Below are 87,310 nucleotides of genomic sequence, written 5' to 3'. Positions count from 1 at the left end.
GTGCGTGCGCCGATGTCGCTGCCCTACCACCCCCACAACACCACCCCCTCCCCCGCTCCGCGGGGGGCGGCGGCCACGACCCCCACCCCCCCCCCCCCCCCGGCGGCGTCAGGCGCCGATCTTGGACAGGTCCAGCGTGTCGGCCGCGGCCGGCGCCTTGATGTCGCTGAAGGTCTCGCCGAACTCGGTGAAGTCGAGACCGCCGTCGGCCGCCGTCGGGCCCGCGAGCTTCAACGGGTACGGCTCGCCGGTGGTGGCCACGTACAGCGTGCCGCCGTCCGAGCCGCCGTCGACCAGGCTGATGGCGGGCGTGCCGTTGACCGGCTTGACCGGGCCCTTGGTGAGGGCGCCGTCGGGGTCGAGGAGCTGGTCGACGTCGGTCACGGTGAACAGGCCGCCGAGGTCCTTGTTGCTGGCCGGCACGATGACCCACCGGTCGCCCACCACCTGGATGATGGTGTCGGCCTGCGCGGCGGCGGTCATCTTCCAGAACGCCGCGTCGGGCTTCATGTACTGCTTGCCGCCCACGCGGAGCAGCTCGATCTTGGCCTTGCTGACCGTCATGGAGCCGACGACGTCCGACCCGCTGATCTTCAGGTCGAGCGCGGTCTCCTGCCCCTGGTCGTTGATCGCGCCCTTCATGTGGAAGGACTTGGCCGTCTTGAGCGCGGCCTTCGCCTTGGCGACGATCGCCGCGGGCTCGAGCGCCGCCACCCCGTTGTCGGCCGGCGCCGCGGACGTGGTGGTCGCGGGGGCCGCACCCGAGGTGCCCTTGTCGTCGTTGCTCGCGCACCCGGCCAGCAGTACGACCGCCGCCCCGAGAATGGCCAGGTTACGGCCGGTCGCCCTGATCTTCACGATCTGTTCCTCCCCGTGCCGCCGCACCCGCGGCGGCGTTGCTTCGATCCTCGTGATCGAACACAGCGCTCAAGATAGCCGGTGCCGCTCGGGGGCCGGCATCGGATCAGAACCCGAACACCGGCAGCGCGGGCAGCGCCCGGCGGTCGAGCCAGGCCGTGAGCAGCGCGTCGACGGGGGCCGGGGCGAAACGCCAGACGTGCTCCCGGAACTCGTCGGTCGTCACCGTCCCGTGCTGGTGTTCGGCGACCCACGATCGCAGCAGCGCGAAGAACGCCGGATCGTCCATCTTGGTGCGGAGGGCGTGCAGGGTCAGCGCGCCGCGCTTGTAGACCATCGGGTCGAACATCCGTTCCACACCCGGGTTCGCGATGGTGATGGTGGCCGGCTGCGCCGCCAGCCGGGCGTGCCAGCGGGCGGCGTGGACGTCGGCCGACGGGCCGCCGGAGGCGGCGGACCACAGCCATTCGGCGTACGTGGCGAAGCCCTCGTTGAGCCAGATGTGCCGCCAGTCGGCGACCGTGAGGCTGTTGCCGAACCACTGGTGGGCCAGCTCGTGGGCGACCAGCCGCTCATGGGTGCGCCGCCCGTCGAGGTGGTTGCGCCCGAAGACCGCCATGCCCTGGGCCTCGATCGGGTCGTCCAGGTCGTCGTCGGCGACCACGACGACGTACTCCCGGAACGGGTACGGCCCGAACAGCCCCTCCAGGACCGTCATGATCTCGCCGTGCCGCCCGAGGTCGTGGGCGAGCAGGTCGCGCAGGCGGGGCGGGACCGCGGCCCGCTGGGGCACCCCGCCGGCGGCCAGGTCGACCAGGTCGTACCGGCCGACCTGCACGCTCATGAGGTAGGGGGCGGTGGGCTCGTTGCGCTCGTACACCCAGGTGCGGGTGGTGGCGCCGCGGCGCCGGGAAACCAGGTCCCCGGTGACCGCGACCGTGTACGGCGCCGCCGTGGTCAGCGTGACCAGGAAGGTGGCCTTGTCGTCGGGCCGGTCGTTGCACGGGAACCAGGACGGCGCCCCGTTCGGCTGGCTGGCCACCAGCGCCCCGTCGGTCAGCTCGTCCCAGCCGATGTCGCCCCACCGGCCCGAGATGGGCACCGGGACCCCGGTGTACCGGACCTCGATCTTGAACGTGGTGCCGTACTCGATCGGCCGCTCCGGCTTGACCCGGAGCTTGCCCGGCCGGTGGGTGAACCTCGCCGGCCGCCCGTCGACCCGGACGTCCTGGACCCGGAACCGGCCGAGATCGAGGCTGAACCGGGACAGCGACTGGACGGTCCGGGCCGTGATGACGGCCTTACCGGCGAGCCGGTTCGTCATCACCCGGTAGTCGAGGTCGAGGTCGTAGTGGAGCACGCGGTAGCCGCCGTTGCCGTGGGCGGGCAGGTACGAGTCGTCCGAGTACTCGGCGCCGGGTGTGGCGCCGAGCGGCCCCACACCCGGGGTCATGCCCAGTTCGCGATCGGGTTACCGCGCCATCGGCTGTCGTCGGGCACGACATCGCCCCGGGTGACCAGCGAGCCCGGTCCCACGGTGGTGCGCGCGCCGATGCTCGCGCCGGGCAGCACGATCCCGTGCGGGCCGAGCGTGGCGCCCGCGCTCAGAGTCACCTCGTCCATGCTCATGATCCGATCATGGAACAGGTGGGTCTGTACAACGCAGCCCCGGTTGACGGTGGCGCCCGGGCCGATCCGCACCAGGTCGTACTCGGGCAGCCAGAAGGTCTCCAGCCACGCGCCCCGGCCGATCTTCGCGCCGAGCGTCCGCAGCCAGATGTTGAGCAGCGGGGTGCCGGTGGCGAAGCGGAACAGCCACGGCGCGGCGAGCACCTCGACGAACGTGTCGGCGAGTTCGTTGCGCCAGACGAACGACGTCCAGAGCGCGTGCTCGGTGACCCGGAACCGGCCCACCAGCAGCCACTTGGCGGCCGTCGCGGTGAGCGCGGCGACGATCGCCGCGACCAGCAGGACCGGGCCGGCGGCGAACGCGGCCGCCCAGTCGCCGGCCGCCTGCCAGATGCGGGCGAGCGCGGCGAGCACGAGGACCGCCAGGGCGCCGGCGAGCATCACCGGGACGATCCGGCACAGCTCGATCGCGGCCCGGGCCATCTTGAGGCGAAGCGGCGGGTCGTAGGTGCGGCTGGTGTCGGAGGCCCCGACCGTACGGCGCAGCGGCATCGGCGGCGCGCCGAGCCACGACGAGCCCTTCTTCGCCTTGCGCGGCGCCGACGAGAGCACCCCGACCAGGCCCCGCTTGGGCACCGACCGGCCGGGCGCCGCCATCCCGGAGTTGCCCAGGAACGCCTGCTTGCCGATCCGGGCCGGGGCGACCCGCAGCCAGCCGTGGCTCAGCTCGTACGTGGCGACCATCGTGTCGTCGGCCAGGAACGCCCCGTCCTCGACCGTGGTCATCGCCGGCAGCGCGAGCACCGTGGAGGCCTCGACGTTGCGGCCCACCCTGGCCCCCAGCAGCCGTAGCCACACCGGCGTGAACAGGCTGGCGTACATCGGGAAGAGCGCGAACCGGGCCATCCCCATCAGGCGCTCGGTGGTCCACACCTGCCACGCCACCCGCCCCCGTACCGGATGGAAGCCCTCCCGCACCCCGAGGCCGAGCAGGCGGACCGCGACCAGCACCAGCAGGGCGTAGGTGAGGAAGTAGGCGACGGCGGCCGCCGGAACCATCAGCAGCGTGCCGGTGAGGGCCGGCCGGGCCAGCAGTTCGAGGGCCGGAAGCACCGCGGCCACCGGCAGGAGGCCGAGCAGCTGGGCGGTCAGGCTGTACCAGGCCACCCAGATCCTGGCCCGGCGCACGGGACGCTCGGTCGGCCAGGCGGCCGCGCCCTTGGTGGCGCGCACGGCCGGCGAGCCGGCCCACCGCTGATGCGCCGGCACCGCACCGGTGACGGTCGACCCGGCGGCGATCTTCGCGCCCTTGCCGATGCGGGCGCCCGGCATGAGCGTGCTGCGGGAGCCGATCCGGCTGCCCGGGCCGATCCGCAGCTTACCGATGCGCACGACGTCGCCGTCGATCCAGTAGCCGGAGAGGTCGACCTCGGGTTCGATCGCCGCGCCGCGGCCCAGCTTCAGCAGGCCGGTGACCGGCGGCGCCGAATGCAGGTCGACGTCGGGGCCGATCTGCGCGCCGAGCGCCTTGGCGTACGTGATCATCCAGCCCGCGCCGGTGACGCCAGTGGCGCCGGTGAGCTCGGCCAGCCGCTCGGCCGCCCACAGCCGCAGGTGCACGCCGCCGCCGCGCGGGTAGTCGCCCGGTCCGACGCCGCGCAGCAGCAACCGGGCCCCGGTGGCGGCGACCGCGATCCGGCCGGGCGGGCTGAACAGCAGCACCCAGGCGGCCGCGATCCCCCACCAGGACACGTGTGGCGCCCAGGGCACCAGCAGATTGCCCAGCGCCGCGAGGACGCTGGTCCAGCGCAGTCCGACCAGCGCGAGCATGGGCAGCATCAGCAGGCCCTGCAGCAGCCCGGCCCGCCGCGGAGTGGGCCGGACCTCGCGGCGGACGGTCGCCGTGGTGTCCAGCGCGTCGAGGACCGCCGCCATCGGTGCGAGCAGGGGCTGCTGATAGACGTCGGCCACCGACACCTGCGGGTGCGTCTGCCGGATCCAGGCGACCAGCTGGGCCGCGCTGAGGCTGCCGCCGCCACTGCTGAAGAAGTCGGCGTCGGCGGCGTCCGGGCGTACACCCAGAACCCGCTCCCAGCCGCCGGCGAGCCACTCCTCGGTCGCCGTCAGTTCGGCGGCGGCTTCGCCGCCCGAGGCCAGAGGCCACGGCAGGGCGGACCGGTCGACCTTCCCGGAGGTACGCGTCGGCAACTCGGCCACCTCGGCCAGCAGCGGCACCAGGGCGGCCGGCAACTGCTCGCGGATGCGCAGCCTGGCCGCCGCGGCATCGAAGCCCTCACGCGGCACGACATAGCCCACCAGCAGCTGGTTGCCGGCCGCGGTCCGCTTCACCGCGGCGGCCGCACCGGCGACAGCGGGCAGCGCCTGCAGTGCGGCATCGACCTCGCCCAGCTCGATCCGGCGCCCGCCGAGCTTCACCTGCTCGTCGCCGCGGCCGAGGAACAGCAGGCCCTCCGGCTCCGCCCGCACGATGTCACCACTGCGGTAGGCCCGCTCCCAGCCCAGGGCCGCCAGTGGCGCGAACTTCTCGGCGTCCTTCGCCGCGTCGAGGTAGCGGGCCAGGCCGACCCCGCCGATGACCAGCTCGCCGGTCTCGCCCATCGCGACCGGAACGCCGGCCGGGCCGACCACGGCGAGTTCCCAGCCGGCCAGCGGCAGCCCGATGCGCACCGGGCCCCGGCCGGTCATCCGCGCGGCGCAGGCGACCACGGTCGCCTCGGTCGGGCCGTAGGTGTTCCAGACCTCGCGCCCGTCGACGGCCAGGCGCTCCGCGAGCTCCGGCGGGCACGCCTCGCCGCCGAAAATCAGCAGGCGGACGTCGTCGAGCGCCTCGACCGGCCACAGCGCGGCCAGGGTCGGCACGGTCGAGACGGCGGTGATGCGCTGCTCGGCCAGCCACGGACCCAGGTCGACGCCGCTGCGAACGAGCGAGCGCGCGGCCGGCACCAGGCAGGCGCCGTGCCGCCAGGCGAGCCACATCTCCTCGCAGGAGGCGTCGAAGGCCACCGACAGGCCGGCCAGGACCCGGTCGTCCGGGCCGAGCCCGTCCTCGCCGGCCAGGAACAGCTGCGCCTCGGCGTCGACGAACGCGGCCGCCGCGCCGTGGGTGACGGCAACGCCTTTCGGCGTGCCGGTGGAACCGGAGGTGAAGATGATCCAGGCGTCGTCGGCCGGTTCCGGCCGTCCGGCGCGGCCTCCGGGTGTACGCCGGAGCGCCACGTCGAGCCCGTCCCCGATGACCGCGCAGACCTCCGCCTCGCCGAAGACCAGTTCGGCCCGCTCCTCGGGGTCGTCCGCGTCGACCGGCACGTATGCCGCGCCCGCCGCCAGCACGCCCAGGATCGCCAGGTAGAGCTCGGCCGTACCGGAGGAGACCCGCACACCGATCCGGTCGCCGGCGCCGATCCCGTGCCCGCTCAGGGTCGCCCGCAGCGCCTCGATCTCGTCGGCCAGCTCGCGGTAGGTCAATCTGGTCGCGCCGGTGTCGATCGCGCGGGCCGCCGGATGAGCCTCCACGGTCGCGTCGAGGATGTCGACCAGGGTGCGGCGGACCGGGGCGGACGGACTGAGAAACAGGGCCGGAGCGGCCGGCGCCCCGGCGGGTTCGGGAAGTTCGATCAGCTGAAGGTCAGTCGTCACCGTCACCGGGCGTGCTCCATCTCCACCTCGCGGGTCAACGTCGGCCAGGCGCGCAGCACTCAGCCGCCCGGGGGGCAGCGTTCAAAGCTACGCGAGGCAAACGGGAGTTGACGGCACTATGGCGAATTCGTGTCCGCGGCCACACCGGCGCCACTGAGCACATGCGCCCCGGTGATGCCCGTCCGACTCCACCGCGGTGACGCTTCGACCGGGTGGCGTCCGGGCACGTGTCTGATGTGGACGGTCCGCACTATCCTGGCGTTCATCAAGGTAGCCACCGGAGACAAACGTCGTTGCCTCCGGCGGCCGGATCGGCGTCTCAGCTGGTGCGGGGGATCAGGGCGGCCTGGCCGGCCAGGGTGCCGCCGGCGTCGAACAGGTTCCAGAGGGTCACGTCTTCGATCCAGAACTGGTGGCCGTCCCGGGCGACGCGTGGGCCGCGATAGCCGGTGGCGTAACCCTTTCGGCGTACGGAATCGATGAAGGCGTGCCGGGAGGCGCGGTCTTCCTCCCCCGCCGAAAGGCGGGACGGCAGGCCGGTGAACTCGTCCCGGCGGTAACCGAAGGCCTCCTGGGCCTTGCGGTTGGCGTAGACGAACAGCGGGTCCGGCGACGTGTCGTGGGCGAGCAGCCCGAACGGGGCGTCGTCCAGCCAGGCGGCCGCCTCGGCGCCGCGCCGGCCGTCCGGGACGAGCGGCTCGCCGAGCAGCTTGAGGTAGCTGTCGGCGAGCATGTCGGCGAAGGCGGCGTTCACTGGACGAAGATGTCGACCGACGGCCGCATCTGCGCGCAGATCCGGAGGACCTCGTGGATCGGGTGGTCCTCGAACGCCTTGACCAGGGTCGCGTCCGAGTTCGTGGCCGTGTACGCGGTCTGCGTGAGCAGGTAGTCGAAGCGGGGCGCCCATTTGCGGGAGCCGAGCCGGGCGGTCGTCGAGCAGTTGTCCACCATGTACGCCACCCCGCGGGCGTGCATGTAAGGGTTGAGTGAGTCGGTCGCCTCGATCACCGACTCGTTCGCGATCTCCGAGTAGGGGTGGCCCTTCTCGATGAACGTGTCGATCTGCGCCATCATCACCCCGCAGAACGTGCCCGCGGTGAACGCGTCCAGCGGCAGCCGGGCGTCGTCCCGATCCTGGCGCGCGACCTCGCCGGCCCGCCACATCGAGGCCTGGTCGATCTTGCCCATGGGGAAGCGGGCGAGCCGCTCGCCGGCCAGGATCACGCTGCGGATCTCGTTGCCCGAGGCTACCTCGTCGTAGATCTCGTGGGTGAGCTCCAGTCCGACCGGGTAGGCCGCCGCGTACGCCTGGCCGAAGACCTCGCGCCCGGCCGCGTCCAGCTTGCGGTAGAGCCCGATCAGCCCCTCCTTGGAGACCGTCCGCGAGATCGGCCCGGTCACGCAGTCGACCGAGTGCCGGTATGCGTCGGTCTCGGTCAGGCCCTGTTCGCGGAACCGGCGGTACAGGCTTTCCACGATGCCGTGGACCCCGCCGAGTAGGATGGCCCGCTCGCCGGTGAGGTCCGAGAGGTACTCCGAGCGCAGTGTCGTCTGGAACGTGTACGGCGCGCCCAGCCCGACCGACCAGCCGAGGGCCCGGTCGACGGCCCGGCCGCTGACGTCCTGCTCGACGGCGAAGCTGGCATTGATGCCGGCGCCGTTGGTCTCGGCGCCCTGCCGGTAGAGGGCGCGCACCGAGGCGCCCATCCCCTTGGGGCAGACCGCGATGACGTCGATGCCCTCCGGGAAGCGGCCGCCCCGCTGCTCGAGGTAGCCGAGGAGGAAGCCGTGCGACAGCCCGAGCGTCGCGCCCGGCCGCAGCGCCGCGAAGATGGATTCGTGCAGCGCGGCCTGGGCGGCGTCGGAGATGAGCAGCAGCACCATGTCGGAGCCGGCGATGACCTCGAACATCTCGCCCAGCGTGCCGTCGGCCTCGGAGAAGCCGGCCGCGCGGGCGGCCTCGAAGGAGGACGAGCCGGCCCGCAGGCCGACGACGACCTTGACGCTTCCGGCCAGGGAGTCGCGCAGGTTCTGCGACTGGGCCGAGGCCTGCGGCCCCCACCCGATCACACCGATCTGGTTGATGCCCTCGAACGCCCGCGGCAGCCGGTCGAACAGGTCCCGCCCGCCCCGGACGATGCCCTCCCGGGTGCCGGCCAGCGTGATGTATTCCTTGTCGAAAACGGTGGTCTCGAAGTCCCACTCACGTGTGCTCATGTCCATGAGAGCGCACCGGCCGGGCCGAAGTTCGATTTGGGAACGATGTTGTGAGATGACCCACCTGGCCGGCCCCTACGGCGCCGCGTTCATCAGGTCGAGGGCGCTGTGCTGGCAGCCGTGGTTGGTCTGGGTGAACGGGCCGGCCCAGTGCGGGCCGTAGGCGTCGAGACTGTTGCGGTCCTTGCCGTACGCGCTGTCGGCGTTGCGGGAAAGGTAGGTGTTGTAGGCGCCCCCGACCGCGGTGTTCAGCGCGCCGAGGCCACGGATCGCCGCCCCCTTGAACGAGGCTCCGTCGTTGTTGCACGAGTCGGACTCGTTCGGCTCCCGCAGGATCCCGCCGGGCGACAGGTAGCCGCTGGTCGTCATCGCGTCGCCGATCCGGCGGGCGACGGCCAGCGCGTTCGCGTCGCCGGTCAGCCGGTTCAGCTGGACCAGGCCGTCGATCAGCACGCCCTGGTTGTAGGTCCAGGTGACGTCGCCGTTGTTCTTGCAGGTGCTCAGGTTGACACCGTCGTTGACCAGATTGGAGCCGTTGAGCATGCCGGTGCCCTGGAACCAGGTCCACGCCTGCTGGGCCCGGGTGCGGTACGTCGTGTCGCCGGAGATGCGCTGGCTGAGCTCGGCGTCGAGCTGGATGTACAGGCTGTTCTCGATGGCGTTCTTGCTCGTCCGGGCGGTGCTCCACCAGACTCCGCCGCCGCAGGTGCCGTCCCAGTAGCTGTACATGTAGTCGGCGTCCGCACGGGCGGTGTTGAGGTAGCGGCTGTCGCCGGTCACGTCGTACGCGTCCACCCACGCGAGGCCCCACCAGCCGGTGTCGTCCAGATAGCCGTTGCGGAACTGGCCGCCCTGCGCGTTGATGTTCTTGTCGTAGGTGCTGGCGATCGCGTACTGGTAGCTGGTCATGCCGCTGCGCTTGATGTTGTCGATGACCGCGGTGAGCGCGTTGGCCCCGGTCCACCAGCCGGTGGAGTCGAACAGCCCGGTGGTCCGGTCGAAGCGCATCATCAGCGCGGTCGCCGCCGCGGTGCGCCGGTCCCACGCGTTCCAGGTGCTGCGCGCCCACGACGTGCAGCTGATGTCGGCCCGGTCGCCGGCCTTGCCGCAGGCGCGCAGCGCGCCGACGCCGTTGGTGTTCCAGTCGTCCACGTTGTACTGAGCCGTGCGCCGGCTGGTGCTGCCGCTGGGGATGGTCGCGTCGCCGAGCTTGCTGCCGCTCGACCAGGTCTGGCCGCCGTCGAAGGAGCGGTCGATCCACACCTCGTCGGTCGCCTGGCCGCCCTCGACCGAGGCCGATGCCATCGCGTCGGTGTCGTTGACGTGGAGCTTGAACGTGCGGCCGAAGAGCGTGCTGGTCACCGGGACCCGGTCGCTGGGGGCGGAGGCCGCGTCGCGGCCGTCGCAGTACTTGTTGCAGATGACGGCGTTGACCGCGGCCAACGACGAGGAGGAGGCCGGCGCGGCCGGGCGGTGGGTGGTTCCGCCGGAGGTCGACGTCCGGGTGGTCGCGGCCGGCGAGGGGGTGGCGGGCGAGGGGGCCGCGTGGGCCGCCGGGGCCGGAAGCGCGGCGCTGATCACCAGGGCGGCGGCCGCCGCTGTCATCGTTCTCGATCGCCTGTGCACGGGGGCCTCCTCGGGTGACATCGTTGTCAGTAGAAATTGACAACTATTAATATGTCAAGCGTTTGCACGGTCGTCCGGTGGTCCACTGCCCGTCGGGGCAAAATGATTGACGCCCCTCTATGCGTGCGGCGAAGCTCGCTCCATGCCCCGTGCCCGCGTGCTGGCCGTCTTCTCCGCCCTCGCCGTCTTCTCCGCCCTCCTGCCCGCCGCCTCGGCGGAAGCCGGCCGGACGACCCTGGGCGGCGCCGACCCCAGCGTCATCAAGGTCGGCGGCCAGTACGTCGCCGCGAAGTCGGTCGACGGCGGCATCGCGATCCGCACGGCGTCCACCCTGGACGGCATCGCGACCGCGGCCAAGCACCAGGTGTGGAACGACAGCGGCGGGCTCGGCGAGGTCTGGGCGCCCGAGATCGTCTACAACGCGGGCCGCTACGACATCTACTTCTCGGCCGGCACCGGCGCCGCCCACCGGATGTACCACATCAGCTCGGCCAATCCCGACAGCGGCTACACCGCCGCCACCAAGGTGGCCCTGCCGGACGACAAGTGGGCAATCGACGGCATGCCCTTCACCTTCCAGGGCCAGCGCTGGTTCGTGTGGTCCGGCTGGGCCGGCGACACCAACGTCGAACAGAACCTCTACATCGCACGGATGACCGGCCCCGCCACCACCACCGGCAGCCGCTACGTCATCTCGCAGCCACGGGAATCGTGGGAGCGGGTGGTCGGCAACCCGTACATCAACGAGGCCCCGGTGGCCGCCCTCGACCCGAGCGGGCAGCTGCACGTCGTCTACTCGGCCAACGGCAGCTGGAGCGACAAATACTGCCTGGCCGACCTCCGCCTGCGGGCGGGCGGCGACCCGACATACGTGTGGGACTGGTACAAGAGCAACGGGTGCCTGTTCGGCTCCTACCAGCCCGACATGATGGCCGGCTGGGACGCGACGCTGTCCGTGGACGGGCCCGGCAGCAACAGCTTCGCGCTGACCAACGGGGACATCGCCCAGAGCCCGCCGTCCGGCAACCGGTTCCCGACGATGTACCACGCGGTCGCCAAGGGCACGCCGTATTCGTGGTCGGCCCGGTACTGGTACATCGGCTCGGCGGTCTGGTGGGGCAAGACGACCTACCACCGGGCCAACGTGCCCGGCGCCACGACCGACGTCGGCTTCAGCCTCAAGTTCTTCGAGTAGACAGGCTCACCGGGCCGTCCGCCGCTACGGCCGTTCCGAGTAGGCCGGCACGCCGAGCAACTCGTCCACCGTGACGAAGCGGTAGCCCTTCTCCCGCAGCGCCTGGACGGTCAGCCGCACCGCCTCGACGGTCTGGTCGCGGCGCCCGCCCTTCCCGTCGAACCCGTCGTGGAAGATCAGGATGGAGCCGGGCCGGGTCCGGGCGACCGCTCGCCGGGCCTGGGCGGCGCCGTCGCGGTGGAACACCTCGAGCGGATGGCCGAACACCCCGGAGACCGGCTCCAGGCCACGCTTGCGGAGCATCCGCAGCAGGGCCGGCTGCCGCCACAGCCACGGGGTGCGGACCAGCGCGGGCGTACGGCCGAGGTGCCGGCGCAACACGCGCTGGGACTCGTCGATCTCGCGCCGGAAGGCGCCGGGGTTGAGGTAGGTCGAGAACCGGTGGGTCATCGAGTGGTTGCCCACGACGTGGCCCGCCACGAGGAGCCGGTCCGTCGTCGCCGGGTGGCGCTCGACGCAGACACCGACCTGGAAGAACGTGCCGCGGATCCCCTGACCGTCCAGGAAATCGGCGATCTCGGACGTGTACGGCTCGTTGGGCCCGTCGTCGAACGTGAGCGCCACGACCCGCTCGTCCTGGCGGCGCCGGTAGGGATAACGCCCGAACACCTGGGCCGACGGCGCGATGAACAGCCACCCGAGAACGAGGATCGCGGCGATCACCCCGGCCGCGATCACCGGGGCCGGCCCTGCACGTAGTGCACGACGTTGTCCGCGGTGTGGGCGACGTACTGCCGGGGCTGCGGCAACCCGACCAGCGCCAGCCCGGCGAGCACGGCCGCGACCGCGACCTTGAACCGCCGCCGCGCCGGGGCCGGGCCGGTCTCCCGGCACACCGGCGCCGTGCCGAGCACCCGCCGCCCGAACAGGCGGTTCACGAAGTACGCGGACAGGTAGAACACGAACAACGACACGAACAGGTTGTACGCGAACCCGCGCGTGAACCGCCGCCCGGAGGTGAACGTCGGGTTGGAACCGTCGTAGACGACCGTTCCCTCGCGGCGCATCCGGCGCAGCAGATCGAGCTCGTCGCCGCCCTGGGTCAGCGTGGTGTCGTAGCCACTCCACCGGTCGCGGCGGAAGGCGATGTTGGTGGCGCTCACGTAGTAGGTGCGGCCGGTCGCCCGGTAGACCAGCCCGACCGCGCCGAACAGCGCGCGGGCGAACACGCGCCCCCACTGTGGACCGTCCTTGTAGCGGCACGGCCCGACCACCGCCACGACGCCCTCGCCGAAATTCCCGTCGATCTTCGAGAGCCAGTCCGGCGCGTACGTCGTGTCGGCGTCGGCCGAGACCACGATCTCCCCGCTGCTCGCCTCGGTGCCGGCCTGGCGGGCGTTGCACACCCCGGGCACCGGCTCGCTCACCACGCGGGCGCCGAGGCTCCGCGCGACCTCGGCGGTGGCGTCGGTCGAGTTGTTGTCGACCACCACGATCTCGTACGCACCGTCGAAGTCCTGCGCCCGCAGGGAGCGGATCGCCGCCGGGAGATAGGACTCCTCGTTGTAGCAGGGGACGACGACGCTGAACCGGATTGTCATGGCAATCAGCCTCGGCCGCGGCACCGGCCGGAAACCATCGATGATCACCCCGGTTGCACCCTGAGAAAGAGACCCCGGGACCTCTCAGGGAGGGCACAGGCGGTGGCGTTCCGCCGCGGTTCGCGTCGATGCCGTTACGACTGGGCGACCTTGCGGCCGGGCCCGGCCGGGGCGGTGCCGCGGGCCGGGCGGCGGGTCAGGACCTGGGGGCCGGACGCGGTGACGGCGATGGTGTGTTCGGAGTGGGCGGTGCGGGAACCGTCGGCCGAGCGGATCGTCCAGCCGTCGTCGTCGTACCGGATCTTGTCGGTGGTGCGGCAGAGCCAGGGCTCGATGGCGATGGTGAGGCCCGGGTCGAGTTTCATGCCGCGGCGGGGGCGGCCGCTGTTGGCCACGTGCGGCGCCTCGTGCATGGTGCGGCCGATGCCGTGGCCGCCGAACTCGTTGTTGACGCGGTAGCCGTACGAGTGGGCGACCTCGCCGATCGCGGCCGAGATGTCGCCGAGGCGGCCGTCGGCCTGGGCGGCGGTGATGCCGGCCTCCAACGCGACCTCGGTGGCCTCGATGAGCTTGAGGTCTTCCGGGTCGGGGGTGCCGACGACGACCGAGAGCGCGGAGTCGGCGACCCAGCCGTCGATGCCGAGTGCCATGTCGATGCTGACCAGGTCGCCGTCGCGCAGGACGTAGTCGTGGGGGAGGCCGTGCAGCACCGCGTCGTTGACCGACAGGCAGAGCACGTTGCGGAACGGGCCGCGGCCGAACGAGGGGGCGTAGTCCCAGTAGCAGGACTCGGCGCCGCGTTCCTTGATCCGGCGGCGGGCGTGATGTTCGATGTCCATCAGGTTGACGCCGACCGCGGCCACGCCGCCCAGCTCGGCGAGCAACTCGCCGACGAACCGGCCGGCCACCGCCATCCGGCCGATCTCCTCGGCGGACTTGAGCTCGATCACGACATGCTCCCTCTACCGGCATTGTTATACCGGTATTTTTATACCACGGGCTATTCTGCTGGCATGGTTCGCCAACCACTGACCGCCGAGCAGATCGCCGCGGGCCAGCGCCTCGGCACCGCCCTGCGGGCCGCCCGGGGCGGCCGCAGCCTCGTCGACGTGGCGCTGGCGGCCGGCATCTCTCCCGAGACGCTGCGCAAGATCGAGGCGGGCCGCCTTCCGGCGCCGGCGTTCGGCACCGTGGTCGGCCTCAGCCGGGCCCTCGACGTCCCCCTCAGCGACCTGGCCGACGTCTGGCTGGCCGACACGGCCGTCCGCCAGGCGTCCTAGACCGCACGCCGGGCCGGTCCGGTCAGTAGCGGAAGCGGGCCAGGTTGGTCTGCAGAGCGTTGGCGACGCGGGCGAGGTCGGCCGAGGTCTGCTCGGTGTTGGCGGCGGCGCCGGTGGTCTCCTCGGCGGCCTGGGCCACGCCGCTGACGTTGGCGCTGATGTCGGCCGAGCCGATGGCGACCTCGCTGACGTTGCGGCTCATCTCCGTCGTCGTCGCGGTCTGCTCCTCGACGGCGGCCGCGATCGCGGTCTGCGTGTCGTTGATCTGCTGGATGACCTCGCTGATCGCCTCGATGGCGATGACCGCGGCGCCCGAGTCGGCCTGGATGGCGGTGACCCGGGTCGAGATGTCCTCGGTGGCGCGGGCGGTTTCCTGGGCGAGGTCCTTGACCTCGGCCGCGACCACGGCGAAGCCCTTACCGGCGTCGCCGGCGCGGGCCGCCTCGATGGTGGCGTTCAGGGCGAGCAGGTTCGTCTGCTCGGCGATGCTGGTGATCAGTTTGACCACGTGGTCGATCTCGGCCGACGAGGCGCCCAGCTGATTGATGATCCGTCCGGCCTCGGCCGTGCTGCTCACCGCCGAGGCGGCGACCTCGGCCGCGTTCGAGGTCGAGCGGGCGATCTCGGTGATCGACGCCCCGATCTCCTCCGAGCCGGCGGCGATCGTGGTGATGTTGACGCTGATCTGCTCGGCCGCCGAGGACGCCGCCTGGGCCTGGCCGGAGGAGCGTTCGGCCGACTCGTTGACCGACTTCGCGACCGCCGCCAGCTCCTCGGAGGACGAGGCGAGGGTGGCCACGTTGAGGCCGATGTCGGTCATGGAGCCGGCGAGGCGTTCGAGGGCGGTGTTGAGCGAGGCGTTCATCCGGCCGATCTCGTCGCGGCTGCGGACGTCCAGCTTCTGGTCGAGGCGGCCCTCGGCCAGGCGGCCCAGCACCTGCACGGTGCGTTTGAGGGGCCCGGCGATGGAACGGCTGACGACGACCACGACCACCAGGGACAGGAGCACAGCGGCGGCGATCAGCGCGATGATCAGCGTACGGGCGCGGCCGGCCGCCGCCTTGGAGTCGGCGAGCGACCGCTCGGCCGCACTGGCCTCGATGCCGGACAGGGTGGCCAGGGACTGGCTTACCGCGTCGATCGGCGTCTCGGCCTTGGCCGCCCGGACCGCCAGGAACCGGGCGGTGTCGCCGGACTGGGCCAGCGGGATCAGCTCCTGGTCGCGGACCTTGCGGTAGGTGGCGAGGTTGTCCTTGAACGCCTGGACCTGGGTCTCGCGGCCGGTCAGGTCGGTGGCCTCGTAGGCGGCCCACTGCTGGTCCAGGTCGCCGTCGAGCTCGGTCAGGGTCTTCTGCGTCTCCGCCTTGGCCTCCGCGGTGGCGGCGACCAGCAGGTTCGTCAGGTGGAAGCGCAGCAGCGCGGCGTCCTTGTCGACCTTGCCGACGTAGTCGATCGCGAGCAGGTTGTCGCGGTACATGCCCTCGGTGCGGTTGTCGGTCTCTTCCAGCCGCAGGATCCCGACCACGCCGATGACGACCGTGAACACGCAGACCACCGTGAAGCCGACGGCCAGCTTGGCCGCCACCGGAAGGTCGCGGAACCACGACAACGGCCAGGAATTCGAGGTGTTGACGGCGGGCATCGGCCGGTTCCTTCCCGTACGCGAAGACGTCGGCCGGTTCAGTCCCGGCATTCTTCGTGTCGGCAGTGTCCGCATCCGGCTGAGCGTGTCCGGAATAATCAGACCGCCCGGTCCCGGTCGACGCCGGGTCAGACTTTTCGGAACGGGATGCCGAGCAGAGCGGCTAGGGGACCTTCCGGGCCTTCTCCCGTACGACCTCGGATGCCGGCTTGTCGGTCCGCAGCCCCTGGAACCGGGCCTGACGCAGGAGCCCCTCGCGCGTCCATTCGGCGAACCCGATCTGGGCGACGATCTCCGGGCGTACCCAATGAGCGTGCGGCTCCCGAGCCGCCATGCGCCCGAACGGGTTTTCGGCGACCGTGAGAGCGTCGAGGCGGGAGCGAAGCTCCGTCAGCCGGGCCGTGTCGAAGCCCGTGCCGACGCGGCCGGCATAGACCAGCTCCGGGCCGTCGTAGTAGCCGAGCAGGAGCGCGCCGAAGCCGACCCGCGAGCCGGCCGGGTCGGTGAAGCCGGCCACCACGAATTCCTGGCCGTGCACGCATTTGAACTTCAGCCAGTCCCGGGAGCGCCCGGCGACGTAGGGCCCGTCGGCCCGCTTGGCGATGACGCCCTCGTCCCCGCGACGGCAGGCGGCCTCGTAGGTGGCGATGCCGGCGCCGTTGCGGTGCACCGTCCAGCGCAGCGCTCCGCCCCACGAGACGTTGTCGCGCAGCAGGCGCTTGCGCTCCCGCAGGGGCCGGGCGCGCAGGTCGGTCCCGTCGAGCCAGAGCAGGTCGAAGACGCAGTAGGTGACCCGGACCGCCGAGGCCCGGGCCTCGGCCTCGGCGTGGACGCCGCTGCGCTGCTGCAGCCGTTCGAAGCTCGTGCGGCGGCCGGAGAACGCCACCACTTCGCCGTCGAGCACCATCGGCCGCCGCTGGTCGCCGACCGCGTCGGCGACCTCGGGATAGGTCGCCGTCATCGACTGCTGGTTGCGGGAGAGCAGCCGCACCGAGCCGTCGCCCTCGTGTTCGGCGAGGCAGCGGATGCCGTCGAACTTCCGTTCGAAGATCCATTCCGGGTCGTCGAACCGCTCGTCGGTCAGAGTGGCCAGCATCGGCGGGGTCCAGTCGAACGGCACCGGGGCCTCCTGAAGGTCGCGGGTGAACTGACCGGACCACTACAGCACCTGATCGCGAGAAAGGGGTGACCGCCGGGGCCGGGCGGTCACCCCGTCGCTTTCACCGGTCGGTCGGCGTGAGGACGAAGATGGGCATGATGCGCGTCGTCTTCGTCTGGTAGTCGGCGTAGTCGGGCCAGACCTCGATGGCTCGCTTGAGCCAGGTCTGATATTCCTCGCCCTGGACCTCGCGGGCGGTGTAGTCCTTCTTGGCCGGCCCGTCCTGGAGTTCCACGTGGGGGTTGGCCACCACGTTGTAATACCAGACCGGGTTCTTCGGGGCCCCGCCGAGCGACGCGACGACGGCGTACTCGCCGTCGTGTTCGACCCGCATGAGCGGGGTCTTGCGCAGCTTGCCGGAGCGGGCGCCCACGGTCGTCAGGATGATGACCGGGCCACCGCCCGGGTTCTCGAGGCCCTGGGTTCCCCCGGAGCTCTCGTAGAGCTCGACCTGATCGCGGACCATTTCCCACGCGCTCGGCTCGTATTCGCCGGTCAAAGGCATATCTGCGCCTTTCTGCTCTTGTAGTGGGATACGTAAGCGGACTATACCCCGGTTACACGATAGCCCTACGCCAGACCGGCGATCCAGCCCAGCCCGGCCGTGGTCGTGCCCGCCGGCCGGTATTCGGCGGCCACGCGGCCGTCGTAGCCCGCCGTCTCGAGCGCTCGGAGCACCGCCCGGAAGTCGATCCGACCGGTGCCGGGCTCGTGCCGCCCCGGCGCGTCGGCCAGCTGCACGTGCCGGATTCGGTCGGCGTGGTCCCTGATCACCGCGAGCAGGTCGTCGCCGTTGTTCGTCAGGTGGTAGGTGTCGAGCAGCAGCCCGGTGTTCGGCCGGCCGGCCTCGTCGAGCACCCGGATCGCGTCGGCCGCGGTCCGCAGCGGATAAGCGCCGTTCTCGCCGTCGGTCAGTGGTTCGAGCACCACCGTCGCGCCCAGCGGAAGCAGCCGGTCGGCGGCCGTCCGCAGGTTGGTGACGGCGGTCGCCGGGCTGAAATCGGGCCCGTCCTGCCCGTAGAGGGCGTTGAAGACGGCACAACCGGTCCGCTCGGCCACCTGCGCGACGACGTCGAGGCTGCTGGCGAACTCGTCCGTACGGCCGGGGTGGCTGAGCACGCCACGCTCGCCGCCGGCCATGTCGCCGGCGTAGAAGTTCATCCCGGCCAGGTCCCCGCCGGCGCCGGCGAGCAACGCGTCGATCTCGGCCTGGGGCGGCGCCGCCGACGGGAAGGGCCACCAGCACTCGACGGCGCCGAAGCCGGCGTCCCGGGCGGCCACGAACCGGTCGAGCAGCGGCACCTCGGTGAAGAGCAGCGACACGTTGGCCACCAGCTCGTAGCGACCGGCCCTCATCATCGGGTCCTCCCGGAGAGCTGTTCGACGAGCAGCACGAGTGCGGCATGATCAAGGCTGCCGCGGCCCTGCGCCCGCAGGGCCGCCATCAGCGTGGCGACCAGCGTGCCGACCGGCGCAGCGACGCCCAGCTCGCGGGCCGACGAGGTGAAGATGCCGAGGTCCTTGTGGTGCAGGTCGGCCCGGAAGCCGGGCTCGAACGACCGCGCGAGCATCGCCGGGGCCTTGCGGTCGAGGACCGCACTGCCGGCCAGGCCACCGGCGAGCACCTCGACGGCCGGTGTGAGGGAGACCCCGGATACGTCGAGGAAGGTGAGCGCCTCGGCGACCAGTTCGATGGTGCCGGCGACGATCAGCTGGTTGGCCGCCTTGACGGTCTGCCCCGAGCCGACGGGTCCGACGTGGACGATCGTCCGGCCGACCGCTTCCAGGATCGGGTTTGCGGCGGCGAAGTCCTCGGCGCTCCCGCCCGCCATGACCGACAGCGTGCCGTCGATCGCGCCTTGCTCACCGCCGCTCACTGGCGCGTCGACGAACCGGCCGCACTCCGCCGCCAGCTGCCGGGTCACGTCAGGGCGGATCGTCGACATGTCGATGATCAGCGTGCCCGGGGCGGCGTGGAGGAGGATCTCGCGGACCACCTCGGCGACGTCGTCGGTGTCCGGCAGCATCGTGACGACGGCATCGGCGCCCGTCACCGCCTCCGCGATCGAGGCGGCCCCTCGCCCGCCGTCGGCGACGAAGGCTTCGACCTTCCCCGGGCTCCGGTTGTACGCGACGACGCCGTAACCGGCCGCGAGCACGTTCCGGGCCATGGGAGCACCCATGACGCCGAGCCCGATGAACGCGATGGTGGTCATATCATCGTTCCTATGGTCCATTCTCTGAAGCCCCTCTCCGGCGCTGACGGTGTCTTCGCGATGGCCGCGCTGGACCACCGGGAATCCCTGCGGACGATGCTGCGCGAGCACGGCGGTGCCCCGTTCGACGAGTTCAAACTGGCCGGCGTGCGGGCCCTCGCCCCGCTCGCCACCGCGCTGCTGCTCGAACTGGAGACCGCGCGGCGTCCCGAGTGCCGCGCCGCGTTGCCGCCGTCGACCGGGCTGATCCTGGCCGCCGACGTGTTCGACCAGCCGCCGGGGCAGCCGGTGCTCGACTCCGGTCTCGACGAGCGGATCACCCCGGCGGTGGCCGAGGAGGTCGGCGCGCACGCGCTGAAGCTGCTCGTGCTGTGGCGCCCCGACTCCGGCCTCGACGAACGGGCGCGGCTGATGGAGCGATTCGCCGAGCTGTGCCGGCGCTGCGGGCTGGTGAGCCTGGTCGAGGGGATCGTGCGGCCCCCGGCCGGCCGGCCGTGGACGGCGGCCGGGGAACGGCACGAGGCCATCTTCACCGCCGCGCTCGAGCTGTGCTCGTTCGGCGTGGACGTGTACAAGGCCGAGATGCCGGGATATCTGCCCGGCGACGTCTCGCGGGTGCGGGAGGCCTCGGTCGCGTTCGACCGGGCGCTCGGGCGGCCCTGGGTGGTGCTGTCCAACGGCGTGCGGGCCGAGGATTTCCGGCCGGCGATGACCGAGGCGGTCGCCGGTGGGGCGCACGGTTTCCTGGCCGGCCGGGCGGTGTGGAGCACGGTGCTCGACCGCACCGACATCGAGACCGCGCTCGACACCGTGGCCGCCGAGCGCCTGCGGTCGTTCGCGTCGGCCGCTCGGGAGGCCCGGCTCACCTGAGGAACACGCCTGCCGGGTCGAAGGAGCGCAGCACGGCCAGGTCCTCGGCCGCCGGGTCGGGCTCCCGCGTCACGTCGGGCGCGATCGGCAGATCCCATCCGGTGTCGGCGCGGACCGACTCGGCGTCGGCGTCACCGAGGAGGCGGGTGGCCACGAATTCGCCGTCGCGGCGTTCGAGCACCGCCTTGGAGGTGACGACCGTGCTCACCCGGTCGCCCGGCGCGGTCACGTAGCCGACCCGGTCGAGCAGCCGCTCGCGGCCGTGCCGGATGACGACGACCACCTCGTCCGCCGCGGTCGCCACGTCGTTGGCCCCGCCGGAACCTACGACGAAGTCCCCGGACGCCGACCACGTCGAGTTGATGTTGCCGTGCCGGTCGAGCTCGCCGGCCCCCAGCACCGCCAGGCTCGATGCCGCCGGGCCGCTCACGTCCCGGCCGAGCACCGCCATGACGTCGGTGAGCTGCAGGCAGGTCGGCATGTTCCGGCGGGCGAACAAGTAGGGGTCGCCGGGCTGCGGACGGAAGCCGAACATGCCCAGTTCGGCGGCGAGGCTCACCGGTTCGCCGCGGTCCTGCAGGGGCCGCGCGGCGGTCCACGCGGCGAGGTGGGCGAACCCGATGCCGGACAGCACGATCCGGTGGCCGGCCGAGGCGATCCGGTCGCGCAGCACGCGGACGGCGGCGAGCGTCATCCGTTCGTCGTCGCTCGCCGGTCCGGTGCGTGCCGCCACCGGGGCCGGGGCGTCCCGCGGCGCGCGCTCGCGGAGCTTGGCCAGGAACCCGTCGTGGGATCCGGGCGCGACGATCCACTCGTCGATCCAGGCACGGAACGTCTCCGGTTCCCGCGCGGCCGAGCGCACCGAGGCCATGAACGCGTCGTCCTCACCGTAGCCGTCGAGCTCGTCGAAGCCGGTCGTGTCCAGGCCGTACGGATGGGAGCCGAACGGCGTGACGCACACGGCCCGGACGGCGTGGGCGGGAATCATCGGCATCGTGTTGTGCCGGCGGATCGTGTCGGCGTCGACGATCCGCTCGACGCACGCGACGACCCCGTCGCGCGCGGCCAGCGATCCCCACGCGCCCTCGCCGTACGGCGGCGGCAGCAGCACGTTGCCGGCCTCGTCGGCCGCGAGCCCGTGGATCAGCGTCAGGTCGGGCCGGTACGCCTTGACCATGTTTTCCGCACGCTCGAAGCCCTTGCGCGTCTGGAAGGCGGTGCCGTCGTGTTCGGCCGCCATCCCGCTGCCGGCGAGGGAGCGGGTCGGATAGCCGTCGACGCCGAGCGCCCCCGCGACGAGCCGAGCCGTGAGTGTCCACAGTGACCAGTTCTCGATGGTGACCCGGCCGTCGCGGATCGCCCGCTGCAGCGCGGGATTGGGCCGCGGGGAGGGGTAGTTCTCGCCCGCGTAGGCGACGACCAGGTGCCGGACGAGCCCGGCCTCGACGAGCGCGTGCTGAGTGTTGACGAGCCCGTGGGCGCTGACCGTGAAGCCGGGCGAGGTCCCGTGGTACCGGCGGATGATCTCGGCGACCGCCGCGTTGGGCCGGCCGCCGCCGTAGCCGAGGTGCAAGGCCATGCCGGGCCGGACGAACCGGCGTACGGCCTCGTCGAGCGGCAGGATCATCAGTGAACTCTTTTCAAGATGGCGAGGGCCGGAGAGCCGGCAGCGGACAACGGCCCGGAGGTCGTTCGCCCGAAGCCGGCTTGAAAAGGGTTCACTCCTCGGCCCGTGCCGTGCGGGTTCCGGCGTTGAGCACGACCAGCTTCTGGTGCACGAGCGACGCCACCGCGTACCGGATCCCCTCGCGGCCCTGGCCGGAGTCCTTGACCCCGCCGTACGGCATCGCGTCCGAGCGGTAGCTCGGGGAAACGTTGACCAGCACCGTTCCGGTCTCGGCCCGGCGGGCGAAGTCGATCGCGTGGGCGAAGTCGTTGGTGAAGATGGACGTGTTGAGCCCGAACCGCGAGTCGTTGGCCGCGGCCAGGCCCTCCTCGGCGTCCTTGACCGGCACCACGATGACCACCGGGCCGAAGACCTCCTCGCAGCGCAGCGGCGACGCCACCGGCACGTCGGTGATGACGGTCGGCCGCAGCAGGCCGCCGTCGTCGAACGTGTTGCCGGTGACGACCCGCGCGCCCGCCTCGACCGCGTCGTCCAGCCAGCGCTTGACCCGGGTCTTCGCGTCCGGGCTGACCAGCGGGCCGACGTCGGTGGCCTCGTCGGCCGGGTCGCCGGTGACCAGCGCCTCGACGCGCCGGGCGAACTTGTCGAGGAAGGCGTCCCGCACCGCCTTGTGCACGAACAGGCGCTGCACGGAGACACAGGTCTGGCCCGAGTACGAGAAGCCGCCGCTGACCGCCGCGTCCACGGCCAGGTCGACGTCCGCGGTCTCGTCGACCACGAGCGCGGCGTTCGACCCGAGTTCCAGGATGTGGTGCTTGCGGGGCGAGGCCGCCTTGATGCCCCAGCCCGCGGCGGAGGAGCCGGTGAAGCTGAGGACCCCCACCCGCTCGTCGTCCTGCAGGCGTCCGACGATCATCCCCGGGTCGCCGGTGACCAGGTTGAGCCAGCCGGCGGGCAGGCCGGCCTCCTCGAACGCCTCGGTCATCAGCCCGGCGGTGAGCGGGGTGCGCTCGGAGGGTTTTAGCACGACCGGGCAGCCGGCCGCGATCGCCGGTGCCACCTTGTGCAGCACCAGGTTGAGCGGGAAGTTGAACGGGGTGATGGCCCCGACGACGCCGAGCGGCTCGGGCAGGGTCAGGGCGATCAGGCCCGACCCGCTCGCGAATCCGTCCAGGGGCACCGCCTCGCCGGGCAGCCGCCGGGCCTCGTCGGCGGCCAGGCGCAGCGTGGTGCGCGCGCGCTCGACCTCGGCCCGGGCGGTCCGGATCGGCTTGCCGGCCTCGCGGCTCAGACACTCGGCAAAATCGAGAGCACGGCGGGTCACGATGTCGCGGACGGCGTCGAGCACGTCGGCCCGGCGGTGCGGGGCGAGCCCGGTGCGCAGCGCGCGGTGGGCCGCCTCGATCGCGGCGTCGACCTGGGCCGCGTCGGCCCGGGCGAAGGTGCCGACCGTGCTGCCGTCGTACGGGTTCGTGACCTCGACCGATCCGTCGGCCCCGTCGATCCAGCGGCCGTCGATGAAAAGTCGCATCGTGTTTCCTTACTTGGAGAAGTGCTCGAGGACGGCCTTGGTGAAGCCGTCGGTGCCGTACGTGCCGCCGAGGTCGCGCGTGCTGACGCCGGCGGCCAGGCAGGCCCGGAACGCCGATTCGATCTCGTCGGCGGCTTCCGGCCGGCCGAGGTGGCGCAGCATCATCGCGCCCGCCCACAGCTGGCCGATCGGGTTGGCCACGCCCTGTCCGGCGATGTCCGGCGCCGAGCCGTGCACCGGCTCGAACATCGACGGATGGTCGCCGGGCGGGTTGAGGTTGGCGCTGGGGGCGACGCCGATCGAGCCGGCCAGCGCGGCCGCGAGGTCGGAGAGGATGTCGCCGAAGAGGTTGGAGCCGACGATGACGTCGAAGCTCGCCGGGTCGAGCACCAGCTTGGCGGCGAGCGCGTCGATCAGCACCTTCTCCAGCGCCACATCGGGATGCTCGGCCATGACGCCGGCGACGACCTCGTCCCAGAACGGCATCGTGTGGATGATGCCGTTGGACTTGGTCGCCGAGGTGACCTTCTGGCGGCGTCCCTCGGCGAGCGTGGCGGCGAAGCGGGCGGCCCGTTCGACGCCGCGCCGGGTGAACACCGCCTCCTGGATCGCGGCCTCGTGCGGTTGTCCCTGGTAGATGCGGCCGCCGACCGACGAGTACTCGCCCTCGACGTTCTCGCGCACGATGACCAGGTCGATCTCGTCGACCCCGCGGACGCGTACGGGAATGCCCGGCAGGCTGCGCACCGGGCGCAGATTGATGTATTGGTCGAAGGCCCGTCGGATCGGAATGAGCAGGCCCCAGAGGGTCTCGGTGTCGGGGATGGAGGGGTCGCCGACCGCGCCGAGGAAGATGGCGTCGTGCCGGGCCAGCGCGTCGAGTCCGTCGGCCGGCATCATGCGGCCGGTGCGGTGATAGAAGTCGGAGCCCCACTGCAGCCGGGTGACCTCCAGGCGGAAGCCGTGCCGGGCCGCGACCGCGTGCAGCACCCGCCACGCCGCGGGGACCACCTCCAGGCCGATCCCGTCGCCGGGGATCGACGCTATCGCGTAGGTGTCTTTCATCAGGCGCTCCCGGTGGGTACGACGATGACCTCGATGTCGTGCGAAGTGAGCATGGCCAGGTGTTCCTCGCTGATGCCGTCGTCGGTGATGACCCGGTCGAGCTCGCTCAGCTCGCAGGCCCGGACCATCGCCGAGATGGAGAACTTGCTCGAGTCGGTGAGCAGCACGACCTCGTCGGTCGCCCCGACCAGCGCGCGCTTGGTGACCGCGTCGTAGTCGTTGCCGCAGTAGACGCCGCTGGCCTTCAGGCCGGAGGCGGCCAGGAACAGCGTGCGTACGTGCAGTTCGCCGATGTGGGCCACGGTGGCGGCGCCGGCGAACGACTGGGTACCCGCGTGCAGGGTACCGCCGAGGCAGATCACCTCGATGTGGTCGCGGCCGGCGAGCGCGTTTACCACCGACAGGGAGTGCGTGACCACCTTGACCCGGGAGTCGGCGGGCAGCGCGGTGGCCAGTTCCAGGGTTGTCGTGCCGGCGTCCACCGCGATGGCGCCCGAGCGGGGGACGAAGTCGAGCGCCCGTTCGGCGATCGCCCGCTTGGCCGCGCCCATCCGCGTGGTGCGGGCCAGGAAGTCGGTGCCCATCATCTCGGTCTGCTTGAGCTTGGTGACTCCGCCGTGCACGCTGCGCAGGTCGTCGGAGTCGACGAGCATCCGGATGTCGCGGCGAATCGTCATGTCGGAGACCTCGAAGGCGGCCGACAGCTCGGTGATCGTGCAGAACCCCTGGCGTTCGACCATCTCCAGGATCTGGGCCCGCCGGTCCTCGGCCGAGGTGTAGGTCCGGACGGGTTCAACGTTGGACACGAAGGCCTCCGCAACAGCAGCGCGATGTGGTCGGCACCCGGTCACCTGATCGCCAGGGCGTTGGCGGGGGAGGCCGCCGCGTGCGGAAGATTGAGGGGTGCCGACGTGACGCACGCACGATATTCGCCGTCGGCGGCGCAGGCGTCGGCGAGCCTCTCCAGGTACCAGAGTTCGCCCATCGGCAGGCCCAGCATCGGCAGCAGTCGGGTGTGGAGGCTGATCTCGTGCCGGCGGGACGGGTCGGCCAGGACCGCGGCCCGCTCGTCCGGGGGCAGCAGCCCGCCGATCGGCCACAGCTCGAAACCGGGGTTGTCCGCGGCGACCGCGCTCGGGTGCAGGTTCCACAGCACGCGGGCGGTCTCCTCGTCGGGGGCGAGGCCCGGGTTGACCAGGTTGGACGTGGTCTTGAGGTGCTCGCGGCCGGCGGCGTCGAGGCTCTCGTACCAAGCGATCCAGCCGGTGCGGATCAGCAGGACGTCGCCTGTTCGAATCTGAACACGCTGGGCGGCCGCCGTGTCGAGCAGGTCGTGGCCCGAGATCGGGTCCGGAGTGCCCTGTCGCAGCGGCCGTCCGACCGAGGCCCGCCAGCGGGCCACGTCGAGCAGGACGGCGCCGGCGACGATGCCCCGCTCGGCCCACACGTGTACGCCGTGCCCGTCGCCGAGCCCGTTGTAGTTGCCGGAGCCGTGCCGCGAGACGTGGCGGAACCCGTCCCACTGCGAGGAGGACTGGGTGTTCCAGTCGCTGACCACGTCGTTGAGCGAGGTCGAGGTGGTCGACTTGACGATCTCGTGCCGGACGCGGGGACGGTCGAACAGCGGCGGGTCGGGGAGGTCGATGCGCCAGTTGAGCGAGTGCACGTCACCGCGGTTGACGTCGGCCAGGGCGGCCCGGACGGTGCCGGCGTCGAGCAGGTTGAGACAACCGAGCCGGTCGTCGGCGCCCCACAGACCCCAGGAACTGCGCACGCCGTCGATCAGCGCGAGGTCGTCGTAGTCGGGTGGCATCGGCTCACCGTATGGAGCGTGATCCGCGATGTCAATAATCAAACATCTCTCTCAGGGCAACTTTGACCGACCTGAAAACGGGAGGCGCGCTGAACAGCGGAAATCGCCGATTAACACTTGCGACATCGAGTGTTGACTTTCCAACATAGCCGTGCCAATGTTTGCCAACTGAAACGCCCTCGGCAACCCCGAGTCGCAGCTGGTCGCGTCACCCGCACACCCGCCTACGCGGCGCGTCAAAGACCGTCTTGCTCAAGCACCTCTCCGGGAGCCCACTCATGCATATACGGCGAAATCCTCGTGTGGTCGCGTGTCTCTCCGCGGGCCTGCTCGTCCTCGGCCTCTTCACCGGCTGCTCGAAGCAGAGCGGCTCGGGAGGCGGCGGTGGCGACGTGAAGCCGAAGTCGTACACCCTCGGCGCCGCGCTTCCCCTGTCCGGCCCGAGCACCGCGCTCGGCCAGTACTTCCAGCACGGGATCGCGGCCGCGGCGAAGGAGATCAACGACGCCGGCGGCATCGACGGCGCCAAGCTCACCGTCAACTACGCCGACAACCAGCTCCAGGCGGCCGCTTCGGTGACCGCGATGAACAAGCTCATCACCCAGGGCGGCACGCAGGCGGTCATCATGACCTCCAGCGCCGGCGTCACGGCCACCGCGCCGATCGCCACCAAGCGGAGCCTGCTGATGCTCAACCCGGGCGGCGAGGACCCGACGCTGCAGAAGCTGTCGCCCAACATCATCAGCAACATCCCGAACATCAAGACCGAGATCGACGCCATGCTGCCGTACATCAAGCAGCTCGGCCACACCAAGATGGCGATGTACGCCGAGGGCGACGCGCTGGGCGCCACCAGCACCGACCTGGTCAAGACGGAGTGGGAATCGCTCGGTGGCACCTGGCTCGGCGCGCAGTCGGAGCCGATCACCGTGGTCGACCACTCGGCGGTGATCGCGAAGATCAAGGCCCAGAACCCGGACGTCGTCTACGTCCTGTGCGGCGGCCAGCAGGCCGGCACGTTCGTCAAGCAGGCCCGCGCGCAGGGGCTCAACCAGCAACTGGTCGCGGCGAGCCCGTTGCAGGGCGGTGACCTGATCCCGCTGGCCGGCGCGGCCGCCGACGGCATCCTCGACTCGGGCATCGCCCAGCCGCTGGAGGCGAGCAACGCGAAGGCCACGTCGTACAAGACCGCCTTCGACGCGCTCTACCCCGGTCAGGACCCGACCAACGTCTACTCGGTGTTCGCCCACGACGCGGTGCTGATCTACGCGGCGGCGGCCAAGTACCTGATCGACAACAAGATGCCGTACAACGGCAAGAACCTGGTCAAGGCCGTCCTCGCCCAGAAGTCCTTCGACGTCGCCGGCGGCACCACGAACTTCTCACCCGACGGCAGCTCGACAGCGGCGATCACCTTCTCGAAGATCACGGACGGCAAGTTCGTGCCCTTCAAGACCGTCCAGCCCAGTTCTTGATCGGCGCAGACTGACGAAGGCGGCGACGACGTGCTCTTCAGACAGGAACTGATCAACGGGCTCACCCTCGGCGGCATCTACGCGCTGGTCGCGATGAGCTTCTCGATCATCTTCTCGGTCACCAAGACGTTCCACTTCGCCCACGGCGCCGTCTACATGTGGGTCGCGTACGTCGTCGCCACCCTCCAGGGACCCTGGGGGTTCGTGCCGGCCCTGCTCGCGGGGCTGGTCACGTCCCTGGGCCTGACGCTGCTCATCGAGCTGATCGTCTACCGGCCGATGCGCCGCAACGGCGCCGGCGGCCTGGCCATCTTCGTCGCCTCGCTCGGCGTGCTGATCGTGCTGGAGAACCTGGTGCCGGTGGTGTTCGGCTCCCAGGTCCGCCCGCTCAACCTGCCCGGCCTGCCCGCGTCGGTCCACATCGGGGAGTACGTGATCCCGTCGGCCGGGCTGGTGTCGCTGGTTCTGGCCGTCGTCGTGGTGGTCGCGCTGGTCGCCATGTTCCGCTACACCCACCTGGGCCGCTCGTTCCGGGCCGTGGCCAGCAATCCGCAGATGTCCACCCTGGTCGGGCTGGAGGCCAAGCGGCGCTATCTCCTGGCGTTCGGGCTGGGCGCCCTCGTGCTCTGGCCGGCCGCGGTGTTCAACTCGGCCACCACCGGGGTCAACCCCGGCCTGGCCGAGAACATCATCCTGATCACGCTCATCGCGGTGATCGTCGGCGGTGTCGAGAGCGTGCCCGGCGCGGCCCTCGGCGGCTGGCTGATCGGCCTGAGCCAGTCGCTGAGCTCGCTGTTCTTCTCGTCCCAGTGGCAGACCGCCGTCGCGTTCGGCGTCTGCATCGTGTTCATCCTCTTCCGGCCGACGGGCATCCTCGGCCGCACGGTGTTGCGGAGTGGAGTCTGATGACCTTCGTCCTCACCGAACTGGTCATGATGACGATCTACATCGTCCTCGCGGCGTCGTTCGACCTGATCATCGGGCGCGGTGGCATGTTCTCGATCGCCCACGCCGCCTTCTTCGCGATCGGGGCCTACGCGACCGCCCAGATCACCGACAAGCTCGGCGTGCCGGTGCTGGTCGGCTGGGCGCTCGGGGCGGTGCTGTGCGGGATGCTGAGCCTTCTGCTCGCGCTGGTCGCCGTACGCGTCAGCTCCGACTACCTCGTCATCGTCTCGTTCGGCTTCCTGACCATCGTCCTGGCCGTCCTGTCCAACGTGGCGTCGATCGGCGGCGGCTACGTCGGCCTGAGCGGCATTCCGGCCCCGTCGGCGTTCGGCTACTTCGTCGGCTCGGACGCCCAGTTCGTCGGGTTCTACCTGGCCGTCACCGCGGTCGTCGTGGCGCTCCTGCTCTATCTCGCCCACTCGCCGTTCGGCCGCACCCTCAAGGCGATCCGCGACAACCCCCTCGCCGCGGAGGCGATCGGCAAACGACCGACGATCGCCAAGCTGTGGGTGTTCTCGATCGCCGGCGCGTTCGCCGGAATCGCCGGCGCCATGTACGCCTCCTACATCTCCTACATCTCGCCGGACGCGTTCGGCAGCCAGGTCAACACGCTCATCTTCGCGATGGTGTTCGTCGGCGGCGCCGGATCGGTTCTCGGGTCGGTGCTCGGCGCGATCGCGCTGACCTGGATTCCGGCCCTCATCTCGCTCGCCTCGCTGCCGCCGGACATCCTCGGCAACCTCGAGCAGGCGGCGTACGGGCTGCTGCTGGTGATCATGGTGATGGCGGTGCCGGGCGGCATCGGTGGCGCGGTCGCCTCGCTCACCGCCCGGCTGCGACATCGCCGCCCGCCCGCCGACGCCGGCGCGTGGGAGAAGGCCGGGGACCCGGCCCGGGACGAGGTGGCCGCGTCATGAGCGACCTTCTCGTGGTCTCCGATCTGGCCAAGAGCTTCGGTGGCATCAAGGCCGTCCGCGGGGTGTCCTTCACCGTCCGGCGAGGCAAGGCCACCAGCCTCGTCGGGCCCAACGGGGCCGGCAAGACCACCATCTTCAACCTCATCACCGGCTCGCTGCGGGCCGACACCGGCTCGGTGCTCTTCGAGGACCGGGAATTGCGCGGCCTCTCGCCGAGCCAGGTCGCGCGCCTCGGCATCAGCCGCACGTTCCAGGACCTGCGCCTGTTCGCGACCATGACCGTGCTGGAGTCGGTGATGGTGTCGTTCCCCGACCAGCTCGGCGACCGGCCGACCGCGCTCGTCTTCCGGCCGCGGGCCGTCCGCCGCCAGGAAAGGCAACTGCGGGAGAAGGCCCGGGAGATCCTCGCTCAGGTCGGCCTGTCCGGCCAGGAGGGCCGCCGGGCCGGCGAGCTTTCGTACGCCGAGCAGAAACTCCTGACGATTTCCCGCTCAATGGCCATGGGCGCCGACGTGTGGCTGCTCGACGAACCGGCCTCCGGACTCGACGGCGACACGTTGGTGCAGTTCGCCGCGCTGTTGCGCGGGCTGGTCGACAACGGCCAGACCGTGCTGATCGTCGAGCACAACCTGCGGCTCGTGCAGGAGGTGTCGGACTGGGTGCTCTTCCTCGACCAGGGCCGGCTCAAGGCCGAGGGGTCGCCCGAGGAGATCTTCCAGAACAAGGAGCTCCAGGACATTTACATGGGCGGAGGTGTGGTGTGACCGACGTACTCACGGTGGAGAACGTCTCGGCCGGCTACGACCGGCGGACCGTGGTCAATGAGTGCTCGCTGCGGCTGGGCGAGGGCGAGTTGGTCGCGCTGATCGGCCACAACGGCGGCGGCAAGTCGACCCTGCTGAAGACCATCTCCGGCCTGCTGCCGTGCCGCTCGGGCACGATCGAGCACTGCGGCGAGCACGTGGGGCGGTTCAACGCGTCCAAGCGGGTCGGCCGGGGACTCTGCCTGGTTCCCCAGCTGGGCAACACCTTCCCCGACCTGTCGGTCGACGAGAACCTGGCTCTGTCGGCGCGCATGCGCTACAAGCGGGAGGCGGATCGTACGGCCGCCATCGCCGACGTCTACGAGCTGTTCCCGATTCTCAAGGAACGAGTGCGCCAGGCCGCCGGGCAGCTCTCCGGCGGCCAGCGGCAGATGCTCGCGATCAGCATCGCCCTGCTCAAGCAACCCAAGGTGTTGCTGCTCGACGAGCCGTCGCTCGGCCTGTCGCCCGCGCTGGCCGGGCAGGTGCTGGCCAAGGTGCGCCAGATCAGCCAGGAGCGCGACACGGCCGTGCTCATCGTCGAGCAGAACGTGCGCGACGTGCTCCGGGTCGCGACCCGGGCGTACGTCATGCAGAGCGGCCGCATCACGCTCTCCGACAGCTCGGACCGGATCCTGCAGCGTACGGACCTGTTCTCGCTCCTCTGAAGGGGGACTCGTGGCGACCGTCGACATCGTTCTGCGCGGCTTCTCGGTGGTGACCTCGGAGGGCAACTTCGCGCCCTGCGGCGTCTATCTCGTCCGGGCCGACGACGGCCGGACCCTGGTCTACGACTCGGCCCACGCCGGCCGCCGGATGAAGCTGCTGAACGCGCTCGAGCGGCGCGGCATCGACCCGGACCGCGTCGACGTGGTGGTCGCGTCGCACGGGCATTGGGACCACGTCCAGAACTTCGACGTGTTCAAGCGGGCCGAGCTTCTGGCCCACGCCGACGAGTTGGCATACCTGGCGGCGCCCGATCCGGGCGACCACGCCACCCCGGCGTGGACCAGGGACCTGTTCGCCGGAGCACGGGGCGTCGCCGACGGGGAGGAACTGCTCCCGGGCGTACGCGCTCTGCATCTGCCCGGGCATTCGCCCGGGTCGCTCGGTCTGGCGGTGGAGACCGCCGACGGCGTCGCCGTCATCTCCGGTGACGCCGTCGCCTCCTCGGCCGCCGCCCTGGCCGGGTTCTGCCCCAACGTCTTCTTCGACGCCGAGAAGGCCGACGCCTCGCTGAAGCGGGTCGTCGAGCTGGCTGACGTCGTCTACCCCGGCCACGACCGCCCGTTCCGGATCACCGGCGCGACGGCCGAGTTCCTCACCGACATCCGACCGATGACGGTCGGCGTCGGCGGCCTGCCCGCCGAGGTCGTCACCGTCGAGGCCCGTACCGGCCTCCAGCGCCTGCTGCACGGCGCGGCCCGCCAGTCATCCACGAAAGGGAACCGATGAGTTCGTACGAGTCGCCCTACGACCCCGAATCCGCGCCCAGGGACCTCGAGTTCGTCCGGTACGAGAAGAAGGGCCACGTCGCGTACGTCCGGCTGAACCGGCCCGAGGTCCGCAACGCGCTGCACTCGTTCATCTACGTCGAGCTGCGCCGGTGCTGGCGGGACATCCAGCTCGACCCGAACATCTACGTCGGCATCGTCTCCGGCGAGGGCAAGGCGTTCTGCGCCGGCCGCGACGTCAAGTTCCTGGCCCAATACCAGGCCGAGGGCAAGCGGACCCCGCACGAGGACCCGAACAGCCCGATCTTCCACTGGGGCGGTGGCGGCCAGCCCGAGGACGTGGGCCTGGAGAAGCCGCTGATCTGCGCGCTCAACGGCTTCGCGGTCGGCGTCGGGCTCACCCTCGCGCTGCAGTGCCAGCTGCGGGTGATGGCCGACGACGCGTGGATCGGCGACCAGCACACCAACGTCGGCCGGCTCGGCTCGCCGCACCGGAAGTACCTCGAACTGCCGCGGGCCACCGCCGCCTACCTGACCCTGTGCAACGGCCGGCTGACCGCCCAGGAGTGCCTGCAGCAGGGCATCGTCAACCGGGTCGTGCCGGAGGACAAGCTGATGGAGACGGCCGAGGAGTTGGCCGACATGGTCTGCCAGGGCTCGCCGCTGGCCGTCCAGGCCGCCGTCCGGCTCTACCGGCTCGCCGCCGCCGTGCCGCAGTCGCTGACCGACTACGCCAAGCACCTCGACAAGGAGATCGCCGAGAGCGACGACGGCGCCGAGGGCCCGCGGGCGTTCAAGGAGAAGCGCGCTCCGGTGTGGACGCTCAAGTGACCGGTTCGCTCAGTAATCTCTTCAACCCCAAGAGCGTCGCCGTCGTCGGGGCCAGCGACAAACCCGGAAATCGCGGCGGCCAGGCGATCACCTATCTGCGCAAGTTCGGGTACGCCGGCACGGTCGTCCCGGTCCACCCGTCGGGCAACAGCGTCCACGGCTACGAGGGCGTCACGTCCCTCGACGAGCTGGAGGCGCCGGCCGACGTGGCCCTGCTCGCGGTGGGGGCCCGAAACGTCGCCGACGTGGTCACCGATCTCGGACGGCACGGCATCGGCGCGGCGGTGGTCTGGGCGGGCGGTTTCGCCGAGAACGGCGGCGACGGCGTACAGCTGCAGACCGGCCTCGCCGAGGCCGCCCGCGCCGCTGGTGTGCGTCTCCTGGGCCCGAACTGCCTCGGCCTGGTCAACACCGGCATCGGCTTCTGCGGCACGTTCGCGTCCTGGCTGAACACGGCCGACCGGCTGCTGCCCGGCCATATCTCGATGGTGACCCAGAGCGGCGGTCTCGGCGCGTTCGCCCACTCCGGCGCCCAGGACCTCGGCGTCGGGTTCCGCTTCATGGTCAGCACCGGCAACGAGGCCGACATCAGCGCGGTCGAGGTGCTCGAGATGTTCGCCGAGGACCCGGAGACGCACGTCATCTGCAGCTATCTCGAGGGCACGCCCGAGGGGCCGCGGCTGATCCGGGCCCTGCGCCGGGCCCGGGCCAACGGCAAGGACGTCATCATCCTCAAGGGCGGCCGCTCGGCGGCGAGCGCCCGGGCCGTGGCCGCGCACACCGGCGCCATGGCCGGGCAGGCCCGGATCTGGGGCGACATCCTCACCGACGTCGGCGCCATCCAGGTGACCGCGCTGGAGGACCTCATCGAGGTGGCCACCGCGCTCGTGCACAGCAACCACAAGCCGCGCCTGCACGGGCGGCGGGTGGCCGTGATGAGCTACGGCGGCGGCTCCGGCGTGCTCGCCTCCGACCTGGTGGTGGAGGCCGGGCTGGAACTGCCCCCGCTCTCCGCCGACCTGCAGAACACGCTGCGCCCGCTCGTCCCGCCGATCGCCTCGCTGCGCAACCCGATCGACCTGACCCCGGAGGCGTTCAACCAGGACGCGTTCCGGGCCAAGTCGCCCGACGTGCTGGCCGAGCTGGAGCGTACGGACGAGATCGACGCGCTGCTGCTGCAGGGCGGGGCCATGTCCCGAGGGGCCGACGAGGCGGCCGCCAACATGTCGGACTTCCATGACCGGTCGGCCAAGCAACTCGCGATCTACTGGCCGGCCGCGCCCGAGTCGGCCCGGGCGGTCTTCCGCGAGCGAGGCGTCCGCGTCTTCGACAACCAGAAGATCGCGGTCGACGTCCTCCGACGGGTCGTCGCCGCGCGGCAGGCCGGCCTCGGCGCGGCGGCCGCCCCGTTGCCGGCCGAGGTCACGACCGTCGACCTTCCGGTGGTCCTGCCTGGGCAGGTGCTGGGGGAGGACCAGGTCGCGGTCCTGCTGCGCGCGGCCGGTGTACCGACCCTGACCGGCCGCCTGGCCACCACGGCCGACGACGCCGTGGCCGCCGCGGGCGAGGCCGGCTTCCCGGTCGCCATGAAGGTGGTCTCCCCGCGGATCACCCACCGCGCGGCGGCCGGCCTGGTCCGGCTTCGGATCGCCGACGACGAAGCCGTCCGCGGCGCGTGGGATTCCCTCGTGCAGGGTGCGGGCGACGCCCCGATCGAGGGCGTCTACGTCCAGCAGATGGCGCCGTCGGGCGGCATCGAGTTCCTGGTCTCCGCGCTGCGCGACGAGACGTTCGGGCCGATCGTTTCGGTCGGAGCGGGCGGCGTGCAGACCGAACTGCTCGACGACGTGGTGTTCGCGCCGGCACCGCTGGACGAGACCTCGGCCCGGCGGGTCGTCGACCGGCTGCGCATCGCCGGATACCTCGCCGGCAAGGGGCAGGACGCCTGCCTCGGGCCGCTGGCCGCGTTCGTCGCCGCGCTGTCCCGCTTCTCGGCGGCCCTGCCGTGGCCCGGTTACGTGCTCGAGGTCAACCCGGTGCTGGCCACCCCCGAGCGGGCCGTCGCCCTGGATGGGCTGCTCATCATCGAGGAGGGCCACGCGTGAACGAGGTCTGGATCGACAACCGGTGGACGCTCTCGGCCGGGCCCGGCACCCTCGACGTGCTCAACCCGGCGACCGAGGAGGTCATCGACACCATCTCCGACGGGACGCCCGAGGACGTCGACCGGGCCGTACGCTCGGCCGCGGCCGCTTTCCCGGCATGGTCGCGCTCCGATGTGGAGGAACGCCGCGACATCGTGCTGCGGGCCGCCCGGGCGCTGGAGAAGCGGTCCGACGAGGTCACGCGGATCATCACCAGCGAGGTGGGACAACCGCTTCGGATCGCCCGTACGGCTCAAACGGCGACCTCGGTCGCCGACCTCGACATCGTCGCCGAGGTCCTCGCCGACGTCCGGTTCAGCGAGAAGATCGACAACTCGGTGGTCCGCTACGAGCCGATCGGCGTGGTCGGCGCCATCACCCCGTGGAACAGTCCCCTGCACCAGGTCTGCATCAAGGTCGGCGCCGCCCTCGCGGCCGGGTGCACGGTCGTGCTTAAGCCGAGCGAGGTGGCGCCGCGGACGGCCTTCCTGCTCGCCGAGCTGTTCGCCGAGGCCGGGCTGCCACCGGGCGTCCTCAACCTGGTGCCCGGCACCGGCCCGGGCGCGGGCCAGGCGCTGGCCGAGCACCCGCTGGTCGACATGGTGTCGCTGACCGGATCGGTGCGGGCCGGCCGGAGCGTGATGGCGGCGGCCGCGGGCACGGTCAAGAAGGTCGCGCTGGAGCTGGGCGGCAAGTCGCCGAACATCATCTTCGGCGACGCCGACCTTCCCCGAGCGGTGGCCGACGGCATCGACGACTGCTTCCGCAACTCCGGGCAGGTCTGCGGCGGGCTGTCCCGTATGCTCGTGCCTCGCGAGTCGCTGGCCGAGGTCGAACGCCTTGCGGTCGCGAAGGCGGAGTCGTTCGTCGTCGGCGACCCGCTCGACGAGCGGACCACGCTCGGACCGGTGACGACGGCCGATCAGCGGTACCGGGTGCGCGCGTACATCCGCTCCGGAATCGACGAGGGCGCCACCCTGCTCACCGGGGGTTTTTCGCCGCCGGACGGGCTCGATCGCGGCTACTTCGTCCGGCCGACCGTGTTCTCCGGCGCCACCAACGCGATGCGGATCGCCCGCGAGGAGATCTTCGGCCCGGTCGTGGTGATCCTGCCGTTCGATGACGAGCGGGACGCGATCGGCATCGCCAACGACTCCAGCTACGGCCTCGCCTCCGGGGTGTGGTCGGCCGACGCCGCCCGCGCGGAACGGGTGGCGAACGCCCTGCGGGTCGGCCGGGTGCGGGTCAACGGGGCGCCGCTCAACCGGCGGGCGCCGCACGGCGGGTTCAAGCAGTCCGGCTTCGGCCGCGAGTGGGGCCGGCACGGCATCGAGGAGTTCCTCGCCCCGAAGTCGGTGAGCTTCTAGGGTCCGATAGCCCTAGAGTCGGGGCATGACCTTCGATGGGCGCAACGGCACGCGGGGCTCACGGCAGCCGGGTGGGCTGATGATGATGCTCGCCAACAAGATGACCATGGGCCGCATCCGGCGGCGGGCGAGCGGAGCTCTGCTGGTCCTGACCACGATCGGGCGCCAGAGTGGCCAGGAGCGGCAGAGCCCGGTCCGCTGGTTCGACGACGAGGCCGGTGGCCGGCTGATCGTCGCGTCGGCCGGCGGCGCCGCCAAGAATCCGTCCTGGTATTACAACCTCAAGGCCCACCCTGATCGGGTGTGGATCGAGATCGGCAAGGAGAAGACGGCGGTCACCGCCGAGCAGCTGCACGGCGCCGAATACGACGCCGCGTGGCAGCGGATCACCGCCCAGGCGCCGCAGTTCGCCGGCTACGAGAAGAAGACCGACCGCTCGATCCCGGTCATCCGGCTGATCTAGCGCCTCAGCCCACGTTTTCGAGGACTACCGCCAGGGCCTGGCCGACGCCGATGCAGATGGCCGCGACGCCCCAGCGGTCGCCCGACTCGCGCAGCCGCTGGGTCAGCGTGCCGAGGATGCGGCCGCCCGACGCGCCCAGCGGGTGGCCGATCGCGATCGCCCCGCCCTTCGCGTTGACCAGCCCGCGGTCGGCCAGGCCCTCGTCGAGCCAGGCGTCGACGCAGGCCAGCGACTGGACGGCGAAGGCCTCGTTGAGCTCGACCGCGGCGACGTCGGACCAGCCGATCCCGGCCCGCGACAGCGCCCGCCGGGCCGCCTCGACCGGGGCGTAGCCGAACATCGGCGGCTCGACCGCGGCCACGCCCCGCCCGGCCACGCGGGCGAGCGGGGCCACCCCGATGCGGTCGGCGGCGGCCTCCGAGCCGAGCAGGATCGCGGACGCGCCGTCGTTCAGCGGCGAGGCGTTACCGGCCGTGATGGAACCGGACGGGCGGAAGGCCGGCTTGAGCGTGGCCAGCTTCTCGACCGTCGATCCCGCTCGGATGCCCTCGTCGCGGGTCAGGTCGGTATCCGGGACGGGCACGACCAGATCGGCGTAGAAACCGTCGGTCCAGGCCGCGTCGGCCAGGGCGTGCGAGCGTACGGCGAACGCGTCCTGCCGCTCGCGGGAGATGCCGAACTTCTCGCCCAGCATCTCGTTGGCCTCGCCCAGCGAAACCGTCCACTCCCTGGGCATCCGGTCGTTGACCAGCCGCCAGCCCAGCGTGGTCGACACCGCCGTGACGTCGCCGGCCGGGAAGGCGCGGGACGGCTTGGGCAGCACCCACGGCGCGCGGGTCATCGACTCGACGCCGCCGGCCACCACCACGTCGGCGTCGCCGGTCTCGATCGCCCGGGAGGCCATCATCGCCGCGTCGAGCGAGGATCCGCACAGCCGGTTGACCGTCGTGGCCGGCACCGAGACCGGCAGCCCGGCCAGGAGCACGGCCATCCGCCCGACGTTGCGGTTGTCCTCGCCGGCCTGGTTGGCGCAGCCCCACACGACGTCGTCGATGGCGGCCCGGTCGAGGCCGGGCGCCTTGTCGAGGACGCCCCGCAACGCGACCACGGCCAGGTCGTCGGGGCGGACGCCGGCGAGGGCGCCGCCGAAGCGGCCGAACGGTGTGCGGGCGGCGGCGTACAGATAGGCCGAAGACATGGTTCGAACCTACGACGATTCGACCGATCATTGCCAATAGGGAGTCCGCACGGATTGATAGTCTGCGCTTATGGATCTCCGGCAGCTCCGGTCGTTCGCCGCGCTGGCCGAGGAGCAGCACTTCGGCCGCGCCGCGGTCCGCCTGCACGTGTCGCAGCCCGCCCTGTCCCAGCAGGTCAAGCAGCTCGAGCACGAGTTGGGCCTCGCGCTCGTCAACCGTTCGACCCGGCGGGTGGAGCTCACCGAGGCCGGCCGGCGTCTCGCGGCCCACGCGCGTACGGTCCTCGCCGCCGCCGACCGCGCGGCGGCCGACATGGCGCACCTCGCCTCCGGCCTGGCCGGACGGGTCTCGGCCGGCTTCGTCGGCACCGCGACCTACGACCTGCTGCCGCTCGCCGCGCGCGAGGTGCGCGCCGACCTCCCCGACGTGCAGCTCGACGTGCACGGCGAGCTGTTGAGTCCGCAGCTGGTGGCCGGACTGGTCGACGGCGAGTACGACCTGGTGGTGCTCCGGCCCGACGGCCTCGACCGGCCGGATGTCGACGTGCGGATCCTGCGCCGGGAACGCCTGGTGGCCGCCCTGCCCGACCGTCACCCGCTGGCCGGCCGCCGGCGCATCGATCTCGCCCTGCTGGCCGGCGAGCCGTTCGTCATGCACTTCTCCCGCCACCGGTCGTCGATGCACGAGCGGGTGCTGGCCGCCTGCGCCGCCGCGGGTTTCCGCCCGGCCTCGATCATGGAGGTCGGCGAGACCGCCACCCTGGTCGTCTTCGTCGCCGCCGGGCTGGGCGTCGCCCTCGTGCCCGAGCCGGTGCGCAGCCTCGACCTCGACGGCGTCTCCTACGTCGCGCTCAACGCCGCGCCGACCATCGAGCTGGCTCTCGCGCTCCGTGCCGGCGAGACGTCCCCGGCCGTGCGCCGGGTGGCCGACATCGTCGCCGGGAGCTGCACGCGGTCCCGACGATAAACACGCGGTCCCGACGATAAAAATGCTCAGGTCGGTGGCTTCGCGGCCGATGTTGCAGTGTGCGGATCGCGCGGGGGTGGTCGGCCCAGTGGCGTCCGGCAGCCGTGCCGCTGCTGATCTGGCTGGTGCTCGCGCTCGCGGGCACCAGCGGCCTGCTGTGGCAGCAGCACACCAGCCGGCAGCAGGTGGCGCAGCGTTTCGACCTGCGAGTGAGCCTGATCAGCGATTTTGTCGCCAGCTACACGGCCGACCTGATCGACCGCGAACGCACCCAGGCCCGGGCGTCGTTGACCGCCGGCACGGTCCAGGCCGCCGATTTCGCCCGCGCGGTCGCCGGATTCGGCTACCCGGCTGCGGTTCTGCTCGACGACCGCGGGCGGGTGATACAGGCCGTGCCGTACGACCCCGCGCTGATCGGCCAGGACCTCACCGGCCGCTACGCCCATCTGGCCACCGCCGTCCGGCAGGGCCGGCCGGCCGTGTCGGCCGTGGTCGCCTCGGCGGCCCGGGGCCTCCCCGTGGTCGCGTTCGCCGTGCCGTTCGCCACCCCGTCCGGCCGCCGGGTCTTCTCCGGAGCCGTCGACATCCGGCGCAGCTCGCTGTCGGCCTATCTGTCCACCGCGTTGACGTTCGCCGGCGTCCGGATCCAGCTCGTCGACGGCGCCGGCAATCTCGTCGCCGCCAACACGCCGCTGTCCGGCGTCCCGGCCCTGACCGCCCGCGACCTACCGCTGGCCGCCGCGCTCGGGCAGGCACCGCGGGGCCGCTATCGCGCCGGAGACAGCTGGTGGCGGTACACCTCGACGCCGATCCGGGGCACCCCGTGGCGCCTTTCCGCCACGGTCCGGCAGGACGTGCTGTTCTCGTCGCTGTCCGGCAGCGAGACAGCCGGGCAGGCCGCGCTGGCCGGCGGGGCCGTGGTGGGGCTGCTCGTCGTCGCGGCCGCCGGCCGGGCCCGGCGCAGCCGGCGGGAACTGCAACTCAGCGAGCACCGGTTCCGGCAGGTGTTCGACGGCTCCCGGATCGGGATGACGCTGACCGACATCACCGGCCGGTTCCTGCGGGTCAACCCGGCCGCCTGCCAGCTGTTCGGGCGCGCCGAAACCGACCTCGTCGGCACCGCGTTCAGCGATCTGACCCACCCCGACGACGGCCACGTGTCGGCGCAGCTGTGCCGCGAGTGCGTGGCCGGGCGGATCGACGGCTTCGACGTCGACAAGCGGTACCTGCACTCGGACGGCCGGACGGTCGACGCCTCGGTCACCGCCGCCCTGTTGCGCGACGGCGACGGCCGGCCGCGCTACTTCGCCACCCAGATCATCGACATGACCGAGCGCCGCGCCCTGGAACGCGCCCGCCGGGCCGGCGAAGCCGAACTGACCCGCCGCGCCGAGCAACTCCAGCTCGCCAACGCCCACCTGGCCGACGTGATGGCCATGCTCAGCCACGACGTACGCCAGCCGCTGAGCACCATCGTCGGCCTCGGCGACCTGCTTCTCGAGGAATGGCCGGCCCTGTCCGACCGGGCCCGGTGCGGCGAGGTCGCCCGGATGGCCGCCGCCGGGCGCCGCGCCGGCGACCTGGTCACCGACATTCTGACCCTGGCCCAGCTGGACGCCGGGGCGCTGCACGCCCGGCCGGCGCTGATCGACGTGTCCCACGCCGTACGCGACGCGGTGGCCAACTACCACAGCAGCGACGCCACACCGGTCGCCGTCGTGGCGCCGGACCAGACCAGCGCTCTGGCCGACCCGGCTCATCTGCACCTCATCCTCGGCAACCTGCTGACCAACGCCACCAAGTACGGCCGGCCCCCGATCGTGGTCACGGTGACCAATCGCCGGGACCAGGTGACCATCGACGTGACCGACCACGGCGAAGGCGTACCCGAGGCCTTCGTTCCGCATCTGTTCGAGCGGTTCACCCGGGCCGAGACCGGCGTGGCGACCACCGCCCCGGGCACCGGGCTCGGCCTCTACCTGGTTCATCAGCTCGCCACCGCCGGCGGCCTGGGCATCGCCTACCGGGCCGCCGAACCGGCCGGCGCCAGCTTCACCATCACGGTGCCGTGCCCGGCCCCCACGGTCGCCCACGTCGAGCGCCTCCGGCCCGGGCCGGCCCGCAATCAGGCGCGCGCCCGTGAGAGTGGACCGGGAGCTGACGCGGATCGGGCATGATCCGTTGGAGTCCCTATTCCGGCGGACCGGTCGGCAGCCTCGCCCCCGAGGATGTGCGGGGTCTGGTTCGGTACCTGCGCGAGCACTGAGCTCGGAGCGCGCCCGGCATCCGGTGGCGGCCGGGCGGCGCGTTACGCTCGCGGAATGACCCTCGACGCCGTCGATCACCCGCGCGCGGTCGCGGCGGCATGAGGACCGGTGCGGCCGCCGGCCACCACGGCTACTACCACGAGGCCGTCTGCTACGACTCCGACGAGCATCTGCTGGCCGTGGTCCTGCCGTTCCTGACCGGCGGTGCCGAGGCGGGCGAACCCACGGTGGTCGCGCTCGGGGAACGCAACACCGCCCTCGTCCGCGACGCGCTGGCCGGCGACTCCCGGGTCACCTATCTTGCGAGCGATGAGACCTACGCCCGGCCCGCGGCCGCGATCCGGGCGTACCGGAAGATGCTGGCCGGCCACGGGGCCGCCGGTGCCGGGCAGATCCGCATCGCCGGCGAGCTGCCGGCGTCGTTCGGCCCGGCCTGGGACTCGTGGGCCCGCTACGAGTCGGCGATCAACCACGCGTACGACGAGTTCCCGCTCTGGAGCATGTGCGCGTACGACGTGCGTACCACGCCCGCGCCGGCGCTCGCCGACGTCGCCCGGACCCACCCCCGGACCGCGTTGCCCGACGGTCGGCACCCGGCCGGCGAGGCGTACACCGACCCGCGTACGTTCCTCGCCGAGCGGCGCCCCCTGCCGCCGGACCGGCTCCGGGCGACCGCGCCGCGCGCCGACCTGACCGATCCCACCTCGGCCCAGGCCCGCCTGGCGGTCCGCCGGGCCGCGCCGCCCGGTCTCGCGGCGTCCGACCTCGACGGATTCCTCGTCGCGGTCACCGAGGCGGTGACCAACGCCGCCCGCCACGGGGTCCCGCCGACCCGGATGCGCGTCTGGACCGACACCGACCGCATGATCGTCGAGGTCGCCGACCGGGGCGACGGCCCGAAGGATCCGTTCGCCGGCCTGCTGCCGGCCGGCCACGGCCACGGCGGCGGCCTGGGTCTCTGGATCACTCATCAGATCTGCGATCACGTCGCCTTCGGCTCCGACGAGCGCGGCTTCACCGTACGCCTGACCACCGGCGGCCTCAGGGCGTGAGGATGACCTTGAGAGCGGCGTTCGCCGCCGCGTTTCCGAAGACGCCGTACGCCTCGTCCATCTGATCGAAGGTGAACGAGTGCGTGCCCATCTTCTCCGCCGGGATGCGCCCGCTCGCGACCATCTTGAGCAGCGTCGGGATCGAGACCGTGTCGACCAGGCCCATGGTCAGCCGCACGTTCTTGATCCACATCTCCTGCATCGGCAGCTCGACCGGCACCCCGTGCACGCCGATGTTGGCGATCGTGCCGCCCGGCCGCACCAGCGACGCGGCGGTCAGCAACGTCTCCGGATAGCCGACCGCCTCGATCGCGACGTCGACGCCGAGGCCGTCGGCGAGGGCGACCACGTCGTCGGCCGTGCCCTGCCCGGCCTCGAACACGTCGGTCGCGCCGAACTCGAGGGCCTTCTCGAGGCGGAACTTGTTCGAGTCGATCGCGATGACCCGGGAGGCGCCCCACAGCCCGGTGGTGAGGATGGCCGCCAGTCCGACCGCGCCCGCGCCCACCACGGCGACGGTGTCGCCCGGGCGTACCTCGCCGGCCAGCACGCCGACCTCGTAGCCGGTGGGCAGCGCGTCGGCCAGGAAGATCGCCTGCTCGTTGGTGACCCCTTCCGGCACCGCGTAGAGCGACGTGTCGGCGTACGGCACCCGGACCAGCTCGGCCTGCGTCCCGTCGATGAGATGGCCGAAGATCCAGCCGATTCCGCCGACGGTCTGGCAGTGCGACGGCATGCCGCGCTGGCAGTACGCGCACCGGCCGCACTTGGTGATGGCCGGCACCAGCACCCGGTCGCCGGCCGAGAACCCCTTGACCGCGTCACCGGCCGCGACCACCGTGCCGACCGCCTCGTGGCCGAGGATCCGGCCGTCGGTGACGGCGGCCACGTCGCCGTGCAGGATGTGTAGGTCGGTGCCGCAGATCGTGGTCGTGTCGACCCGGACGACCACGTCGGTCGGCTCCTCGATCGTCGCGTCGGGAACGTCCTCCCAGGCCTTCTGGCCGGGGCCGTGATAGACGAGTGCCTTCATGCGGCTGACGCTATCGACGGGCTGTGCCGCCGCCTGTCGCAATTTGGGACGCCCGGCGGAGCGGACTGCGCGAAGCGCGGCCCGGGACGGCCGGGCGCTCGCGACCGCGGCCCGGCCGCGGGCCGGGCCGGCCGGTCTGCCCGGCCGGCCCGCGTGTCCCCGGACCGCTGCCGGGCTCAGGCGCAGATGCTCGGGCCGGCGGCCTCCGCCCCGCCGATCTCTACGAGCGCGGTGTAGCAGAGCCCGGCCTGATAGGGCGCCTCGGCCCAGTTCCGGGTGACCGCGCCGCCGTTCGCGGCCTGCGGGAGCGAGCCGGTCCAGAGCGTCCGGCCGTCGGAGATGCGCAGGCCCAGCCGCACCGTGGCGGCGGGTGCGCCGTCGCCGGAATACCAGCCGCCGAACGGGTTGGTGGTCGAGTCGAACGTGCAGACCTCACCGAAGGACCGTCCGAGGGTCGCGTCGTTGCAACCTCCGCCGCTCGGTGCCGCACTCGCCGCGCCGGCCAGGCCGAGCGTCAGCGCGCCGGCCGTGCCGAGCACGACCGCGATCCGGGTCATCATCATTCAGCAGCCTCCATCATGGATGCGTCACATATGAGGACGCCTGTCATCACAGTGACGATCGTCAGTATGAAGGATCGAGGAGGGGGAACGCCACCGCTCAGCGGAGGCCGGTCTGGAGGCCGGCCGTCCGCTCGTGCCCGCGGTCGGTTGTCGTGGCCGCCAATCCGGGCCGTGGGTTCTTGGCGGCGCGGACATAGGCGGGCGGCCGGCGTCCGGGGATGATCGTTCGCGGAGGCGGCGGGCACGGAGTTTCGGAGGGGGCCGACGGCGATGATGCCGATGGGGCACTACGGCATCACCGAAAGCCGGGGCTTCCTGCCGGCCACCGACCCGCTCGACCGGCTGCCGGAACGGTATGCGGCCTGGGAGGACGTCGCCGGGAACGGGTCCACGCTCATCATGGCCGGCCGGTTGAGGCAGACGGTCGACCGCCTGCCGGTGCTCGACCCCGGGCCGCTCGTCGACGGGCGGGAACTCGAACGGGCGATGCTGCTGCTGACCGTGCTGGCCAACGCGTACGTCCGGGGAGAGGGACCGGGCACGGACCGCTTGCCGCCGTCGCTGGCCCGGCCACTGCATGAGGTCGCGCGCCGGCTGGACCGGCCGCCGATCGTCGCCCACGCCTCGATCGTGCTGAACAACTGGCGCCGGATCGACCCGGCTCTGCCGCTGAGCGTGACGAACATCGACACCCAGGTCACGTTCCTCGGCGGCATCGACGAGAAATGGTTCTATCTGGCGACGGCCGGGGTGGAACTGGCCGGCGCGGCCGGCCTCGCGCCGCTGCTGCGGGCGCAACGAGCGGCCGCCGCCGGCGACGGTGGTGCGCTGATCGCCGAACTGACCGCGGTGACATCGGCGATCGCCGCCGCCACCGACGCGCTGATGGCGATCGAGAAATGGTGCGACCACTACGTTTTCTACCATCGGGTGCGGCCGTTTCTGGCCGGCTGGCCCGAGCCCGGCATCCGGTTCGAAGGGGTCGACGACCGGCCGCGGGTTCTGACCGGCGGCAGCGCCGCGCAGAGCTCGCTGATCCAGGCCTTCGACGCCGGACTCGACATCACCCACGACGCCCCGTCGACGGGCGGCTTTCTGGCCGGGATGCGCCGGTACATGCCGGCCGGCCACCGCCGCTTCCTGGCCGACCTGCGGGCGGGGCCGTCGGTGCGGGAGTTCGCCGGCGCGGACCGCGATCCGAAGCCGGCCGGGGCGTACGACGAGGCGGTACGGGCGCTGACCGCCCTGCGCCACAAGCACATCGGCATCGCCGCCCGCTACATCCGCCGCTTCGAGCGCGACGACGGCGGCAAGGGCACCGGCGGCAGCGACTTCGTCCACTTCCTGCGCACGTCGAGGGAGGAAACCGCGCGCGGACGGCTGCGGTGACCGCGCGGAGCCGCCCGCCGGCCGTTCCCCGGATAGCATCGGACTTCCGATGGCCGAGGAACCCCGCTTCGCGCACGCCCCCCGCCGGGGCGCCATCTTCGACATCCTCGACACGGCCAGCGTTCTGCTCGACGCGCCGCTGATCCTCGAGGACGCCGACCTGAACGTGATCGCCTGGTCGGCCGGTCAGGCGTCGGCCGACTCGGAGCGGCTGCGGTCGATCGTCGACCGGCATCCGGAGCCGTGGCTCGTCGACGTCCTGCGCCGGCGCGGCATCCTCGACCGGCTGGCCGGCGGTGCGGGCCCGCTGTTCGCGCCGCCCGCCTCGGCCGAGGCCCAGCCGCGGATGGGCTGCGGAGTCCTGATCGACGGCCGGCTGGCCGGCTATCTGTGGGCGGCGACGGCGAATCCGTTCGACCCCGAGCGTGCCGGCCGCTTCGAGGCGCTCGCGCAGACCCTGGCCGAACTGCTCGGCCACGACACGGACGCGCCGCCCGGCGCGCTGACGCCGGCCGATCTGGCCGGCAACTCACCCGCCCTGGAGCGGGTGGCGACCCGGCTCGGCCTCCACGACCGCACGATCTCGCTGCTCGCCGTGCCGGGCGCCGGTCCCCGAGCGGCCGCCGCGGTCCAGCTGATCCTCCGCTCGCTGCATCCGGAGCCGCTGGTCGTGCCGGGCGAGGACGCCACCTGGGCGGTGCTGCCGTGGGACCGTCCGGAGCGGGCCGCCGCGCGGGCGCGGCAACTGGCCGAGGTGCTCGCCCGGCAGGAGCCGGGCCCGGTCGCGATCGCCGACCCGGTCGTGGGTCACCGGCGTCTGCCGGCGGCGATGGCGCAGATCCGCCTCATTCAAAACCTTCAACTCCGGTACGGCCGGCCGGCCGTCGCCGCCTTCGCCGACGTCCAGGTGCCGTACGCGCTGCTGCACCTGAGCCGTGCCCTGGACGCCGACGGTCAGCGGCTGCGGGGCGTCGTCGACGCGCTGCGGGCCCACGACGCGGAGAAACACACCGAACTGGTCGCCACGCTCCGGTCCTACCTCGACTCGTTCGGTGACGCCGGCGCCGCGGCGCAGAGCCTGCATCTGCACACCAACACGTTCCGCTACCGGATGCGCCGGATCGTGGAGCTGACCGGATTCGACCCGCGCGACGGCGAGCAGCGCTTCGTGGCCGAGCTGCAGCTGCGCCTGCCCGACGACGGGCACCCTCCGGCGCCGGAACGGTGACCTTCTCCGCCCGTTGTCAGGACCGGCCATCGTCAGCTTGGCTCGGGGGGACGGTCTATCGGTAGCGCAGCATCGTGCCGACCTCGGCCGCCTGCGCGCGGGTCAGGATCAGGTCGGCGAGCGCGACGTCGAGGATCGACAGGCCCCGGTGCCAGAACAGGATGCGCTCGTCCGGGTGCTCCCGGCCCGGTTTGCGGCCGCTGACGATGTCGCCGATCTGGGCGTACACGGTGTCCTCGGTCAGCCGGCCGGTGTCGACGTGGGCGCGCAGCGCGCCGAACCGGCCGGAGCGGGACTCCCGCCAGTCGTCGACGACCACCTTGTCCATCACGTCGAGCAGGTCCAGCTCGACGGCACTGACCGTCCCGTACGGAACCACGAACGCGCCGGGCCGGACCGCGGCCGTACGCAGAAGGGGTTCCGGCTCTTCGAGCCGGGAGGCCTCGACCAGGATGTCGGCCTGGTCGAACGCCTCGTCGGCCGTCGCCACCGCGCGCACCGGGGTCCCGGTCACCTCGCGCAGCCGGGCGGCGAAGGCCTCCCGCGACTCGGGACGCCGGCTGGTCACCCGGATCTCCTCGAGCGGGAACAGGCTGTCGAGCATGGTGACGTTGGAGAACGCGGTGCCGCGCGCGCCGACGTGGCCGAGGACCCGGGAGTCGGGGCGGGCCAGGAATTTGGCGCCCACGGCCGTCATCGCGCCGGTGCGGACCTCGGTGATCAGCGTGGCGTCCAGGATCGCCAACGGCACCCCGGTGGTGGGGTCGTAGAGCGTCATCATCGCCAGCTCGCTGGGCAGCCCGCGCTGGTAGTTGGGCACGAAGTCGCCGACCACCTTGATGCCGCTCAGGCCGTGCTCGCCCAGCGTCGACACGTGGCCGCGGAGGACGTTGAAGTGGCCCACGCCGCCGTTGTCGGGCACGAGGTGGGTGCGCGGTTCGAACACCGTGCGGCCGCGGCCGTGCGCGTCGACGACGGCCTCGACGGCCGCGATCACCTCGGCGCTGGTGATGCCGAGGCGGTCGATGTCGGCCCCGGAGAGGAACCGGAGCCAGATCTCGGAGCCCGCGTGAATCATGATATGCAGCCTATAGCGTGGGTGTTCCAAGCCATTCAAAGAGCGCGACCCGGCGCCCGGCGTCGACAATCCCGGGCTACGGTCTTCCCATGAGCGTCCCCGCGGACATCGCCAGCAGCAAACAGATAAGCCTCACCACCTACCGCAAGAACGGCACGCCGGTGTCGACCCCCGTCTGGCATGTGCCCGGCGGCGACGCGCTGACCACCGTCTCCGCGGCCGACGCCGGGAAGATCAAGCGCATTCGCAACAACCCCCGGGTCGAGGTCACCGCCTGCGACATCCGCGGCCGGATCCAGCCCGGCGCGCAGCCGGCCCCGGGCATCGCCACCCTGCTGCCGGAGTCCGAGACCGAGAAGGCGCGCCGCCTGTTGGAGAGCCGCTACATCAGCGCGCGCATCGGTGGCTGGTTCGCCCGGACCTTCCACATCCGGCGCCCGCCGGCGATCGCGATCGTCGTCGCCCTCTGAGAGAGCGCTTCTGTTCGGGCGTGTTCGGCCGGCGGCGTCGGGTCCGGCGTTCGGCAGGTCCGCCGTGGGCCAGGCGGCGGGCCATGGTGTTGATCGCGGCCAGCGGACGAAGGGTTCCGAGACGGCCGGATCGCGTTCGTAGTCACGGGCCAGGCTGCGTTCGACGACCCGGTCGATGAGCCGGCCGGCGAAGCCCTGATCGGCGAACACGAACCGGATGGGTGTGCTCAGATGGGTGGAGAGCAGCGTCGTCTTGGCGCCGTCGCGGGCCTGCCACGAGGCGGCCATCACGCAGACCACGGCGAGTAGGCCGAGGGTGTCGGTGACGATGAACCGCTTACGCCCGTTGATCTAATGGCCGAGAACTCGGGTCTGGCTTGTAGGCCTGAGGGGTGTCGGTGGCCGGCGCCGGTGCGACGCCTTCCGTTGATTCGGGTTGGAGCTCCCAAAGAAGACTGGCGGGTGCCGGCGCCGGCCACGGCGACGCCCGAGTTCTGCTCGCAGCCGCCCCCACCCCGGGGACAGGCCGCGAAGCTGACCCGCGTGCAGCTGCGGGCGGTGCTGAGGAAGGCCGGCCGCAAGAACACCATCGATGCCGGGGCAGCGCGACTTCTCATCGCCCTGCGGGTAACACAGATGCGTCAGCTTCCGCTGGTCGAGCAGGCAATAGGCCGCCAGGCGATCGCGCTGCTGCGGCAGCTGGGGGCCAACTGCATCAGCGCGGACGAGCTGGCCGAGGCGGCCGACGCAGCGTTCTGCAACCATCCGGACGCGCCGATCATCAACAGCTTCCCCGGCAGCGGCGAGCTCACCGGCGCTCGAGTATTCGCTGAGATCGGCGACGACCGGTCACGCTTCCGCGACGCGAGAGGTATCAAGGCCTAGTCGCCCCCGCCGCGGGACCGGGCGGAGGGTCGCGCGCCATGGCGGTGTGGCCGGCGGCGCGCAGGAGGAGATCGTTCGGGCGGTGGCGGAGCGAGATCGCGCCGGGACAGGTGCCCGAGCGGTGGTGTTTCGGATCGATGTCAGGCGGATGACTCGTTGACAAACGGTATGACCATCAGTCCATACTGTCCGGGCATGTAATCCAGCGCACACTGTCGATGTCTCACCAGGTGGAGCAGTCCATGACCTTGCGCGACAGGATCTCTCGTCACGGTGGTGTGGTTGCCGGAGCTCTGCTCACGCTCGCGCTCGGCGCCTGCAGCGCCGGCGCCGGAGCCGGCGGATCGAGCGGCGGCGACAGCAACGGCGGCGACGCCGCGAGCTTCTACAAAGGCAAGACCCTTCAGATCATCGTTCCGTACGGCCCGGGCGGCGGTTACGACCAGTGGCCACGGCTGCTCGAGCCGTACATGAAGAAGTACCTCGGGGTGGCCGCCGTCAAGGTGGTCAACGCGCCCGGTGGCGGCGGCCTGATCGGGTCCCAGCAGATCTACGACGCCAAGGCCGACGGACTGACCATCGGTGACACCAACGCCGGCGGCGACGTGTTCGACCAGATCGACAGTGCCCAGGGCTACAACATGGACGTCACCAAGTTCAACTGGATCGGCCGGCCCGACGACGACCCGCACGTGATCGCCGTGCGCAAGGGCACCTTCGCCGACTTCAACGCCCTGATCTCGCAGACGCGGACCATCAAGGCGCTGGCCACCGGCAAGGGCAGCTCCGACTACAACGCCGCGGTCATCGTCTACAACTCGTTCAAGGTGCCGTTCCAGATGGTCGCCGCGTTCAGCGGGTCGAGCGACGAGAAGGCGGCGTTCCTGGCCGGAAACGGCGCGACCGCGTCCCTGTCCTCGTCGGACATCGCGGCCGCCGGGTCCAAGGTCGACGCGGTGGTCGTGGTGTCGTCGCAGCCGTTCGCCAAGCTGCCCGACGTGCCGACCGTGGTCGACGTGGCCAAGCAGAAGGGCCTGCCGCAGAACACCGTCGACGCGCTGAGCGCCCTGAGTGACGTCATGGACCTGGGCCACGCCTTCTTCGCCCCGGCCGGTGTTCCGCAGGACCGGCTGGCCCTGCTGCGCAGCGCCTTCCAGCAGTCCATGCAGGATTCCGGACTGCTTGACGCGGCGCAGAAGGCCGGGCTGTATCCCGGCTACGAGTCGGGCGACGATCTGCAGAAGGCGACCGCCGACGCCCTCACCCACAAGGATCTGTTCACCGGCCTGCTCAAGACCGCGAGCTGACCGTGTGGAGCAACCTGCTCGACGGGCTCTCCTCGCTCGGTGCGCCGCAGGCGATCCTGCTGCTGCTCGTCGGCACCCTCGTGGGCACCGTGGTCGGGGCCATCCCCGGCCTCGGTGGGGCCGTCCTGCTGACCCTCCTGCTGCCGTTCATCTACAACATGCCGGTCGTGCCGGCGCTGGCGCTGCTGCTCGGCGCGCACACCGGCATCTACTTCAGCGGATCGATCACGGCGATCCTCTTCAACACCCCGGGCGCGCCCGAGTCGGCGGCGACCACGTTCGACGGCTATCCGATGACGCGGGCCGGGAAACCGGCCCGGGCGCTGGGCATCTCGGCCGCGTCGACCACCATCGGCGGGTGGGTCGGCGTGCTGCTGCTGATGATCCTGATCCCGGTGATGGACAGGCTGACGACGCTGTTCCACCCGTCGGAGTTCCTCGCCCTGGCCATTCTGGCGATCGTCCTCATCGGGCAGATGCGGGCCCGGTCGACCACCAAGGGCCTGATCTCCGGCACGGTCGGGCTGATGATCTCCTATGTCGGCTACGACCCGATCACCGGCGTGCAGCGCTTCACCGGCGGCCAGGCCTCGCTGTACAACGGTTTCGACATCACCGCCGTCGCTCTCGGGCTGTTCGCGTTCGCCGAGATGTTCCGCCTCTACGCCCAGCGCAACGCGGCCGCGGGCCGGGCCGACAAGGTGAAGCTCGGCGCCAAGGAGCCGGGCACCCGCATCCGCGACGGCATCCGCGACGTCGGCTCACACAAGTGGCTCACCCTGCGGTCGTCGATCCTGGGCACCGTGCTCGGCATCATCCCGGGCGTCGGCGGTGTGGCGGCCAACTTCGTCTCGTACGGCCAGGCCTCGCGCATCTCCAAGCACCCGGAGCTCTTCGGCACCGGCATTCCCGAGGGCATCATCGCCCCCGAGGCGTCGTCGATCTCGAAGGAAGCGGGAAACCTGCTGCCCACCGTCGCGCTCGGTGTGCCCGGTGGTGTCGGCATGGCGGTGCTGATGAGCGGCTTCACGATTCTCGGCATGGTGCCCGGGCCGTCGATGCTGGAGAAGAACCAGAACGTGGTGTGGTCGATGGCCTTCGTCATCGCCATCGCGAGCCTGTTGGCCAGCCTGCTCGGCCTCGGCATGGTGCCGGGCCTGGTCCGCCTGGCCAACGTGCCCAGCCGCACGCTGGTGCCGTTCGTGCTCGCACTGGGCTTCCTCGGCGTCTACGCGGCCACCGACAGCCTCGGTCAGACGATCGCGGTGTTCTGCTTCGGGCTGGCCGGCTGGGCGATGGTCCGCTACGGCTACTCGGTGCCGGCGGTGATGATCGGCTTCCTGCTCGGCAAGGTGGTGGAGAACAACCTCTACCTCGTCCGCAATCTGCAGGGCTGGGCTTCGCTCGAGCGGCCGCTGACCGCGCTGATGGTTCTGGTCACCGTCCTGAGCCTGTTTGCGCCGCTGATCCGCCGGCTCGGCCTCCGACGGCTGATGCGGACCGGGGCCGGGACGGCCCCGGCGATCCCGGTGAAGGAGAGGGTATGAGCAACGGCACGCTCTCCGAGCGTCGGCCCCGGCGCCCGTACGGCGAACTGGCCGTCGACGTCATCCTGGTCGCCGGCATCGCCGTCTACCTGATCGTGGCCCAGCGCTACCCGAAGGACGGCCGGGAGATCCCGACCGTTGTCGGCACGGTCGCCCTCGTCGCCGCTGTCATTCAGCTCATCGGCTGGTTCGTGCGTCCGATGTGGAGCTTCACCCACGGCGACCCGCCGCGGCGCACCGACATCGCGGGTGGCGTGCCGGAGTCGGCCGCGCCGCCGCTGTCCGAGGAGCAGCCGGCCGACGCGACCGACTTCCACCCGCACCGCGACACTCTGCTCATCATGGGCTGGGCGGCACTGTTCCTCGCGCTGATCCTGGTGGTCGGCTACGTGTACGGCGTACCGCTGTTCTTCCTCGCGTACTTCCTCGCCCGCCGCCAATGGAGGCTGGCGATCGCCTCGGCGATCGTCATGTTCGGGCTCACCGAGTGGGTCTTCATCCAACTGCTGACCGTCCCCCTACCGGCCGGAGTGATCTTCCGATGAGTGACGACGAAACCCAGGACGACACCAGCTACCTGTACCACTCCAAGAAGGACCGGGTGTTCGTCCGCGGCATCCAGGGCGACTACGGGCTGAGCGACGAGCTCAAGCGACTGCGGTCCATGCCGCGGGTCCGCAAGGCCTCGGAGATCAAGTTCGTGGACGGCCCGCAGGCCTACAGCCGGCACTACGTCGAGCCGAAGGACGGCATCACCCAGACCTTCCACCTGCACCTGGAGGAGTACGGGCCGGGCGGCCGGTCGCAGAAGCACGGGCACGTGAACGAGGCCGCGTTCTACATCCTCGACGGTGCCGGCTACGAGATTCACGACGACGAGCGCTACGACTGGGAGGCCGGTGACATCGCGATCGTGCACAACAACTGCGTGCACCAGCATTTCAACGCCAGCCCCGACCGGCCGGCCCGTGCGCTGGTCATCAAGACCAAGCCGATGTACCTGTTCATGAACATGCTCTTCCAGAAGCAGGTCGAGGCGCGGCACACCCGCCCGGCCCCCGGCGGCGAGGGCTTCGCCCCGCGCGAGGAAGAGACCGACTACAACCACCCCGAGGAGACCTACTGATGGCATGGGGCGAGCACGCGGCCTGGGTTTCCGGCCACGAGCGTGGTGACTTCTACGGCCGGCTGCTGGCCGACGCCGCCGAGGCGCCGCAGCGCAACGCCGGGCGCAAGAAGATCGTCAAACCGTCGGACATGCCCTGGGAGATGTCCCGGCAGGGCCTGCTCAAGCACATGATCAACGAGGGCATGAACACGCGCATGGAGACCGTCGACGTCTACATGCAGATCATTCCGCCGGGCAGCCGCTCGGGTAAGCACCGGCACCTGGCCGAGGAATGCCTCTACGTCCTCGAAGGCCACGGTTACGACCTGCACGTCGACTGCGACGTCGAGATCACCGACAAGTACTTCTGGAAGCCGCAGGACGAGGTCCAGCGCTTCGAGTGGGAGGCCGGCGACGTCGTCTACGTGCCGCCGAACACCATCCACCAGCACTTCAACGCCGACCCGGCGCGGCCCGTGCGCCTGATCTCGGCCATCAACCGCATCTACAAGCAGTGCGGGCTCAACGACCTCGAACAGATCGAGGACGCCCCGGAGTACGACCCGGACCTGGTGCTCGACGCCGAGACGATCCGCCGGTTCCTGCGGGCGCCGACCACCGTCGCCACCTGACCCGTCAGCAGGCGCCCGGCACCCAGGAGCACTCGACGTCCTCGCCGTTGCGGGTGACCACGTGCGGCTCGACCTCGACGCGGTTCAGCCGGCGCCGCGTCAGGCCGGCCGACTGGGCGGTGCCGGAACTGGCCAGCGCCACGGCGGCCCGGTCGAGAAGGTCGGCGACGCTGGACGGCGCGGAGTTGGACACCGAGGAGAAGACGAGCGTGCGACCGGAGGCGTCCTTGACGTACCCGGAGAGCGCGTTGACGCCGGTCAGGGTGCCGGTCTTGCCGTGCAGGTTCTCCGCCGCCGGGGTGCCGGCCATCCGGCTCCGCAGCGTCCCGCCGATCAGCGGGTCGGGGTCGCCGGCGATCGGCAGTGCCGCATACCAGGTGGGGAACCACGGGCGGGCCTGCGCGGCGTTGAGCAGCGCGGCGATCTGAGCCGTGGTCAGCCAGTCGCGGCGGCTCAGCCCGGAGCCGTCGCCCATGCTGATCCGGCCGGTGTCCACGCCGAGCCCCGTGAGCGCGGCGGTGGCCGCCGCGAGCCCGGTCGGCCAGCCGCCGGCCGACCCGGGCGTCCGGGCCCGGCCCATCGCCTTGGTCAGGAGCTCGGCGTGCCCGTTGTTGGACAGCTTGAGGAACGACGGCAGCAGCTGGGCGAGCGTGATCGAGGCGTGGTCGGTGAGCAGGGTCGTCCCGGTGGCCGGCGTCGTGCCGCTGGTGGTCGTGCCGGTGATCGTGACGCCGTGCCGCTTGAGGGCGTCGCGGAACACGCCGATCGCGAGCTTCGCCGGGTCCCGCACCGCGACCAGGCTGGTGTGGGCGGCGGCCGGCTCGAGCGGAGTCGAGCCGCTCACCGTGATCGTGTCGCTGCCGTGGGCTCGGGTCGCCGTGACCGTGTCGGCCGAGCCCGGCCGGCCGGTGACGGTGTGGTTGACGATGGTGACGACCGAGTTGGCCGGGGTCACGGTCAGCACGCCGGCCCGGCCGGCCGCCGGGCCCGGCCGGTCGGCGATCGAGAGGGCACCGGTGTCGTAGTCGGCGTCGGCGGCCACGGTCAGCGCCGAGATCGGCGCATTGTCGAAGTACGTCTCGTCCTGCCACGACCAGTCGAGCCCGAGCGGCACGTGGTCGAACCACGAGTCGTCGGCGACCAGCGTGCCGGTGACCTTCTTGACTCCCGCCCCGGCGACCGCGGCGGCCAGTGCGTCGAACCGCGCGTAAGTCAACGTCGGGTCGCCTTGCCCGTGCAGGTAGAGGTTGCCGGTGACGGTCGAGCCACTGCGCTCGCCCGAGTAGCGGGCCACGGTGTGGAAACGGTAGCCCGGGCCGAGCACGTCGAGCGCCGCCGCCGAGGTCATGAGCTTCTCGTTGGACGCCGGGATGACCCGCTGGCCGGCGTTGTGCGAATAGATCACCCTGCCCGTGGCGCCGTCCCGGACCTGCATGCCGGTGGTCGACCCGTCCAGGCGCGGGTCGGTGAGCACCTGGTCGAGGGTGGCGACCAGGGCGGCGTCGGAGGTGGTGCCGGCGGAGGCGGCTTGGGCCGCGGACAGCGCGAAGGCGGTGCCGGCGGCGGCCACCGCGGTGGCGGCCCCGACGGCGAGGGTACGGCGGGAAAGGCGCATGACGCTCCGCGGGACGAGTAGACGATCAACGGCGGCGCTCATGGTCCCACCGGGCCGGGGTGTGGAGACGCGGTTCGGCCGTGGCTCACCCGAGGGGTGGACCGGGGGCGTGGATGTCACGTTTTCCGGCCGGCCGGTGTCCTATGGGCACGTGTAACCGGGCAAGAGGAGAGCATCGTGGCACTACGCATCGAGAAGGCGGCCCTTCCGGAGGCGGTTCGGGAGGCATTCGTCAGTCAGGTCGGGGCCGTGCCCGAACCGGTCGAGGTCCTCTGGAACAACCCGAGGCTGGCCGAGGCCAATCAGGCCTTCACGGCGCAGGCCGGCGGGTTCGACGCGTGTGACGCGAGCCTGAAGACGTTCGCTCACATGGCGGTCGCGGCCCGCATCGGGTGCGGCTGGTGTCTCGACATCAACTACTTCCTCGCGCAAAACCAGGATCTGGACCTCGCCAAGGCGAGCCAGGTGCCGCGCTGGCGCGAGTCGGCGGTCTTCACGCCACTCGAACGGGATGTCCTCGAGTTCGCGGAGGCCATGACCGAGACTCCGACCGCCGTCACCGACGAGCTCTATGCCGGCCTGCTGGCCCGCCTCGGCCCGGCGGCCATGGTCGAGCTCACCTGGCTCATCGCGTTCGCCAACCAGGCGAGCAGGTTCAACACCGCGTCCGGGGTGACCTCGCAGGAATACTCGGCGGCCTGCGAGATCCCACTGGCCAGGTCCTCGGCATGAGTGACGACCCGTTTCTCGCCCACCGTCCGCTGCTGTTCACCATCGCTTATGAACTGCTGGGCTCGGCCGCCGACGCCGAGGACGTCGTTCAGGAGTCCTGGCTGCGCTGGGCCGGCGCCGACCAGGCCCAGGTGGGCGAGCCCCGGGCCTATCTTGTCCGGACGGTCACCCGCCAGGCGCTGAACCGGTTGCGAACCGAGTCGCGCCGCCGCGAGGTCTACGTCGGGGAATGGCTGCCCGAGCCGCTGCTCACCGCGCCTGACGTCGCCGACGACGTCGAGCTCGCCGAGAGTGTCTCGCTCGCGCTGCTGGTCGTGCTGGAGACGCTCGGCCCGACCGAACGAGCGGTTTTCGTTCTCCGCGAGGTGTTTCAGCTGTCTTTCGGCGAGATCGCCGACGCGGTCGGCAAGCCGGTGCCGACCGTGCGGCAGATCGCGCACCGTGCCCGCACCCACGTGGCGGCGCGACAACCGCGAGTGCCGGTGAGCCGCACCGAGCACGAAGCGGTCGTCGAGCAGTTCCTGGCCGCGTTGCGCTCCGGCCGGCCCGAGCAGCTCCTGGGCCTGCTCGCTCCCGACGTCGTCCTGATCGCCGACGGCGGCGCCTCGGCGACCGCCGCGCCGGCCCCGGTGCGCGGGGCCGAGCTCGTCGCCTCACTGCTCGCGCGCCCGAACCGGGTGGTGTCGCTGACCTGGCTCAACGGCTCGGCCGCCATCCGGGTCGACAGCGACCGGCAGCCGGCCGTCGTCAGCGTGACCGTGCAGAGGGGGCGCATCAGCCGCATCTACGCGATCGCCAACCCCGACAAGCTCACCCGGCTCACCGCACCGGTCCCGCTGGCCCGGGGCTGACGCCGGCGCGGTGCCCGGTGGCCGCGGGAGGTCACGCGGTGGCGCCGCGCCAGTGGTCGGCGATCTCGGCGCGGGTCGTCAGCCAGACGTCGGCGCGGGGGAGGAGCGCGTCGACGATTTCGCGGACGGCGTCAGCACGGGCGGCCTGGCCGCTGATCCGGGGGTGCAGGCCGATGCTGACGAGTGCCGGCGCCTCGTCCGGCTCGTGGGTCAGGAAGTCGACGGCGCGCAGGCAGTATTCGACGAAGTCGCCCGGGGCGGCGAAGGTGCCGTAGCTGTAGTGCGCGTCGTTGTAGGTCAGGGAGTACGGGACGACCAGCTGGTCGCCGTCGTAGTAGGGGAGGTCGTCGTTGTAGGCGTCGGCGTCGTACCGGAAACCGCCGTGGGCCAGCAGCAGCCGCCGCGTTCGGGCGCTGCGCATCCACCGGCTGTACCACCCGACCGGCGCGGTCCCGGTCAGCGACGCGATCCCGTCGTAGGCCCGGGCGATCGCGGCCGACTCCTCATCCTCGGTCATCGTCCACGACTCGGCCCAGCGATAGCCGTGCGCGCACACCTCGTGGCCGCCCTCGACCAGCTCCGAGACCACCGGCGGGTTGCGTTCCAGCGCCTGCGCCGCGGCGAACGCGGTCGCCCGCACCCCGCGCCGGCGCAGCAGCGAGAGCAGGCGGACCGCGCCGACCCGGCTCCCGTACTCGTACATCGACTCGACCGCGAAGTCGCGCTGTCCGCTGCCGGCGTTGCGCGGCACCTCGATCAGGCCCTCGGTGACGCCGTCCGGGTCGAAGGTCCGCTCCGCACCCTCCTCGATGTTGACGACCACGTTGACCGCCACCTTGGCGCCGCCGGGCCAGAGCCGCCGCGGCCGGTCGCGGCCGTAGCCGATCAGGTCGCGGCCGGTCAATTCAGGGCCGGTCATTTCAGGGCCAGAGCGCGGCGGAGGTCATGGGAGGGAACCACGTCGGCCGCCTGCCGTTCGAGGTCGAACAACGCGACCTCGTGCGAGATGGCGAGCCGGTCGAACACGCAGTCCTCGACCACGACCGTACGGAAATTGAGCGACATCGCGTCGATCGCGGTGGCCCGCACGCAGTTCGCGGTCGACCCGCCGGCCAGCAACACGGTGTCGATGCCGAGCTGGATGAGCAGCGCGGTCAGCGGTGTGCCGAAGAACGCGCTCGGCTTCTTCTTCACGAACACGTGGTCGCCGGGCGAAGGCGCCACCGCCGGATGGATCTCGGCGCCGGAACTGCCTTCCAGGCACCAGTTCTCGGTGTCGAGAAGGGACCGTTTGCGGCCGTAGGCGCCGATGTCGCTGCCGTCGCGAGCGAGCTCGAACCGGGTGTAGAAGACCGGCACCCGAGCCGCGCGCAGATCATCCAACAACTCGGCGAGGCGAGTCAGCGCCGCCCGCCCGGCGTCGCCGCACGAGGACGGGAATTCGGCGTCCGAGCCGGCGTCCGGCGCGACCATGTAGCGCTGGGCGTCGATGACGACCATCGCCGGCCGCTCGCCGACGCCGGCCTCGAGACCGAACCCGGCCCGCTCCAGGCGGTCCACTTCCGCTTCCGACAACAGCTTCCGTACGCCGTCCCGAATGCGCATCAGCGTTCTCCCGCCCGTTCGAGAAGTTGCCGGGCCCGGCGGGCGATCGGCTCGTCGACCAGCAGCCCGTCGACACCGACCGCCCCGGAGTCGGCCGCGAGCGCCCGCTCGTACGCCTCGACCACGCGCCGCGCCTGCTCGATCTCGGCGGCTCCGATCGCGAAGGCCTCGTTCAGCGGCGCCAGTTGGGTCGGGTGGATGGCGTGCTTGCCGCTGAAACCGAGTTGCCGGGCGAAGACCGCCTCGGCCCGGAGCCCGTCGAGGTCGGCGTACCGGCCGTAGACGCTGTCGTGCGGCGGCTCCAGCCCGGCCCGCGAGCTGACCAGCACCAGCTGGGTGCGCGCCCACGTGAGCAGCGCCGCCGCACCGCCGTTGACGGCCGGGTAGGCGATGCCGGTGAGTTCGGAGAAGTCGCCCGCCCCGAAGCCGAGGCACTTCAGTCGCGGTGACGCGCCCGCGATGTCGTCGAGCGCCGCGAAACCGGCCGGGGTCTCGATGATGCCGAGCAGCGGGACCGGGCCGAGCCCGCGGTCGCGTTCGAGCACCGCGAGGGCACCGTCGAGCCGGGTCAGCGTGGCGCCGCTCTCCACTTTGGGCACGACGATCCCGTCGAGTCCGGGCCGCACGACCGCGATCAGGTCGTCGACCCAGTGGGGGCCGCCGACCTCGTTCATCCGTACCCAGCGCTGTGGCCCCTCGGCGGCCGGCGACGCGAGGGACGACGCGCCGGCGATCCGGGCGTCCGGCTTGGCCGACGGCGCGACCGCGTCCTCCAAGTCGAGGATGACCGCTCCGGCCGGCAGGGTCAGTGCTTTCGCCGTCTTCGATGGTTCGGTGGCCGGAACGTAGAGCATCACCGGAGGAACGAGGCTCATGCGGCCACCGCCTCGGCGGCCAGGAGGGCCAGGCCGAGAGCCGGCAGCAGACCGTTGCCGGCCAGATAGCCGGACGCGCCGTGCCCGGAGATGCTCATCGCCGCGCCGCCCGAGGCGTAGAGGCCGGGGATCGGCGTGCGGTCGGGCCGTAACACGCGGGCCTGCCCGTCGACCCGCAGCCCGCCCTGGGTGTGGAACAGGGCCCCGGTGACGCGAACGCCGCCGAGCGGGCCTTCGAGCGGCGCCTCCCAACTCGTCCGTCCGAAGTGGTCGGATGCGGTGCCGGAGGCGATCGCGTGTGCCTCGGCGAGGGTCCGGGCGAGCCCCGACGGGTCGAGGCCGAACCGCGCCGCCAGCCCGGCCGCGTCGTCGGCCCAGTGCAGCGCGCCGGTCGCCACGGTCTCGCGGAAGTCGTCGAACAGCAGGCAGGCGTCGTGGATGCGGCGGTCAAGCACGATGACCGCGGTGCCGCCGGGCTGGGCGACGACCTGGTGCCCGAATTCGGAATAGCCGGTGGTCTCGTCGCCGAACCGGGAACCGGAGGCGTTGACCAGCACGCCGCCGTGCATGATCGTGGCCCAGCCGGTGAGTGTGTTGTGCGGCGTGGCCAGTGCGCCGTGGCCCTGATAGGCGTCCAGGAACGCGGTGTCGGCGCCGAGCCGGCGACCGATACGAAGGGCGTCGCCCCGCGACTCGGCGCTCCCGTGGTAGGTGGCCGCGGCCATCGAGGGGATGTGCGAGGCGACCAGGTCGCGGTCGGCGCCGAAGCCGTTGGTGGCCAGCAGCACGGCGCCGCAGTCGATGGTCTCGGTGGCGCCGCCCGGGAACTCGACGACCGCCGCGCCGTCGCGTACGCCGGTCAGCCGGGCCGGCGTCAGCAGGTCGACGCCGAGGGACGTCGCCTTGTCGAGCAGGCCGCGCAGCAGCAGCGACCCGCGCCGGTGCGGGATGGTGTGGCAGCGCAGCCGGCTGTGTCCCGGATACGCGAAGTCGGTCGCCAGCTCGATCGGCAGCCCGACGTCGTCGGCGAGCCAGGTGACCAGGCGCCCGCTGACCGACGCCAGCGACGTGGCCAGCTCACGGTCGGCCTGGCCGTGGGTCTTGGCCATGATGTCGCCGACGAAGAGGTCCGGCGAGTCGTCGATGCCGGCCGCCTCCTGCCAGCGGCTGCCGGCGCCGGGCACCATCGCGGTCGACATCGAGGTGTTGTTGCCCCGGCCGAACTGCGGGCTCGCCTCGACGACCAGCACCCGGAGGCCGAGCTGGGCGGCGCGGACCGCCCCGGCGAGTCCTCCACCGGCGCCGGCGACGACGAGATCGGGTTGTTCGCTCACATGAGACTCCCAGCCGTAGCGAGCTGTTCCTAAATGCGGAACGCTATCCCGAAAAATAAACGTACTCGTGAACCGGTCCTGGTCAAGGGCTTGTTGTGTTACCAGGACCGTGATAGAACGTCGTTGATCGGAACGGCGTTCCTATATGCGGGACGGATGACATGATCAGAGTCGAGAACAACGAGAGGCACCGCCCGGACGCGGCGGCGCAGCCCACTGACGTCATCGGCCCGGCCCTGCGCTTCGTGCGCGACGAGGCCGGATTCGCGCAGGTCTTCACGATCAACAAGGACGGATTCCCGGTCGGCCGCACGATGGTCGCCGTGCTCAACGAGGACTGGAGCGTCGACCTCGTCCAGCGCACCGTCCACCGCCGACTGGGCCAGTTGCGGCGCAACCCCCGGGTCGAGGTGATGTGGGCCGGCACCCCGCACGCCGGCTCGGTCAACGACCGTCCGCACGTCTACGACTTCGGACTCGCCATCCCGCGCGTGGTGTTCGTCCGCGGCCTCGCCGAGCCGATGAGCGACGAGCAACTGGTCGCCACCTACCGGCGACAGACGGCGATCCAGCGCGGCGGGGGCCTGACCAAGGCGCCCGAACGCACCGCCGAACAGGTGCTGGCCGAGCTCGCCGGCATCACGATCCGGCCGGTGCAGGTGCGGGCCGAGGGCTTCGACGTCGGCGCGGCCAGCTTCACGTGGTCGCCCGGGGCCGCGTCGTCCGGGGCCGCGTCGTCCGGGGATGGGGAGGCACCGTGATCAAGACGATTCTCGGCTACGACATCGAACCGGGCGTCACCGAGGACGAGTACGAACGCTGGCTGTTCGACGTCCACGTGCCCGACATCCTGGCCAACCCGCATGTCAGCAAGCTGGTCTTCAACCGGGTGACCGGCCGCGTCCCGACCCCGAGCGGCGGCGACACCCCGATCCCGGACGACCTCAGCTTCTACCGCATCGCCGAGATGCACTTCGCCGACCAGGACGCCTACGACGCCTACCGGGCCTGGTTCGCCGAGCACCCGATTCCGGCCGAGCGCAGCCCGAAGGGCCGCACCAAGTTCAGGTTCTACCTCGTCACCGACGTCATCGAGGTCGCGCAGGGCCGGGACCATGACTGAAGTCGACGACCTCGCCCGCTGGTCGAGCACGGTGGACTGGAAAGCCCAGCCGCAGAACGTCCAGGCCTCGGTGCGACGGGTGCTGAGGGACAGCCTCGCCGTGATGGTCGCGGGTGGGCAGCTCGCCGAGTCGGCGGCCCGGCGCCGGGCGCTGCCACTGTCCGACGGCCCGGCAACGGTGGCCGGCTCGAAGAGCACCACCGCGGTCTGCGACGCGGCCTGGCTCAACGGCTGCTCGCTGGTCGCGCTGGAACTCGACGAGGGCAACAAGGAGATCCGCGGGCACGCCACCGCACACGTCCTGCCGGCCGCCCTGGCGGTCGCCGAGGCCGCGCACCGGACCGGTCCCGAGTTCGCGGCCGCGTTCCTGGCCGGGCACGAGGTCGCGAGCCGGTTCGGCCGGGCGACCCGGCTGCACGCCGGGGTGCACCCGCACGGGAACTGGGGTGTCACCGGCGCGGCGGCCGCCGTCGCGCATCTCCACCGGGGCGACGCCCGGGCGACGGCGGCCGCCATCGACGCGGCGAGTGCGCTCGCGCTGGCCACGCCGTTCCCGGTCGCCCTGGAGGGACTGCCGGTCCGCGACGCCTGGATCGGGCAGGCCAACGCGTCGGGAATCCGGGCGTGGGCGGCAGCCGATTCCACGCGGGGCGCCACCGGCGTGGCCGCGCTCAGCCTCGGCCGGATTCTCGGCGAGTTCGACGCGGAGGCGCTCACGGACGACGCGCCCCTCGCCATCACGGGCGGCTACCTGAAACGGCACGCCTCCTGCTCCTACACCCACCCTCCGGCGGACGCGGCCCTCGCCGTACGGGAAAAGCGTGACCCGGAGGCCGGGGTCGAGGACATCGTCGTCGAGACCCATCGCCTGGCCGCCGCCCTCGACACCCGGATCTGGCCGTCGCGGCTCGCCGCGATGTTCTCCGTGCCCTATGTCGTGGCCACCGCACTGCGGGACGGCGCCTGTCCGCCGGAGGCCTTCGACGAGGCCCACCGGGCCGATCCCGCGCTGAAGGCCCTGGCCGCCAAGGTGCGTGTCGTGCACGACCCGGCCCTGGACGCCCGGCTGCCGAAAGAACGTGTGGCCCGGCTGCGGGTGCGCTGGACCGACGGCGGCGAGGAGGTCGTCGAGGTGCCCAATCCCGTCGGCGACGCCGACCACGAGCCGTTGTCCGAGGCCGACCTGACCGCCAAGGCGGTGATGCTGCTGGGGGCCACGGCACACCGGGTGCGCGATCTCGCCGACGCGCTGGTCGACGCCTCCGACGTAGCCGGCGTGATGGCTTCGCTGCGAGAGGAAAGCTGATGCTCAGAGTGAAAGCGATCGCGCCGCTGCGCCTGGACGACGCCGAGATGGTCCGGCGGCAGGAGCGCTACCGCCGGCTCGGCGGCCCGGATCTGGCGATCACGCTGGTCAATCTGGCCGGACCGGACGCGCCGGAACGATTCGACTCGGCGGCCGGGATCGCGGCGTCGGACCGCCTGACCGCGGCCGAGATCGAGCGGACCGATCCGGCCGAGTTCGACGTCGCGCTGCCTGACTGCGTGCTCGACCCGGCGATCGTCGGCCAGGGCGACTTCCCGGTGCCGGTGGCCGGGATCCTGCGGCTCGTCGCCGGGCATCTCGCCTCGCTCGGCCGGCCGTTCGCCGTGGTCACGCGCAACCGGGTGATCGGCGACGAGCTGGCGGCCCGCCTGGACAGGTACGCGCTCGGCGGCTGGCTCGACGGCCGCTACGTGCTCGACGTCGACTTCTGCCTGATCTCCGACCACCAGGCGTGGAGCGCGGCGATGAAGCCCCTGGAGGCCGAGCTGACCGCGGCCGGCGCCCGCACGCTGTTCAACGGCTGTTCGGCGGTCGACCTCGACACCGACCGGCTCGGCGACGTCGCCGTGGTCGACCCGACCGCGCTGGCGCTGCGGCTGCTCGCGGTCGCCGGCGAGGCGGGACTGTACCGATGACGCTGCTCCGCATCGACGGGTTGTCCAAGCACTTCGCCGGCGTCCCGGTGCTCACCGACGTGCGGCTCGAGCTCGGAGCCGGCGAGATCCTCGGCCTGGTCGGGCAGAACGGCTCCGGCAAGTCCACGCTGATCAAATGCCTGGCCGGCTTCCACCAGCCCGACCCGGACTGGCGGCTGGAGATCAATGACCACACGCTGACCCGGCCGCTCAACCCGGGCGAGCCGGCCGAGCTCGGCATCAGCTTCGTGCACCAGGACCTGAGCCTGGTCGGTGACCTCAGCGTGCTGGAAAACCTGCGCCTCAACCGGCTGGGCCGCGACCGGCGCTGGTACATCCCGTGGCGGGCCGAGCAGCGGCGGGCCCACGAACTGCTGGAGTCGTTCGGGCTCGATCTCGACCCGCGCGTCAAGCTGGGCACGCTGCGGCCGATCGAGCAGGCCCAGGTGGCCATCATCCGGGCGGTGCTCCAGCTGCGGGAGGCCGGCGGGGCCGGGGTGCTCGTGCTGGACGAGGCGACCACGTTCCTCGACCGCGCCGGGCGGGACAGCCTCTACACGCTGCTGCGCTCGATCGCGGCGAGCGGGGCCGGGGTGCTGTTCGTGTCGCACGACATCGGCGAGGTGCTCGGCCTGACCGACCGGGTGACCGTGCTGCGGGACGGCAAGGTGGTCAGGGACGCGCCGACCGCGGACCTCTCGGAGGACGACATCGTCGGCCTGATCGTCGGGGGCGCCCGGCCGGCGCCACTGGAGGTCCCGGCCAGGTCCCCCGACAAGAACGAGCATCTCGTGGTCACCGGGCTCGACGGCGAGCACGTGCACGACATCGCTTTCGAGGCGTCGGCCGGGGAGATCGTCGGCATCACCGGGATCGTCGGCAGCGGCTGGGAGTTCGTGCTCGAACACCTCTACGGGGCGACCACGGCCGACGCGGGCACGCTACGGGTGGGGGCCGGGAAACCCGTACCCCTGCATCGAATGACCCCGGTCCGAGCGCTCGGGATGGGCATGGTCTTCGTCCCGTCGTCGCGGCTCACGCAGGGCGTGATCGCCGAGTTGTCCCTCCGGGACAACGTGATGCTGCCGGTGGTCGGCGACTTCTTCCGCGGCGCCCGGCTGCGGCTGGGGCGGCTCACCCGGGCCTGCACCCGGCTGCTGCGTGACCACGCGGTGCAGCCGCCGGAGCCGGCCCGGCCGATCGGCACGCTCAGCGGCGGCAACCAGCAGAAGGCGGTGCTCGGCAAGTGGCTGCAGCTCGCGCCCGGCCTGGTGCTGCTCAGCGAGCCGACCCAGGGCGTCGACGTCGGCGCCCGGCAGCTCATCTTCCGGATCATCCGGGAATCGGCGGCGAACGGCGCCGTCGTGCTCTACGCCTCGGGCGACTGGGACGAGATCGCCCGGCTCGCCGACCGGGTGGTGGTCATCGCGGACGGCCGGGTGACCGCCACGTTCGACGGGAGCGTCTCCGTCGAGCAGATCGCCGGGGCCGCGTACCGCGGCACCCGGCGCAGCGCCGACCTGGCCCGCGCGGTGGAGGACTTCGCATGACCGTATCCAGGAAACAACGAAGGCACGGCGACGGATTCGTCCAGCGCTTCGGTGTCGTCATCGTCTGGGCGATCGTGATCGTGACCTTCTCGATCGCGCGGCCGGACACCTTCCCGACCACCTCCAACTTCAGCACCTTGCTCGCCTCCCAGGCGCCGCTCGGCATCGTCGCGCTCGCCCTGGTCATCCCGATGACCGGCGGCGACTACGACCTGTCGGTGGCGAGCACGCTCAACCTCACCTCGATGGTGGTCGCGGTGCTCAACGCGCAGCACCACATGCCGATCGGCGAGGCCGCCGTCGTGGGGGTGCTGGTCGGCGCGGTGGTCGGCGTCGTCAACGGCGTGATCTGCGTGTTCGGCCGCATCGACCCGTTCATCGTCACCCTCGGCGTCGGTACGTTCCTCGACGGCCTGACGCTCTGGGTGTCGAAGTCGGCCCCGGTCAGCGGCGTCTCCCAGAGCCTGGTCAACGTCGTCGTGGTGGACCGGTTCCTGGGCCTGTCGGTCGAGTTCTGGTATCTCATCGTGGCCGCGGCCCTGCTCTGGTACTTCTTCGACTTCACCCCGGCCGGGCGGCGGTTGCTCGTGGTCGGCCGGGGGCGCGAGGTGGCCCGCCTCTCCGGGCTGCGGGTCGACCGCATCCGGATCCTCGCGTTCGTGGCCGCCGGCACCCTCGCCGGCCTCGGCGGCGTGGTCTACGTCGGCACCAGCGGCTCGGCCGACCCGTCCGCGGGCACCTCGCTGCTGCTGCCGGCCTTCGCGGCGGTGTTCCTCGGCGCCACCACGCTCGCCCCGGGGCGCTTCAACCCGTGGGGAACCATGGTCGCCGTCTACTTCCTGACCACCGGCATCAACGGACTGGCGCAGCTCGGTGTGTCGACCTTCGTCCAGCAGCTCTTCTACGGCGGCGCTCTCGTCATCGCCGTACTTCTCTCCAGTCTCGTGGCCCGCGCCAACGGCCGGCGCCTGCGCCGCGCCGCGGCTCCGATCGAAGAAACGTCGAAGGAGAAAGATGATCATGAAGACCCGGATGGTCGCGGGCGCCGCGATCGCTCTCATGCTTCTGGCGGGCTGTAGTACGGCGTCCTCTTCGAGCAGCGGCAGCGGCAGCGGCTCATCCCCCGGCGGCGACGCCCCGCCCGGTGTGGCCACGGCATCCGCCCTGGTCAACAAGTACCTCGGCAACCCCGAGTTCACCTCGCCCGGCGACCCGATCGACGTGTCGGGCCTCAAGGGCAAGACGATCTTCAGCATCCCGGCCAGCTCGAGCGTCGCCTTCGTCAACACGGTCGACAAGGCGATGGGCGAATACGCCAAGGACCTCGGCATCAAGTACGTCGACTACCCCAACCAGCAGCAGCAGTCCCAGTGGGTGCAGGGCGCCAACCAGGCGATCAGCTCGCACGCCGACGCGATCGACCTGCTCGCCGGCATCCCTCCGGAGCAGCTCGCGCCGCAGATCCAGCAGGCCAGGGCGGCGGGCATCCCGACCATCGACACCAACGAGCGGGACCAGTCGCAGCCGACCGTCCCCTACGTCGCCGGCTACGCGTTCGCCCCGTTCAAGCTGGCCGGCCAGCTGATGGCCGCGTGGGCGACAAGTGAGACCAAGGGCAAGGCCGACGTGCTCGTCGTGTCGTCCAACGCCGACGTCAGCTCGCAGGCGGTGGAGGACGGCGTCACCGGCGAGATGTCCCAGGTGTGCCCGGGATGCAAGGTGCAGACGGTGAACGTGAACCCGGTCGACTGGGCGACCAAGCTCCAGACGACCGTCCAGGGCAAGCTCTCGGCCGACCCGAACATCAACTACATCCTGCCGGTGTTCGACAGCATGGCCCAGTTCATCGCGCCGGCGATCGTCTCGGCCGGGCGCTCGGGCAAGGTCTTCGTGGCCAGCTTCAACGGCACGCCGGCGATCGAGGACATGATCCGTACCGGGAACGTGGTCACCATGGACGTCGGCGAGAACACGGCCGACGTCGCGGCCGCCGGTCTCGACCAGGCCATGCGGATTATGCTGCACAAGCCGGCGGGCAACGAGCAGATCAACGTACGGATCATCAACAAGTCGAACGTCGCCGACGTCGGCACACCGGCCCAGAACGGCAAGGGGTACGGCGACGCCTTCCTCACCGGGTACGCGTCGGCGTGGGGTGTCTCGCCGTCGACACTCGGCGGCTGAGCCGGGCGCACCGTGCAAACGCGAGAGGACCGCGAACGTGACAGTCGAGACCGAGACGGGTGGCAACTCCGCGAGCCCCAACTCCGCGAGCACCGTGGAACGAGCGGCCGACGTGTTGCTGCTCTTCGCCGACTCGTCGTCCGCCCAGCTCGGGGTCACGGAGATCGCCAACACGCTCGGCATGTCGAAGTCGGCGGTGCACCGGATCCTGCTGTCGTTCAAGAACAAGCGGCTGCTGGAGCTCGACCCGCAGACCAAGAAGTACGCGCTCGGCCCGACCATCCTCGGCCTCGGCGCGCGGTACCTGGGCCGGCTGGACATCCGGACCTTCGCCGCGCCCGAGCTCACCCGGCTCTCCCGGGCCACCGACGAGACGGCGACCCTGTCGATCCGCAGCGGCGCGGACCGGCGGGTGTACGTCGATCAGGTGACCCCGGACCGCGAGGTGCTGATGTCGGTGCAGCTCGGCGTCGCTCACCCGTTGCACGCCGGTGGCTCGTCCAAGTCGCTGCTGGCGTTCCTGCCCCAGGTCGAGATCGATCAGTACCTGTCGGGTTCGCTCGACAAGGTGACCAGCAAGACCGTGACCAACGTCCGCACGCTGCGCAAGGAGCTCAACCTGATCCGGGAGCGGGGCTGGGCGCAGTCGAGCGGGGAACGCCAGCTCGGCTCGGCGTCGGTGGCGGCGCCGATCCTCAACCGGGACGGCTACCCGCTGGCGGTGGTGAGCGTCTGCGGCCCGGCGGAGAGGTTCGCCGGGGAAGTGGAGGGCTGCGTGCGGGAGCTGCTGGCGTCGACCCGGGCCCTGTCGGTCCGGATGGGCCACCAGCCGCCCGCCGGCTGAGCCTCGCCGCCTCCGCGCTGGTCGCCGAGGCGGGCGAGGAGGTCTGGGCCCGGGTCCGGTTCCTCGTCTCGGACGTGCTGGCCAACGCGCTGTCGGCGTGGCAGCGGCCGGAGATCGCGGCCCTGCGCGAGGCACTGTTGTCCGGCGTGGACGGTCCGGCAACGGTGCCGGGCCGCCGCGCCGGCGCCCCGGCCGGTCTCGCCGCGTTTGTGCTGGCGCTGCCGGTCGCGGCCGAGCAGCGGCAGGACGGACACCGGCGGGCTCGGGGCCACCCGGCGTCCCACGTGGTCCCGGCCGTGCTGGCGGTCGCCGGTGGCGCCGGGCCGGGCCGGGCGTTCCGCGGAGCCGCCTCAGCGGCGGCCGGCGCCGGGCCGGGTGTGACGGCGGCCGTGCTGACCGGCTACGAGACGGGTGTCCGGGTCGGCCGGGCGATGGGCGGCACCCGCGACGGCGTGCACGACATCGGCACCTGGGGCACCGTCGGTGCCGCCGCCGGGGTCGCCCATCTGCTCACCCGCGGCGACCCGGATGCCGTCGCGGCCGCGATCGACCTGGCCGCGGTGACGCCCTCGATCCCCGACGCCGGGACGGTTTTCGGCGGATCGACCGGCCAGCACCTGCTGCTGGCCGGGGCGGCCCAGGCCGGGGTGACCGCGGGCATCGCGGCCGCGTCCGGCCTGCGGGCCCCGGCGGGCACGCTCGAACGGCACTTCCTCGCGGTGGCCGGCCGGGCTCCCGTCCCGATCGACCCGGCGCCCGGGACCTACGAGGTGCTGGCCGGCTATGTGAAGCGGCACCCGACGATGGCACACCTGCACGGGGTCAACGACGCGGTCGAGGACCTGCTGCCGCTGGACCCGGCGACCGTTGCCCGGGTCGAGGTGGCGACCTACGCCGGGGCGGCCGCGTTCGCGGACCCGTTGCCGGCCAACGATCTGGCGGCCCGGTTCAGCATTCCGTACTCGGTGGCGGCGGCGATCGTGACCGGGGAGGCCGGACCGTCGCCCGGTGCCCCGGAGGCGGCGATCCGCGCGCTCGCGCAACGGGTCGTGGTGCGGTCCGACCCGTTGCTGGACAACGGATATCCGGACGGGCGCCCCGCGGTCGTCACCGTCGAGCTGACCGACGGCACGCGCCGGAGCGCCCGGGCGGCCCGTCCGCGGGGGGACGGGGAAGGCGCGCTGACTGCTCCCGGCGTACGGGAGAAGCCGCGGCGTCTCCTGGCCGCCGCCATCGGATCGGAGGCTGCCGACGCAGTGGTTTTCGCAGTGGATTCCCTTGACACGCACGGAGTTCAGCCGCTTCTGGAGACGCTGCGCGGACTCCAGATCCGGCCGCAGAATGGGGAACGATGACGCAGGAACAGAAACAGGCCCTCGCCGGCGTACGGGTCATCGACGCGTCGAGCATCATCGCCGGGCCGATCGTCTGCCAGATCCTCGGCGACTACGGGGCCGACGTGATCAAGCTCGAGCATCCGACCCGGGGCGACGGGCTGCGCGGGCACGGACGCTCGCACGACGGCGTACCCCTGTGGTGGAAGGAGGTCGCCCGCAACAAGCGCACGATCGGCCTCGACCTGGGGAAGCCGGCCGGCGCCGAGGTGCTGCTGCGCCTGATCGAGGACGCCGACGTGCTGGTGGAGAACTTCCGCCCGGGCACGCTGGAGCGCTGGGGGATCGGGCCGGAACGGCTGCACGAGGTCAACCCGGGGCTGGTCGTGCTGCGCCTGACCGGCTTCGGCCAGACCGGACCGTACGCCTCCCGGGCCGGCTTCGGCACCCTGGCCGAGGCGATGAGCGGCTTCGCCAACCTGACCGGTGAGGCCGACGGGCCGCCGACCCTTCCCTCGTTCGGCCTCGCCGACAGCATCTGCGCGCTGGCCGGGGCGTCGGCGGTGCTGATGGCGCTGCGGCACCGGGAGGTCGGCGGCGGCCCGGGACAGGTCATCGATCTGAGCATCCTGGAACCGATGATGATGGCGGTCGGGCCGTCGCCGGCCGCGTATTACCACGCCGGCGTCATCGAGACCCGGCACGGCAACCGGTCGACGAACAACGCGCCGCGCAACACCTACCGCACCAAGGACGGCTCGTGGGTCGCGGTGTCGACCAGCGCCCAGCGGATCGCCGAGCGGGTGCTGCGGATGGTCGGGCACCCCGAGGTGATCGACGAACCGTGGTTCGCGTCCGGCCGCGGGCGGGCCGAGCACGTCGATCTGCTCGACGGCTACGTCGGCGACTGGATCGCGGCCCGCGACCGCGACGAGGTGATGAACGCGTTCGTGGCCGCCGAGGCCGCCATCGCGCCGGTCTACGACGCGCGCGACCTGATCGAGGACGAGCACGTCCGGGCGACCGGGATGCTGGTCGAGGTGCCCGACGACGACCTCGGGCGCGTGCTCATGCACAACGTGCTCTGGCGGATGTCGGAGACCCCGGGCCGGATCCGGTTCACCGGGCGGCGTCTCGGCGAGTTCACCGACGAGGTCCTCATCGGCGAGTTGGGGCTCGACCCTTCGCACATAGCCGCGTTGCGCGCGGAAGGAGTTGTGGCATGACCGATGCTCTGCTCGACGTGGTGACCCGGGGCGTGCGGGTCTTCGACCTGGGCCGGCCGATGTTCGTGGGGATGCCGCAGTCGCCCAACCACCCGCAGTTCTGGCACACGCTGCCGCGCCGGCACGGCGACCAGTTCCGGCCCGACGGCAGCTCGGCCGCCAACGACCTGATCGTCACCGGCACCCACGTCGGCACCCACATCGACGCGCTCGCCCACGTTTCCTTCCAGGGCAGGCTGCACGGCGGCGCGGACGCGGCGCAAGCGCAGGCGGGCGGCAGATTCCTGGAGCTGGGGGTGCACACGATCGCGCCGATGGTGGTGCGGGGGGTTCTGCTCGACATACCGGCCGTGCTGGGGACGGACGCGTGCCCGCCCGGCTACGAGATCTCGGCCGACGACCTCGAGGCGACCGGTGTCCGCCCGTCCGAGGGGGGAGTCGCGCTGATCCGGAGCGGCTGGGGGAGACGGTTCACCGACGGGACGGCAGCCTACGTCGGGGCGGAGACGGGCGTACCCGGAGTGAGCGAGGCCGGCGCGACCTGGCTGGCCGACACCGGCGTGATCGCGGCCGGCGCCGACTCGATCGCCTTCGAACGGCTGGCCCCCGGCGGCGGCCACACGTTGCTGCCGGCCCACCGGGTGCTGCTGGTCGAGCGCGGCGTCTACATCATCGAGGCGCTCGACCTGGAGGAGCTGGCCGCGGCGGGCGTCCACGAGTTCACGTTCGTGCTGATCCCGCTGCACCTGGTCGGCGCCACCGGATCACCGGTCCGCCCGCTCGCGGTGGTGGCCCATGACTGACCTCACGCTCGCGCGGCGCCTCGGGCAGTTCGCCGCCGGCCTGACCTTCGACACGCTGCCCGCCGAGGTCGTCGACAGCGTCCGCAAGCGGGTGCTCGACGTGCTCGGCATCGCGGTCGCCGCGAGCGACCTCCCGACCAGCGGGGCGGCCCGCCGGTTCGCCGCCGAGCAGGGCGGCCGGCCGCAGGCCCACGCGGTCGGGATGACCGGCCCGTTGCCCGCCGCGCTCGCCGCCTTCGTCAACGGCACGCTCGCCCACTCGCTGGACTACGACGACACCCACCTGCCGTCGGTGCTGCATCCCAGCGCGTCGGTGGTGCCGGCCGCGCTCGCGGCGGCCGAGGCGTACGGGCGCGGCGGCCGCGAACTGATCGTCGCCGTCGCGGCCGGGCTGGAGACCTGCGTCCGGATCGGGATGGCCGGCTACGACGACAAGACCGGCGAGAACCTGTTCTTCGACCACGGCCAGCACGCCACCTCGATCTGCGGCACGCTCGGCTCCGGGATGGCGGCCGGCCTGCTCGCCGGCCTCGACGCGGACGCGCTCGTCCACGTGCTCGGCCTGACCGCGTCGATGGGCTCCGGCGTCATCGAGGCCAACCGCACCGGCGGCACCGTGAAACGGATGCACTGCGGGTGGGCCGCCCACTCGGCGCTCTCGGCGGTCGAACTGGTGCGACAGGGCTTCACCGGCCCGCCGACCGTCCTCGAAGGACGGTTCGGCTTCTTCCAGGCGTGGCTGCACGGGCGGTTCGATCCGTCGGCGATCACCGACCGGCTGGGGGAGCGCTGGGAGGTGCCGGGCATCTTCTTCAAGCCCTACCCGGCCAACCACTTCACCCACACCGCCCTCGACGCGGCTTCCTCCTTTCGTTCGCGTGGCCTTGTCCCGGAACAGGTCGAGCGGCTGACGCTCGGCGTACCGGCCCCGGTGGTTCGCACGATCGGCGAGCCGATCGAGGTCAAGCGAGCGCCGGAGACCGGCTACATGGCCCAGTTCAGCGGGCCCTACGCGGTCGCGACCGGGCTGCTCGGCGGCGGCGGACTCGGCGCCGCGCTGGGCGACTACACCGACGATCTGGCCCGTGACCCGGCCCGGCGGGCCATCATGGCGAAGGTCGACGTGGTCGCCGACGACGAGTGCACCGCCGTCTTCCCGCACCAGTTCCCGTCCGTGCTCACCGCTTTCCTGACCGACGGAACGTCGCTCACCGCCCGGGTGATGACCAACCGTGGCGGCACCGCGAGGCCCCTCACCTACGACGAGCTCGCCCTGAAATTCACCGACAACGCCGGGCGCCGGCTTTCCGCCGCCGCGGTCCAGGACGTACGCGACCTGGTCGGCCGCCTCGACGAACTACCCGAACTGGGACCGTTGTGGTCCCGCCTTGCTCTTCCGGAGGGTGATTCCTGATGTTCGATCTGCTCGTCACCAACGCGCGCGTGGTCCGGCCCGGCTCTTCGTCTCCGTCGACCGCGGACGTCGCGGTCACCGGCGGAAAGTTCGTCCGCATCGCGCCCGGCATCGACCCCACCCAGGCGGCCACCGTGGTCGACGCCGGCAACCGGCTGCTCTTCCCGGGCGCCGTCGACGTCCACCAGCACTGGGGCATCTACAACCCGCTGGCCGAGGACGCGGTCACCGAGAGCAGGGCGAGCGCGCAGGGCGGCGTCACCACCGGGCTGACCTACCTGCGGACCGGCGCCTACTACCTCAACCGCAGCGGCCCCTACCGCGAGGTGCTGCCGGAGGCGTTCGCGGCGACCGAGGGCCGGGCCTACATCGACTACGGCTTCCACGTCGCGCCGATCCTCAAGGAGCACATCGAGGAGATTCCGTCGATCATCGAGGACTTCGGGATCCCGTCCTTCAAGATCTTCATGTTCTACGGCAAGCACGGGCTGCACGGGCGCTCCAGCTCGCAGGACCAGTTCCTGATGCTGCCCGAGGGTGAGTCCTACGACTACGCGCACTTCGAGTTCATCATGCGCGCGATCCAGAAGGCCCGCCTCGCCTCGGCCGACCCCGACGACATCTCGCTGTCGCTGCACTGCGAGACCGCCGAGATCATGGCGGCCTACACCAAGCTGGTCGAACAGGACGGATCGCTGACCGGGCTCGCCGCGTACAGCGCCTCCCGGCCGCCGCACTCCGAGGGCCTGGCCATCACGATCGCGTCCTACCTGGCGTACGAGACCGGGCTGCCGACGATCAACCTGCTGCACCTGTCGTCCCGCAAGGCGATCGAGGCGGCGATGCTGATGGCGGCGACCTTCCCGCACGTCGACTTCCGGCGCGAGGTCACCATCGGGCACCTGCTGGCCGACATCGACACCGCCGGCATCGGAGCCAAGGTGAACCCGCCGATCCGGCCCCGCGAGGACGTCGAGGCGCTGTGGGAACACATGGTGGCCGGCCACTTCGACTGGGTGACCAGCGACCACGCCTGCTGCAGGGACGAGACCAAGTTCGGCCAGCCGCGGGAGGACGTCTTCGTCGCCAAGTCCGGCTTCGGCGGCACCGAATACCTGCTGCCCGGCCTGGTCACCGAGGGCACCAAGCGCGGCTTGCCGCTGGGCCGGATCGCCGAACTGCTCGCCGGGAACCCGGCCCGGCGCTTCGGGCTGCACACCAAGGGCCAGGTCGAGGAGGGCTACGACGCCGACTTCTGCCTGGTCGACCCCGACCGCACCTGGGTGGTACGGGCGGCCGACTCGGAGTCGACCCAGGAATACACGCCGTTCGAGGGCTTCGAGATGACGGCCAAGGTCACCGACACCTTCGTACGCGGCCACCGGGTCCTCGCCGACGGCGTGGTGACCGGCGCACCCCGCGGGCGGTTCGTGCGGCGGCCCAGCCGCCAGAAGACCGCCTGGTGAGAACCTGATCACCACCTCGTTCCCTCCGCCGGCCTCTGCTGGAATCCTTACCCGGCAGTAACTCGCGACGGAAGGCGTGCCATGGCGGTCGACAGGACAGGGGCGGATGTCCCGGCGGGCGGTTACGTGCAGCTGTTGACGCCGGAGGGCGAGCGCGTCGACCACCCGGCGTACTCGGTCAGCTTCACGGACGCCGAATACCGGGACATCTACCGCGATCTGGTGATCGTGCGCCGCCTCGACGCCGAGGGCCTCGCCCTGCAACGCCAGGGCGAGCTGGGCCTGTGGGCCGGCCTGCTGGGCCAGGAGGCCGCCCAGGTCGGCTCCGGCCGCGCCCTGCGGCCGCAGGACATGGCGTTCCCCTCCTACCGCGAGCACGGCGTGCTCTACACCCGCGGCATCGACCCGATCATGCCGTTCGGGCTGTTCCGCGGCGTCGACCAGGGCGGCTGGGACCCGGGCGAGTTCAATTTCCACATGTACACGCTCGTGGTCGGCGCCCAGACGCTGCACGCCACCGGCTATGCCATGGGCATCAACCTGGACGGCAAGGTCGGCACCGGCGACGGTGAGGCGGTCATCGCGTACTTCGGGGACGGCGCGACCAGCCAGGGCGAGGTGAACGAGGCGTTCGTGTGGGCCGGCGTCCACCACGCGCCGATCGTCTTCTTCTGCCAGAACAACCAGTGGGCCATCTCGCAGCCGTTCACCAGCCAGAGTCTGATCCCGGTCCATCGCCGAGCCGACGGCTTCGGCTTTCCGGGCGTACGCGTGGACGGCAACGACGTGCTCGCCACGTACGCCGTGACGCGGGCCGCGCTGGACAGCGCCCGGCAGGGTCACGGGCCGATGCTGATCGAGGCGTACACGTACCGGATGGGCGCGCACACCAGCTCGGACGACCCGACCCGGTACCGCGTCGCCGGTGAGCTCGACTCGTGGCAGGCCAAGGACCCGATCAGCCGGGTCCGCGCGTTCCTGGCCAAGGAGGGGCTGGCCGACGACGACTTCTTCGCCCAGGTCGACGAGGACGCCCGCGGCATCGCCCTCGACCTGCGGGAGCGGGTCCTCGCGATGCCGGATCCGCAGCCGGCGGCGATGTTCGAGCACGTCTACCCGAACGGCTCGCCCCTGCTCACCGCCCAGCAGGCCCAGTTCGCCGGATACCACGCCTCGTTCCGGGACGACGCCTGACCGGTCGCTGCGGATGGCGGTGACCGGACCGGACGGCCCGGTGCCGCCCGGGCTGAGCGCGCTGCCCGGCCCGGGGGAGTTCGCCGCGTCCCCGGCCCTGGCCGAGCTGATCGCCGCGACACCGGCCGACCAGCGTCCCTGGCTTCGTCTTATCGTGTTCTTATCCGGCCGTAACAGCTCCCGTCAGCCGGGCAGGCGATGGTGAAGGGGTGTTCAGCCGCCACGACACCCTGACCGGGGCGCCGGCTCCCGCACCCCCGTCCACAACGCCCGCTCGACGGGGCTGGTGGAAGCTGCCCGTCCTGGGCCTGGCGGCGGCCGTGGCCGCCTTCGAGCTGCGCGGGCACCTGCCCAGCGCGGGATCGACGTGGGCCACGCTGCGTCACGCCCGCCCGGCGTGGCTGATCGTCGCCGCCGTCCTGCAGGTCGTCTCGACGGTCGCGTTCGCCGAGCAGGAACGGCGGCTGCTCAGCGCCTTCGGCGTCAAGATGCGGGCGAGGGTGTCGGTCGCGGTGACCTACGCCCGCTCGGCGATGGCCACGGCCCTGCCCGGCGGGTCGGCGGTGGCCGCGGCGTACGGCTTCCGGCAGTTCCGCGCCCGCGGCGCGTCCAAGCCGATCGCGGCGGCGGTCACGCTGCTGTGCGGGGCCGCGTCCGTCGCGGGCCTCGCCGTTCTCTACGCCGGCGACGCCGTGCTGCAGACCGGCACGACGATCTCGGTGGCGGTCGTCCTGGCGGTCGTGGGCCTGCTCGTGCTGGCCGCGCGCCGGCTGCGCCGCAGCGGGATGCCGCCGGCGGGCGCCGAGCCGGCCGGCCGCCTGGGCCGGTTGCGGCGCACGATCCACGAGACCCTGGTGTACGCCGCGGTCGTTCCCGGCCGCCGGTGGCTTCTCGTGCTGGCCCTGGCGGCGGTCAACTGGCTTACCGACCTGTTGTGCCTGATGGTCTGCCTGCACGCGGTCGGCCTCACGGTGTCCGCCGCGGTGGTCGGCGCGGCTTACCTCGGCGCCCAGCTCGCCCGCCAGATCCCCGGTACGGCCGGCGGGATCGGGGTGATCGAGGCAGAGCTGATCCTGGCGCTGACCACGTCCGGCGGCGCCCCGGCCGCCGCGGCGACCGCGGCCGTGCTGACCTACCGGCTGTTCTCGTGCTGGATTCTGCTGCCGGTCGGGGCGGCGTGCTGGTCGGTTCTGCGCCGCTGACGCCGCGCGGTCAGGCGCGCAGGACAGACTGGGGGAAGTCGAAGACGCGGTCCGGGTCGTACTTGCGGACGACCTGGCGCAGGCGGGGCAGGTTGGCGCCGTAGTAGGCGCTCGCCCAGTCCTTCTGGCCCGGGTTCAGGTAGTTGACGTACGCGCCGGTGCCGACGATCGGCGCGAGCGCCTGCTGCACCGCGAGCACCGCCGGCCCGTTGGCCGCGTTGCCGCTGTAGACCTGCACCGAGGCGTGCGCACCACGATGGGCGAACGCCGTATCGCCGGTCTTGAGCCGCCCGACCTGGCCACGCAGCGAATCGAAGAGCAGAACCATGCCCTTCTGCCTGCTCATCAGGGCGACGACCCGGTCGGCGATCGACGCGGTCACCGTACGGTCGAGCATGCGCGACGCGGCGCGGAAGGCCTCCCGGCCGGCGGGCGGCCCGGCGAAGTATTTCATCGCGTTCAGATAGCTGTAGGTGTGCGTGGTGCGGGAGGTCGGGGCGGCGCCGACCGCGGCGATGAGCGCGGAAAGGTGACCGGCCAGCGCCGAGGCGGGCCCGGTCCAGGTGCCGGTCACCCGGTTGGTCGGCGTGCTCGCGGCGGTCACCCCGCACAGCGCGGTGAGCTGGTCCGGCGCGGCGTCCATCCACTGCGACCAGGCGCGCAGCACGCGAGACGTGCGGGACGCCGGGAAGTGCAGCGAGAAGATCGTGACGGTGGGCGCCGGCACGGTGCGGAAAGTGAAGCTGGTGACGATGCCGCCGTTGCCGCCCCCGCCGCCCCGCAGCGCCCAGAACAGGTCGGCGTCGTGGTTGCTGTCGACGGTCTGCAGGGCGCCGTCCGCGGTGACGACGGTGGCCGACTCGAGGTGGTCGCAGGTGAGGCCGTACGCCCGGGCGACGACGCCGATGCCGCCGCCCAGTGTGCTGCCGGCGACGCCGACGGTGGGGCAGGACCCGGCGGGCAGCGCGCGGTTGTGGGCGGCGAGGGCCGCGTACAGGTCGAGGAGCTTGACCCCGGCGCCGACGACGGCCGTGCCGTCGCCCTTGACCATGATGCCCTTGAGCGCCGACAGGTCGACAACGACGCCGCCGTTCGGCGTCGAGAAACCGGCGTAGCTGTGGCCACCGGCCCGCGCGGCCAGCGGCACGCCGTGCCCGCGCACCCGCCGCACACAGGTGCGCACGTCGTCGGTGCCCGCCACCTTGGCGATCGCGGCCGGTTTCCGCACGCCGAGAGCACTGTTGTACGGCTTGGCGGCCGCCGCGTAGGCCGCGTCCCCGGGCCGCAGCAGCGGGCCGGTGAGGGCCCGCTTCAGCCCCGCGTAGTCGACTCCGGTGGCCGCCTCGGCGTGCGGCTCACCGAGCATGGCCGCACCAGCGGCCGCCGCGCCGGCCACGGCCGTCAGACCGAGAAACCGCCGCCGTCCGAACTTGAATTCGCCCATACACCGGACGCTACGTATCGGCGGCGGCCACTACGTCACGCTTTCGTGCCGAGCGTCGACGTCAGTCGTTCGGATAGGGCGAGATGAGGGTGAACGGCGTGCGGGCCAGCTCCAAGGCCGGCGCGGGAAAACGCGGCCCCTCGGTGTAGTAGCGGGCGCGGGTGCGGCCGACCGGGTCGCCGACTTCAGGCGGTGCGGCCCACGACGGCCTACGGGTGGGCCGGCTTGGACGGGGTGTAGAGCCAGACGGTGAACAGGGCGCCCAGGTCGTGGCCGGAGATGTGTTCGGCGAGGGCGATGAACTGTCCGGTGCTTCCGTTGCCGCTGCGGTGGAGCTGGGCCCACGAGCGCAGGATGCGGAAGAACGACCGGTCGCCGACGGCCACTCGCAGCGCCTGGAGGGTCATCGCGCCGCGGTCGTAGACGGCGCCGACGAAGAGGTTGGGCGGGCCGGGGTCGGCGACCTTGGTGGCCCACAGCTTCGAGGTGGCCGGCGTCGCGTACAGCTGGTCGAAGATCTCCTGCGGGGTGCCGAGGCCCTCGTGCCCGCTCCAGAGCCACTCGGCGTAGGTCGCGAAGCCCTCGTTCAGCCAGATGTCCTGCCAGTGCTCGACCGAGACGCTGTCGCCGTACCACTGGTGGGTGAGCTCGTGGACGACGACGCTGTCGCCGCCCTCCTGGGTGTCGAAGTCCTGCGGGGTGTAGATCGGGCGCCCCTCGTTTTCCAGCGCGTAGTCCCATTCGCCGTCCGCGTCGACGATGCCTCCGGAGGCGCGGAACGGATAGGGGCCGAAGTAGCCGGACAGGAACGTGAGGATCTCCGGCTCGCGGGCGAACGACTTGGCCACCCGGTCGTACGTCGCCGGGGGCAGCGCCGGGTCGATCGCGTCGAGGAACTGGATGCCGTTCTTCCGGTAGGACTTCACGTCGAAGTGGCCGATCGACGCCTGGGCCAGGTACGTCGCCATCGGTTCGGCCTGTTCCCAGCGCCACGTCGTCCAGCCGTGGGTGGTCGAGTGACCGGCCGGGGCGCCGTTGGAGATCGCCTGCAGGCCGTTCGGGACGGTCAGCGCGATCGAGAAGGACGCCTTGTCGCTCGGGTGGTCGTTGGACGGGAACCAGGCCTGGGCGACGTCCGGCTCGCCGAGGATGATCACGCCGTCGTCGGTGGTGAAGGCGCCGCCGTCGCCGAGGTCCGGGTCGTGGATCACCTTGGGTACGCCGTCGTAGACGATCCGGGTGTCGAAGGCGTGTCCCTTGCCCAGCGACCGGCGCGGGGTGACGGTCAGCTCGGTGCCGTGGCGGGACCAGGTCGCCGGCCGGCCGTCCACGGTGATCGACCGGATGGTCAGGCCGTCGAGGTCGAGGTTGAAGGCGGACAGGCGTTGCGTCGCCACCGACCGGATCCGCACCGCGCCCGCGATCGCGTCCGTGGCCGGCGCGTATCTGATCGCCAGGTCGTAGTGCTTCACGTCGTACCCGCCGTTGCCGTCCAGCGGGTAGTAGGGGTCGCCGATGCCGGCCGATCCCGGACTCGCGGGTGGGGCGGCCGCGCCGGCGGGGTCACCGGCCAGCACGACGGACGTAGACACGGCGAGGGCCAGGGCCACGGCGAGCTTCATCGAATCAAGCTATCGCTCCGGATCGATCAACGCGAGCTTTCGTTTCCGAGCGGAACTGAGCGGTGAGACCGGTCGAACCCCGGCCCCGGCGTGCGTTGACGGCGCCCGGGGCCGGGGTTACGTTGACGGCGGCCGAGAAGAGGTGCCGGTGGCGGCGGAAGCGCTCCTGCAGGTGCAACGACACGAGCACATGCTGGCCGAGCTGCGGCGCCGGGGTGTCGTCCGGGTGCGTGAGCTCGCCCGCGACCTCGGCGTCAGCGAGCCCACGATTCGCCGCGACATCGCCACCCTGGCCGCCCGTAACCTGGTCGTGCGGGTGCACGGCGGGGCGACGCTGCCCGCGCAGCCCCGCCCGGAGCGGCTCCGCCCGGCCGCCCGCGGCTTCATCATCGGCATGGTCGTGCCGTCGCTCGACTTCTATTGGCCGCCGATCGTCGCGGGTGCGAAGGCGGCGGCGGCCGCGCTCGGCGTCACCGTGCAGTTGCGGGGTTCCAGCTATGACCCCGAGGAGGACCGCCGGCAGATCGGGCGGCTGGTCGACGCCCGACAGGTGGACGGTCTGCTGCTCGCGCCCAGTTTGGACACCGAGGACGCCGAGCGGATGATGCGCTGGATCGGCCGGCTGCCGGTGCCGGCGATCCTGGTCGAGCGGCTGCCGACGCAGTGGGCGTCGATGCCGCGCCGGGTCGAGTACGTCCGCAGCGACCACGCCCTGGGCCTCGAGCTCGCCGTGCACCACCTGCACGAGCAGGGGCACCGGCAGATCGGGTTGATGCTCGCGCACGGCAGCCCCACCTCGGCGCATCTGCTGCGGGGCTGGCGGTCGGCGTGCGCCGAGCTGGGCATCCCGGACGCGACGGTGGTGCAGGAGTCGGTGGCACTCGACGATCCTGGGCATCAGAAGCTGTTGCACGACAACCTGCTCCGGTGCCGGCGGGCCGGGGTGACCGCGCTGATCGTGCACAGCGATCCGCACGCCATCGCGGTCACCCGGATCTGTGCGGAGCTGGGCATCGCGATCCCGGAGGAGCTGGCGATGGTGTCCTACGACGACGAGGTCGCGCATCTGGCCGAGCCGGCGCTGACCGCGGTCCGGCCGTCGAAGACGTACGTCGGGCGGGTCGCGGTCGAGTTGATGGTCTCGCGGCTGCAGGACGGTGACCGGCGTCCGGCGCAGGGGGTGGTCGTGGCGCCGGAGTTGGTGGTGCGGCAGTCGTCGCTGAATCGGGGCCGGGTGATGATCAGAGCGGCGGGGCCGAGGAGTCCCGGATGCGCAGCGACGGGCTGATCACGACCCGGTGGGTGGGCCGGTCGGGGTCGGCGAGCCGGTCGGCCACCAGCCGGGCCGCGGCCCGGCCGATCGAGCGGCGCGGCGGGCGTACGGCGGTGAGCGCCGGACTGAACAGCGCGGCGACCTCGTCGTCGTAGGCCACCACCGACAGCCGGCCGGGCACGGTCAGGTGCCTCTCCTCGCAGCGCTGCACCAGGGCGATCGCCTCGGCGTCGGCGTGCACCAGCAGCGCCGTGCAGCCGGTCTCGAGGGCCCGGTCGATCGCCTGGTCGAGGGCGGCCTTGCACTCCGGCGACTTGGCGTCCGGAACCAGCGCCTCGACGGTCTTGTCGACGTCGAGACCGCATTCGACGGCCGCCTCGTGCCAGCCGCGGCGCACGTGCGGGCGGGTCGGGCTGGGCTCGGCCAGGATCACGCCGACGTTGCGGTGGCCGAGCGAGACGAGGTGCCGCACGGCCATCGCGGCACCGAGGGCGTGGTCGGTCACGACCGATTCGAGGACGGCGTGGTGCGGCCCGGCGGACGCCGTGCGCTCCAGCAGTACGACCGGCATGTCCAGCCCGGCCAGCCACTCGACGGTGTGCTCGGCGGTCGGCGCGTCGAGGCGCGGCGCCACGATCAGCGCGTCGACGCCGGTGTCGACCAGGCGGGTCAGCTGGGCCATGTCGGTGTCGAGCTGGTAGGACGAGCCGCGCAGCACGATGCGCATGTCGAGCTCGCGGGCGGCCTCCTCGGCGCCCTGGGCCACGTTGGGCCAGTAGTAGTCGAGCGACGGCACGAGCATCCCGGCCGAGCGCCCGCCGGGGCTGCCGGCGTGGGCCGGGCCGTCGCCGGGCTCACCTTCGACCGGCAGGGCCACCCCGCCGTGCACCCGCCGGACGAGCCCTTCGGCGGCCATCTGGGCGATGTCGCGGCGGATCGTCACCGCGGCCGCTCCCAGGGCGTCGGCGAGGTCGGAGATGCGCAGCACCCCGTCGCGCCGCAGTGCCTCGAGGAGCCGGGCGCGGCGGGCGACCTGCAGCGGGCCCCGCTTGTCCGAAGTGCTCACGCCTGCTCCTTCACGGTCAGTTGGAGGGTACCGGTCGGTCCCTGGGCGGTGAGGTCAATGTCGAGGCGGGTCAGCCGGTCGCCCCAGACGTCGCGCAGCAGCGGGTCGTCGAGCTCGCGGATGGTGGTGGTGACCGGGGCGGGCGGCTCCCAGCTGACCACGACCCGTCCGGCCTCGGCCCGTCCGGGCGCGGCCCGCACCTCGCCGGCCACCACCAGGTGGACGAGCGTGGGGCCGTCGCCCGGGTCCAGTTCCCAGGAATCGTGGATGCTCACCTCGCCGGTGGACCGGTCGAGCCGGCTGACCCGCGACCAGCGGCGGACGTCGTCGCGTGGGTAGGCGGCGGCCAGGTCGAGGCTGAGCGCCGAACCGTCGTCGTCGAGCACGGCGGTGACGTCGCGGGCCGCGTACGCCCGGCCGGGCGCCTGCCCGGTGCCGCGGATGGTCGGGGTGTTGTGCCAGCCGCTCCGCATCGGCCAGAGGCCGTAGCGGCCCGGGCCGAAGGTCTGCGCGGTGTAGGTCGGGCGGCCCGGGTCGATCAGCACCGGAACGCCGTCGAGGGCCACGACCACGCTGCCGACGTCGTTGTGGTTGTGGTGTTCGCCGTTGTGACCGCCCTTGGCGGCCAGGGTGAGGCCGTCGGCCCGGCCGGGCGCGCGCCGGGCCAGCAGCACCTGGGTCGAGGGCAGCCAGACGTCGCGGGGGAGCGGTGACCGGCCGGGCGCCGCATCGAGCCAGGCCGGGTCGGTCAGTGCCCGCAGTAGCCGGCCCAGCCCCTGCTCCTCGTGCGCGACCGGGCTCCCGGGCCGCCGGTGCGCGGCGGCGTGGGCGAGAGCGTCGCGGTCGCTGACCTGGCGGGCCGCCCGGTGCAGGGCGGCCCAGGGCTGGTGCGGCGAGGGGCGGGCCGGCCCGTCGGCGTGATTGAGATACCACGGGCCGCCCAGGTGCATGCGGTGCGGAAACGCCACGGTTGCGGCGAGCGCGCGCAGCGGCTCGTCGCCCAGGGCGCCGCCGGTCGCGTGCCGGAGCAGGTCGAGCGCCTCGAACAGCCGGCACGCCCCGTTCCACCAGTACGAGTAGCCCTCGTCGATCGCGCCGTCGGCCGGGATCGAGGCCGCGTAGCGGTCGAGGCCGGCCAGCACCCGGTCGACCAGGGCGGCCCGCCGCGCCGGTTCGCCGTCGGCCAGGCGCAGGGCGGCGACCAGCACGTTGCCGTGGATCCACGGGTTCCAGTTGTGCACGTCGCCGTCGAGCCCGAGCCAGTGCCAGTCGGTGCGGGCGGCGAACGGGGTCAGCACCCGGCGGTCGACCTCGTGCCGGATGCGGGCGCGCAGGCCGGGGACGCGCGCGTCGAGCCGGGCGCCGAGCAGGTGGTCGAGCCAGGCGAGTTGGCCGGCGACCTCGCCGGCGCCGAGATCGAGGAAGGGGTCGGTCACCGCCGGCAGCACGGCGCCGCCCCGGGCGTACGCGTCGTCGTGCGCCGGCCAGCACCAGCTGCTCTGCTCGCACAGCAGCACCACGCCGTCGGCGACCTCGTCGAGCCAGTGGTCGTCGAGGGTCACCGCGGCCAGGACCGTGGCCCGGGTCAGCCGGGCCTGACGGGCGAAGATCAGTTGTTCGTAGCCGTCGCGGTCGCCGTCCCGGAAATAGCGCGCCCAGTCCCGGGCGCGGGGGGCCGGCCAGGGCGTCGCGGCGTCGGCCCGGGCCCGCGTCTCGATCAGCTCCAGCGTCGGCCGGTCGAGGCGGTCACGGGCCCAGGCGCCGCGGTCGTCGGCGGGCGCGACCGGCAGCGCCCGGCCGGGCGGCACGAGCAGGGCTCCCGCGCCGAGCCAGGTGGCCAGCGGGGTCGGTTCCATCGGCGCGCCCTTCTCCCTGTGATCGATCGTGATCGTATCAGATCATATTGACGCCTCTGTCGGTCATTTTGGCGTCCCTGACGGCATGCGGATATCTGAGAGGTACGCAGGTGCCGCGCCTCCTCCGTGAAAAACAGCAGCTCAAGCGAGATGCGCGATCAGATTTGTCGCTATACGTCGAGACGTGGCATTGACATGGTCGATCGTGAGCGTTTTACTTCCGGAAATCGAAGGCCGGAAACGAATCCCGGAGGTCGAAGTGCCCGACGACCGTTCCGCCGAGTGGGGCCGCGACGACTGGCTCCGGCTGGCCGATCACCTTCTGGAGTCGGCCGGCGCGTACGCCTCACCGGGCCGCGCCCGCTTCGCCTTTCCCGGCCGCCCGGGTGGCTACGGCTCGGCGGTCGACGGACTCGAGGGGTTCGCCCGCACCTTCCTGCTCGCCGGCTTCCGCATCGCCGGGGCGAACGGGCACGGCGTCGACGAACTGATCGAGCGCTACGCGACCGGCATCGCCACCGGCACCGACCCGTCCTCGGCCGAGCGGTGGGTACGCCTCGACGAGCACCCGCAAGCCAAGGTGGAGGCGGCCTCGATCGCGCTGATCCTCGACCTCACCCGGCCCTGGGTCTGGGACCGGCTGGCGCCCGCGGTGCGACAGCGCACGCTCGACTACCTGGCGCCGGCGGTCGGCGACCCGACCTACCCGCGCATCAACTGGGTCTGGTTCCGCCTGGTCGTGCAGACCTTCCTGCGCTCGGCCGGCGGCCCGTGGTCGGCCGCCGAGATGGCCGAGGATCTGGCCTCCCACGACGGCTTCGAGCGGGCCGAGGGCTGGATGTCGGACGGGCCGGAGCGGGCCTACGACCACTACTGCGGCTGGGCCCTGCAGCTCTATCCGGTGCTGTGGTCGAGGATGGCCGGGGCGGCCGATCTGGCCGCCGGGCGCCGCGAGCGCGACCTGGCCCGGCTCGACCGGTTCCTCCTCGACGCGATCGCCCTGATCGGCGCCGACGGTTCGCCGCTGCTCCAGGGCCGCAGCCTGGTCTACCGGTTCGCCGCGGCGGCGCCGTTCTGGGCCGGCGCCCTCGCCGGGGTGCCCTCGCTGTCGCCCGGGCGCCTGCGGCACGCGGCCACCAGCGTCGTCCGGCACTTCGCCGGAAACGGCGTGCCGGATGAGCGCGGCCTGCTCACGCTCGGCTGGCACGGCTCGTGGCCGCGGCTGGCCCAGTCCTATTCCGGCCCCGGTTCGCCCTACTGGGCGAGCAAGGGCTTCCTCGGCATCGCGCTGCCGGCCGACCATCCGGTGTGGACGGCGGCCGCCGAACCGCTGCCGGTCGAGTCCGGCGACGTGCTGCGGGCCGTCCAGGCACCCGGCTGGCTGGTCGCGGGCACCCGGGCCGACGGCGTTGTGCGGGTGGTCAACCACGGCACCGACCACGCCGCGGAGGGCTCCGAGGCGACCGATTCCCCGCTGTACGCCCGACTCGGCTACTCGACCGCCACCGCCCCGGTGCTCGACGAGAGCGGGTGGACCGCCCCGCTCGACCAGTCCGTCGTGCTGATCGACGAGGCGGGCCGCCACTCGCACCGCACGGGGCTGCGGACCCTGGCCGTCCGCGTCGAGGGCGAGGCCGGTGTCGCCGGGTCGGTCGCGGAGGCCCACTGGGTCGACGCCGGCGAGCCGGCCGCCGACCACGGCAGCGGCCGCCTCGGCAAGGCCCGGCCGGCCGGCCGGATCACGGTGTGGTCGGTGGTCCGTGGCGCCTGGGAGGTGCGGTTGATCCGGGTCGACGCCGAGCCGGCCGCCACCCGCCTGCGGATCGGCGGCTGGCCGGTGACCGGGGCCGGCCCCGCCACGGCCGATCGGGCGGTGAGGGTGACCGGCGGCCGGTTGACGTCGGTCCTCGCCGAGGCGTGCGACTCCGGCGGGACGACCACCGGGATCACGACCTACGACGACGGCGGTCCGCTGGGCTCACCGGTCCGGGTGCCCTGGATCGACGTGCGGGTGCCGGAGCGCGGCCGCTGGACCGCCGTACTCCTGAGCCTGTCGGCCGCACCGCGGCCGAACTTTCCGGCGGCCGCCATCGAGGCCGCCGGAGATGACCCGGAGCTGCGGGTGAGGTGGCCCGACGGGGTGCGCACCCGCAGCCGGATCGCGACACCACACAAGTGAAGGAGTAACGATGAAACGCTCTCTCGCCGCTGTCCTCGGCGGCGCCGCGGCGCTCTGCCTGGTGCTGGCCGGCTGCGGCAGCGGCGACGACGACTCGGGCTCGTCCTCCGGCCCGATCACCCTCACCCTGGCTGGCTGGAGCCTCTCGACCACGCCGGAATTCAAGACCCTGGCCGACGGTTTCCACGCCGCCCACCCCGACGTGACCGTGCAGCTCAAGGAATACGACACCACCAACTACGACACGCAGATGATCGCCGACCTGGCGGCCGGCAAGGCACCCGACATCTACGTGCAGAAGAACCTGAAGAACTTCTTCACCTACCAGAACGGCAAGCAGCTGGTCGACGTCTCGGACGTCGCGTCGAAGCTGGGCAGCGAGGTCGGCGGCCTGAAGGACTACCAGGTCGACGGGAAGACCTATGCGATTCCCTACCGGCAGGACTCCTGGGTGCTGTTCTACAACAAGGACCTGTTCGCCAAGGCGGGCGTGAAACCGCCGGACGGCAGCTGGACCTGGGACGACTATGCCGCCGCGTCGAAAGAGCTGACCACCGGGCTCAAGGCCGCCGGCTCCAAGGCGCTCGGCGACTACGAGCACATCTGGCAGTCGACGCTGCAGGGCTTCGCGCTCGCGCAGACCTCCGGGGCGAGCCTGGAGAGCGGCGACTTCGGTTATCTCAAGCCGTATTACACCCGGGCGCTCGACCTGCAGAAGGCCGGCGCCCAGGTGAGCTTCGGCGACGCCACCACCAACTCGCTCACCTACCAGGCGGAGTTCGGCAAGCAGCAGGCCGCGATGATGCCGATGGGCACGTGGTACATCGCCACGCTCGTCAAGCAACAGAGCACCGGCGAGGCTGACAAGTTCGCGTGGGCGATGGCCCCGGCGCCGCAACAGAGCAAGGCCACCACCGGCACCTCGGCCACGCCGGTCACCTTCGGCGACCCGACCGGCTTCGGGATCAACCCCAAGATCAAGAAGGGTGAGGTCGCCGCGGCCAAGGACTTCCTCGCGTACGCGGCGAGCGCGAACGGTGCCAAGGCACTGGCCGGGATCGGCATCACCCCGGCCGACACCGGTGCCGTCAAGGACACGTTCTTCCAGCTCGCCGGCGTACCGACCGACGACCTGTCGAAGTTCGCCTTCGCCAACCATGACACGAAGCCGGAGAACCCGGTGTCGAAGTACACGACCGCCCTGCAGAACATCCTCAACGACATGCACACCGCGGTCCTGTCCGGATCCAAGGCCGTCGACCCCGCGATCACCGACGCGCAGAACCGGGCCAAGAACGAGGTCCTCGGCAAGTAGGGAGCCGCCGGCCCGGCGGGGGCCCCCCCCCCGGCCGCCCCCCCGGGGGCGCCGCCCCGCGGGGGTGTTCGGTTATTTAGGGAGTGGAGAACAGGTGAAGCCACAGCCCCCCGGGATGAGTGGCTGTTG

At 71.8% G+C, this 87,310-nt stretch carries 78 protein-coding genes; 46 read left to right on the top strand and 32 right to left on the bottom strand.

Annotated features, from left to right (window positions below; translation table 11 throughout):
- Window positions 1-108: 108 nt before the first annotated feature.
- The 6 genes from AB0M88_RS20560 to AB0M88_RS20535 all read right to left on the bottom strand — a co-directional run bounded on the left by AB0M88_RS20560 (window position 109) and on the right by AB0M88_RS20535 (window position 9,966).
- Complete coding sequence (locus tag AB0M88_RS20560) at window positions 109-858, bottom strand: hypothetical protein (RefSeq protein WP_364104223.1); 750 nt, start codon at window positions 856-858, stop codon at window positions 109-111.
- 106 nt (window positions 859-964) lie between these two features.
- Entirely contained in the window at window positions 965-2,311 is a 1,347-nt protein-coding gene (locus tag AB0M88_RS20555) for a M1 family metallopeptidase (protein ID WP_364104221.1), read from the bottom strand.
- A complete protein-coding gene (locus AB0M88_RS20550) occupies window positions 2,308-6,150 on the bottom strand; it encodes a Pls/PosA family non-ribosomal peptide synthetase (protein WP_364104218.1) in 3,843 nt (1,280 codons plus the stop codon). Before AB0M88_RS20550 ends, AB0M88_RS20555 begins: the two co-directional genes overlap by 4 nt.
- A 313-nt stretch (window positions 6,151-6,463) precedes the next feature.
- Window positions 6,464-6,898, bottom strand: a complete 435-nt coding sequence (locus AB0M88_RS20545) for an MEKHLA domain-containing protein (protein ID WP_364104215.1) — start codon at window positions 6,896-6,898, stop codon at window positions 6,464-6,466.
- Window positions 6,895-8,361 carry a hypothetical protein gene (locus AB0M88_RS20540; RefSeq protein ID WP_364104212.1) on the bottom strand — a complete coding sequence of 489 codons (1,467 nt, stop codon included), beginning with the start codon at window positions 8,359-8,361 and terminating at the stop codon, window positions 6,895-6,897. Before AB0M88_RS20540 ends, AB0M88_RS20545 begins: the two co-directional genes overlap by 4 nt.
- Window positions 8,362-8,436: 75 nt before the next feature.
- Entirely contained in the window at window positions 8,437-9,966 is a 1,530-nt protein-coding gene (locus AB0M88_RS20535; RefSeq protein WP_364104209.1) for a glycoside hydrolase family 76 protein, read from the bottom strand.
- A gap of 163 nt (window positions 9,967-10,129) precedes the next feature.
- Here AB0M88_RS20535 and AB0M88_RS20530 point away from each other — a divergent pair, with 163 nt between their 5' ends.
- Complete coding sequence (locus tag AB0M88_RS20530) at window positions 10,130-11,182, top strand: glycoside hydrolase family 43 protein (RefSeq protein WP_364104207.1); 1,053 nt, start codon at window positions 10,130-10,132, stop codon at window positions 11,180-11,182.
- Window positions 11,183-11,206: 24 nt separating this feature from the next.
- Here AB0M88_RS20530 and AB0M88_RS20525 read toward each other — a convergent pair whose 3' ends face one another.
- From AB0M88_RS20525 to map, 3 genes are all read right to left on the bottom strand, one after another.
- On the bottom strand, window positions 11,207-11,920 hold the full coding sequence (locus AB0M88_RS20525; protein WP_364104204.1) for a polysaccharide deacetylase family protein: 714 nt from the start codon (window positions 11,918-11,920) through the stop codon (window positions 11,207-11,209).
- Window positions 11,917-12,783: a glycosyltransferase family A protein gene (locus AB0M88_RS20520; RefSeq protein WP_364104201.1), complete on the bottom strand. Its 867-nt coding sequence runs from the start codon at window positions 12,781-12,783 to the stop codon at window positions 11,917-11,919. Before AB0M88_RS20520 ends, AB0M88_RS20525 begins: the two co-directional genes overlap by 4 nt.
- 134 nt (window positions 12,784-12,917) lie before the next feature.
- Window positions 12,918-13,733, bottom strand: a complete 816-nt coding sequence (gene map / locus AB0M88_RS20515; protein WP_364104198.1) for a type I methionyl aminopeptidase — start codon at window positions 13,731-13,733, stop codon at window positions 12,918-12,920.
- A 63-nt stretch (window positions 13,734-13,796) separates the two neighbouring features.
- On the opposite strand from map, the gene AB0M88_RS20510 reads away from it, so the two are divergent.
- Window positions 13,797-14,063, top strand: a complete 267-nt coding sequence (locus tag AB0M88_RS20510; RefSeq protein WP_364104196.1) for a helix-turn-helix transcriptional regulator — start codon at window positions 13,797-13,799, stop codon at window positions 14,061-14,063.
- 22 nt (window positions 14,064-14,085) lie between these two features.
- Here the strand turns inward: AB0M88_RS20510 and AB0M88_RS20505 are convergent, their stop codons facing one another.
- The 5 genes from AB0M88_RS20505 to AB0M88_RS20485 form a co-directional block, all read right to left on the bottom strand.
- Window positions 14,086-15,705 (bottom strand): methyl-accepting chemotaxis protein, encoded by a 1,620-nt coding sequence (locus AB0M88_RS20505; RefSeq protein WP_364104193.1) that lies wholly within the window; start codon window positions 15,703-15,705, stop codon window positions 14,086-14,088.
- Between the two features lie 163 nt (window positions 15,706-15,868).
- Entirely contained in the window at window positions 15,869-16,825 is a 957-nt protein-coding gene (ligD, locus tag AB0M88_RS20500) for a non-homologous end-joining DNA ligase (RefSeq protein ID WP_364104190.1), read from the bottom strand.
- A 100-nt stretch (window positions 16,826-16,925) separates the two neighbouring features.
- A complete protein-coding gene (locus AB0M88_RS20495; RefSeq protein WP_364104188.1) occupies window positions 16,926-17,369 on the bottom strand; it encodes a nitroreductase family deazaflavin-dependent oxidoreductase in 444 nt (147 codons plus the stop codon).
- A gap of 65 nt (window positions 17,370-17,434) precedes the next feature.
- Complete coding sequence (locus AB0M88_RS20490; RefSeq protein ID WP_364104185.1) at window positions 17,435-18,223, bottom strand: TIM barrel protein; 789 nt, start codon at window positions 18,221-18,223, stop codon at window positions 17,435-17,437.
- Window positions 18,220-19,080, bottom strand: a complete 861-nt coding sequence (locus tag AB0M88_RS20485) for an NAD(P)-dependent oxidoreductase (protein WP_364104182.1) — start codon at window positions 19,078-19,080, stop codon at window positions 18,220-18,222. Before AB0M88_RS20485 ends, AB0M88_RS20490 begins: the two co-directional genes overlap by 4 nt.
- Window positions 19,081-19,092: 12 nt before the next feature.
- Between AB0M88_RS20485 and AB0M88_RS20480 the strand changes: the two genes are divergently transcribed.
- Window positions 19,093-19,950 carry a hypothetical protein gene (locus AB0M88_RS20480; RefSeq protein ID WP_364104179.1) on the top strand — a complete coding sequence of 286 codons (858 nt, stop codon included), beginning with the start codon at window positions 19,093-19,095 and terminating at the stop codon, window positions 19,948-19,950.
- Here the strand turns inward: AB0M88_RS20480 and AB0M88_RS20475 are convergent.
- From AB0M88_RS20475 to AB0M88_RS20455, 5 genes are all read right to left on the bottom strand, one after another.
- A complete protein-coding gene (locus AB0M88_RS20475; RefSeq protein ID WP_364104176.1) occupies window positions 19,943-21,577 on the bottom strand; it encodes a CoA-transferase in 1,635 nt (544 codons plus the stop codon). The genes AB0M88_RS20480 and AB0M88_RS20475 overlap by 8 nt on opposite strands.
- A gap of 91 nt (window positions 21,578-21,668) precedes the next feature.
- Entirely contained in the window at window positions 21,669-23,108 is a 1,440-nt protein-coding gene (locus AB0M88_RS20470) for an aldehyde dehydrogenase family protein (protein ID WP_364104173.1), read from the bottom strand.
- Between the two features lie 9 nt (window positions 23,109-23,117).
- Window positions 23,118-24,173, bottom strand: a complete 1,056-nt coding sequence (locus tag AB0M88_RS20465) for a tartrate dehydrogenase (RefSeq protein WP_364104170.1) — start codon at window positions 24,171-24,173, stop codon at window positions 23,118-23,120.
- A complete protein-coding gene (locus tag AB0M88_RS20460; protein ID WP_364104167.1) occupies window positions 24,173-24,979 on the bottom strand; it encodes a DeoR/GlpR family DNA-binding transcription regulator in 807 nt (268 codons plus the stop codon). The genes AB0M88_RS20465 and AB0M88_RS20460 overlap by 1 nt, the downstream gene beginning before the upstream one ends.
- A gap of 41 nt (window positions 24,980-25,020) precedes the next feature.
- Window positions 25,021-25,986 carry a cyclase family protein gene (locus AB0M88_RS20455; RefSeq protein ID WP_364104165.1) on the bottom strand — a complete coding sequence of 322 codons (966 nt, stop codon included), beginning with the start codon at window positions 25,984-25,986 and terminating at the stop codon, window positions 25,021-25,023.
- A gap of 278 nt (window positions 25,987-26,264) precedes the next feature.
- Here AB0M88_RS20455 and AB0M88_RS20450 point away from each other — a divergent pair, with 278 nt between their 5' ends.
- The 10 genes from AB0M88_RS20450 to AB0M88_RS20405 are packed head-to-tail and all read left to right on the top strand — an operon-like array spanning window position 26,265 to window position 36,388.
- Window positions 26,265-27,461, top strand: a complete 1,197-nt coding sequence (locus AB0M88_RS20450; RefSeq protein ID WP_364104162.1) for an ABC transporter substrate-binding protein — start codon at window positions 26,265-26,267, stop codon at window positions 27,459-27,461.
- A 30-nt stretch (window positions 27,462-27,491) separates the two neighbouring features.
- A complete protein-coding gene (locus tag AB0M88_RS20445) occupies window positions 27,492-28,367 on the top strand; it encodes a branched-chain amino acid ABC transporter permease (protein WP_364104159.1) in 876 nt (291 codons plus the stop codon).
- Window positions 28,367-29,326, top strand: coding sequence for a branched-chain amino acid ABC transporter permease (locus AB0M88_RS20440; protein ID WP_364104156.1), 960 nt, complete (start codon window positions 28,367-28,369; stop codon window positions 29,324-29,326). Before AB0M88_RS20445 ends, AB0M88_RS20440 begins: the two co-directional genes overlap by 1 nt.
- The gene (locus AB0M88_RS20435) at window positions 29,323-30,090 is read left to right on the top strand and encodes an ABC transporter ATP-binding protein (protein ID WP_364104153.1); all 768 of its coding nucleotides are present in this window, start codon (window positions 29,323-29,325) and stop codon (window positions 30,088-30,090) included. Before AB0M88_RS20440 ends, AB0M88_RS20435 begins: the two co-directional genes overlap by 4 nt.
- Window positions 30,087-30,797 (top strand): ABC transporter ATP-binding protein, encoded by a 711-nt coding sequence (locus tag AB0M88_RS20430; RefSeq protein WP_364104150.1) that lies wholly within the window; start codon window positions 30,087-30,089, stop codon window positions 30,795-30,797. Before AB0M88_RS20435 ends, AB0M88_RS20430 begins: the two co-directional genes overlap by 4 nt.
- A gap of 10 nt (window positions 30,798-30,807) precedes the next feature.
- Entirely contained in the window at window positions 30,808-31,584 is a 777-nt protein-coding gene (locus AB0M88_RS20425) for an MBL fold metallo-hydrolase (RefSeq protein ID WP_364104147.1), read from the top strand.
- Complete coding sequence (locus AB0M88_RS20420; RefSeq protein WP_364104144.1) at window positions 31,581-32,414, top strand: enoyl-CoA hydratase-related protein; 834 nt, start codon at window positions 31,581-31,583, stop codon at window positions 32,412-32,414. Before AB0M88_RS20425 ends, AB0M88_RS20420 begins: the two co-directional genes overlap by 4 nt.
- Window positions 32,399-34,519, top strand: coding sequence for an acetate--CoA ligase family protein (locus AB0M88_RS20415; protein WP_364104141.1), 2,121 nt, complete (start codon window positions 32,399-32,401; stop codon window positions 34,517-34,519). Before AB0M88_RS20420 ends, AB0M88_RS20415 begins: the two co-directional genes overlap by 16 nt.
- A complete protein-coding gene (locus tag AB0M88_RS20410) occupies window positions 34,516-35,925 on the top strand; it encodes an aldehyde dehydrogenase family protein (RefSeq protein ID WP_364104138.1) in 1,410 nt (469 codons plus the stop codon). Before AB0M88_RS20415 ends, AB0M88_RS20410 begins: the two co-directional genes overlap by 4 nt.
- A 25-nt stretch (window positions 35,926-35,950) precedes the next feature.
- Entirely contained in the window at window positions 35,951-36,388 is a 438-nt protein-coding gene (locus AB0M88_RS20405) for a nitroreductase/quinone reductase family protein (protein ID WP_364104135.1), read from the top strand.
- Window positions 36,389-36,392: 4 nt separating this feature from the next.
- Here the strand turns inward: AB0M88_RS20405 and AB0M88_RS20400 are convergent, their stop codons facing one another.
- Entirely contained in the window at window positions 36,393-37,586 is a 1,194-nt protein-coding gene (locus tag AB0M88_RS20400) for a thiolase family protein (protein WP_364104132.1), read from the bottom strand.
- 70 nt (window positions 37,587-37,656) lie between these two features.
- Here AB0M88_RS20400 and AB0M88_RS20395 point away from each other — a divergent pair, with 70 nt between their 5' ends.
- From AB0M88_RS20395 to AB0M88_RS20385, 3 genes are all read left to right on the top strand, one after another.
- A complete protein-coding gene (locus tag AB0M88_RS20395) occupies window positions 37,657-38,553 on the top strand; it encodes a LysR family transcriptional regulator (protein WP_364104129.1) in 897 nt (298 codons plus the stop codon).
- Between the two features lie 59 nt (window positions 38,554-38,612).
- Entirely contained in the window at window positions 38,613-40,730 is a 2,118-nt protein-coding gene (locus tag AB0M88_RS20390; protein ID WP_364104126.1) for a PAS domain S-box protein, read from the top strand.
- 188 nt (window positions 40,731-40,918) lie between these two features.
- Entirely contained in the window at window positions 40,919-41,872 is a 954-nt protein-coding gene (locus tag AB0M88_RS20385; protein ID WP_364104123.1) for a sensor histidine kinase, read from the top strand.
- On the opposite strand, the gene AB0M88_RS20380 is transcribed toward AB0M88_RS20385, so the two are convergent.
- Entirely contained in the window at window positions 41,862-42,905 is a 1,044-nt protein-coding gene (locus tag AB0M88_RS20380; RefSeq protein WP_364104121.1) for an alcohol dehydrogenase catalytic domain-containing protein, read from the bottom strand. The two genes, AB0M88_RS20385 and AB0M88_RS20380, sit on opposite strands and share 11 nt — an antisense overlap.
- A 176-nt stretch (window positions 42,906-43,081) precedes the next feature.
- Window positions 43,082-43,468, bottom strand: coding sequence for a hypothetical protein (locus AB0M88_RS20375; RefSeq protein ID WP_364104118.1), 387 nt, complete (start codon window positions 43,466-43,468; stop codon window positions 43,082-43,084).
- A 270-nt stretch (window positions 43,469-43,738) separates the two neighbouring features.
- Here AB0M88_RS20375 and AB0M88_RS20370 point away from each other — a divergent pair, with 270 nt between their 5' ends.
- Both AB0M88_RS20370 and AB0M88_RS20365 read left to right on the top strand, forming a co-directional pair.
- Window positions 43,739-44,857 carry a hypothetical protein gene (locus AB0M88_RS20370; RefSeq protein ID WP_364104115.1) on the top strand — a complete coding sequence of 373 codons (1,119 nt, stop codon included), beginning with the start codon at window positions 43,739-43,741 and terminating at the stop codon, window positions 44,855-44,857.
- Between the two features lie 49 nt (window positions 44,858-44,906).
- The gene (locus tag AB0M88_RS20365; protein WP_364104112.1) at window positions 44,907-46,085 is read left to right on the top strand and encodes a helix-turn-helix domain-containing protein; all 1,179 of its coding nucleotides are present in this window, start codon (window positions 44,907-44,909) and stop codon (window positions 46,083-46,085) included.
- A 55-nt stretch (window positions 46,086-46,140) separates the two neighbouring features.
- On the opposite strand, the gene AB0M88_RS20360 is transcribed toward AB0M88_RS20365, so the two are convergent.
- A complete protein-coding gene (locus AB0M88_RS20360; protein ID WP_364104109.1) occupies window positions 46,141-47,163 on the bottom strand; it encodes an ornithine cyclodeaminase family protein in 1,023 nt (340 codons plus the stop codon).
- 89 nt (window positions 47,164-47,252) lie between these two features.
- Between AB0M88_RS20360 and AB0M88_RS20355 the strand changes: the two genes are divergently transcribed.
- The 7 genes from AB0M88_RS20355 (at window position 47,253) to AB0M88_RS20325 (ending at window position 53,112) form a co-directional block, all read left to right on the top strand.
- Window positions 47,253-47,633 carry a PPOX class F420-dependent oxidoreductase gene (locus tag AB0M88_RS20355; protein WP_364104106.1) on the top strand — a complete coding sequence of 127 codons (381 nt, stop codon included), beginning with the start codon at window positions 47,253-47,255 and terminating at the stop codon, window positions 47,631-47,633.
- 543 nt (window positions 47,634-48,176) lie between these two features.
- Entirely contained in the window at window positions 48,177-48,518 is a 342-nt protein-coding gene (locus AB0M88_RS20350) for a hypothetical protein (RefSeq protein WP_364104103.1), read from the top strand.
- 242 nt (window positions 48,519-48,760) lie between these two features.
- Complete coding sequence (locus AB0M88_RS20345; protein WP_364104101.1) at window positions 48,761-49,825, top strand: tripartite tricarboxylate transporter substrate-binding protein; 1,065 nt, start codon at window positions 48,761-48,763, stop codon at window positions 49,823-49,825.
- A 2-nt stretch (window positions 49,826-49,827) separates the two neighbouring features.
- On the top strand, window positions 49,828-51,372 hold the full coding sequence (locus AB0M88_RS20340; RefSeq protein WP_364104098.1) for a tripartite tricarboxylate transporter permease: 1,545 nt from the start codon (window positions 49,828-49,830) through the stop codon (window positions 51,370-51,372).
- Window positions 51,369-51,917 (top strand): tripartite tricarboxylate transporter TctB family protein, encoded by a 549-nt coding sequence (locus tag AB0M88_RS20335; RefSeq protein ID WP_364104095.1) that lies wholly within the window; start codon window positions 51,369-51,371, stop codon window positions 51,915-51,917. Before AB0M88_RS20340 ends, AB0M88_RS20335 begins: the two co-directional genes overlap by 4 nt.
- On the top strand, window positions 51,914-52,498 hold the full coding sequence (locus AB0M88_RS20330) for a cupin domain-containing protein (protein WP_364104092.1): 585 nt from the start codon (window positions 51,914-51,916) through the stop codon (window positions 52,496-52,498). Before AB0M88_RS20335 ends, AB0M88_RS20330 begins: the two co-directional genes overlap by 4 nt.
- Window positions 52,498-53,112 carry a cupin domain-containing protein gene (locus AB0M88_RS20325; protein WP_364104089.1) on the top strand — a complete coding sequence of 205 codons (615 nt, stop codon included), beginning with the start codon at window positions 52,498-52,500 and terminating at the stop codon, window positions 53,110-53,112. The genes AB0M88_RS20330 and AB0M88_RS20325 overlap by 1 nt, the downstream gene beginning before the upstream one ends.
- Before the next feature lie 4 nt (window positions 53,113-53,116).
- Here AB0M88_RS20325 and dacB read toward each other — a convergent pair whose 3' ends face one another.
- Complete coding sequence (dacB, locus tag AB0M88_RS20320; RefSeq protein ID WP_364104086.1) at window positions 53,117-54,727, bottom strand: D-alanyl-D-alanine carboxypeptidase/D-alanyl-D-alanine-endopeptidase; 1,611 nt, start codon at window positions 54,725-54,727, stop codon at window positions 53,117-53,119.
- 177 nt (window positions 54,728-54,904) lie between these two features.
- Between dacB and AB0M88_RS20315 the strand changes: the two genes are divergently transcribed.
- Window positions 54,905-55,459, top strand: a complete 555-nt coding sequence (locus tag AB0M88_RS20315) for a carboxymuconolactone decarboxylase family protein (protein WP_364104083.1) — start codon at window positions 54,905-54,907, stop codon at window positions 55,457-55,459.
- Window positions 55,456-56,310, top strand: coding sequence for an RNA polymerase sigma factor SigJ (gene sigJ / locus AB0M88_RS20310; protein ID WP_364104080.1), 855 nt, complete (start codon window positions 55,456-55,458; stop codon window positions 56,308-56,310). Before AB0M88_RS20315 ends, sigJ begins: the two co-directional genes overlap by 4 nt.
- 31 nt (window positions 56,311-56,341) lie before the next feature.
- Here the strand turns inward: sigJ and AB0M88_RS20305 are convergent, their stop codons facing one another.
- The 4 genes from AB0M88_RS20305 to AB0M88_RS20290 are packed head-to-tail and all read right to left on the bottom strand — an operon-like array spanning window position 56,342 to window position 60,124.
- Window positions 56,342-57,229 (bottom strand): polysaccharide deacetylase family protein, encoded by an 888-nt coding sequence (locus AB0M88_RS20305; protein ID WP_364104077.1) that lies wholly within the window; start codon window positions 57,227-57,229, stop codon window positions 56,342-56,344.
- Window positions 57,226-57,915, bottom strand: coding sequence for an isochorismatase family protein (locus AB0M88_RS20300; RefSeq protein ID WP_364104074.1), 690 nt, complete (start codon window positions 57,913-57,915; stop codon window positions 57,226-57,228). The genes AB0M88_RS20305 and AB0M88_RS20300 overlap by 4 nt, the downstream gene beginning before the upstream one ends.
- Complete coding sequence (locus AB0M88_RS20295; protein ID WP_364104071.1) at window positions 57,915-58,790, bottom strand: CoA ester lyase; 876 nt, start codon at window positions 58,788-58,790, stop codon at window positions 57,915-57,917. The genes AB0M88_RS20300 and AB0M88_RS20295 overlap by 1 nt, the downstream gene beginning before the upstream one ends.
- The gene (locus AB0M88_RS20290; RefSeq protein WP_364104068.1) at window positions 58,787-60,124 is read right to left on the bottom strand and encodes an FAD-binding protein; all 1,338 of its coding nucleotides are present in this window, start codon (window positions 60,122-60,124) and stop codon (window positions 58,787-58,789) included. Before AB0M88_RS20290 ends, AB0M88_RS20295 begins: the two co-directional genes overlap by 4 nt.
- A 161-nt stretch (window positions 60,125-60,285) precedes the next feature.
- Here AB0M88_RS20290 and AB0M88_RS20285 point away from each other — a divergent pair, with 161 nt between their 5' ends.
- The 16 genes from AB0M88_RS20285 to AB0M88_RS20210 all read left to right on the top strand — a co-directional run bounded on the left by AB0M88_RS20285 (window position 60,286) and on the right by AB0M88_RS20210 (window position 76,426).
- Window positions 60,286-60,885 (top strand): pyridoxamine 5'-phosphate oxidase family protein, encoded by a 600-nt coding sequence (locus AB0M88_RS20285; protein WP_364104065.1) that lies wholly within the window; start codon window positions 60,286-60,288, stop codon window positions 60,883-60,885.
- Complete coding sequence (locus AB0M88_RS20280) at window positions 60,882-61,247, top strand: hypothetical protein (protein ID WP_364104062.1); 366 nt, start codon at window positions 60,882-60,884, stop codon at window positions 61,245-61,247. Before AB0M88_RS20285 ends, AB0M88_RS20280 begins: the two co-directional genes overlap by 4 nt.
- Window positions 61,240-62,553: an MmgE/PrpD family protein gene (locus AB0M88_RS20275; RefSeq protein WP_364104059.1), complete on the top strand. Its 1,314-nt coding sequence runs from the start codon at window positions 61,240-61,242 to the stop codon at window positions 62,551-62,553. The genes AB0M88_RS20280 and AB0M88_RS20275 overlap by 8 nt, the downstream gene beginning before the upstream one ends.
- Window positions 62,553-63,209: an aspartate/glutamate racemase family protein gene (locus AB0M88_RS20270; protein ID WP_364104056.1), complete on the top strand. Its 657-nt coding sequence runs from the start codon at window positions 62,553-62,555 to the stop codon at window positions 63,207-63,209. Before AB0M88_RS20275 ends, AB0M88_RS20270 begins: the two co-directional genes overlap by 1 nt.
- Window positions 63,206-64,759 (top strand): sugar ABC transporter ATP-binding protein, encoded by a 1,554-nt coding sequence (locus tag AB0M88_RS20265; RefSeq protein WP_364104053.1) that lies wholly within the window; start codon window positions 63,206-63,208, stop codon window positions 64,757-64,759. The genes AB0M88_RS20270 and AB0M88_RS20265 overlap by 4 nt, the downstream gene beginning before the upstream one ends.
- Window positions 64,756-65,838, top strand: a complete 1,083-nt coding sequence (locus AB0M88_RS20260; protein WP_364104050.1) for an ABC transporter permease — start codon at window positions 64,756-64,758, stop codon at window positions 65,836-65,838. Before AB0M88_RS20265 ends, AB0M88_RS20260 begins: the two co-directional genes overlap by 4 nt.
- On the top strand, window positions 65,780-66,943 hold the full coding sequence (locus AB0M88_RS20255; protein WP_364104047.1) for a substrate-binding domain-containing protein: 1,164 nt from the start codon (window positions 65,780-65,782) through the stop codon (window positions 66,941-66,943). The genes AB0M88_RS20260 and AB0M88_RS20255 overlap by 59 nt, the downstream gene beginning before the upstream one ends.
- 37 nt (window positions 66,944-66,980) lie before the next feature.
- Entirely contained in the window at window positions 66,981-67,787 is an 807-nt protein-coding gene (locus AB0M88_RS20250; protein ID WP_364104044.1) for an IclR family transcriptional regulator, read from the top strand.
- The gene (locus AB0M88_RS20245) at window positions 67,676-69,142 is read left to right on the top strand and encodes an MmgE/PrpD family protein (RefSeq protein WP_364104226.1); all 1,467 of its coding nucleotides are present in this window, start codon (window positions 67,676-67,678) and stop codon (window positions 69,140-69,142) included. Before AB0M88_RS20250 ends, AB0M88_RS20245 begins: the two co-directional genes overlap by 112 nt.
- On the top strand, window positions 69,139-70,347 hold the full coding sequence (locus AB0M88_RS20240) for a CoA transferase (protein WP_364104041.1): 1,209 nt from the start codon (window positions 69,139-69,141) through the stop codon (window positions 70,345-70,347). Before AB0M88_RS20245 ends, AB0M88_RS20240 begins: the two co-directional genes overlap by 4 nt.
- Window positions 70,344-71,150, top strand: a complete 807-nt coding sequence (locus AB0M88_RS20235; RefSeq protein WP_364104038.1) for a cyclase family protein — start codon at window positions 70,344-70,346, stop codon at window positions 71,148-71,150. The genes AB0M88_RS20240 and AB0M88_RS20235 overlap by 4 nt, the downstream gene beginning before the upstream one ends.
- Window positions 71,143-72,564, top strand: a complete 1,422-nt coding sequence (locus AB0M88_RS20230; protein ID WP_364104035.1) for an MmgE/PrpD family protein — start codon at window positions 71,143-71,145, stop codon at window positions 72,562-72,564. The genes AB0M88_RS20235 and AB0M88_RS20230 overlap by 8 nt, the downstream gene beginning before the upstream one ends.
- Window positions 72,564-74,030: a dihydroorotase family protein gene (locus AB0M88_RS20225; RefSeq protein ID WP_364104032.1), complete on the top strand. Its 1,467-nt coding sequence runs from the start codon at window positions 72,564-72,566 to the stop codon at window positions 74,028-74,030. The genes AB0M88_RS20230 and AB0M88_RS20225 overlap by 1 nt, the downstream gene beginning before the upstream one ends.
- An 81-nt stretch (window positions 74,031-74,111) precedes the next feature.
- Window positions 74,112-75,224, top strand: a complete 1,113-nt coding sequence (gene pdhA / locus AB0M88_RS20220) for a pyruvate dehydrogenase (acetyl-transferring) E1 component subunit alpha (protein WP_364104029.1) — start codon at window positions 74,112-74,114, stop codon at window positions 75,222-75,224.
- A gap of 19 nt (window positions 75,225-75,243) precedes the next feature.
- Window positions 75,244-75,429 carry a hypothetical protein gene (locus AB0M88_RS20215; protein ID WP_364104026.1) on the top strand — a complete coding sequence of 62 codons (186 nt, stop codon included), beginning with the start codon at window positions 75,244-75,246 and terminating at the stop codon, window positions 75,427-75,429.
- A 4-nt stretch (window positions 75,430-75,433) separates the two neighbouring features.
- Complete coding sequence (locus AB0M88_RS20210) at window positions 75,434-76,426, top strand: YbhN family protein (protein WP_364104023.1); 993 nt, start codon at window positions 75,434-75,436, stop codon at window positions 76,424-76,426.
- Between the two features lie 10 nt (window positions 76,427-76,436).
- Here AB0M88_RS20210 and AB0M88_RS20205 read toward each other — a convergent pair whose 3' ends face one another.
- Together AB0M88_RS20205 and AB0M88_RS20200 are read right to left on the bottom strand one after the other, a co-directional pair.
- The gene (locus AB0M88_RS20205; protein WP_364104020.1) at window positions 76,437-77,870 is read right to left on the bottom strand and encodes an FAD-binding oxidoreductase; all 1,434 of its coding nucleotides are present in this window, start codon (window positions 77,868-77,870) and stop codon (window positions 76,437-76,439) included.
- A gap of 209 nt (window positions 77,871-78,079) precedes the next feature.
- Window positions 78,080-79,492 (bottom strand): M1 family metallopeptidase, encoded by a 1,413-nt coding sequence (locus AB0M88_RS20200; protein ID WP_364104017.1) that lies wholly within the window; start codon window positions 79,490-79,492, stop codon window positions 78,080-78,082.
- Window positions 79,493-79,640: 148 nt separating this feature from the next.
- Here AB0M88_RS20200 and AB0M88_RS20195 point away from each other — a divergent pair, with 148 nt between their 5' ends.
- The gene (locus tag AB0M88_RS20195) at window positions 79,641-80,780 is read left to right on the top strand and encodes a substrate-binding domain-containing protein (protein WP_364104014.1); all 1,140 of its coding nucleotides are present in this window, start codon (window positions 79,641-79,643) and stop codon (window positions 80,778-80,780) included.
- Here the strand turns inward: AB0M88_RS20195 and AB0M88_RS20190 are convergent.
- Both AB0M88_RS20190 and AB0M88_RS20185 read right to left on the bottom strand, forming a co-directional pair.
- A complete protein-coding gene (locus tag AB0M88_RS20190; RefSeq protein WP_364104011.1) occupies window positions 80,734-81,831 on the bottom strand; it encodes a substrate-binding domain-containing protein in 1,098 nt (365 codons plus the stop codon). The two genes, AB0M88_RS20195 and AB0M88_RS20190, sit on opposite strands and share 47 nt — an antisense overlap.
- Window positions 81,828-83,687: a heparinase II/III family protein gene (locus tag AB0M88_RS20185; RefSeq protein WP_364104008.1), complete on the bottom strand. Its 1,860-nt coding sequence runs from the start codon at window positions 83,685-83,687 to the stop codon at window positions 81,828-81,830. The genes AB0M88_RS20190 and AB0M88_RS20185 overlap by 4 nt, the downstream gene beginning before the upstream one ends.
- A gap of 259 nt (window positions 83,688-83,946) precedes the next feature.
- Between AB0M88_RS20185 and AB0M88_RS20180 the strand changes: the two genes are divergently transcribed.
- Together AB0M88_RS20180 and AB0M88_RS20175 are read left to right on the top strand one after the other, a co-directional pair.
- The gene (locus AB0M88_RS20180; RefSeq protein WP_364104005.1) at window positions 83,947-85,866 is read left to right on the top strand and encodes a DUF2264 domain-containing protein; all 1,920 of its coding nucleotides are present in this window, start codon (window positions 83,947-83,949) and stop codon (window positions 85,864-85,866) included.
- Window positions 85,867-85,876: 10 nt separating this feature from the next.
- On the top strand, window positions 85,877-87,181 hold the full coding sequence (locus AB0M88_RS20175) for an extracellular solute-binding protein (protein WP_364104002.1): 1,305 nt from the start codon (window positions 85,877-85,879) through the stop codon (window positions 87,179-87,181).
- Window positions 87,182-87,310 lie beyond the last annotated feature (129 nt).

The sequence above is a fragment of the Actinoplanes sp. NPDC051411 genome, from assembly GCF_040682075.1.
Classification (GTDB): domain Bacteria; phylum Actinomycetota; class Actinomycetes; order Mycobacteriales; family Micromonosporaceae; genus Actinoplanes.
The sequence above is the reverse complement of the archived record's forward strand: the minus strand, read 5'-3'. Positions and strand labels throughout refer to the sequence as shown.

Excerpts from the sequence above, each read along its gene's own strand:
- AB0M88_RS20535 (WP_364104209.1), bottom strand. The coding sequence starts at position 9,966 with ATGACAGCGGCGGCCGCCGCCCTGGTGATCAGCGCCGCGCTTCCGGCC.
- AB0M88_RS20205 (WP_364104020.1), bottom strand. The coding sequence starts at position 77,870 with ATGGGCGAATTCAAGTTCGGACGGCGGCGGTTTCTCGGTCTGACGGCC.
- AB0M88_RS20435 (WP_364104153.1), top strand. The coding sequence starts at position 29,323 with ATGAGCGACCTTCTCGTGGTCTCCGATCTGGCCAAGAGCTTCGGTGGC.
- AB0M88_RS20355 (WP_364104106.1), top strand. The coding sequence starts at position 47,253 with ATGAGCGTCCCCGCGGACATCGCCAGCAGCAAACAGATAAGCCTCACC.
- AB0M88_RS20385 (WP_364104123.1), top strand. The coding sequence starts at position 40,919 with ATGAGGACCGGTGCGGCCGCCGGCCACCACGGCTACTACCACGAGGCC.
- AB0M88_RS20540 (WP_364104212.1), bottom strand. The coding sequence starts at position 8,361 with ATGAGCACACGTGAGTGGGACTTCGAGACCACCGTTTTCGACAAGGAA.
- AB0M88_RS20200 (WP_364104017.1), bottom strand. The coding sequence starts at position 79,492 with ATGAAGCTCGCCGTGGCCCTGGCCCTCGCCGTGTCTACGTCCGTCGTG.
- AB0M88_RS20510 (WP_364104196.1), top strand. The coding sequence starts at position 13,797 with ATGGTTCGCCAACCACTGACCGCCGAGCAGATCGCCGCGGGCCAGCGC.
- AB0M88_RS20345 (WP_364104101.1), top strand. The coding sequence starts at position 48,761 with ATGACCTTGCGCGACAGGATCTCTCGTCACGGTGGTGTGGTTGCCGGA.
- AB0M88_RS20235 (WP_364104038.1), top strand. The coding sequence starts at position 70,344 with ATGACCGATGCTCTGCTCGACGTGGTGACCCGGGGCGTGCGGGTCTTC.
- AB0M88_RS20485 (WP_364104182.1), bottom strand. The coding sequence starts at position 19,080 with ATGACCACCATCGCGTTCATCGGGCTCGGCGTCATGGGTGCTCCCATG.
- AB0M88_RS20490 (WP_364104185.1), bottom strand. The coding sequence starts at position 18,223 with ATGATGAGGGCCGGTCGCTACGAGCTGGTGGCCAACGTGTCGCTGCTC.
- AB0M88_RS20450 (WP_364104162.1), top strand. The coding sequence starts at position 26,265 with ATGCATATACGGCGAAATCCTCGTGTGGTCGCGTGTCTCTCCGCGGGC.
- AB0M88_RS20505 (WP_364104193.1), bottom strand. The coding sequence starts at position 15,705 with ATGCCCGCCGTCAACACCTCGAATTCCTGGCCGTTGTCGTGGTTCCGC.
- AB0M88_RS20440 (WP_364104156.1), top strand. The coding sequence starts at position 28,367 with ATGACCTTCGTCCTCACCGAACTGGTCATGATGACGATCTACATCGTC.
- dacB (WP_364104086.1), bottom strand. The coding sequence starts at position 54,727 with ATGCGCCTTTCCCGCCGTACCCTCGCCGTCGGGGCCGCCACCGCGGTG.
- AB0M88_RS20230 (WP_364104035.1), top strand. The coding sequence starts at position 71,143 with ATGACTGACCTCACGCTCGCGCGGCGCCTCGGGCAGTTCGCCGCCGGC.
- pdhA (WP_364104029.1), top strand. The coding sequence starts at position 74,112 with ATGGCGGTCGACAGGACAGGGGCGGATGTCCCGGCGGGCGGTTACGTG.
- AB0M88_RS20465 (WP_364104170.1), bottom strand. The coding sequence starts at position 24,173 with ATGAAAGACACCTACGCGATAGCGTCGATCCCCGGCGACGGGATCGGC.
- sigJ (WP_364104080.1), top strand. The coding sequence starts at position 55,456 with ATGAGTGACGACCCGTTTCTCGCCCACCGTCCGCTGCTGTTCACCATC.
- AB0M88_RS20300 (WP_364104074.1), bottom strand. The coding sequence starts at position 57,915 with ATGCGCATTCGGGACGGCGTACGGAAGCTGTTGTCGGAAGCGGAAGTG.
- AB0M88_RS20375 (WP_364104118.1), bottom strand. The coding sequence starts at position 43,468 with ATGATGATGACCCGGATCGCGGTCGTGCTCGGCACGGCCGGCGCGCTG.
- AB0M88_RS20380 (WP_364104121.1), bottom strand. The coding sequence starts at position 42,905 with ATGAAGGCACTCGTCTATCACGGCCCCGGCCAGAAGGCCTGGGAGGAC.
- AB0M88_RS20325 (WP_364104089.1), top strand. The coding sequence starts at position 52,498 with ATGGCATGGGGCGAGCACGCGGCCTGGGTTTCCGGCCACGAGCGTGGT.
- AB0M88_RS20255 (WP_364104047.1), top strand. The coding sequence starts at position 65,780 with ATGAAGACCCGGATGGTCGCGGGCGCCGCGATCGCTCTCATGCTTCTG.
- AB0M88_RS20370 (WP_364104115.1), top strand. The coding sequence starts at position 43,739 with ATGATGCCGATGGGGCACTACGGCATCACCGAAAGCCGGGGCTTCCTG.
- AB0M88_RS20360 (WP_364104109.1), bottom strand. The coding sequence starts at position 47,163 with ATGATTCACGCGGGCTCCGAGATCTGGCTCCGGTTCCTCTCCGGGGCC.
- AB0M88_RS20405 (WP_364104135.1), top strand. The coding sequence starts at position 35,951 with ATGACCTTCGATGGGCGCAACGGCACGCGGGGCTCACGGCAGCCGGGT.
- AB0M88_RS20520 (WP_364104201.1), bottom strand. The coding sequence starts at position 12,783 with ATGACAATCCGGTTCAGCGTCGTCGTCCCCTGCTACAACGAGGAGTCC.
- AB0M88_RS20260 (WP_364104050.1), top strand. The coding sequence starts at position 64,756 with ATGACCGTATCCAGGAAACAACGAAGGCACGGCGACGGATTCGTCCAG.
- AB0M88_RS20335 (WP_364104095.1), top strand. The coding sequence starts at position 51,369 with ATGAGCAACGGCACGCTCTCCGAGCGTCGGCCCCGGCGCCCGTACGGC.
- AB0M88_RS20305 (WP_364104077.1), bottom strand. The coding sequence starts at position 57,229 with ATGACCGGCCCTGAATTGACCGGCCGCGACCTGATCGGCTACGGCCGC.
- AB0M88_RS20400 (WP_364104132.1), bottom strand. The coding sequence starts at position 37,586 with ATGTCTTCGGCCTATCTGTACGCCGCCGCCCGCACACCGTTCGGCCGC.
- AB0M88_RS20480 (WP_364104179.1), top strand. The coding sequence starts at position 19,093 with ATGGTCCATTCTCTGAAGCCCCTCTCCGGCGCTGACGGTGTCTTCGCG.
- AB0M88_RS20470 (WP_364104173.1), bottom strand. The coding sequence starts at position 23,108 with ATGCGACTTTTCATCGACGGCCGCTGGATCGACGGGGCCGACGGATCG.
- AB0M88_RS20185 (WP_364104008.1), bottom strand. The coding sequence starts at position 83,687 with ATGGAACCGACCCCGCTGGCCACCTGGCTCGGCGCGGGAGCCCTGCTC.
- AB0M88_RS20530 (WP_364104207.1), top strand. The coding sequence starts at position 10,130 with ATGCCCCGTGCCCGCGTGCTGGCCGTCTTCTCCGCCCTCGCCGTCTTC.
- AB0M88_RS20270 (WP_364104056.1), top strand. The coding sequence starts at position 62,553 with ATGCTCAGAGTGAAAGCGATCGCGCCGCTGCGCCTGGACGACGCCGAG.
- AB0M88_RS20240 (WP_364104041.1), top strand. The coding sequence starts at position 69,139 with ATGACGCAGGAACAGAAACAGGCCCTCGCCGGCGTACGGGTCATCGAC.
- AB0M88_RS20295 (WP_364104071.1), bottom strand. The coding sequence starts at position 58,790 with ATGAGCCTCGTTCCTCCGGTGATGCTCTACGTTCCGGCCACCGAACCA.
- AB0M88_RS20555 (WP_364104221.1), bottom strand. The coding sequence starts at position 2,311 with ATGACCCCGGGTGTGGGGCCGCTCGGCGCCACACCCGGCGCCGAGTAC.
- AB0M88_RS20330 (WP_364104092.1), top strand. The coding sequence starts at position 51,914 with ATGAGTGACGACGAAACCCAGGACGACACCAGCTACCTGTACCACTCC.
- AB0M88_RS20495 (WP_364104188.1), bottom strand. The coding sequence starts at position 17,369 with ATGCCTTTGACCGGCGAATACGAGCCGAGCGCGTGGGAAATGGTCCGC.
- AB0M88_RS20395 (WP_364104129.1), top strand. The coding sequence starts at position 37,657 with ATGGATCTCCGGCAGCTCCGGTCGTTCGCCGCGCTGGCCGAGGAGCAG.
- AB0M88_RS20420 (WP_364104144.1), top strand. The coding sequence starts at position 31,581 with ATGAGTTCGTACGAGTCGCCCTACGACCCCGAATCCGCGCCCAGGGAC.
- AB0M88_RS20265 (WP_364104053.1), top strand. The coding sequence starts at position 63,206 with ATGACGCTGCTCCGCATCGACGGGTTGTCCAAGCACTTCGCCGGCGTC.
- AB0M88_RS20365 (WP_364104112.1), top strand. The coding sequence starts at position 44,907 with ATGGCCGAGGAACCCCGCTTCGCGCACGCCCCCCGCCGGGGCGCCATC.
- AB0M88_RS20285 (WP_364104065.1), top strand. The coding sequence starts at position 60,286 with ATGATCAGAGTCGAGAACAACGAGAGGCACCGCCCGGACGCGGCGGCG.
- AB0M88_RS20175 (WP_364104002.1), top strand. The coding sequence starts at position 85,877 with ATGAAACGCTCTCTCGCCGCTGTCCTCGGCGGCGCCGCGGCGCTCTGC.
- AB0M88_RS20275 (WP_364104059.1), top strand. The coding sequence starts at position 61,240 with ATGACTGAAGTCGACGACCTCGCCCGCTGGTCGAGCACGGTGGACTGG.
- AB0M88_RS20455 (WP_364104165.1), bottom strand. The coding sequence starts at position 25,986 with ATGCCACCCGACTACGACGACCTCGCGCTGATCGACGGCGTGCGCAGT.
- AB0M88_RS20475 (WP_364104176.1), bottom strand. The coding sequence starts at position 21,577 with ATGATCCTGCCGCTCGACGAGGCCGTACGCCGGTTCGTCCGGCCCGGC.
- AB0M88_RS20225 (WP_364104032.1), top strand. The coding sequence starts at position 72,564 with ATGTTCGATCTGCTCGTCACCAACGCGCGCGTGGTCCGGCCCGGCTCT.